The 113,977-nt window shown below is 67.4% G+C and carries 103 protein-coding genes (1 of these 103 running past the window's edge); 52 read left to right on the forward strand and 51 right to left on the reverse strand.

Annotated features, from left to right (window positions below):
• Both zapE and QRN34_RS05470 read right to left on the reverse strand, forming a co-directional pair.
• A protein-coding gene (gene zapE / locus QRN34_RS05465) for a cell division protein ZapE (protein WP_285402715.1) crosses the window boundary here: on the reverse strand, window positions 1–215 show its start. The gene continues 901 nt to the left of window position 1, outside the view; 215 of the gene's 1,116 nt are visible here — the first part of the coding sequence; it begins with the start codon at window positions 213–215; its stop codon lies off the left edge, out of view.
• Window positions 212–910 (reverse strand): alpha/beta hydrolase, encoded by a 699-nt coding sequence (locus QRN34_RS05470; protein ID WP_285402717.1) that lies wholly within the window; start codon window positions 908–910, stop codon window positions 212–214. Before QRN34_RS05470 ends, zapE begins: the two co-directional genes overlap by 4 nt.
• A 48-nt stretch (window positions 911–958) precedes the next feature.
• Between QRN34_RS05470 and QRN34_RS05475 the strand changes: the two genes are divergently transcribed.
• Window positions 959–1,597 carry an ACP phosphodiesterase gene (locus QRN34_RS05475; RefSeq protein WP_285402719.1) on the forward strand — a complete coding sequence of 213 codons (639 nt, stop codon included), beginning with the start codon at window positions 959–961 and terminating at the stop codon, window positions 1,595–1,597.
• Here the strand turns inward: QRN34_RS05475 and QRN34_RS05480 are convergent.
• On the reverse strand, window positions 1,569–2,066 hold the full coding sequence (locus tag QRN34_RS05480; RefSeq protein ID WP_285403079.1) for a c-type cytochrome: 498 nt from the start codon (window positions 2,064–2,066) through the stop codon (window positions 1,569–1,571). The genes QRN34_RS05475 and QRN34_RS05480 overlap by 29 nt on opposite strands.
• 347 nt (window positions 2,067–2,413) lie before the next feature.
• Here QRN34_RS05480 and QRN34_RS05485 point away from each other — a divergent pair, with 347 nt between their 5' ends.
• The 4 genes from QRN34_RS05485 to QRN34_RS05500 all read left to right on the forward strand — a co-directional run bounded on the left by QRN34_RS05485 (window position 2,414) and on the right by QRN34_RS05500 (window position 12,733).
• Complete coding sequence (locus QRN34_RS05485; protein WP_285402721.1) at window positions 2,414–3,670, forward strand: efflux RND transporter periplasmic adaptor subunit; 1,257 nt, start codon at window positions 2,414–2,416, stop codon at window positions 3,668–3,670.
• A 69-nt stretch (window positions 3,671–3,739) separates the two neighbouring features.
• Window positions 3,740–6,988 (forward strand): efflux RND transporter permease subunit, encoded by a 3,249-nt coding sequence (locus QRN34_RS05490; RefSeq protein WP_285402723.1) that lies wholly within the window; start codon window positions 3,740–3,742, stop codon window positions 6,986–6,988.
• 133 nt (window positions 6,989–7,121) lie between these two features.
• Window positions 7,122–10,247, forward strand: a complete 3,126-nt coding sequence (locus QRN34_RS05495; protein ID WP_285402725.1) for an efflux RND transporter permease subunit — start codon at window positions 7,122–7,124, stop codon at window positions 10,245–10,247.
• Between the two features lie 248 nt (window positions 10,248–10,495).
• A complete protein-coding gene (locus tag QRN34_RS05500; RefSeq protein ID WP_285402727.1) occupies window positions 10,496–12,733 on the forward strand; it encodes an NADP-dependent isocitrate dehydrogenase in 2,238 nt (745 codons plus the stop codon).
• A 241-nt stretch (window positions 12,734–12,974) separates the two neighbouring features.
• On the opposite strand, the gene QRN34_RS05505 is transcribed toward QRN34_RS05500, so the two are convergent.
• From QRN34_RS05505 to QRN34_RS05515, 3 genes are all read right to left on the reverse strand, one after another.
• On the reverse strand, window positions 12,975–14,180 hold the full coding sequence (locus QRN34_RS05505) for an SGNH/GDSL hydrolase family protein (protein ID WP_285402729.1): 1,206 nt from the start codon (window positions 14,178–14,180) through the stop codon (window positions 12,975–12,977).
• Window positions 14,181–14,366: 186 nt separating this feature from the next.
• Complete coding sequence (locus QRN34_RS05510; protein ID WP_285402731.1) at window positions 14,367–15,314, reverse strand: aldo/keto reductase; 948 nt, start codon at window positions 15,312–15,314, stop codon at window positions 14,367–14,369.
• 63 nt (window positions 15,315–15,377) lie between these two features.
• Window positions 15,378–15,581 (reverse strand): hypothetical protein, encoded by a 204-nt coding sequence (locus QRN34_RS05515; protein WP_285402733.1) that lies wholly within the window; start codon window positions 15,579–15,581, stop codon window positions 15,378–15,380.
• A gap of 120 nt (window positions 15,582–15,701) precedes the next feature.
• On the opposite strand from QRN34_RS05515, the gene QRN34_RS05520 reads away from it, so the two are divergent.
• The 5 genes from QRN34_RS05520 (at window position 15,702) to QRN34_RS05540 (ending at window position 21,739) form a co-directional block, all read left to right on the forward strand.
• Window positions 15,702–16,610: a LysR substrate-binding domain-containing protein gene (locus QRN34_RS05520; RefSeq protein WP_036139231.1), complete on the forward strand. Its 909-nt coding sequence runs from the start codon at window positions 15,702–15,704 to the stop codon at window positions 16,608–16,610.
• A gap of 257 nt (window positions 16,611–16,867) precedes the next feature.
• Complete coding sequence (locus tag QRN34_RS05525) at window positions 16,868–17,041, forward strand: hypothetical protein (RefSeq protein ID WP_285402736.1); 174 nt, start codon at window positions 16,868–16,870, stop codon at window positions 17,039–17,041.
• Between the two features lie 159 nt (window positions 17,042–17,200).
• A complete protein-coding gene (mgtA, locus tag QRN34_RS05530) occupies window positions 17,201–19,825 on the forward strand; it encodes a magnesium-translocating P-type ATPase (RefSeq protein WP_036139234.1) in 2,625 nt (874 codons plus the stop codon).
• A gap of 142 nt (window positions 19,826–19,967) precedes the next feature.
• Window positions 19,968–20,447 (forward strand): hypothetical protein, encoded by a 480-nt coding sequence (locus tag QRN34_RS05535; RefSeq protein WP_285402739.1) that lies wholly within the window; start codon window positions 19,968–19,970, stop codon window positions 20,445–20,447.
• Window positions 20,448–20,614: 167 nt separating this feature from the next.
• Window positions 20,615–21,739 (forward strand): acyltransferase, encoded by a 1,125-nt coding sequence (locus QRN34_RS05540; protein ID WP_285402741.1) that lies wholly within the window; start codon window positions 20,615–20,617, stop codon window positions 21,737–21,739.
• Here QRN34_RS05540 and QRN34_RS05545 read toward each other — a convergent pair.
• The 5 genes from QRN34_RS05545 to QRN34_RS05565 form a co-directional block, all read right to left on the reverse strand.
• Window positions 21,704–22,729, reverse strand: coding sequence for an MBL fold metallo-hydrolase (locus QRN34_RS05545; protein ID WP_285402742.1), 1,026 nt, complete (start codon window positions 22,727–22,729; stop codon window positions 21,704–21,706). The genes QRN34_RS05540 and QRN34_RS05545 overlap by 36 nt on opposite strands.
• Before the next feature lie 333 nt (window positions 22,730–23,062).
• On the reverse strand, window positions 23,063–23,986 hold the full coding sequence (gene grxD / locus QRN34_RS05550; RefSeq protein ID WP_285402744.1) for a Grx4 family monothiol glutaredoxin: 924 nt from the start codon (window positions 23,984–23,986) through the stop codon (window positions 23,063–23,065).
• A 72-nt stretch (window positions 23,987–24,058) separates the two neighbouring features.
• On the reverse strand, window positions 24,059–24,928 hold the full coding sequence (locus QRN34_RS05555; RefSeq protein WP_285402746.1) for a UDP-2,3-diacylglucosamine diphosphatase: 870 nt from the start codon (window positions 24,926–24,928) through the stop codon (window positions 24,059–24,061).
• A gap of 112 nt (window positions 24,929–25,040) precedes the next feature.
• Window positions 25,041–25,664, reverse strand: coding sequence for an SGNH/GDSL hydrolase family protein (locus tag QRN34_RS05560; RefSeq protein WP_285402748.1), 624 nt, complete (start codon window positions 25,662–25,664; stop codon window positions 25,041–25,043).
• A gap of 3 nt (window positions 25,665–25,667) precedes the next feature.
• Window positions 25,668–26,918, reverse strand: a complete 1,251-nt coding sequence (locus tag QRN34_RS05565) for an aminotransferase class I/II-fold pyridoxal phosphate-dependent enzyme (protein WP_285402749.1) — start codon at window positions 26,916–26,918, stop codon at window positions 25,668–25,670.
• A gap of 117 nt (window positions 26,919–27,035) precedes the next feature.
• Between QRN34_RS05565 and rsgA the strand changes: the two genes are divergently transcribed.
• Together rsgA and QRN34_RS05575 are read left to right on the forward strand one after the other, a co-directional pair.
• Window positions 27,036–28,091, forward strand: coding sequence for a ribosome small subunit-dependent GTPase A (gene rsgA, locus QRN34_RS05570; protein WP_285402750.1), 1,056 nt, complete (start codon window positions 27,036–27,038; stop codon window positions 28,089–28,091).
• Between the two features lie 89 nt (window positions 28,092–28,180).
• Window positions 28,181–30,715, forward strand: a complete 2,535-nt coding sequence (locus QRN34_RS05575) for an autotransporter outer membrane beta-barrel domain-containing protein (RefSeq protein WP_285402752.1) — start codon at window positions 28,181–28,183, stop codon at window positions 30,713–30,715.
• 18 nt (window positions 30,716–30,733) lie between these two features.
• Here QRN34_RS05575 and QRN34_RS05580 read toward each other — a convergent pair whose 3' ends face one another.
• The 4 genes from QRN34_RS05580 to QRN34_RS05595 are packed head-to-tail and all read right to left on the reverse strand — an operon-like array spanning window position 30,734 to window position 35,316.
• The gene (locus QRN34_RS05580; RefSeq protein ID WP_285402753.1) at window positions 30,734–31,750 is read right to left on the reverse strand and encodes a spore coat protein U domain-containing protein; all 1,017 of its coding nucleotides are present in this window, start codon (window positions 31,748–31,750) and stop codon (window positions 30,734–30,736) included.
• On the reverse strand, window positions 31,747–34,077 hold the full coding sequence (locus QRN34_RS05585; protein WP_285402755.1) for a fimbria/pilus outer membrane usher protein: 2,331 nt from the start codon (window positions 34,075–34,077) through the stop codon (window positions 31,747–31,749). Before QRN34_RS05585 ends, QRN34_RS05580 begins: the two co-directional genes overlap by 4 nt.
• A gap of 1 nt (window position 34,078) precedes the next feature.
• Entirely contained in the window at window positions 34,079–34,807 is a 729-nt protein-coding gene (locus tag QRN34_RS05590; protein ID WP_285402757.1) for a molecular chaperone, read from the reverse strand.
• A 2-nt stretch (window positions 34,808–34,809) separates the two neighbouring features.
• Window positions 34,810–35,316, reverse strand: a complete 507-nt coding sequence (locus QRN34_RS05595) for a spore coat U domain-containing protein (RefSeq protein WP_285402759.1) — start codon at window positions 35,314–35,316, stop codon at window positions 34,810–34,812.
• A 324-nt stretch (window positions 35,317–35,640) separates the two neighbouring features.
• Here QRN34_RS05595 and QRN34_RS05600 point away from each other — a divergent pair, with 324 nt between their 5' ends.
• Genes QRN34_RS05600 through QRN34_RS05620 form a run of 5 tightly spaced genes read left to right on the forward strand, consistent with a single transcriptional unit; the run spans window position 35,641 to window position 39,723 of the window.
• Entirely contained in the window at window positions 35,641–36,045 is a 405-nt protein-coding gene (locus tag QRN34_RS05600) for a hypothetical protein (protein ID WP_285402761.1), read from the forward strand.
• Window positions 36,038–36,232 carry a helix-turn-helix transcriptional regulator gene (locus QRN34_RS05605; protein WP_285402762.1) on the forward strand — a complete coding sequence of 65 codons (195 nt, stop codon included), beginning with the start codon at window positions 36,038–36,040 and terminating at the stop codon, window positions 36,230–36,232. The genes QRN34_RS05600 and QRN34_RS05605 overlap by 8 nt, the downstream gene beginning before the upstream one ends.
• Before the next feature lie 4 nt (window positions 36,233–36,236).
• Complete coding sequence (locus tag QRN34_RS05610; protein ID WP_285402763.1) at window positions 36,237–37,820, forward strand: alpha/beta hydrolase; 1,584 nt, start codon at window positions 36,237–36,239, stop codon at window positions 37,818–37,820.
• Window positions 37,817–38,551, forward strand: coding sequence for an ATP-binding cassette domain-containing protein (locus QRN34_RS05615; protein WP_285402765.1), 735 nt, complete (start codon window positions 37,817–37,819; stop codon window positions 38,549–38,551). The genes QRN34_RS05610 and QRN34_RS05615 overlap by 4 nt, the downstream gene beginning before the upstream one ends.
• A complete protein-coding gene (locus QRN34_RS05620; protein WP_285402767.1) occupies window positions 38,548–39,723 on the forward strand; it encodes an ABC transporter permease in 1,176 nt (391 codons plus the stop codon). Before QRN34_RS05615 ends, QRN34_RS05620 begins: the two co-directional genes overlap by 4 nt.
• Here QRN34_RS05620 and QRN34_RS05625 read toward each other — a convergent pair.
• Window positions 39,720–41,831: a TonB-dependent receptor gene (locus tag QRN34_RS05625; protein WP_285402769.1), complete on the reverse strand. Its 2,112-nt coding sequence runs from the start codon at window positions 41,829–41,831 to the stop codon at window positions 39,720–39,722. The genes QRN34_RS05620 and QRN34_RS05625 overlap by 4 nt on opposite strands.
• Window positions 41,832–41,951: 120 nt before the next feature.
• Between QRN34_RS05625 and QRN34_RS05630 the strand changes: the two genes are divergently transcribed.
• Both QRN34_RS05630 and QRN34_RS05635 read left to right on the forward strand, forming a co-directional pair.
• Window positions 41,952–42,800 carry a methyltransferase gene (locus tag QRN34_RS05630; protein WP_285402771.1) on the forward strand — a complete coding sequence of 283 codons (849 nt, stop codon included), beginning with the start codon at window positions 41,952–41,954 and terminating at the stop codon, window positions 42,798–42,800.
• 1 nt (window position 42,801) lies between these two features.
• Window positions 42,802–43,356 (forward strand): pseudouridine synthase, encoded by a 555-nt coding sequence (locus QRN34_RS05635; RefSeq protein WP_285402773.1) that lies wholly within the window; start codon window positions 42,802–42,804, stop codon window positions 43,354–43,356.
• On the opposite strand, the gene QRN34_RS05640 is transcribed toward QRN34_RS05635, so the two are convergent.
• From QRN34_RS05640 to rpsU, 8 genes are all read right to left on the reverse strand, one after another.
• The gene (locus tag QRN34_RS05640) at window positions 43,341–43,952 is read right to left on the reverse strand and encodes a 2-dehydro-3-deoxy-6-phosphogalactonate aldolase (protein ID WP_285402775.1); all 612 of its coding nucleotides are present in this window, start codon (window positions 43,950–43,952) and stop codon (window positions 43,341–43,343) included. The genes QRN34_RS05635 and QRN34_RS05640 overlap by 16 nt on opposite strands.
• Window positions 43,949–44,842, reverse strand: coding sequence for an SMP-30/gluconolactonase/LRE family protein (locus QRN34_RS05645; protein WP_285402777.1), 894 nt, complete (start codon window positions 44,840–44,842; stop codon window positions 43,949–43,951). The genes QRN34_RS05640 and QRN34_RS05645 overlap by 4 nt, the downstream gene beginning before the upstream one ends.
• A gap of 58 nt (window positions 44,843–44,900) precedes the next feature.
• Window positions 44,901–45,899: a 2-dehydro-3-deoxygalactonokinase gene (locus QRN34_RS05650; RefSeq protein WP_285402779.1), complete on the reverse strand. Its 999-nt coding sequence runs from the start codon at window positions 45,897–45,899 to the stop codon at window positions 44,901–44,903.
• Between the two features lie 57 nt (window positions 45,900–45,956).
• Window positions 45,957–46,571, reverse strand: coding sequence for a DedA family protein (locus tag QRN34_RS05655; protein ID WP_285402781.1), 615 nt, complete (start codon window positions 46,569–46,571; stop codon window positions 45,957–45,959).
• A 91-nt stretch (window positions 46,572–46,662) separates the two neighbouring features.
• On the reverse strand, window positions 46,663–48,405 hold the full coding sequence (gene dnaG, locus QRN34_RS05660; RefSeq protein ID WP_285402783.1) for a DNA primase: 1,743 nt from the start codon (window positions 48,403–48,405) through the stop codon (window positions 46,663–46,665).
• A gap of 61 nt (window positions 48,406–48,466) precedes the next feature.
• Window positions 48,467–48,640 carry a DUF1328 domain-containing protein gene (locus QRN34_RS05665; RefSeq protein ID WP_036139288.1) on the reverse strand — a complete coding sequence of 58 codons (174 nt, stop codon included), beginning with the start codon at window positions 48,638–48,640 and terminating at the stop codon, window positions 48,467–48,469.
• Between the two features lie 266 nt (window positions 48,641–48,906).
• Complete coding sequence (locus tag QRN34_RS05670; protein ID WP_285402787.1) at window positions 48,907–49,350, reverse strand: GatB/YqeY domain-containing protein; 444 nt, start codon at window positions 49,348–49,350, stop codon at window positions 48,907–48,909.
• 135 nt (window positions 49,351–49,485) lie between these two features.
• Entirely contained in the window at window positions 49,486–49,701 is a 216-nt protein-coding gene (rpsU, locus tag QRN34_RS05675; protein ID WP_029213735.1) for a 30S ribosomal protein S21, read from the reverse strand.
• 83 nt (window positions 49,702–49,784) lie between these two features.
• Between rpsU and tsaD the strand changes: the two genes are divergently transcribed.
• The 6 genes from tsaD (at window position 49,785) to QRN34_RS05705 (ending at window position 54,693) form a co-directional block, all read left to right on the forward strand.
• Window positions 49,785–50,807 (forward strand): tRNA (adenosine(37)-N6)-threonylcarbamoyltransferase complex transferase subunit TsaD, encoded by a 1,023-nt coding sequence (tsaD, locus tag QRN34_RS05680; protein ID WP_285403081.1) that lies wholly within the window; start codon window positions 49,785–49,787, stop codon window positions 50,805–50,807.
• A 75-nt stretch (window positions 50,808–50,882) separates the two neighbouring features.
• Window positions 50,883–51,242: a dihydroneopterin aldolase gene (folB, locus tag QRN34_RS05685; protein ID WP_285402797.1), complete on the forward strand. Its 360-nt coding sequence runs from the start codon at window positions 50,883–50,885 to the stop codon at window positions 51,240–51,242.
• Complete coding sequence (locus QRN34_RS05690) at window positions 51,239–52,522, forward strand: mechanosensitive ion channel domain-containing protein (protein WP_285402799.1); 1,284 nt, start codon at window positions 51,239–51,241, stop codon at window positions 52,520–52,522. The genes folB and QRN34_RS05690 overlap by 4 nt, the downstream gene beginning before the upstream one ends.
• Entirely contained in the window at window positions 52,523–53,047 is a 525-nt protein-coding gene (gene folK / locus QRN34_RS05695) for a 2-amino-4-hydroxy-6-hydroxymethyldihydropteridine diphosphokinase (protein ID WP_285402801.1), read from the forward strand.
• Window positions 53,048–53,118: 71 nt separating this feature from the next.
• Entirely contained in the window at window positions 53,119–53,973 is an 855-nt protein-coding gene (locus QRN34_RS05700; protein WP_285402803.1) for a DUF6159 family protein, read from the forward strand.
• A gap of 186 nt (window positions 53,974–54,159) precedes the next feature.
• Window positions 54,160–54,693, forward strand: a complete 534-nt coding sequence (locus QRN34_RS05705; RefSeq protein WP_036139296.1) for a hypothetical protein — start codon at window positions 54,160–54,162, stop codon at window positions 54,691–54,693.
• Between the two features lie 82 nt (window positions 54,694–54,775).
• Here QRN34_RS05705 and QRN34_RS05710 read toward each other — a convergent pair whose 3' ends face one another.
• Both QRN34_RS05710 and QRN34_RS05715 read right to left on the reverse strand, forming a co-directional pair.
• Window positions 54,776–55,513, reverse strand: coding sequence for a pteridine reductase (locus tag QRN34_RS05710; RefSeq protein WP_285402806.1), 738 nt, complete (start codon window positions 55,511–55,513; stop codon window positions 54,776–54,778).
• Between the two features lie 52 nt (window positions 55,514–55,565).
• Window positions 55,566–56,240 carry a hypothetical protein gene (locus QRN34_RS05715; RefSeq protein ID WP_285402808.1) on the reverse strand — a complete coding sequence of 225 codons (675 nt, stop codon included), beginning with the start codon at window positions 56,238–56,240 and terminating at the stop codon, window positions 55,566–55,568.
• Between the two features lie 203 nt (window positions 56,241–56,443).
• Here QRN34_RS05715 and QRN34_RS05720 point away from each other — a divergent pair, with 203 nt between their 5' ends.
• Together QRN34_RS05720 and QRN34_RS05725 are read left to right on the forward strand one after the other, a co-directional pair.
• A complete protein-coding gene (locus QRN34_RS05720) occupies window positions 56,444–58,552 on the forward strand; it encodes a TonB-dependent receptor (RefSeq protein WP_285402810.1) in 2,109 nt (702 codons plus the stop codon).
• 51 nt (window positions 58,553–58,603) lie between these two features.
• Window positions 58,604–59,797, forward strand: a complete 1,194-nt coding sequence (locus QRN34_RS05725; protein ID WP_285402812.1) for an SAM-dependent methyltransferase — start codon at window positions 58,604–58,606, stop codon at window positions 59,795–59,797.
• An 18-nt stretch (window positions 59,798–59,815) separates the two neighbouring features.
• Here QRN34_RS05725 and QRN34_RS05730 read toward each other — a convergent pair whose 3' ends face one another.
• The 3 genes from QRN34_RS05730 to QRN34_RS05740 are packed head-to-tail and all read right to left on the reverse strand — an operon-like array spanning window position 59,816 to window position 64,140.
• A complete protein-coding gene (locus tag QRN34_RS05730) occupies window positions 59,816–61,045 on the reverse strand; it encodes a multifunctional CCA addition/repair protein (RefSeq protein WP_285402814.1) in 1,230 nt (409 codons plus the stop codon).
• A gap of 7 nt (window positions 61,046–61,052) precedes the next feature.
• Window positions 61,053–61,994: a complex I NDUFA9 subunit family protein gene (locus tag QRN34_RS05735; RefSeq protein ID WP_285402815.1), complete on the reverse strand. Its 942-nt coding sequence runs from the start codon at window positions 61,992–61,994 to the stop codon at window positions 61,053–61,055.
• Between the two features lie 40 nt (window positions 61,995–62,034).
• A complete protein-coding gene (locus tag QRN34_RS05740) occupies window positions 62,035–64,140 on the reverse strand; it encodes a transglycosylase SLT domain-containing protein (protein WP_285402817.1) in 2,106 nt (701 codons plus the stop codon).
• A gap of 152 nt (window positions 64,141–64,292) precedes the next feature.
• Between QRN34_RS05740 and QRN34_RS05745 the strand changes: the two genes are divergently transcribed.
• Window positions 64,293–65,945, forward strand: a complete 1,653-nt coding sequence (locus QRN34_RS05745) for a glycosyl hydrolase family 17 protein (RefSeq protein WP_285402819.1) — start codon at window positions 64,293–64,295, stop codon at window positions 65,943–65,945.
• 216 nt (window positions 65,946–66,161) lie between these two features.
• On the opposite strand, the gene QRN34_RS05750 is transcribed toward QRN34_RS05745, so the two are convergent.
• From QRN34_RS05750 to QRN34_RS05770, 5 genes are all read right to left on the reverse strand, one after another.
• Window positions 66,162–66,542, reverse strand: a complete 381-nt coding sequence (locus QRN34_RS05750) for a hypothetical protein (protein ID WP_285402821.1) — start codon at window positions 66,540–66,542, stop codon at window positions 66,162–66,164.
• A 7-nt stretch (window positions 66,543–66,549) separates the two neighbouring features.
• Window positions 66,550–67,362 carry an endonuclease/exonuclease/phosphatase family protein gene (locus QRN34_RS05755; protein ID WP_285402823.1) on the reverse strand — a complete coding sequence of 271 codons (813 nt, stop codon included), beginning with the start codon at window positions 67,360–67,362 and terminating at the stop codon, window positions 66,550–66,552.
• Between the two features lie 87 nt (window positions 67,363–67,449).
• Window positions 67,450–68,103 carry a thiol:disulfide interchange protein DsbA/DsbL gene (locus QRN34_RS05760; RefSeq protein ID WP_285402824.1) on the reverse strand — a complete coding sequence of 218 codons (654 nt, stop codon included), beginning with the start codon at window positions 68,101–68,103 and terminating at the stop codon, window positions 67,450–67,452.
• A 30-nt stretch (window positions 68,104–68,133) separates the two neighbouring features.
• Entirely contained in the window at window positions 68,134–69,000 is an 867-nt protein-coding gene (locus tag QRN34_RS05765; RefSeq protein ID WP_285402826.1) for a thiol:disulfide interchange protein DsbA/DsbL, read from the reverse strand.
• An 81-nt stretch (window positions 69,001–69,081) separates the two neighbouring features.
• Window positions 69,082–69,885, reverse strand: coding sequence for a c-type cytochrome (locus tag QRN34_RS05770; RefSeq protein ID WP_285402828.1), 804 nt, complete (start codon window positions 69,883–69,885; stop codon window positions 69,082–69,084).
• A gap of 169 nt (window positions 69,886–70,054) precedes the next feature.
• Between QRN34_RS05770 and yihA the strand changes: the two genes are divergently transcribed.
• On the forward strand, window positions 70,055–70,702 hold the full coding sequence (gene yihA / locus QRN34_RS05775) for a ribosome biogenesis GTP-binding protein YihA/YsxC (RefSeq protein WP_285402830.1): 648 nt from the start codon (window positions 70,055–70,057) through the stop codon (window positions 70,700–70,702).
• Window positions 70,703–70,721: 19 nt separating this feature from the next.
• Here yihA and QRN34_RS05780 read toward each other — a convergent pair whose 3' ends face one another.
• Window positions 70,722–71,210 (reverse strand): GAF domain-containing protein, encoded by a 489-nt coding sequence (locus tag QRN34_RS05780; protein ID WP_036139327.1) that lies wholly within the window; start codon window positions 71,208–71,210, stop codon window positions 70,722–70,724.
• Between the two features lie 74 nt (window positions 71,211–71,284).
• Between QRN34_RS05780 and bioD the strand changes: the two genes are divergently transcribed.
• The 3 genes from bioD (at window position 71,285) to dcp (ending at window position 74,604) form a co-directional block, all read left to right on the forward strand.
• Complete coding sequence (gene bioD, locus QRN34_RS05785; protein ID WP_285402832.1) at window positions 71,285–71,956, forward strand: dethiobiotin synthase; 672 nt, start codon at window positions 71,285–71,287, stop codon at window positions 71,954–71,956.
• Between the two features lie 35 nt (window positions 71,957–71,991).
• Window positions 71,992–72,327, forward strand: a complete 336-nt coding sequence (locus QRN34_RS05790) for a hypothetical protein (RefSeq protein ID WP_285402833.1) — start codon at window positions 71,992–71,994, stop codon at window positions 72,325–72,327.
• 84 nt (window positions 72,328–72,411) lie between these two features.
• Window positions 72,412–74,604: a peptidyl-dipeptidase Dcp gene (gene dcp / locus QRN34_RS05795; RefSeq protein WP_285402834.1), complete on the forward strand. Its 2,193-nt coding sequence runs from the start codon at window positions 72,412–72,414 to the stop codon at window positions 74,602–74,604.
• 74 nt (window positions 74,605–74,678) lie between these two features.
• On the opposite strand, the gene QRN34_RS05800 is transcribed toward dcp, so the two are convergent.
• From QRN34_RS05800 to putA, 4 genes are all read right to left on the reverse strand, one after another.
• A complete protein-coding gene (locus tag QRN34_RS05800) occupies window positions 74,679–75,134 on the reverse strand; it encodes a DUF2599 domain-containing protein (RefSeq protein ID WP_285402835.1) in 456 nt (151 codons plus the stop codon).
• Complete coding sequence (locus QRN34_RS05805; RefSeq protein ID WP_285402837.1) at window positions 75,058–76,920, reverse strand: hypothetical protein; 1,863 nt, start codon at window positions 76,918–76,920, stop codon at window positions 75,058–75,060. Before QRN34_RS05805 ends, QRN34_RS05800 begins: the two co-directional genes overlap by 77 nt.
• Before the next feature lie 77 nt (window positions 76,921–76,997).
• Window positions 76,998–77,579 carry a hypothetical protein gene (locus QRN34_RS05810; protein ID WP_285402839.1) on the reverse strand — a complete coding sequence of 194 codons (582 nt, stop codon included), beginning with the start codon at window positions 77,577–77,579 and terminating at the stop codon, window positions 76,998–77,000.
• Between the two features lie 199 nt (window positions 77,580–77,778).
• Complete coding sequence (putA, locus tag QRN34_RS05815) at window positions 77,779–80,931, reverse strand: bifunctional proline dehydrogenase/L-glutamate gamma-semialdehyde dehydrogenase PutA (RefSeq protein WP_285402841.1); 3,153 nt, start codon at window positions 80,929–80,931, stop codon at window positions 77,779–77,781.
• A 174-nt stretch (window positions 80,932–81,105) separates the two neighbouring features.
• Here putA and QRN34_RS05820 point away from each other — a divergent pair, with 174 nt between their 5' ends.
• The 6 genes from QRN34_RS05820 (at window position 81,106) to QRN34_RS05845 (ending at window position 86,810) form a co-directional block, all read left to right on the forward strand.
• On the forward strand, window positions 81,106–81,588 hold the full coding sequence (locus QRN34_RS05820; RefSeq protein WP_285402843.1) for a DUF2244 domain-containing protein: 483 nt from the start codon (window positions 81,106–81,108) through the stop codon (window positions 81,586–81,588).
• 20 nt (window positions 81,589–81,608) lie between these two features.
• The gene (gene coxB, locus QRN34_RS05825; protein ID WP_036139341.1) at window positions 81,609–82,508 is read left to right on the forward strand and encodes a cytochrome c oxidase subunit II; all 900 of its coding nucleotides are present in this window, start codon (window positions 81,609–81,611) and stop codon (window positions 82,506–82,508) included.
• Window positions 82,509–82,540: 32 nt separating this feature from the next.
• Window positions 82,541–84,154 carry a cytochrome c oxidase subunit I gene (ctaD, locus tag QRN34_RS05830; RefSeq protein WP_285402846.1) on the forward strand — a complete coding sequence of 538 codons (1,614 nt, stop codon included), beginning with the start codon at window positions 82,541–82,543 and terminating at the stop codon, window positions 84,152–84,154.
• Between the two features lie 3 nt (window positions 84,155–84,157).
• A complete protein-coding gene (locus tag QRN34_RS05835; RefSeq protein ID WP_255349634.1) occupies window positions 84,158–84,283 on the forward strand; it encodes a hypothetical protein in 126 nt (41 codons plus the stop codon).
• 33 nt (window positions 84,284–84,316) lie between these two features.
• Window positions 84,317–85,210, forward strand: coding sequence for a cytochrome c oxidase subunit 3 (locus tag QRN34_RS05840; RefSeq protein WP_285402848.1), 894 nt, complete (start codon window positions 84,317–84,319; stop codon window positions 85,208–85,210).
• A gap of 115 nt (window positions 85,211–85,325) precedes the next feature.
• Window positions 85,326–86,810, forward strand: a complete 1,485-nt coding sequence (locus QRN34_RS05845; protein ID WP_285402850.1) for a trypsin-like peptidase domain-containing protein — start codon at window positions 85,326–85,328, stop codon at window positions 86,808–86,810.
• A 9-nt stretch (window positions 86,811–86,819) separates the two neighbouring features.
• Here QRN34_RS05845 and ilvA read toward each other — a convergent pair whose 3' ends face one another.
• On the reverse strand, window positions 86,820–88,400 hold the full coding sequence (gene ilvA, locus QRN34_RS05850) for a threonine ammonia-lyase, biosynthetic (RefSeq protein WP_285402852.1): 1,581 nt from the start codon (window positions 88,398–88,400) through the stop codon (window positions 86,820–86,822).
• Between the two features lie 278 nt (window positions 88,401–88,678).
• On the opposite strand from ilvA, the gene QRN34_RS05855 reads away from it, so the two are divergent.
• Window positions 88,679–88,963: a helix-turn-helix domain-containing protein gene (locus tag QRN34_RS05855; protein ID WP_285402854.1), complete on the forward strand. Its 285-nt coding sequence runs from the start codon at window positions 88,679–88,681 to the stop codon at window positions 88,961–88,963.
• 54 nt (window positions 88,964–89,017) lie between these two features.
• Here QRN34_RS05855 and QRN34_RS05860 read toward each other — a convergent pair whose 3' ends face one another.
• Window positions 89,018–89,236, reverse strand: coding sequence for a twin transmembrane helix small protein (locus tag QRN34_RS05860; protein ID WP_036139356.1), 219 nt, complete (start codon window positions 89,234–89,236; stop codon window positions 89,018–89,020).
• 59 nt (window positions 89,237–89,295) lie between these two features.
• Between QRN34_RS05860 and QRN34_RS05865 the strand changes: the two genes are divergently transcribed.
• The 4 genes from QRN34_RS05865 to cyoE are packed head-to-tail and all read left to right on the forward strand — an operon-like array spanning window position 89,296 to window position 92,655.
• Window positions 89,296–90,027: an SURF1 family protein gene (locus tag QRN34_RS05865; RefSeq protein WP_285402858.1), complete on the forward strand. Its 732-nt coding sequence runs from the start codon at window positions 89,296–89,298 to the stop codon at window positions 90,025–90,027.
• Window positions 90,024–90,590 carry a hypothetical protein gene (locus QRN34_RS05870; RefSeq protein WP_285402860.1) on the forward strand — a complete coding sequence of 189 codons (567 nt, stop codon included), beginning with the start codon at window positions 90,024–90,026 and terminating at the stop codon, window positions 90,588–90,590. Before QRN34_RS05865 ends, QRN34_RS05870 begins: the two co-directional genes overlap by 4 nt.
• Window positions 90,590–91,741: a COX15/CtaA family protein gene (locus QRN34_RS05875; protein WP_285402862.1), complete on the forward strand. Its 1,152-nt coding sequence runs from the start codon at window positions 90,590–90,592 to the stop codon at window positions 91,739–91,741. The genes QRN34_RS05870 and QRN34_RS05875 overlap by 1 nt, the downstream gene beginning before the upstream one ends.
• On the forward strand, window positions 91,738–92,655 hold the full coding sequence (gene cyoE, locus QRN34_RS05880; RefSeq protein ID WP_036139362.1) for a heme o synthase: 918 nt from the start codon (window positions 91,738–91,740) through the stop codon (window positions 92,653–92,655). Before QRN34_RS05875 ends, cyoE begins: the two co-directional genes overlap by 4 nt.
• A 13-nt stretch (window positions 92,656–92,668) precedes the next feature.
• On the opposite strand, the gene QRN34_RS05885 is transcribed toward cyoE, so the two are convergent.
• From QRN34_RS05885 to hemH, 3 genes are read right to left on the reverse strand one after another with little or no spacing between them, the layout of a single operon-like run.
• A complete protein-coding gene (locus QRN34_RS05885; protein WP_036143812.1) occupies window positions 92,669–93,589 on the reverse strand; it encodes a bile acid:sodium symporter family protein in 921 nt (306 codons plus the stop codon).
• Window positions 93,590–93,606: 17 nt separating this feature from the next.
• A complete protein-coding gene (locus QRN34_RS05890) occupies window positions 93,607–94,443 on the reverse strand; it encodes an alpha/beta hydrolase (RefSeq protein ID WP_285402864.1) in 837 nt (278 codons plus the stop codon).
• Complete coding sequence (gene hemH / locus QRN34_RS05895) at window positions 94,436–95,557, reverse strand: ferrochelatase (RefSeq protein WP_285402866.1); 1,122 nt, start codon at window positions 95,555–95,557, stop codon at window positions 94,436–94,438. The genes QRN34_RS05890 and hemH overlap by 8 nt, the downstream gene beginning before the upstream one ends.
• A 110-nt stretch (window positions 95,558–95,667) precedes the next feature.
• Between hemH and QRN34_RS05900 the strand changes: the two genes are divergently transcribed.
• The 4 genes from QRN34_RS05900 (at window position 95,668) to tatC (ending at window position 97,894) form a co-directional block, all read left to right on the forward strand.
• Entirely contained in the window at window positions 95,668–96,357 is a 690-nt protein-coding gene (locus QRN34_RS05900; RefSeq protein WP_036139369.1) for a lipid-binding SYLF domain-containing protein, read from the forward strand.
• A 77-nt stretch (window positions 96,358–96,434) separates the two neighbouring features.
• Window positions 96,435–96,680, forward strand: coding sequence for a twin-arginine translocase TatA/TatE family subunit (gene tatA / locus QRN34_RS05905; protein ID WP_285402869.1), 246 nt, complete (start codon window positions 96,435–96,437; stop codon window positions 96,678–96,680).
• A 13-nt stretch (window positions 96,681–96,693) separates the two neighbouring features.
• A complete protein-coding gene (gene tatB / locus QRN34_RS05910) occupies window positions 96,694–97,140 on the forward strand; it encodes a Sec-independent protein translocase protein TatB (RefSeq protein WP_285402871.1) in 447 nt (148 codons plus the stop codon).
• On the forward strand, window positions 97,127–97,894 hold the full coding sequence (gene tatC / locus QRN34_RS05915) for a twin-arginine translocase subunit TatC (protein WP_285402873.1): 768 nt from the start codon (window positions 97,127–97,129) through the stop codon (window positions 97,892–97,894). The genes tatB and tatC overlap by 14 nt, the downstream gene beginning before the upstream one ends.
• 64 nt (window positions 97,895–97,958) lie before the next feature.
• Here tatC and QRN34_RS05920 read toward each other — a convergent pair whose 3' ends face one another.
• Window positions 97,959–99,326, reverse strand: coding sequence for a S41 family peptidase (locus QRN34_RS05920; protein ID WP_285402875.1), 1,368 nt, complete (start codon window positions 99,324–99,326; stop codon window positions 97,959–97,961).
• Window positions 99,327–99,340: 14 nt separating this feature from the next.
• Window positions 99,341–100,513, reverse strand: a complete 1,173-nt coding sequence (locus QRN34_RS05925; RefSeq protein ID WP_285402877.1) for a peptidoglycan DD-metalloendopeptidase family protein — start codon at window positions 100,511–100,513, stop codon at window positions 99,341–99,343.
• 364 nt (window positions 100,514–100,877) lie between these two features.
• On the opposite strand from QRN34_RS05925, the gene gltB reads away from it, so the two are divergent.
• From gltB to QRN34_RS05945, 4 genes are all read left to right on the forward strand, one after another.
• A complete protein-coding gene (gene gltB / locus QRN34_RS05930; protein ID WP_285402879.1) occupies window positions 100,878–105,329 on the forward strand; it encodes a glutamate synthase large subunit in 4,452 nt (1,483 codons plus the stop codon).
• Entirely contained in the window at window positions 105,326–106,768 is a 1,443-nt protein-coding gene (locus QRN34_RS05935) for a glutamate synthase subunit beta (protein ID WP_285402881.1), read from the forward strand. The genes gltB and QRN34_RS05935 overlap by 4 nt, the downstream gene beginning before the upstream one ends.
• Window positions 106,769–106,938: 170 nt before the next feature.
• On the forward strand, window positions 106,939–107,709 hold the full coding sequence (locus tag QRN34_RS05940; protein WP_285402884.1) for an NRDE family protein: 771 nt from the start codon (window positions 106,939–106,941) through the stop codon (window positions 107,707–107,709).
• A gap of 104 nt (window positions 107,710–107,813) precedes the next feature.
• Window positions 107,814–108,608 carry an SDR family oxidoreductase gene (locus QRN34_RS05945; RefSeq protein ID WP_036139388.1) on the forward strand — a complete coding sequence of 265 codons (795 nt, stop codon included), beginning with the start codon at window positions 107,814–107,816 and terminating at the stop codon, window positions 108,606–108,608.
• 7 nt (window positions 108,609–108,615) lie between these two features.
• Here QRN34_RS05945 and QRN34_RS05950 read toward each other — a convergent pair whose 3' ends face one another.
• Window positions 108,616–108,921: a hypothetical protein gene (locus QRN34_RS05950; RefSeq protein ID WP_285402887.1), complete on the reverse strand. Its 306-nt coding sequence runs from the start codon at window positions 108,919–108,921 to the stop codon at window positions 108,616–108,618.
• A 168-nt stretch (window positions 108,922–109,089) separates the two neighbouring features.
• Here QRN34_RS05950 and QRN34_RS05955 point away from each other — a divergent pair, with 168 nt between their 5' ends.
• Window positions 109,090–110,259, forward strand: coding sequence for an ATP-binding protein (locus QRN34_RS05955; protein ID WP_285402889.1), 1,170 nt, complete (start codon window positions 109,090–109,092; stop codon window positions 110,257–110,259).
• Here the strand turns inward: QRN34_RS05955 and QRN34_RS05960 are convergent.
• From QRN34_RS05960 to dinG, 4 genes are all read right to left on the reverse strand, one after another.
• Window positions 110,238–110,651, reverse strand: a complete 414-nt coding sequence (locus tag QRN34_RS05960; RefSeq protein WP_285402891.1) for a YchJ family metal-binding protein — start codon at window positions 110,649–110,651, stop codon at window positions 110,238–110,240. The two genes, QRN34_RS05955 and QRN34_RS05960, sit on opposite strands and share 22 nt — an antisense overlap.
• A gap of 4 nt (window positions 110,652–110,655) precedes the next feature.
• Window positions 110,656–111,159 carry a lipocalin family protein gene (locus QRN34_RS05965; RefSeq protein ID WP_285403087.1) on the reverse strand — a complete coding sequence of 168 codons (504 nt, stop codon included), beginning with the start codon at window positions 111,157–111,159 and terminating at the stop codon, window positions 110,656–110,658.
• Window positions 111,160–111,281: 122 nt separating this feature from the next.
• A complete protein-coding gene (locus QRN34_RS05970) occupies window positions 111,282–111,830 on the reverse strand; it encodes a HutD family protein (RefSeq protein ID WP_285402893.1) in 549 nt (182 codons plus the stop codon).
• The gene (dinG, locus tag QRN34_RS05975) at window positions 111,827–113,923 is read right to left on the reverse strand and encodes an ATP-dependent DNA helicase DinG (protein ID WP_285402895.1); all 2,097 of its coding nucleotides are present in this window, start codon (window positions 113,921–113,923) and stop codon (window positions 111,827–111,829) included. The genes QRN34_RS05970 and dinG overlap by 4 nt, the downstream gene beginning before the upstream one ends.
• Window positions 113,924–113,977 lie beyond the last annotated feature (54 nt).

Genomic DNA, 113,977 nt, shown 5'->3' on the forward strand with positions numbered 1-113,977 from the left:
TACAGTCCCGACACCGCCTGGCGCGGTTCGCTGGCCAGCATGTTGCGCAGGCGGCCGAACAGACCGCCCCCCGTGACGGGCGCCGGCGCGCACAGTGCGGCATGCAGGCGGTCGAACTGGGCGATGACGGGCAACTGGGCGGGGTCCGATTCCCAGCGATGGCCCGCGATGCCGTCCCGGTAGCGCTCGCCGGGTGTCAATGCCGTGCAGGTCATGCGGCGTCCGGCCTCGGCGGCCAGTCCTTCACCGCGTTCTTGATCGCGCCGCGCAGATCCATCAGCCGGCGATGGAAGAAGTGACTGGTGTCTTCCATCCTCACCAGATGTGGCCGACGGGCTTCAGGAAGGCCGTCGATCCAGTCGTAGACGGCCTGGGGCTCGACGATCTCGTCGGCGTCGCCCATCACCACCAGCCACGGGCAGGAGGGGAGCTCCAGCTCGGAGAAATCCCAGCCACGACCGGCGGCCGGCGGGGCGATGCTGATAAGCGCACCGGCGTCCAGACGTGCGGCATTGCGCAGGGTGACATAGCTGCCGAAGGAGAACCCGGCCAGCCACAGCGTGGCGCCCGGGCGGGCCCGACGCGCCCAGGCAACGACCGCCGCGAGGTCGTCGCTCTCGCCGATGCCGTTGTCGAACGGGCCCTCGGAGGCGCCTACGCTGCGGAAATTGAAGATCACCGTGTCCACGCCCGACTCGCGCAGCGACCGTTCGATCATGGTCACCACCTTGTTGTGCATGCTGCCCCCGTCGGTGGACAGCGGGTGGCAGATGACGGCAACGGCTTGGCGACGATGTTCCGCGTCGCTCGGCTTGGCTTCGCATTCGAGCTTGCCTGCGGGGCCGGCCAGCGCGAAGCTCAGGGTCTCGTCCGGAAAATGCTCCGGCGCTGTAGGTAGAAGTGCGCTCATGCCCTCCATGATAACCGGTGGCCGTTCACGACGCGGTGGGTTGGGCTCGTGAACGTGCTTGCGCACGCGCTGCTGGCGGGTAACGACACCGCGTTGCGCCTGGGCGGCGCCATGGGCGACTTCGTGCACGGCACGCCGGGCGACCACCTGCCGCCGGGTGTGCGGCAGGGCATCTACCTGCACCGGGCCATCGACAGCTTCACCGACTCACACGCCGAGGTGCGCGCCGCCCGTGAGCGCATGCCGCCGCCGTTCCGGCGCTATGCGGGCATCCTGCTGGACATGTGGTTCGACCACTGCCTGGCGCGCGATTTCGACCGCTGGTCCGACCAGCCGCTGGATCGATACGCCAGGGGGCTGCGCAGGGAACTCCATGATGCCGGGCCCCTGCTGCCCGACGCCCTGAAGCGCTTCCTGGGGTACATGGACGCCAATGACCTGCCGGCGGGTTACCGGGATGCCGCCGCCATCGGCAAGGCGCTGCGCGGTATCTCGCAACGGCTGTCGCGGGCCAACCCCCTGGCCGAGGCCATGCCGCTGCTGCTGGCCGAGGACGAGGTGCTGAAGGCCACCTTCGAGAGGTTCTTCCCGCAGTTGCGGGCTTTTGCGGCGCACTGGGTAGCCGAGCGCACGGCGGGATCCCCGGTGGTGGATGGCCTTACTTGGCCTGGTCGGCCATCCACTTGACGGTGTTGGTGACCTGCTCGTCCGTCAGCGACGGATTGCCGCCCTTGGCGGGCATGTGGTTGCCATCGGGGCCGGTGTAGCCCTCAATCGCGTGCTTGGTCAGCGTGGCGATGCCTTCGGCAAGGCGGGCCGACCAGGCGGCCTTGTCACCCAGCTTCGGCGCACCGGCCACACCGGCGGTGTGGCAGCTGTGGCAGAGGTTGTCGTAGATGGTCTTGCCGTCGGTGCTGCCACCGTAGGCCACCTGGGCCGCGGCGGCCTTGGCGGCGGCATCCTGCGCGGCCTGCATGGCGGCGCGGCCGGTGTCACCCGCGTAGACCGCCCCGACGGGCGCGATGCGTGCTTCGGTGCGCTTGGCGACCGCCGGGTCCTGGTCCTTGGGGATGTGGCTATAGATGATGTAGGCCACCACCATCAGGACGAGGGCCAGGACGCTCAGGCCGGCCGTCAGCAGCGAAAACTGACGCATGAAGTTCTGGTCGGACTTGCTTGGAGAACCGCTCACGCATTCACTCCACTGGATTTGGGTGTGCCGTCCCCCTCCCCGGGCTCCGGCGTGCCTGCAAGCCGCGTTGCGGCGCTAACCGGGCGAGTATAACGGAACCTCCGCACGTGTCAGCGGTCCCGGATACGCCCTTCCGCGGGCCGGCGGCCACGCCCCCAAGGGGCAAACCGTGCCGTCAGTCATGCTGTACCCCTGTCAACCGGCATTGTTCAATGCCGTTCCCGTAACCCTATATTGTCGTCGTCGAACCTTATCTTCGCGCGAACGGACGGCAACGACCCGTCGTCCGGCTATCCACCTGGGAGTGTTTCATGTCGCGTTTCTGGAAAATCGCGCTGGCCGTCGTCGTCGTCGTGCTGATCGCGGGCTTCTTCGTCGCTCGCCACCACCGGGCCAAGGGAGCCGATTCCTCGGCCACCGCCAGTGCGCAGGCCAACGGCGAGGGGCAGGGCAAGGACCAGCCGCCGGTGCCGGTCACGGTCGTTCCCGTGATCAGCCAGGATGTCCCGGTCTACCTGACCGCGCTGGGCACCGTGCAGGCGCGCAACACGGTGACCGTGCGCCCGCAGGTCGGCGGCCAGCTGATGAAGCTGAACTTCCAGGAAGGCCAGGAAGTGAAGAAGGGCGACGTGATCGCCGAGATCGACCCGCGCACCATCCAGTCGAACTACGACCAGGCGGTGGCGAGACTCAAGCAGGACCAGGCGCTCGCGGCCACGGCGAAGAACAACCTCGACCGCTCGCAGAACCTCGTCAGCAAGGGCGGCCAGCAATACGTGTCCAAGCAGGACCTGGACAACCTCAAGAACAGCCTTGACCAGGCCGCGGCCACGGCCAACGCCGACCAGGCCGCCATTCGTGCCGCCCAGGTGCAATTGGGCTTCACCAAGGTCATCGCGCCGATCGACGGCCTGGCGGGCATCCGCTCGGTGGATGCGGGCAACATCGTGGCTACCACGGACGCCATCGTCACCCTGACCGAGCTGCATCCCATCTACGTGATGTTCTACCTGCCCGAGAAAAACCTCGACATGGTGCGCAGCTCCGTCGGTGGCGAGGGCCTGTCGCAGCTGGAGGTCTCCGCGCTGGATCGCGTCGATGCCCACCCCATCGCCACCGGTCATCTGGACGTCATCGACAACACCATCGACACCACCACGGGCACCTTCCGCCTGCGCTCGCTGTTCGACAACGACAAGACCCAGCTGTGGCCGGGCCAGTTCGTCAACGTGCAGCTGAAGGTGCGCACGGTGAAGGACGGCCTGGTGGTGCCGTCGCAGGCGGTGCAGCGCGGGCCGGACGGCGACTATGTCTACCTCGTGCAGGGCGACAACACGGTCAAGATGCAGGCGGTGGAAACCGCCAGCGAGGTGGGCGACAGCCACGTGCTGCTGAGCAAGGGCGTGAAGCTGGGCGACAAGATCGTCACCGAGGGCCAGTTCCGCCTCAAGCCCGGCTCCAAGGTGCAGCCGCTCGCCCCGGGCCAGGTGCCCGCCGCGCCCACGGCGGACGAGCTGCAGAAGGCCAAGACCGGTCAGCAGGGTCGCCAGGGCGGCGGTCGCCGCTGACAAGGCGTGGCGCGCTCATGACGGGCGCGCCGCCACCGGACCGCAAGGTCCCGACACCAGGACTTACCCGTGGGTTTTTCGACACTCTTCATTCGCCGACCGATCGCGACCTCGCTGCTGATGGTGGCGGTGCTGTTGCTCGGCATCCTCGGCTACCGCCAGTTGCCGGTGTCGGCGCTGCCGGAAATCGATGCCCCCAGCCTGGTCGTCACCACCCAGTACCCCGGTGCCAGCGCATCCACCATGGCGGCCCTGGTCACCACGCCCCTGGAGCGCAACTTCGGCCAAATTTCCGGCCTGGGCTCGATGAGTTCGGATTCCTCGGCGGGCCTGTCTACGATCGTCCTGCAGTTCAACATGGATCGGGACATCGACATCGCCGCGCAGGACGTGCAGGCGGCGATCAACCAGGCGCGGGGCACGCTGCCGAACAACCTGCCTTACCCGCCCGTCTACAACCGCGTGAACCCGGCCGACGCGCCGATCATGACCCTGATGCTCACCTCCGACAGCCTGCCGCTGCGTGACGTGAACAACTACGCCGATTCGATCATCGCCCAGAAGCTCGCGCAGGTGCAGGGCGTGGGCCTGGTTTCGATCGCCGGCAACGTGCGCCCCGCCGTGCGCATCCAGGTCAATCCCGCGCAGCTGGCCAACCTCGGCCTGACCATGGAGGACGTGCGCAGCTCGCTCACGCAGGCCAACGTCAACGCACCCAAGGGCACGCTCAACGGCAAGACCCAGTCCTACAGCATCGGCACCAACGACCAGCTGTCCGATGCCGCGGAATACAAGGGCACGATCATCAGCTACAAGAACGGCGCGCCCGTGCGCCTGTCCGACGTGGCCAACGTGATCGACGGCGTGGAAAACGACCAGCTGGCCGCCTGGGCCAACGGCAAGCCGGCGGTGCTGCTGGATATCCGTCGCCAGCCCGGTGCGAACATCGTGCAGACGGTGCAGCAGATCCGGCAGACCATTCCCGACCTGCAGAAGGTGCTGCCGGCGGATGTGCACCTGAAGATCTTCTCCGATCGCACCATCACCATCCGCGCGTCGGTGGAGGACGTCCAGTTCACGCTGATCCTCACCATCTGCCTGGTGGTGGCGGTGATCTTCGTCTTCCTGCGCCGCCTGTGGGCCACGGTGATCCCGTCGGTCGCGGTGCCGCTGTCGCTGATGGGTACCTTCGGCGTCATGGCGTTCGCCGGCATGTCGCTGGACAACCTCTCGCTGATGGCGCTGGCGGTGGCCACCGGCTTCGTGGTCGACGATGCCATCGTGATGATCGAGAACATCGTCCGCTACATCGAGCAGGGCCAGGACGCCAAGACCGCGGCCGAGGTGGGCGCGAAGGAAATCGGCTTCACGGTGCTGTCGCTGACCGTCTCGCTGGTGGCCGTGTTCCTGCCGCTGCTGCTGATGCCGGGCGTTACCGGGCGCCTGTTCCACGAGTTCGCCTGGGTGCTGACCATCGCCGTCATCATCTCGATGCTGATCTCGTTGACGCTCACGCCGATGATGTGCGCCTACCTGCTCAAGGCCGACCAGCTGCCGGAAGCGGAGGACGCCCACGAGCACGCCACGGCGTCCGGCAAGCACACGGCCTGGTCGCGGCTGGTCGACGGCTACGGTCGCAGCCTGGACTGGGTACTCGACCATCGCCCGCTGACGATGATCGTCGCGGCGCTCACCGTGGCGCTCACGGTCGTGCTCTACATCGTGATCCCGAAGGGCCTGCTGCCCGAGCAGGACACCGGCATGATCACGGCGGTGGTACAGGCCGACCAGAACGTGGCCTTCCCGCAGATGGAAGACCGTACCAAGGCCGTCGCCGATGCGTTGGCGAAGGACCCGGCGGTGGCCGGTGTCGCCGCCTTCATCGGCGCCGGCTCGATCAACCCCACGCTCAACCAGGGTCAGCTGTCGCTGGTGCTCAAGGATCGCGGCGATCGCGACGACCTCGACACCGTGCTGCCGCGGCTGCAGAAGGCCGTCGCCAACATCGCTGGCGTGGCGCTCTACCTCAAGCCCGTGCAGGACGTGACGCTGGATACCCAGGTGTCCGCCACCGAATACCAGTACTCGCTGTCCGACGTGAACTCGACCGAACTGGCCGGGTACGCGCAGCAGATGACGTCCGCGTTGCGCAAGCGCAAGGAACTGGCCGACGTCGACAACAACCTGGCCGACCAGGGCACCGCGCTGAAGCTGACCATCGACCGTGATAGTGCCAGCCGTCTGGGCGTGCCGGTGCAGACCATCGACGACACGCTCTACGACGCCTACGGGCAGCGGCAGATATCGACCATCTTCACCCAGCTCAACCAGTACCGCGTGGTGCTGGAAGTGGCGCCGGAGTTCCGCAACAGTGCCGACCTGCTCAACAAGCTGACGGTGCGCGGCAACGGCAACGGTGCGCTGACCGGCTCCAACGCCACCAGCTTCGGCCAGCTGGCGTCGAGCAACTCGGCCACGCCGTCGGGCATCGGCAACAGCGGCAACGTCGGCTTCCAGGTCGGTGGCGGCGGCAACATTCCCATCGCCGCGCTGGCCAGCGCCGTCGTCACTACGGCGCCGCTGGTGGTCACCCACCTGCAGCAGCTGCCGGCGGTCACCGTGTCGTTCAACCTCGCGCCGGGTGAGTCGCTGTCCTCGGCCGTGGAAGCGATCCACGAGGTGGAGAAGCAACTCAACTTCCCGCCGCAGGTGCGCGGTCAGTTCATCGGCAAGGCGGCGGAATTCTCTTCCTCGGTCGGCGACGAAGTGCTTCTGCTGCTGGCATCCATCATCGTGATCTACATCGTGCTGGGCGTGCTCTACGAGAGCTACATCCATCCGCTGACGATCATTTCCACCCTGCCGCCCGCGGGCGTGGGCGCCCTGCTTGCGCTGATCCTGTGCGGCATGACCCTGTCGGTCGACGGCATCGTGGGCATCGTGCTGCTGATCGGCATCGTGAAGAAGAACGCGATCATGATGATCGACTTCGCCATCGAGGCGAAGCGCACCGGCCTGAATGCGCACGACGCCATCCGCCGCGCATGCCTGCTGCGCTTCCGCCCGATCATGATGACCACCGCCGCGGCCTTGCTGGGTGCGTTGCCGCTCGCGCTGGGCAACGGTATCGGTTCGGAGCTGCGCAAGCCGCTGGGTGTCTCCATCGTGGGCGGCCTGCTGCTGTCGCAGCTGGTCACGCTGTACACCACGCCGGTGATCTACCTCTACATGGAGCGGTTCTCCGACTGGCTGGCGGAACGCAAACGGCAGCGCGCCCTGGCCCACGAGGCGGCACTGCCCCGGCCCACCGGGCGATGACGCCAGTCGCAGGCCTGCCTGGAACCACCCCTTTTCGCCGGACGGCACCCCGTCCGGCGAAACCTTTTTCCGGATGGTGCGTTAGGACGGAATCATTCCGCGCCGATCCGAGCACGATGCAGCGTTTTCCGACATGAATATCTCCGGTCCGTTCATTCGCCGTCCGATCGGCACGTCGCTGCTGGCCATCGGCATCTTCGTGATCGGCGTCATCTGCTACTCGCTGCTCGGCGTGGCGGCGTTGCCGGCCATCCAGTTCCCGGCCATCTTCGTGCAGGCGCAGCAATCGGGCGCGGACGCCAGCACCATGGCCTCCACGGTGGCCGCCCCGCTGGAGCGCCATCTGGGCCAGGTGCCCGGCGTCGAGTCCATGCGGTCGAACAGCTCGGAGGGCAGTGCCTTCGTCCTGCTGTTCTTCCAGAACGGCACCAACATCGACGCGGCGGCGCGCGACGTGCAGTCGGCGATCAACGCGGCCCAGCCCGACCTGCCCACCGGCCTGCTCAACGCCCCGTCCTACGAGAAGGCCAACCCGAACGACGATCCGGTGATCGTGCTGGCGCTCACCTCCGACACGGTGGCGCCCACGGCGCTGTACAACGTGGCCGACTCCATCCTCGCGCAGCGGCTGCGCCAGCAGGAGGGCATTGCCTCGGTGGACATCGCTGGCAGCGCGACGCCGGCCATCCGCGTCGACGTCAACCTGCGCGCACTGAACGCGATGGGCCTGTCGCCGGATCAGTTGCGCAATGCGCTCACCGCCGCCAACGTCACCTCGCCGCAGGGGTTCCTCTCCGACGGCAAGACGACCATGGCGGTGACGGCCACGGATTCGCTGCATACCGCCGACGAATTCGCCAAATTGATCATCGGCGTGAACAACAGCGTGCCGATCCGCCTGTCCGACGTGGCCAAGGTGTACGACGGCCAGCAGGACGCGTTCCAGGCGGCCTGGTTCAACGGCAAGCCCGGCATCCTGATGTACGTGTACCGCAAGTCGGATGCCAACGTCATCGATACGGTGGACCGGATCAAGGCGCAGATTCCCACCATGCAGACCTGGCTGCCGGCCGGTGTGCAGCTGCATTCGTTCTTCGACGGTACCCCGACCATTCGCGCGTCGCTGCACGAGGTGCAGGCCACGCTGCTGATCAGCCTGGCGATGGTCATCATGACGATGGCGCTGTTCCTGCGCCGCCTCGCCCCCACGGTGATCGCCGGCCTGACGGTGCCGCTGTCGCTGGCCGGTGCGTTCACAGTCATGTACGCCTTCGGTTACACCCTGAACAACCTGACGCTGCTGGCGCTGGTGATCGCCATCGGCTTCGTAGTCGATGACGCGATCGTGGTGATCGAGAACGTCATCCGCCACATGGACGAGGGCATCCCGCGGTTCGAGGCGGCCTTGCTGGGTGCGCGCGAAATCGGTTTCACCATCGTGTCGATCACCGGTTCGCTGGTGGCGGTGTTCATTCCGCTGCTGCTCGCACCGGGCGTCATCGGCATGTTCTTCAAGGAGTTCACGGTCACCCTGGTGGCGGCCATCCTGGTCTCGGCGGTGATCTCGCTGACCCTGACACCTTCATTGTGCGCGCATTTCCTTACCGCGCACGCCAACGACGAGCCGGAGTCGAAGTTCGGTCGCGCGCTCGAGCGCATGCACGAGCGCATGGTCGGCGTCTATCGCCGCGCACTCGACTGGACCCTGCGCCATGCCCTGTTGATGGCGCTCACGCCGCTGGTGCTGGTCGGCATCACCATCGTGCTGTTCGGCATGATCAAGGCCGGTTTCTTCCCCCCGCAGGACACTGGCCTGATCGGCGCGCGCGCCACGTCCAGTTCCACGGTGTCGTTCGACGAGATGCAGGCGCGCCAGACCCGGCTCACCGACATGCTGCTGGCCGATCCGGCGGTGAAGGCCGTCGGCTCGCGCCTGGGTACCAGCCGCACCGGCTCCACCGGGCAGTTCAACATCGAACTGAAGACGGTGGCGGAAGGGCGCAAGGGCACCACGTTCGACGTGCTGGATCGCCTTTCGGCGGCGGCCAACAAGTACCCCGACCTCAACCTGCGCCTGCGTCCCATCCAGGACCTGCCCACGGGCGGTGGCGGCGGCTCGTCGCAGGGTGGCCAGTATTCGGTGTCGCTCAAGGGCAACGACATCGTCGAGCTGCAGACGTGGCTGCCGAAGCTCGTGGACGCGCTGAAGAAGAACAAGATGCTGACCGATGTCGGCAGCGATATCGACGCGCAGGGCCTGCGCCAGAACATGGTGATCGACCGCGACACGGCCGCACGCCTGGGCGTGTCCATCGGCAACATCGACGGCGCCTTGTACAACGCGTTCGGCCAGCGTGCGGTGTCCACCATCTATTCGGACATCAACCAGTACCGCGTCATCGTCAACGCGCTGCCGCAGATGGCCGCCACGCCGGAATCGCTCAACCAGATCTACGTGCGCTCCGACAGCGGCGCCATGGTGCCCATGTCCGCGGTGGCACGCCAGGAGCCCGGCCTGGCGCCCAGCCAGATCGTGCATGAGGACCAGTACACGAGCATGGGCGTCAGCTTCAACCTCGCTCCCAACGTGAGCATGGGCGAGGCCATGGTCATCATCCAGAAGACCATCGACGGCATGCGCATGCCCGGTGACATCCGCCTGGATGCGGGCAGCGATTTCCGTCGCTTCCAGCAGTCGCAGAGCGACATGCCGCTGCTGATCCTCGCCGCCATCGTCGTGGTCTACCTGCTGATGGGCATGCTGTACGAGAGCCTGATCCATCCCGTGACCATCATCTCGACCCTGCCTGCCGCCGGCGTGGGCGCGCTGGCGGCGCTGGTCATCACCGATACCGAGTTGTCGGTGGTGGCGATGATCGCGCTGGTGCTGCTCATCGGCATCGTCAAGAAGAACGCGATCATGATGATCGACTTCGCGCTGGTGGCGGAGCGCGAGCATCACCTCACCTCGAAGGAAGCGATCCGCGAGGCCTGCCTGGTGCGCTTTCGCCCGATCATGATGACCACCATGGTGGCCATCCTGGCAGCGCTGCCGCTGGCGATCGGCCTCGGCGAAGGTTCCGAGCTGCGACGCCCGCTGGGTATCGCGATGATCGGCGGCCTGCTGATCTCGCAGAGCCTCACCCTGCTGTCGACTCCGGCGCTGTACGTGATCTTCGCCTGCCTTTCCGAGCGCTGGAAGACGCGCAAGGCACGCCGCGCCGAAAAACGCGCACTCCGCCTGAACAAACCCGCGTAACGGTGACCATCACGGCGCAAACTGCAAACGACGCTGTGTAGGAGCGCACGATGTGCGCGATGGGGTTTGCCGCGATGCGGGGGTACCGCGTCGCCGCCCTGTTGGTTTTTCGCGCACATCGTGCGCTCCTACCCCTCGGGGGGCAATCGGGCGACAATGGGCGGGTTCCTGCCCGCCGGTGCGCCCCTTGCGGCCTGCGCCGGCCAGCCCCATGACCTGGCCCACTCAAGCATAAGGCTCGCCGAATCATGTCCAGCACGCCCAAGATCATCTATACGCTCACCGACGAAGCGCCGTTCCTGGCCACCGCCTCCTTCCTGCCCATCATCGAGGCCTTCGCCGGCACGGCGGGCGTCGCCGTGGAGACCCGCGACATCTCGCTGGCCGGACGCATCCTGGCGCAGTTCCCGGATCGCCTCACCGAGTCCCGGAAGATCGGCGACCACCTGGCCGAACTGGGTGAGCTGGCCACCCGGCCGGAAGCCAACATCATCAAGCTGCCCAACATCAGCGCCTCCGTGCCGCAGATGAAGGCCGCCATCCGCGAGTTGCAGTCGCAGGGCTATGCCATCCCCGACTACGTGGATGCGCCTGCCAGCGACGCGGACAAGGAAAGCAACGCGCGCTACGGCAAGGCCATGGGCAGTGCGGTGAATCCGGTGCTGCGCGAGGGCAACTCCGATCGCCGCGCACCGCTTTCGGTGAAGAACTACGCACGCAAGCATCCGCACCGCATGGGCAAGTGGTCGGCGGAATCGAAGTCGCACGTGTCGCACATGGATGGCGGCGACTTCTACGGCAGCGAAGCCTCGGCAACGATGGCCGCGGCAGGCAGCCTGCGCATCGAGTTCACCGGCAAGGATGGTGGCACGACCGTGCTGAAGGACAAGGTGGCGGTGAAGGCCGGCGAGATCGTCGACGCCGCCGTCATGAGCCGCAAGGCGCTGGCCACGTTCATCGACGCCCAGCTGACCGATGCGAAGGCGCAGGGCGTGCTGTTCTCGCTGCACCTCAAGGCCACCATGATGAAGGTCTCCGACCCGATCATGTTCGGCATTGCGGTACGCGAGTTCTACAAGGACACGCTTTCCCGGCATGCGGACGCCCTGAAGCGGATCGGTTTCGACGCCAACAACGGCATCGGCGACCTGTACGCGCGCCTGGGCAAGCTCGACGACGCCACGCGTGCTGCCGTCGAGGCCAACCTTACCGCCGAATACGCGCAGCGTCCCGCGCTGGCCATGGTCAACTCCGACAAGGGCATCACCAACCTGCACGTGCCCAGCGACGTGATCGTCGATGCGTCGATGCCGGCGATGATCCGCGACTCCGGTGGCATGTGGAACGCCGAAGGCAAGCTGCAGGACGCCAAGGCAGTCATCCCCGATCGCTCGTACGCCGGTGTGTACCAGGCTGTCATCGAGGATTGCATCGCCCACGGCGCGTTCGATCCGGCCACCATGGGTAGCGTGCCCAACGTCGGCCTGATGGCGCAGAAGGCCGAGGAATACGGCTCGCACGACAAGACCTTCCAGATCCCGGCGGACGGCACGGTACGTGTCGTCACCGACGACGGTGCCGTGGTGTTCGAACACACGGTGGAGCAGGGCGATATCTGGCGCATGTGCCAGACCAGGGATGCACCGATCCAGGATTGGGTGAAGCTTGCGGTGCAACGCGCGCGCCTGTCGGACACGCCCGCCGTGTTCTGGCTCGATCGCCAGCGTGCGCACGATGCCCAGGTGATCGCCAAGGTGGAGCACTACCTCAAGGACCACGACACCGCCGGCTTGGATATCCGTGTGCTCGACCCGGTCGCCGCGACGCGGCTGTCGCTGGAGCGCATCCGCCAGGGCAAGGACACCATCTCGGTCACCGGCAACGTGCTGCGCGACTACCTCACCGATCTCTTTCCCATCATGGAACTGGGCACGTCGGCGAAGATGCTCTCCATCGTGCCGCTGATGGCCGGCGGCGGACTGTTCGAGACCGGTGCCGGTGGCTCCGCCCCCAAGCACGTGCAGCAGTTCGTCGAAGAGGGCTACCTGCGCTGGGATTCGCTGGGCGAGTTCCTCGCGCTGGCCGCATCGCTCGAGCACCTGGGCGAACGCTACGACAACGCGCATGCCCGCGTGCTGGCGAAAACGCTGGACCAGGCTACCGGCCGTTTCCTGGACAGCAACAAGTCGCCGGCACGCAAGGTCGGCGAGATCGACAACCGCGGCAGCCATTTCTACCTGGCGATGTACTGGGCCGAAGCACTTGCCGCGCAACAGGACGATGCCGACCTGAGGGCGAAATTCGCCGTGGTGGCGAAGACGCTGGCGGACAATGAGGCGACGATCGTCGCCGAGCTGAACGGTGCGCAGGGCAAGCCCGTCGAGATCGGGGGCTATTACCATCCCGACATGGCGCGGGTCAGTGCGGCCATGCGTCCCAGCCCGACGTTCAATGCGGCCCTGGACGTGCTGAACGCGTCGCGCTGAAGCCCCGACCACGGGCAAGCGGATTGTGAATGAGGAAGGGGCCGCACACGCGGCCCCTTCCCGTTAGCGCAAGCCCCCTTCGTAGGAAGTGTCGTTCCGTACCCACCGTGAGATGAGTTCATGCGTCCGAGGGGGCGGATGCATCATGTCCCAGAACCATGGGTAGTCGGATCGCACGCCCGTATCGCCGTGCTGCGCTTTCAGATATTCCCGACGCTATGGCCGGGAATATCTGGTTCGTTCAACGCCGCAGACCCCAGGATGCCGGCGTCGCCTCGATCGCCCAACCAGCCATCAACGCATGTGTGCGAGTGGTTGGATGCAGGGTGTCCCAGAACACGTAGGCGGATGGATCGCAGCCGGCACGCAGCTTCTGCTTCTTCACGTAGTTCAGCGAGCTGGCATTGTCGATCTGCAGGCAGGAATCGGTGGTGTTGACGAAACCGAAGCGCTTCGGCTGGCGGATGATTTCATCGAACGCCGCCCGCGCGTTGACCACGCGGATCTCGGCACCGGTCGTGGCCGAAAGGCGCTCGGCAATGAGCCTGACCTGGTGGTTATAGTGTTCGACCTTGCCGACAACGGTGTGTACATCGGCCGCGCGGTACTTGAACACGGGGGCCACCGAGACGTCCGGCAGGTTCACGATGAGGATCTTGCGCGCGCCCTTGTCGATGAGTTTCTTGAGCGACGCCTCCTGCTGGGCGACGATCTGCGGCGCGGTCTTGGTGTCGTTGACGAAGTCGTTGCCGCTGGCGAGGAAGGTGAACAGCGTGCGCGACGGATCGTAGCCCTTGGCATGCCCCATGTAGTTGAAGAAACCATCGATCTGCTTGTCCACGCCGTGGATCAGGCCCAGGTGCGCGTCGCGCGTCTGCGCGCCGCCGATCGCCCAGTTGTTGAGGGTCAGGCCGGTGCGCGAGGCGAGATGCTCGATCCAGGTCGGGCCATTGCTGAAACGGCCCAGGAACCACGACGAGCCCGGCAGCTGCCATTGCGAGGCGTTGTGCATGTTACCCGTGTCGCTCAGGCTGTCGCCGAAGGACACGATACGCTCGACCGGCTTGCCAGGCGCCAGGTCGCCGTTGTACCAGATCTCGTAGTTGTAGCTGCGGTCGCTATCGGCGGCGCCTACCGCGACCAGTCCGCTGGCGCCCTTGATCGTGGCGACCTTGGACTCGCAGGCCTGTCGGGCCTTGGCCGGGCTAGTGTCGGTGAAGAACAGGCTTCGCGAGGGCAGGACGCTGGAGCTGCGCCAGTAGCCACGCAGCGGCACATCCGCCCTGGCGAAAGCGGTCGCGGTGCCGTGGGGATCGGAAGCCAGGCGGTAGTGGCAGCGCAGTCCGGTCGTACTTTCGCCGAAGGGCGCGGCCTGCGCGGGCAGGGTCAGCGTGGCGGCAAGCGCCGCGAGCGAGGCGAGGATGAGCGGGCGTCCGGTCGTGGACATGGGTAACTCCTGTGAGGGGAAAGGACGTCGGGCTGGCTGCCCGACACCTCACATATTTCCCGCCCAGCGCCCACACGACTGCCGGAGTGGGCCGACACATCATGCAGGGCAAGTCCTGCACGATGTGTCTTACGCCTTAGGCATGGCGCCGACGACGGTCGCGACCGAAGCCAGCCGCGGCGGGCGTCACTCGCCGCTGGCGCTATCCAGTCGGCTCAGGTCGTCCGTCGTCAGCTGTAGGGTCGCTGCTCTGGCCAGATCGCCCAACTGTTCGACCGTGGTGGCGCTGGCGATGGCCGCGGCGATGGCCGGCTGCGCCATCACCCAGGCCAGGGCCACCTGGGCCGGCGTGGCGCCGTGTGCCTCCGCCGTCTGGTCCAGCGCCGCCAGCACACGGTAGCCGCGGTCGGTGAGATACGCCTTGACCTTGCCGCCGCGCGCCTTGCTCTTGGCCAGGTCGGCTTCGCTGCGGTACTTGCCGCTGAGGAAGCCGCTGGCCAGCGAGTAGTAACTGATCACGCCCACGTCCTCCCTCACGCACAGCGGCTGCAGCTCCTTCTCGAAGCCCGCGCGATCCATCAGGTTGTATTCCGGTTGCAGCGACTCGTAACGCGCGAGGCCGGCGGACCGGCTGGTCTTCAGTGCGTCGTCCAGCCGCGTGGCCTCGAAATTGGATGCGCCAATGACGCGCACCTTGCCCGCCTGCACCAGGTCGTCGAACGCGCGCAGGGTCTCTTCCAGCGGCACCTTGGGATCGTCCTCGTGGGCCTGGTAGAGGTCGATATGGTCGGTCTGCAGGCGACGGAGGGAATCCTCCACGGCCTCCCTGATGTTCGTCGGCGACAGGCCCGGGTACCGATCCCACTTGGCCACCTTGGTAGCGATCAGCACCCGGTCGCGCTTGCCGGACTGTTTCAGCCAGCGCCCGATGATGGCCTCGGACTCGCCGCCCTCGTTACCTTCCACCCAGCGCGAATAGACGTCGGCCGTGTCGATCAGGTTGAGGCCGTGATCGACGAAGGCATCCAGCAACGCGAACGAGCGGGATTCGTCCGCGCTCCAGCCGAACACGTTGCCGCCGAACGCCAGCGGTGCGACCTGCAGGGACGAGCGTCCCAGTCGACGATGCATCATGCGTGTCTCCGATGAGGGCGAAAGACGCAGGATGGCCGATGCCAGGTCCAGACGGCGTGTGGGTCAGCAGGTGGTGCAGGCGGGGTCCGACGGGCTCACGGTGCGGCCCGGCGAAGGGACGGCCTTGCCCCGGCGGATGGGTGGGGCAGGCGCAGGCATCGCGGCACCGCGATAGCGTTGCGAATCGTCGCGGCCCAGGCGCAGGACGAGCTCACGGTCGACGATATGGCCGTGCATGAAGGCGAGGCCGGTGAGGATCGATGCCATGGCGGTGCTCCTGTGAACGCGTGTCGCAAAGCCTTGCGACTGTCGGTGAGCTAAAGGGTGTATGTTCCGCCAAGGCTTAAAAAGCGATATGTTTGCAAGCCCGCCTTGAGGTGAATTCACATGTCCCGCCTACCGCTCGGTCAGCTTCAGGGGTTTGTCCTGGTCGCCCGCACGGGCAAGCTCTCGCGCGCTGCGGAACAGCTCAACCTGACCGTGAGCGCGCTCAGCCACCAGGTGCGCAACCTGGAGGAGCGCCTCGGTCGGTCGCTATTCGATCGGGGGCCGCGTGGCGTGACACTCACGGCGGAAGGTACCCACCTGCTCGATGCGATCGGGCACCATTTCGAGGGCATCGAGCACGCCCTGAACCGCTATGCCTGCCGGCACCACGACACCGTCACGCTGAGCGTCCTTCCCTCGGTGGCATCCAGCTGGCTGGTGCCGCGACTGCCCAGGCTGGTCGGTGCCCACCCGGAACTGGAACTCAGCCTCTCATCGTCCGCCTCGCTGGTCGACTTCGATCGCGAGCCGACCATCGACGTCGCCTTCCGCTACGGCCTCGGGTCGTGGCCGCGCACGAAGGCCGACCGGTTGTTCGGCGAATACATCGTGCCCATCGCCAGTCCCTCGCTGGTACGCAAGATGGGCGGCCTGCCCGACACCTCGCTGGCCGGCTGGCCCCTGCTGGGCGATCCGTCCGGCCGCTGGAACGACTGGGCCGAGGCCTTCGGCATGCCCTTGCCCTCACGCTACGTGGCCCGCTTCGACAACACCGAGCACCTGCAACGCGCCGTGCTCGAAGGCATGGGCGTGGCCCTTGGGCGACTGGTCATGGCGCGCTCCCTGATCGAGTGCGGAGCGCTTACCGTGTTGTGCCAGGAACGCCTGCGGGTGGCCGAGGCGTATTACTTGGTTTACCCCAAGCGCTCGGAGACCCACGCCGGCGTGGGTCGCGTCCGCGAATGGCTGCTGGGCGAGGCTCGCGAATACGAAGCCGGCATTGCCGACGGATCGTCGCTTTCCCCTTGACCGATCCTCGCTGCGGCGCGACAATCCGCGCGCTACCGAACCGCTTCCGGTCCGGCTGGCACCCTTCTTAGCTTACCCAGGCATATGGACGTCTACCCTAGTCGACGCGCCGGCTCCCGCACGCATCGGGTCCCGGCGCTGGCAAACATCAACGCCTACGGCGACCGTTCCCGGTCGGCCGGCGCTTTCCTCCGCTAGGGAAAGTCCGGCTCTCCCGGCCCGGAAGCCGTGCGCTTCCGCTACCCGAGGATTGAGCCATGAATCTGCAGCTCGAAAAGACCGGTCCCCGCATGTTCGGCCGCCGTCTGGCGTTTGCCATCGCCCGTCGCCGCGCCGTTTCCACCGCTCCCGCCAAGCGCATCATCACCGTTCCCCGTCCGCTGGATGCGCAGGAAAGCCAGGGGAAACCGGCCGTCGTCAAACTCCCGTAACGATGAACAGCGACATAGACACTACGGCGCGGCATCCGCCGTCCGTTACGTCCACCCGGAACACCGAACGTCGGCTCCGCGCCGGCGCGCACGCTTTCAGCTGACAGCTGAGGGCCGCCCGCGCCCTACCGGACGTCACGTCCGGAAAGGCAGCGAGCCATGAAGAAACAGACCTCCCAGGCGGCCGTTGCCGCCAAGACCTTCCAGCAGGTGGCCGCGGACGCGTTCCGTCCGGCCGACGAACTGCTGCATGCCCTCGATACACGGGCGGACGGCCTGGACGAGGAGGCCATCGCGGAGCGGCTCGATCGCGACGGCATCAACGAGGTGGGGCACGAGAAGCCGCCGCACTGGTCCGTGCAGCTGCTGCATGCCTTCCGCAACCCGTTCATCATCGTGCTGCTGGTGTTGGCGGTGGTGCAGCTGTTCACCGACGACGACTTCACCGGGCCGATCATCATCGGCGTGATGGTCGGCATCAGTGTGCTGCTGTCGTTCACCCAAGAGTTCCGTTCGTCGCAGGCGGCCGGTCGTCTCAAGGCGATGGTCCGCAACACGTCCACGGTGACCCGCCGTGCCGAGGACGGCCACGCCGAGCGCATCGAGGTGCCGGTGGAAGAGCTGGTGGTCGGCGACATCGTGCACCTGGGCGCCGGCGACATGGTGCCCGCGGACCTGCGCCTGCTCGCCACCAAGGACCTGTTCATCAGCCAGGCGATCCTCACCGGCGAATCCCTCCCGGTAGAGAAGATGGCGCCCAACGGCACGCTGACCCTGGGCGATGCCAACGGCCCGCTCGACCTGCCCACCATCTGCTACATGGGCACCAACGTCGTGTCGGGCACCGCCACGGCCGTGGTGATGACCACCGGCGCACGCACCTACCTCGGCTCGCTGGCGCATACGCTCTCGGGCGAGCGCGTGCAGACCAGCTTCGACCGTGGCATCTCCTCGGTGAGCTGGCTGCTGATCCGCTTCATGGCGGTGATGGTGCCGGTGGTGTTCCTGATCAACGGCTTCGACAAGCACGACTGGCTGGGCGCCTTCATGTTCGGCCTGTCGGTGGCCGTGGGCCTCACGCCGGAGATGCTCCCACTGATCGTCACCGCCAACCTCGGCAAGGGCGCCATCGCCATGTCGAAGCGCAAGGTGGTGGTGAAGCGGTTGAACGCGATCCAGAACTTCGGCGCCATGGACGTGCTGTGCACCGACAAGACCGGCACGCTGACGCTGGACAAGATCGTGCTCGAACGCCATGTGGACCTCAACGGCGACGATTCCGACGATGCCCTGGAATACGGCTATCTCAACAGCCGTTTCCAGACCGGCCTGCGCAACCTGATGGACAAGGCGGTGCTGGCCCATCGCGACATGGAGGCGGTCGCGCGGCGCTTCCACGTCGTCGACGAGATTCCCTTCGACTTCCAGCGTCGCCGCATGTCGGTGGTGGTGGCGGACGGCCAGGGCGAGCAGCTGCTGGTCTGCAAGGGCGCCGTGGAAGAGATGCTGACGATCTGCACCGAGGCGCGCATCGGCGACGTGGTGGAGCCCCTCACGCCGGAGAAGCGCGCCGAAATCCGTGCGATGACCGGCCGTCTCAACGAGGACGGCCTGCGCGTGCTGATCGTGGCGATGCGTCGCGACCCGACGGGGGATCGCGCGTACGGCGTGGCCGATGAAACCGGCCTGACCGCCGTGGGCTGCCTGGCCTTCCTCGATCCGCCGAAGGATTCCGCCGCCACCGCCATCCGCGCGCTCAACCACCACGGCGTCGCGGTGAAGGTCATCACCGGTGACAACGAGGCGGTCACGCGCAAGATCTGCACCGAGGTCGGCCTGGACGTGCAGGAATCCGTGCTCGGTCGCGACATCGAGCAGATGGACGATGCCACGCTCGACGCGATGGTCGAGCGCACCACGGTGTTCGCGAAGATGTCGCCGGTGCAGAAGGCCCGCGTGGTCAAGGCATTGCAGCGGCGCGGTCACACCGTGGGCTTCCTCGGCGACGGCATCAACGATGCGCCGGCGCTGCGCGATGCCGACGTGGGTATCTCGGTGGACACGGCCACGGATATCGCCAAGGAGTCGGCCGACATCATCCTGCTCGAGAAGAACCTGATGGTGCTGGAAGAGGGCGTGCTCGAAGGGCGCGTCACCTTCGGCAACATCATGAAGTACATCAAGATGACCGCCAGCTCCAACTTCGGCAACGTGTTCAGCGTGCTGGTGGCCAGTGCGTTCCTGCCGTTCCTGCCCATGCTGCCGTTGCAGATCCTGGTGCAGAACCTGCTGTACGACCTGTCGCAGTTGTCCATCCCGTTCGATCGCATGGACGAGGAATACCTGCGCCAGCCGCGCAAGTGGGACGCCGGCGACATCGGGCGCTTCATGGTCTGTATCGGCCCGGTCAGTTCCGTGTTCGACATCACCACGTTCTGGCTGATGTGGCACTACTTCGGCGCGAATGACGTGGCGCACCAGTCGCTGTTCCAGTCGGGCTGGTTCATCGAGGGCCTGCTGTCGCAGACGCTGGTGGTGCACATGATCCGTACGCGGCGCATCCCGTTCCTGCAGAGCGTGGCCTCGGCGCCGGTGCTGGCCCTGACGGGCCTGATCATGGTGGTGGGCATGCTGGTGCCGTACTCGGCCATCGGTTCGCGCATCGGCATGCAGCCGCTGCCCGGCATCTACTTCGCCTGGCTGGCGCTGACGCTGGCGTGCTACTGCGTGTTGACCCAGGTGGTGAAGACGATCTACATCCGCCGCTACGGCCACTGGCTGTAGTTGGCATGGCCGTCCGCTGCCTGGGAGAGGGCTCCCACAGCGGACGGCACCCGGCGGCTACGTTGCAGCATGGGCGCGACGGGACAGACCCGCCGCGGCGAAACCGGTGTCATGTGACCTCCCCAACCAAGGAGTCACCACGATGCTTCGAATCACCTCCGTCGCCGCCCTGCTGGTCCTGCCGCTGGCGGCGTTCGCGCAGACCCCGCCCGCCGCCGACCGCTACGTCGACATCGCCAACTGGCCGACCGCCGAAGCCGGCCTCGACCGTTTCGCTGGTGCCGAGGCCGCGCTCAACGCCGGCTTCGACAAGATCTGCGGCGATACCTTCTGCGAAGGCGAATACCGCAACCTGCGGCCCACGCAACTCACCTGTTCGGTCGACACCACGAAGAGCAGCATCAAGCAGTGCCTGTGGACCTTCGCCGGCACCCGCGCCGCCGTCAACACGAAGTCCGGCGCCGTGCAGACCGGTGGCAAGTTGTACAAGTGCAAGCTGCTGCTGGCGAAGGACACCCCGGTGGAAGCCTTCTACGAAGCGATGAAGGGCGACGACCCGCTCAACGCGAAGCTGCCGGGTTCGCGATACTCCGTGTACGACGGCCTGGTCGGTTGTCTCTGATCCGCTGACCCCCGCAAGCGTCACGTGCTCCGCCGCTACCCGCAAGGTGGCGGCGGAGTCGTCGTTCGAGACATCGGACCGTCTCCTCGCCCGCGAATTGCCATATCCCGGTCGTGCATCGGCCCGCTCGCTCCGGCACAGTCCCGGTATCCAGGGGGACCACCAGCATGCACCGCACACCCGGCCTCGACACACTGCGCGCGATCGCCATCGTGTGGGTGATGCTGTTCCACAGTTATCTTGTCGGTGGCCTGGGTGACGGCTTCGGCAAACTCGAGGCCTCGGGCTGGATGGGCGTCGACCTGTTCTTCGTCCTCAGTGGTTACCTGATCGGCACGCAGGTACTGTCGGCGCTGAAGACCACGGGCACGCTGGATGCCCGCGACTTCTACCTGCGTCGTGCCGTGCGCATCCTGCCGGCGTTCCTCGTGGTGCTGGCGCTGTACGCCTGCGTGCCCGCGTGGCGGGAGACCTCTGGCATGCAGCCGCTATGGCAGTTCCTCACCTTCACCTTCAACCTGCTGTTCGACAATCCCGACAACTACGCCTTCTCGCATGTGTGGTCGCTATGCGTGGAAGAGCACTTCTACCTCGTCTTTCCCTGGCTGGCCTGGCTGCTGACGCGGCGGCCGTCCCTGCGCACCGGTGCGATCGTCGGCGTGGCGCTCGTGCTGGGCGGGATACTGCTGCGCGCGTGGCTGTGGTCGGATCGCATGGGGCCGGCGCTGGACACGGATACCCGGCCCGGGCTGGTTTACCTGCACAACCTCTACTACCCGACGTGGTCGCGGCTGGATGGCCTGGTGGCGGGCGTGGCGCTGGCCGCCTGTGCCGTGCATCGCCCCGCCTGGATGGCGTGGCTGCACCGGCGCGCGGGCCGGGTTCTCGTGTTGTCGTTCGTGCTGCTGTGCGTATGCCTTGGCCTGTTCGACGAGGCGCGCATGCAGTTCTGGCCGTGCGTGGTCGGGTTCCCGTTGCTTGCGCTGACCATGGCCGGCTTTGTCGTCGCCTTCAGCGGGCCGACGTTCCTGGCGCGCCTGCGCCTGCCCGGCGCACGCTGGCTGGCGGCGGTGTCATACAGTCTCTACCTGAGCCACAAGGGCATGGCCCACCTTACCCAGGGTTTGCTGGGCGACAGCCTGGCCGAGCATCCCCTGCTGCGTTTCGTGATCTTTGCCGCCGCCACGTTGCTCGGCGGTGCGCTGTTGCACGACATGGTGGAACGCCCGTGCCTGCGCTGGCGCGATCGCTATCGCCTACGCGCGCCACCACGGGGTCATGACGTTGGGTGAGCGCATGTCCACGCGTTCGCCCATCATCGGCGTCGTGAGCGGCACCTGCGCGGCGGCCGCCAGGGCGACGATGCGCTCGAAGGGTTCTTCCCAGGGGTGCAGGGCCAGGTCGAACGTGCCGTTGTGGATCGGCAGCAGCCAGCGGCCGCGGAGGTCCAGGTGCGCCTGCAGCGTTTCTTCCGGCTGCATGTGCACGAAGGCCCATCGTTTGTCGTACGCACCGGTTTCCATCAGCGTGAGATCGAACGGGCCATAGGCATCGCCGATCGCCTTGAAGCCTTTGAAATAGCCACTGTCGCCGCTGAAGAACACGCGCAGGTCGTCATCCTGGATCACCCAGGACACCCACAGGCTGCGATCGCTGTCGCGCAACCCGCGTCCGGAGAAGTGCTGCGCGGGCGTGGCGGTCAGGCGCAGGCCCTCCACCTCGGTGGACTGCCACCAGTCCAGTTGCTCGACCTTCGACGCGTCGATGCCCCAGTTGACCAGCTGATCGCCCACGCCCAGAGGTGCGATGAAGCGGGCGGTCTTGCCGGCCAGCTTCAACACCGCGGCCCGGTCCAGGTGGTCGTAGTGGTTGTGCGAGAGGATCACGCCGGCGATAGGCGGCAGGTCGTCGATACCGATCGGCGGTGCGTGGAAGCGTGCCGGCCCGGCCCACATGACCGGCGACGCCCGCTCGGAAAACACCGGGTCGGTGAGCCAGAACCGTCCACGCAGCTTCATCAGCATGGTGGAGTGGCCCAGGCGATACAGGCTGCGGTCGGGCGCGGCGTCCAGCATCGCGCGGTCGATCGCGTGCACCGGTATCGGCCGGTCCGGCACGGTGCCCGCAGGCTTGCCGCGCAGGAACAGCGACATGAGCTTCAGCCCTTCCCACAGGCCCATAGACGGACGTGGCCGGGGATTGGTGAAGCGGCCCTCGCGGAACTGGGGCGATTGATCGTGACGCTGAAGGGTGTGCGACGGGTGGGGAATGAGGGCGGTCACAAAGCTTCCAGGAAACAGGGGTTGTGTAGCGTATTAACTATACCAGTGAGTTTATTAATGAACGATTGCGGCGTTGGTCGCAGTCGTGAAGCGTCGGTATCGGCACGCGGCTTCTCTGCGGGGAGGAGGCGTCGGGTGGTCACCCTCTGCGCTCGGGCAGCGGCCGCAAGCGGCCGAACTCGCTCAGAGGATGACCACCCAGCGCCTCCTCCCCGCGCCCTACGAGCGACGGGCTCTGGCTCTGGCTTCGGCACAGGCCCCGGCCATGCGTGAAGCACGCAAAAAAAAGGCGCCCTCCGGTGGGCGCCTCTCTTCTTCGCGAAACAGCCGGACTCAGTAACGCGGCACCGTCGGGTCCACCTCACGTGCCCAGGCATCCATGCCGCCTTCCACGTTGAACAGGTTCGTGAAGCCATGGGCGGCCAGGCGCTCGGCCGCGGCCTGGCTGGAGATGCCGTGGTGGCAGATGAAGGCGATCGGCGTGTTCTTCGGCAGCGCGGCAAGCGCCTCGTAGCCCTCGTCCTCGAGAATGCGCGCGCCCGGCAGCGGGGCTGCCGCGGCACGGCCGTGCGCCGGACGCACGTCGACCAGCGTCAGGCCACCGGCGGCAAGCTTGTCCTTCAACTGGTGCACGCTGATCGAGGCGATGTCGACGGCGCCGGGGAACTTCAGGCTGAGGCCTTCGCCCTGCACGGTGCTCACCCAGTCGATGGTGATGCCCTTGGCGCGCGCGGCGCTGCCCGGATCGAAGTGCACCTCGATGCCGTTGGCCACCACCACGATGTCGAAATCGCCGGCCGGCGCCAGCTGGAAGCCGGCGCTGTGGTCCGGGCCGATCTCCAGGTGCAAGGCCATGCCCTGGGCCGTGGCCATGCCGCCACGGATGGCCTCGGCGGCCTTGTCGGTGATGGCGATCTCGGGCGGCGTGCGATCCGGCGGGCTGGCGCCGAACAGCGTGTAGAGCTCGCCGCTGGTGTACATCTGGCGGATGATGTCGGACCCGCCGACCAGCTCGCCCTTCACGTACAGCTGCGGAATGGTCGGCCACTGGCCGTATTCCTTGATGCCCTCGCGGATCTCCGGGTCTTCCAGCACGTTGACGGTGTGGTAGGCCGGGATGATGTCGTTGAGCGTGTTCGTGGCCGCGGCGGAAAAACCGCACATCGGCTGCTGGCGCGTCCCCTTCATGAACAGCACGACCTCGTGCTGGGCCAGGAGGGATTCGATGCGCTCGCGTGTGGGTGTTTCGAGGGCCATGGGGTCACCGCGGATAGGAGAGGGAGCCAGTTTACCGGCATCCCTCGCAGATGGGCCCCGCGCCGCTCGCTTTCAACCGGCCAGGGAGGTTCCGGCATGGAGTTCGACCAGGTTGGCGCGGCAATCGGCCAATGGCGCGAAGCCGAGCACGGCCTCTGCCGAGGGCAGCACGGTCTCCCGGCTGGCCCGCCCCAGGGGCGTGCACTGCTCGGTCCAGTGGATCAGCTCCATGGCGCCGCCCATGTCCTCGACCAGCGCCGTGCAGTGCTCCACCCAGTCGCCGTCGTTCATGTAGAGCACGCCTTCCACGCTGCGGATGTGCCCGAAGTGGATATGCCCGCAGATATGGCCGTCGAAACCGCGCTCGCGCGCATCGCTGGCGACGCGCTGCTCGTAATCGCGGATGTAGGCCAGGGCGGCCCCGACGTGCGATTTCAGGATGATCGACAGCGGCAGGTACGGCAGTTCGAGCCGCTTGCGCACCGCGTGCACCCGGCGATTGGCCCAGCAGATGAAGCGGTGCAGCGTGTCGCCCAGCCAGGTGATCCACGCGCGACCGATATGTTCGGGATCGTATTCGTCACCGTGGCTGACCCGGTAGCGACGACCGTCGGCCCCCTCGTGCACGGCATCCAGCTCGACGCGGATACCGGCGATGGTGGATCCGGCCAGGCCGCGCATCTGGTAGTCATGGTTGCCGGGCAGGTAGATGACCTCCACACCGCGCGCAGCCATGCCCACCAGCTCGGCGATCACCGCGCTGTGCTCGGGGTGCCACCACTGGCGACGGGCCAGCGCTTCCAGGTCGACGATGTCGCCGACGAGGTAGAGCTGCCGGCAGTCGAGGCTTTTCAGGAAATCCAGCAGATAGCCGGCCTTGCAGTCGGGCGTGCCCAGATGCACGTCGGAGATGAAGGCGGCGCGGCAGATGAGTCTGGCCATGAGAACGGTTTCCGGGAGGGTCCCGGTTGCCCAGTCTCGGCCTGCGGCGTAACCGCCGCATGGCGATGGTGTTGCAAACCTGTTGCGCGTGGATCGCCGGGTGCGGCCGCCGTCAATCCGTCGCGGTCATCCATTCGCTAAGGGCGGCGACGGCGACGGGCAGGATGCATGCCACCCACCGGGCGTATTGGGTTGCCGAGGGATGCAGGCCGTCGTCGACCAGCATGCCGGGCTGTTCGCCGGCCTGCCGCGATACGGGCGTGATATCCACCCACCGTGCATGGACGCGCGCGGCTTCGTCACGCGCGATGGCATTGAACGCGTCGATCTCGTGCCCGATGGCCGCACGGTCGCGGCCCTCGGCAAAGCGCGTGACACCCCAGTCGGGGATCGACACCACCACCACGCGCCGGGCATCGCCGGCCAGCGCGACGGCGCGTTCGAGCAGGTGGACGAAGGGCTGGCGGTAGGCATCCACGCCGCGACCGCGGTACTGGTCGTTCACGCCGATCAGCAGCGTGACCATGTCGTAGGCATCGCACAGGACGGTGGTGTCCATTGCGGCGGACAACTCGTCGGTCGTCCAGCCAGTGGTAGCGATGACCTGCGGCGTGCCCACGGCGATGCCGAGTTCGCGCAGGCACGCGGCCAGTTGCATCGGCCAGCGCCCGGCGTCCGCCACGCCCTCGCCGATGGTGTACGAATCACCCAGTGCGAGAAAGCTCGCCTCGCCCATGGTTCAGGCGACGGCGCTGGAGGTGGCCGCGGGCACGGACTCACGGGCCATGCGCTGCAGCACCCGATCGATACGCACGAACACTTCCTGCAACTGCGCCGGCTCGGGCAACAGGGTGAGACGGAGATGCCGGCTGGCGGACAGGTTGAAACTGGTGCCCGGCACGACCAGTACGCTTTCCTCTTCGAGCAGCCGCAGTGCGAACGCGGTGTCGTCGAAGTGCGCGATGGCATCGGCACGGATATGCGGGAACGCGTAGATGGCGCCGCCGGGGGCCACCACATCGAGGAACGGGCTGGCAGCCACACCGTCGAGCACCACCTGCCGCGCCTGGTGCAGGCGGCCGCCCGGCGCGGTGAGTACGCCGATGGTGGGTTTGTCCAGCAGCGCGGGGCGCACGGCCCACTGCGCGGTGACATTGGCGCACAGGCGCAGCGCCGCCAGCAGTTGCAGGGCGTCGCGGTACTCGGTGCTGCGCTTCGGGTCGCCGGAGAGGCTCATCCAGCCCACGCGGTAGCCGCAGGCGCGATGGACCTTGGACAAGCCCCCGAAGCTGACGCAGGGGTGATCGCCCGCGACGGCGGCCAGCGGTTGGAACGGCGTGTCGTCGTAGAGGATCTCGTCGTAGATCTCGTCGCACAGCAGCAGCAGGCCATGGCGGCGCGCCACCTCGACGATGCGCTCGAGCAGGGCCTTGGGATAGACCGCGCCGGTGGGGTTGTTCGGGTTGATCAGGACAAGGGCGCGCGTGCGCGGACCGATCAGTGCCTCGATTTCTTCCGGGTCGGGCAGGTGCGCGTTCTCCGCCAGGCAGCGGTAATAGCGCGGGCTGCCATCGTTGAGGATGGTGGCCGCGCTCCACAGCGGGTAATCCGGGCTGGGCAGGAGTACTTCGTCGCCCGGCTGTAGCAGGGCGCGCAGGGAAATATCGATCAGTTCGCTGACCCCGTTGCCGATGAAGACGCGCTCCATGTCGACGCCGGCGGCTCCACGGGCTCGCTGCTGCGCCACGATGGCCTCGCGTGCTTCCTCCAGGCCCTGTTCGTGGCCATAAGCCTCGCTGTCGCCCAGGTGGTTGCGGATGGCTGCGCTGAGGTGCGGCGGCGTGACGAAGCCATAGCGACCGGGATTGCCGATATTGAGCTTGATGATCGGCTGGCCGGCCGCTTCCATGTCGCGAGCGCGCCGGGTAAGGGCGCCGCGGATTTCGTAGCGCACTTCCGCCAGGTGCGCGCTGGGCTTGATCGAGGACACTGCTGACGACTTCCGGTGCGTGCGGCGGGCCGTTTCCCGCCGTCGTCACCCGATCCTAACAGCGTCGGCACGACGCCGCGAGACGGACTTCGGGCCATAAGCGGGCATAATCGCGGCATGACCGACACCCCGGACCTGACCTCCCTGCGCCGCATCGGCTGGCGCGAGGCCACGCTACCCGCCGACCCGCGCCGCCTCGCCCGCGTGGTGGCGCAGCATCGTGCCGGCTACGAGATGCACGACGGCTCGTCCGCGTTCAACGCGCAGCCGGCCGGGCATTTCCTGAAACGTGGCCTGGATCCGTCATTGCGACCGGCCGTCGGCGACTTCGTTTTCCTGGACCGCGCCACGCACCCGGTGATCGAGGAGGTGCTGCCTCGCCGCTCCGTGCTCACGCGGGCCGCCGCCGGCGAGCGCTACGAACGGCAGATCATCGCCACCAACATCGACTACGTGCTGGTACTGACCGGCCTGGACGGCGACTTCAACCCGTCGCGCATCGAGCGCTACCTCACGCTGGTGGAAGGCTCCGGCGCCCGGCCAGTGGTGCTGCTCAGCAAGGCGGACACGGGCGTGGACGTCGACGCGGCGGTGTCGGCGCTCGTCGCCCGCCTGCCGGACGACGCCTCCGTGCACGCGATCAACGCCAAGGACCCGGCCACGGTTCCCCTGCTGGCGTCCTACCTGGGGCCGGGCTCCAGTGCCGTGCTGGTCGGCTCGTCTGGCGCGGGCAAGTCCACCCTCACCAACACGTTGCTCGGCGAGCAGCGCATGGCCACCAATGCGGTGCGCTCGCACGACAGTCGCGGTCGCCATACCACCACGCATCGCGCCTTGCTCAGCCTGCCCAGTGGCGGCTGCCTGATCGACACGCCGGGCATGCGCGAACTGAAGCTGACCGGCGAGGAAAACCTCGACCTGTTCGCCGATATCGAAACGCTTGCCGCACAGTGCCGTTTTGCCGACTGCGGCCACGGCAACGAACCCGGCTGCGCGATCCAGGCGGCGCTCGCGTCCGGTGAGCTTTCTCCGCAGCGCTGGCGCAATTTCCTCAAGCTGCACGACGAGCGCGAGGAACAGGCGGCGACGCTCGAGGCACGGCTGAAGCGCAAGGCCGCACCCAAACCGGCGGGTAAGCCCAAGCGCGGCGAGTGGCGACGCGGCGACGACTAACGCTGACTCGCGCCGCGCGCCCAACCGACATACAGCCGTCCGTCCACTGAATAAGTTCACTTCCTCTCATCGCGAGCAAGGAAGTGCCCATGATCGTCTCCCCCGGCCGGCGCCACGCGCTGGCCGCCGCCCTGGCCGGTACGTTGTCCACGTCCGCAGCGGCAGCGGATTTTCCGTTCGGCATTCTCGTCGAGAGCGGTTCGGCCGTGTCCCTCGGGCCGGACGACACCGTCTCGGTCAGCGGGGTGGCCACCGGCCGTGCCGTCACGGTCGCCCCGCGGGCCTCGTTCGACGCCACGGGTGCCGCCGTCAGCAACCGCACCAGCGGTAATCCCGCCGGCTATGCCTACGGCGTACTCGTCTTCGACGGCAGCGAGTCGGACATGCAGGGCGGCGCGATCACCATGCTCGGCGATCGCGCGGTGGCCGTGCAGGTCCAGGGCGCCTCGCGTGCCGTGTTTCGCGATATCGGCATCGCCACCACCGGCAAGGGCAGCCTTGGCATTGCAGCCGTCGGCGGTGCCGACATCGAATGGCGGGGCACACGCATCGATGTCGCGGGGGCGGACAGCACCGCCGTACTGGTGCACGGCCAGGACGCCGCCGTGCACGGACAGGTGCGGATCGATCACGCCGGAGCGGGATCGGTCCCGGGTCGTGCGCAGGCCGTCCTGGTGCGTGAGGGCGCGCACGTCGGCATCGACGATGGCGACGTGCTCACGCGGCAGGCCAACGTCGGTGCCGTCGTGGTGGACGGCGAGGAGTCCCGCTTCAGCGCCATGCGCAGCCGCATTGTGGCGCAGGGCGAGCAGGCGTGGGCCATTACGGGTACGGGTGGCCAGGTCCGGCTCCATGGCACCCGAATCGAGGGCGCCGGCGGTGCCTTCGGCAGCCGGGGTGCAGGCGTCGACCCGCTGCGCGTGCACCTGATCGACGGCTCCCACGCCGTGGGCCATGTCGAGAGCGGCCGTGCCTCCCTGCTGCTGCGGATGGAGGACAGCGAACTGGTCGGTGACATGCGCCGGGGTGCGGGTGAACTGGATGCCGGGCTCACGCGGTCGCGCTGGACGGGTCGCGCCACGGGTGTGGATCGCCTGCGCCTGGATGACAGCGACTGGTTCGTCACCGGGGAGGCCGATGTCGGGCAACTGACACTGGCGGGGGCGTCCACCGTGGCCTTCGCCGAAGCGGGCACCGGTTTCGCCAGCCTGCGTGTCGGCCGCCTCGACAGCACCGGCGGCGAGGCAACGGTGCGCTTGCGTACACGCATGGATGCCGGCGGTGCGATGGCACGCCAGGGCACCGATCGCCTTCTCGTCGAGGGCGATGCCCTCGGCACCACGCGGCTCGCGATCGTCGCCGCCGGTGGCTGGGGTGCCGCGACCGCCCCCGGCGCGGGTGGTGGCATCAGCGTCGCGCAGGTGGGCGGTGCGGCCAGCGAGGCGTCGTTTCGGCTGGCCGGCGATTACGTCGTCGTCGGACCATGGCGCTATGGCCTGCACGCGTACGCCCCTGGCGAGGCCGACGCCTCGCAACGACGAGTCGCGGGTGACGGCAGCGATTACTGGGATTTTCGTCTGCAGAGCACGCGGATCAACCGGCATGGCCGCGCCCTCGGCCTCTTCGGGCGGTCGTTGCCGGTCGACGCGGTGGACGATGCATCGCCCCTGCCAGCCTCGCGCGCCGCCCTTGCACCGCAGGTGCCTGCCTACCTGGCGCTGGCGGGAGCCTTGTTCGGCCATGCGCGTGCATCCCTCGACGCCGCGCACCCGGACGATCTCGCCGCCGCGCACGATGCCGCGCTGCGCGTACGCGGCTTCGGTGGTCATACGCGCTACCGGAGTACGTTGCCCTTCGACCGCTTCGGCGTCGACAGCCTGCGCAGCGACACGGGCATGCAGGTGGCGGGCGACCTCGTCGCCATCGAATCCGATGCATCGCACACGCGTGCCGGTATCGTCGCCAGTGTCGGGCGTGCACGCATCGCGCCGCGCGCGGTCGACGGCGTCGGCTCGGCGCGTTCGGAGAGCCGCGGTCTGGCCCTCACCTATGCGCTGCGCGGTGACGCAGGCTGGCACGTGGATGCGGCCTACGCGGCCAGTCACCATCGCGTGGCGGTACGTAGCCACCCGCGGGGCGAGGCCCTCGCCCGGCTGCGTGCGAACGGCAACGATGCATCGCTGGCCGGCACGTTGCGATGGTCGCCCGCGTCGTATCTGGCCGTGGACCCGGGGGCGTCGTTGCTGTGGCAGCGCCAGCGCTTCACCGCCGCGCAGGACCGCGACGGCATCGTCGTCCGCCTGGGTGCGCCGGAACGCCTGACGCTTCGTGCCGGCACGCGCGCCGCGCTGGCCTTCGTACCGCACGGCTACTGGCTCTCGGCTTGGTCCGCCCACGTGTATGCGGGCTATGCGACCACGCGCGACACCGGTACACAGGCCGTTCTCTCCGGCATCCGCTTCGCCACGGGCGGGGGCGGCCGCCAGGTCGACCTTGCCGCCGGCATGTCGGCGGAACTACGCGGCGACATCACCCTCTCCGCGGATATCGATCGACGCGTCGCGGTCGGCGGTGCCGGTGAGTCCGGCCTGGCGCTGCGCGTGGGACTGGCCATGACGTTCTGAGTGCGTACCGGCCCGCCGTCAGTAGGTGATGGTGACGGTAACGATATCGCTATAGGCACCTGCCCGCGCCGCCGCTTGTACGGGAAGGCGGCCATACACGGTCAGCGTCTGCTCGGCACCGGTGCCGGTGCCCGTGGCGGTATCGGTATTGAGGGCCGCGCCCCAGCGCAGCGTGCGTGCGGTGTCCCGGTAGAGTTCATAGGTGACGAAGCGGGTGCCATCGGTCATGCGTCGCGTCGTGCCCGATGCGTTGCTGCCGTTGTCCAGGCCCACCTGGTAGGCGGCACGGTTGGTGCAGGTGGCGCGCAGCAGCGAGGTCTGGTCGGTGTTGGTACGCAGCAGCCCGGGCACACTGCCGAAGTTGAGGTCGGTGGCGGTGCCGAACGTGCAGCGGGCGGCGACGTTCGCCGTGGCGGTCATGGACGGCGCGGCCACCGTCTGCGCGGCGACGGTGCCACCAGCGCTGCACGAGGCGGGGTAGGTGCCGATGGTCAGCAAGGCTTCGTTGTAGCTCCAGGTCAGGGCGTTGCCTGTGAGCGAGCCGAGCAGGGTGCCGCTGTAGCTGCCGGGCGATAACGTGCTTTGCAGCGCCGGTACCTGTCCGTAGATCGTGAGGCTGCCGGTGAGCGTCGCGCCGTTGGACAGGATGCCGATCTGCCGCGTGAAGGTCTGCGGCGTGTAGGTCGCATGGTTTACCCGCCCCCAGATCGACGTGAGGCTCGCGTCCTTGAATACCTGGTATTGCATGCGATCGTTGTTGGCGTTGACGATGGTGCGGGGCGCGAAATTCGCCAGGTCGTCCGTTCCCAGGCTGACACACGCGGATATGTAGCTGCCGTACAGCGATCCGAGCACGCCGGAATAGGTGCAACTGTAGTTGAGCGTCGCCGTGGTGGTCACCACCGTGCCTGTCGGGTCCACGGGGCCGAACGCGAGGTTGCTGATGCTGGTAATGCTGCATGTCGTCGTCGCGTCGGCGCGCGGCGACGCAAGCAGGGCAGCGAAGGCCAGCAGCATAAAGGCAAGCCACTTCATGGCGTGGCCGCCTTGCAGGTCAGCGGACCGAGTTGCGGCAGGTCGTGTGCCTGCGCCGGATAGGTGAGCGTCGCACGGCAACGCGCACCGCCGGGCAGGGTCACGTCGAGCAGTGTGTCGCCGCCCTGCAGGTTGTCGAGGTACACCAGGCCGTCGTAGCCGACGACGGCAGGCGACGATGCATCGCCCGTCGCCACGCTTGCCCCCACCGGCAGCGGCTGCCCTGCCTCGTCGACGAGGATCGCCGACGCCGCGCGCACCCGCTTCACGGGAAAACGCACCACGACGCCGGCGCGATCGGAGGGCGCGACGATGGTTTCCACGCGTTGCACGCGCTGGTCGGCCGGGAGGTCGATCGGATCGATAGCCAGCCGGTTGTCCTGGTAGGCCATGAGTCGCGACACGAGCAACAGTCCCCGGCTGTCGGTCACGCCGGTGCGCCGGTTTTCCAGGAGCACCGGAATATCCGGTGTGCCTTCCGTCGTCACCAGGGCGAAGGCGTCGTCGATCCGGCGTGCGGCGAAGAAGTGCCCGCCCATCAACACGAGCGCGCCGTTGGCGTCGGCATACGCATAGGATGCGGCGCCGAAATTGCTGGCGCCCACGGTCAGCTGGCCACGGTTGCCCAGCCAGCCCAGCTCCGCCAGGCCGCCGCCGGTCGATCCGCTGCGGCCCTGCACATGCCAGCCGAAACCACCGTCGCCGTCGATCGGCCGGCTGGCATCCACGATGCCGAAGGTGCGGTCGCGATCGCGCTGCACCGAGGTACTCCATGTCGTGCGCTGGTCGAGCGCCATGGTTGCGCCGATGAAGAAGCTGCGATCGGCGGCGATGTCCAGGTTCTGGTTGTAGCTGGCGTTCAACGAGATGCCGCGGCCGATGTTGCGTAGCAGGAACATGCCGGCATAGCGCGTGGCCGGCTGCCCGTCGTAGCGCAGGCGGACATAGTTCACGCCGAAACTGGATGCGTGGATGTTGAAGCCGAGCAGGGCACGGTCACTGGCACGCGGTGGCGGCGACCCGTAGCCGCTGGCGACGTCGTCGTAACGTGCGTTGCCGCGAAGCGTGTCCATCGAGGCATTCACATGACTGCCGTTCCACGACAGGCCCGCACCGTATTGGGCGCCACCAGCGCGCGATCGGGCATAGGAGCCGTTCAACACCAGCGCCCCGGTGGGGTTCCAGACGATGCCGCTGCCTGCCGTGCCGCGTCCGTCGCCCACCTCGGTGTGCGACTCCAGCGTCAGCCGGTCGGTGACGCCGCGCCGCCAGGTCGCGCTGGCGACCGGCTCGCTCCCATAGGCGAACGAATCGATGCCGTAGGCCTCGCGCACCGTACCCAGTTCGACCGACCAGTCCGACAGGCCGGCACGCAACAACTGACGCGCGGCGTAGAACGGAAAGGTCACCGTGCTGCTCCTGCCTAGCGCATCGGTGAGCACTACCTGCGCCTGGCCGGCCTGGTCCACGCCGGGCACGGCGGTGAGCTGGAACGGGCCGGCGGGCACCTTGCCGTTGTACTGGCGGATGCCGTCGATGTAGAGCTCCACCGAGGAAGGCGCGGCGGCCTGGCCGAAGAACTGCGGCAGCGGCGTCGTCACACGATAAGGCTGCAAGGCGAAGTCCGTGCCGTAGGCGATGCCGCCGATACGCGTGGCACGCGACCAGGACAGGGCTCCGGTAAAGGTGTCGCCGATGGTCAGCGTCTGCGACCGGTCGGGGAACGACAACCGCCATTGCGTATCCAGACGCACGGTATCGCCCTGCCAGCCGACGCCGGACGTCTGGTAGCGACGACTCAGCGAGGTCGTGCTCAGCACGCCCAGGCCGTCTGTGAACGCACGCAGCTCGGCCAGGCCACTGACGTTGCTCGCGCCGCCACCGTGCGCGGCGTACACGTCGTAGTTGAGCAACAGGCCGGTCCCGCTGGAGGCACGCGTCGCACGGCGCTCGGGCACGTTGAGCACTTGCGTCGGCAGGTTCAGCTGGCCGGTGGGCACGTCGATGTTCACGCGCTGCTGGGCGACATCGTAGGTGTAGCGTACGTCGGGCATGTCCGGCAGGCAGCGTGGATCGCTGCCGGGCGGGAGCACGAAGCCCAGGCCTCGCAGGTCGGCGGCCTGGGCGCAGAGTGCCTCGCCACGGCGGATGAAATGCACCAGCGCCTCGGTCCGCGTGCCGTTGAGCACCACTTCCAGGTAGAGGTCTTCGCCGGCGCCGCTCTCCCGCGTCGCCACGGGCGGCGGCAGGGCATCGGTCGCGGTGGTATGCACGTCCACGTCCACGTCCACGTCCGCGTGCGCGCTGACGGCGACCAGGGCCAGCATGCTAGTGGCCGTCCGTATCCACCGCCAGCGTCGACTCGGACGGCTCACCGTTGATCCTCGCACGCAGGAGGCCGTCCGCGTGCCGCGCATCCGGCGGGAGCTTCCAGCGCATCGTCGCCCCAGGCAGCGCATAACCCACCAGGCCGGGCAGCAGCGGGGTGCGATGGCCCTGCCTGCCTTGCCACGCCAGGTCGGCGACCTGCGCATGGCCGTTGCCGCCGTTGTGGATGCGCAGGTGAGGACCGTCCGCGTCGCTCTCCCACGTTGCCTGCAGCGTCGCTTTCATCGTCGGGTCGCCCGCGGGTGCCAGGAACACCGGCACGGAGTAGCGCAACACGAACTTCAGCCCCGGCTTGTCGCTGGCGTCCACGGGCAGTTCGTCCACGATCACGCGGTAGGCGGTTTCCATGCCGTCCGTTGCCGGAGCGACCTGCCTGATGACGCGCACCAGCTGACGGTCGCCGGGGGCGATGGTCACCATCGGCGGGCTCACGACCAGGTCGCGAGAGGGGGCCAGTACATCCTTGCCGTCCGCCTGGGTCCAGCGGAACACACGCACCTGCGCGTGCAGCGATTCGGTGCCGGTGTTGGTGAGCCACAGGGCTTCGGCGGCGGTCGACGTGGCCAGCCGCAGTCCGATCGGCGACACCTGCAGGCCACTCGCGTGGGCGACGCACGCCATCGCGGCCAGCGCGCCGGCTATCGCCACGCGGAGCGGCCAAGGGCGCACCGTCAATAGGTGATGGTGGCGGTGATGACGTCGGCGTAGCTGCCGGCGGGGAAGTTGCTGCTGGGCACGCGGCCGTACACGGGCACGGTCTGCACGGTGCCGCTGCCGGTACCGGCGTAGGTATTGCCGCCGGTGCCCGTGGTGCTGCCCCAGACATCGGCGGACGTGCGCGTGGCCGCGCGGTACAGCTGGTAGGGCACCTGCGCCGTGCCGCTGCTCATCTTGCGGGTGTTGGCGTCGGTGCCGTTCTGGCCGTTGTCCAGCGCGATGGTGTAGGGCGCGCTGGGCGTGCAGTTCACGTTGAGCGCGCCCTGGTTGTCGGTGTTGGTCGCGGTGGACGGTTGCGTACCGAAGTTGACGTCGGTCGGCGCCGTGGTGCTGATGTCGCAGGCGGCGGTGATCGTGACGCGTACGTTGAACGTCGTGGTCGCGGTGGCGGCGTGCGCCGGGACGGCGGCGACGGACATCGCCAACAGGGTGGCGGTGGTAGCGATGAGGCGGAAGGACATGGTGCTCTCCTGTGGGCGGGACGACGCGTCGTTTCGTCGACGCTTGCCGGCGAGTGCCCTCGTGGTTTGCAAGGATCGTGGAAGCGACGCGCCGCTGTGTATGCAGGCGGCCGTGACCTGCCGGATCGACTTGACGATGCCGAAAATCTCCATGGACATGTAAAGGGTGCTTGACATCTTGAGCCTGTCGGCCCAGGATGCGTGTCAAGCGTGCTTGACACGCTTTTATCTACCGTCAGGTTCGGGGTGTCGTCCCGCGTCATGTTTCGACCGACAGCGCCCGAGGACCTGCCCATGCGTATCCCGGGGAGACAGGCGATGGCCATGCGTGCCGTACACAAGCGTTACCTGCGTGAGTTCTTCCCGGCGATGTTTGCCTACGTCGTGCTCCTGTTCCTGTCGGTCGGCTGGCTGAAGACGCTGGAAGGTACGCCGGCCCGCGCGATCGTCACCCTGCTCCCGACCCTGCCCGTCGCCTTCGTCATCCGCGCCATGGTCCGGGTCATCCGCGACCAGGACGAGTTCGAGCGACGCATCGACCTGGAGGCCATCGCCATGGCGGGAGGGATCGGCGGCTTCGGCTTCTTCACGTTCGGCATGCTGCTCCATGCGCACGTCGTTGGCGCACCACCGGCCGAAGCCGTCGCCACCTGGGTGCTGCCCGTGCTCATGGGATTGTTCGGCATCACCAAATGCGCCGTGCGCTGGCACTACCGCGGCGATGCATAACCGAGTCCGTGAACTGCGCACCGCGCTGGGCTGGTCGCAGGCGGACCTGGGCGAGAAGCTGGACGTCTCGCGGCAGACCGTGAACGCAGTGGAGACCGGCAAGTACGATCCCAGCCTGCCGCTGGCGTTCAAGATCGCGCGCCTGTTCGCGTTGCCCATCGAATCCATTTTCGCCCCCGAGGAATGACGGCATGAAACGTCCCCCACGCATCGCCATCATCGTCGTCCTGCTCACCACGGCGATGGCGGGGCGGCACCTGGTGATGTCCCGGCACGACGCGGCCGATGCCCATGCCTCCACCCAGGCGGCGACGCACACCGCGGTGCCGGCGGCCACCAACCCCGCGCCGCCGCGCGTCTGGCGACTTGGCTCCGTCGAACTGAAGCCGTGCGAGTTGCCGCAGCCGCACTCGGGCCTGTCGACTGCCGCGTGGTGTGCCGCCTTCCCGGTGCCGGAAAACCGTGCCGAGCCGCACGGTCGCATGATCACCCTGCGCCTGGCCGTGGTGCGCAGCAGCGCCCAGGTGCCGGCGGACGACATGCTCGCCTTCATCGCTGGCGGTCCCGGCCAGTCGGCCGCGGAAAGCTACGCCGGCATCGCGCCGGCCATGGCCCCGTTGCTGGCCCACCGTAACCTGCTGCTGCTGGACCAGCGCGGCACCGGCGCTTCCCATCCGCTGAGCTGCCGCGACGACGAGCCGGGCGCACCGGCAGGCGCGGCGGAAGTGCACGGCTTCGATGCCGGCGCGGTGCGGCGCGAGACGCAGCATTGCCTCGACCAGCTGTCGCAGGACGCGGACGTGCGCTTCTACGCCACCACCGATGCCGTGGCCGATCTGGAGGATGTTCGTCGTGCGCTGGGTTCGCCCACGTTCGACCTGATCGGCGTGTCCTACGGCACGCGCGTGGCGCAGCAGTACGCCATGCGCCACCCCGATGGATTGCGCACCCTCGTGCTGGACGGCATCGCGCCCAACGCGCTGGTGCTGGGCGAAGACTTCGCGGTCAACCTCGACGCGGCCCTGAAGGCGCAGTTCGCCCGTTGCGAGGCGGACGACGCGTGCCGCGCGCGCTTCAGCGATCCCTACCAGACCCTGTTCCAGTTACGCGACGCGCTGCGCGCGAACCCGCACATGGTCAGCTTCCGCGATCCGCAGAACTACGCTTCGGTGAAGCGCGTGCTCAGCGAGCACGCCCTGGCCACGGTGGTGCGCATGTTCGCCTATTCGCCGGAAACCGCCGCCTTGCTGCCCCTGTCCATCGATGCCGCCGCGCGTGGCGATGTCGGCCCCCTGCTGGGCCAGGCCAAGTTACTCACGGGCGACCTGGGCGACACCATGGATGGCGGCATGCAGTATTCGGTGATCTGCAGCGAGGACGGCGACCTCCTGCAATCGCGTCCGCAGGACAAGGACACCATCCTGGGCGACACCATGATCGAAGCGTTTCGCGCGGCCTGTTCCGTCTGGCCACACGGCACGATGCCGGCCGACTTCCACCAGCCGCTGAAGAGCGCGGTGCCCGCCTTGCTGATGTCGGGCGAATTCGACCCGGTCACGCCACCGCGTTACGGCGACGACGTGCTCAAGGGCCTGCCCAACGGCCGCCACCTGGTGCTCCGGGGCCAGGGCCACAACGTGATCTCGCGCGGCTGCATGCCACGCGTGCTCGACCATTTCATCGACACGGCCGACGCGAAGGCGCTGGACGTGACGTGCCTGGAGCGGCTGCGCCCGCTGCCGGTGTTCGTCGGATTCAACGGAGCCACGCCATGATCGAGGTAAGGGACCTGCACAAGGCCTTCGGCGCGGTGCGCGCCGTGAACGGCGTGAACTTCACCGCGCGCGACGGCGAGATCACCGGACTGCTCGGCCCCAACGGGGCGGGCAAGACCACCACGCTGCGCATGCTCTACACACTGATGCGGCCCGACGCCGGACAGGTGCTGGTGGACGGGATGGATGCCTACCAGGATGCGCTTGCGGTGCGCCGGCGCCTCGGCGTGCTTCCCGATGCGCGCGGCCTGTATAAACGGCTGACCGCCGCGGAGAACATCGATTATTTCGGCCGGCTGCACGGCATGTCGTCCGACCTGCTGGCGCGACGTCGCGAGGTCCTGATCGACGCGCTGGAGATGCGCGACATCGCCGATCGCCGTACGGAGGGTTTTTCCCAGGGGCAACGGGTCAAGACGGCCATCGCCCGTGCGCTGATCCACGATCCGCGCAACGTCCTGCTCGACGAGCCGACCAACGGCCTGGACGTGATGGCGACGCGCGCCATGCGCCGCTTCATGCGGCAGTTGCGCGACGAAGGACGCTGCGTGCTGTTTTCCAGTCACATCATGCAGGAGGTGGCCGCGCTGTGCGATCGCATCGTGGTGATCGCGCAGGGTCGTGTGGTCGCCGATGAAACGCCCGCCGCGCTGCTGGCGCAGACGGGCCAGGCCACGCTCGAGGATGCCTTCGTGACGATCATCGGTACCGACGAAGGATTGGCCGCATGAGCGCGTTCTCCGCGGTGTACTGGAAGGAAGTGCGCGAGAACCTGCGTGACCGGCGCACGCTGGTCAGCGCCCTGGTCACCGGGCCGCTGCTGGGTCCGATCATCTTCATCATGCTGATGAACGTCATGACCAATCGCGAGCTGGCCAAGGTCGATCGCAACATCGACGTTCCGGTCATCGGCGCGGAACTGGCGCCCAACCTGATGGCGGCGCTGAAAGGGGCCGGCATCGACGCGGACGCCGGCATGCCCGATCCGGAGAACGCGGTGCGCGAGCAGCGCGCCGATGTCGTGGTGCGCATCGCGCCGGACTACGCCAAGGCGTGGAACAAGGGCCAGAGCGTGCAGGTGGAGCTGATCTACGATTCCTCGCGTCGCGATGCGTCCACGCCGGTGGCGCGCGTGCGCAGCGTGGTGGAAAGCTACGGCCGCCGCGAGGGGGCGATGCGCCTCATCGCGCGCGGCCTGTCGCCGACCACGGCCTGGCCTGTGCAGGTGGCCGATCGCGACCAGGCCACGTCGCAGTCGCGATCCGCGCTGATGTTCTCGTTCCTGCCGTACTTCTTCACGCTCACCGTGTTCCTCGGCGGCATGTACCTCGCCATCGACCTCACCGCCGGTGAGCGCGAGCGTCAGTCGCTGGAGCCGCTGTTCGTCAATCCGGTAGCGCGCTGGAAGATCCTCGCCGGCAAGCTGGCGGCGATCTGCACGTTCTCGCTGGTCAGCCTGTTCCTCACCATCGCCGCGTTCATGACGGCGCCGTGGTTCATACCGACGGAAAAACTCGGTATCGCGCTCGACCTGGGCCTGCGCTTCGGCGCCCAGGTGGCTTTGCTGATGCTGCCGCTGATCCTGCTGCTGGCCGCGTTGCAGTCACTGGTGTCGGCCCTGGCCAAGAGCTATCGCGAGGCGCAGACCTACCTGTCCATCCTGATGATGATTCCCATCGTGCCGAGCGTGCTGCTCTCGGTCGTTCCGGTGCGCGCGGAGCCCTGGATGTATGCGGTGCCGCTGCTGGGCCAGAACCTGGGCATCGTGCAGCTGCTGCGCGGCGATGGCATGCCCGCCTGGCAGATCGGCACCTGCCTGGCCGGCGGGTTTGCCGCCGCGTTGCTGGCCACGCTGGGCGCGGCCATGCTCTACCGTTCCGAGCGCCTGGCGATTTCGGCCTAGCGCCAGCGCAGGTCCACGCCGACCAGGAACGTACGACCGGGCGCGGGTTCGTCGTAGCGCCCGTTGCCGTCGTTGACGATCACCGAGCCGACCACGTGCCGGTCGGCAAGGTTGTCCACGCGGGCGAAGGTGTTGATCCGCCACGGGCCATCGTCCACGACATAACCCGCCGACAGTCCGAACAGTGCATAGCCCGCCGCCGAGGCCGTGCCCAGGTCGTTCGCCGAGGTCGCGCCCATCGCGTTCATGTCCAGCCCCGCCTGCCAGCCGCGCTCGGCACCGTAGGTCAGTGCAGCATGCGCGGTGGATCGTGGCACGCCCGGAATGCGCGTGCCGGCCGCCACCGGCGTGTCGGGTGCGGCACAGCCGGTGCTGGCGCAGGTGAGGAAGGGCGTGCGGAAGCTCGCCTGCAGGTGCGTGTACGCCGCCACGAGGTGCAGGTCCGGTGCGATCTCGCTCTTGAACGACGCCTCGATGCCCTGGCGTCGCGAGCGCGCAATGTTCTGGTAGGTGGTGCGGCCGCCGAGGTTGGTCGCCACGGCCAGTTCGTCATCGCTGTCGGCGCGGAACAGGGCCAGCCCGGCTTCCGTGTGGTCCGATGGCTGCAGCTTCAGGCCCACCTCGCCGTTGTGCGAGCGCGAGGGCCGCAGGTCGAAGGCCAGGCCAGCGCCGCCGTCGGCGCGGTAGCCCAGCTCGGAGAATGTCGGCGTTTCGAAGCCGCGACCCCAGTTCGCATACACATGCGCCCACGGCGCCGCGCGCCACAGCACGCCGAACACCGGCGTGGTGGCGCTGTACGTCGTACTGCCGCTGTCGTCCGGATTGCCCGCCGCAACGTAGCGATCGGTGGAACGGAAACGTACTTCGCTGTGGCGCAGGCCGCCCATCAGGCTCCAGTCGTCGGCCACGCGCCAGGTGGCCTGCGCGTACTGGTCGAAGTCGAACACGCGGTCGATCTCGTCGCGTCGCTTGTCGCCGCGCACACCCAGCATGCCGCCCACGAAGTTGTTGTAGCCCTGCCGATGCTGTGTCTGGTTGTCGTAGGCGATGCCGGTGGCGATCTCGAAGGGGCGGCCGGCCAGCGTGTCGCTCCAGGTCCAGCGGGCGTCGCCGCCACCGTACTCGTTGGCGAGGTCCACCACACCGCCCGAGTTACCCGGCTGCGCGACCTGCGTGGCCTTGGGTATCGACAGGTACTGGGTCACGCCGCGCTGCCCGTAGTAGCCCATGACGCGCAGGCTGTTCGCCGCATCCAGGCGCTGGTCCCAGATCAGTCCGGCCTGTTGCTGGTCGGCCGACTTGCGGGTGTCGTAGGTGTCGGCCACGGTGGCGACCTGGCGCGGATCGGCCTTGAACTGCGCCTTCGTCAGTCCGAGGGGATCCTGGGCATCCGGTATGTCCACCGTATTGACCACCAGGGTGAGCTTCGTGTCGTCGCCGATCTTCCAGCCGACCTTGGCATTGCCCGATTCCCGCCGTGCCGCGCTGTGGTCGCGGTAGCCGCTGGTGCGGAAATGACTGAAGTCGACGTTGTAATCCACGGGGCCGTCGACGCCGCGCGCGTTCACGGACGTGCGCAGGTTGCCATTGCTGCCGCCGGCAACGCCGAAGCGTAGTTCCGGCGGTTCGGTGCCGTCCGCGGTGAACAGCTGCACCACGCCGCCCGACGCATTGCCGTAGAGGGCCGAGAACGGGCCGCGCAAAACCTCCACGCGCGCCGCGGAGTCCAGGTTGAAATGCGACACCTGGCCCTGGCCGTCCGGCATCGTGGCGGGAATGCCGTCGGTATACAGGCGGATGCCGCGGATACCGAAGGTGGATCGCGCGCCGAACCCACGGATGGACACCTGCGTATCCTGCGCGTAATTCTGGCGATCGCGCGCCACGATGCCGGGAATGGACTGCACCCGTTCGGACAGGTTCACGTCCAGCGAGCCGTCGGGCGGCGTGGCCACCACGTCGATGGCCGCGGGAATGTCGTAGGGTGCCTGGGCGGTGCGGGTAGCCGTCACCACCACCGGTGCGAGGGTGGCTTCCTGGGCGGAGGCGGTACCCGCCAGTGCGATGAGCACGCCCGCGGCGAGCGGACGGAGGGGGGACGGCGACATGCGAAAATCCTGCGGGGGCGGGCGCCCGGTGAGGCCTGGCATGCTGCACTGCAACCGGTGTAGCGCTGGTGATGCCGCGTGCTAGCCTTCCGGGCCACATCCCCCCAAAACGGTGTCGCCATGAAGAAACTCGCCTTTGCCTGCGCCGGCCTGCTCGGCCTCGCGCTTTCGCACGCCGCCCTGGCTGCCGGCGCCCAGCAGCCGACGCGCGCCGCATCGCCCACCGGCATCGACGCAGCGAGCGCCGCCCAGCTGGACAAGGCCGTGGCCGGTAGCTGGCGCTCGCCGGAGAACAAGGCGCGCGACATGTATCGCCACCCCCAGCAGACGCTGAGCTTCTTCGGCGTGCGCCCGGACATGACCGTCATCGAGATCTGGCCGTCCGGTGGCTGGTTCACGGAGATCCTCGCGCCCTACCTGCACGACAACGGCCACTACATCGGCGCGGTGGAAGCGGGCTCCAAGAGCACGGCGGCCCTGCAGAAGAAGTTCTCCTTCGCCCCGGCGCAGTACGGCAACGCGAAGATCATGGAGTTCAACCACAAGGCGCCGGTGCTGGGTGCGCCGGGTTCGGCCGATCGCGTACTGACCTTCCGCAACGTGCACAACTGGGCCGCCGACGGCAGTGCCGAGGCCATGTTCAAGGCCATGTTCGCGGTGCTCAAGCCCGGCGGCGTGCTGGGCGTGGAAGACCATCGTGCCGACGCCGGCAAGAAGCTCGACGACGTGGTCAACTCCGGCTACCTGCCGACCGACTACGTGATCAAGCTGGCCACCGACGCCGGGTTCAAGCTGGATGCGCAGAGTGAGATCAACGCCAACCCGAAGGACGACCACAACCATCCCAAGGGCGTGTGGACCCTGCCGCCGTCCTTCGACATGGGCGACACGGACAAGGCCAAGTGGCAGGCCATCGGCGAGTCCGACCGGATGACCCTGCGCTTCGTGAAGCCCGCCGCCGCGAAGTGACGTGCTGGTCGCGCTGAACAAGCCCTTCGGGGTGCTGTGCCAGTTCACCGACGACGCCGGCCGGCGCACGCTGGCCGACGTCGTGCCGCACAAGGGCGTGTACGCGGCCGGCCGGTTGGATCACGACAGCGAAGGCCTGCTGCTGCTCACCGACGACGGCAAACTGCAGCATCGCCTGGCCGATCCGAAGCACAAGCAGCCGAAGACGTACGTGGTGCAGGTGGAGGGTGTGCCGACGGAAGACGCCCTCCACCGGCTACGCCGGGGCGTCACGCTCAATGACGGCCCCACGTTGCCGGCCGGGGTGGAGGCGATCGACACACCCGACTGGCTATGGCCCCGCGATCCGCCCGTGCGCTTTCGCAAGACGGTGCCGGACGCGTGGCTGCGCATCGTGCTGCGCGAGGGGCGCAACCGGCAGGTGCGGCGCATGACGGCGGCCGTGGGACTGCCCACGCTGCGCCTGATCCGCGAGGCCGTCGGCGATTACCGACTCGACGGCCTGGCCCCGGGGGCCGTTCGGATCATCGACCCGACGCGTCAGACCGAGCGATAAGCGGTGACAAAGGCGGCGGCGCGTTCCCGCGTTCGTGACACGGGCTGGCCGGGTTTGTAGAGGTCGCTGCCCAGCCCGGCCCCGATGCAGCCGGCATCGAGGAACTGGCCCAGGTTCTCCGGCGTGACACCACCTACGGCCAGCAGCGGCACGTCCGGCGGCAGCACCGCGCGAATGCTCTTGATGTACGCAGGGCCCAGGTTCGACGACGGAAACAGCTTGAGCGATTGCGCGCCGGCAGCCAGCGCCGCGAACGCTTCCGTTGGCGTCATGAAACCGATGGCGGTATAGAGATTGCGCTCACGCGCCTTGCGGATGGTGGCGGGATCGGTGTTGGGCGTGACCATCAGGTGGCCGCCCAGGTCGGCCACCTGGGCGGCCGCCTCGGGCGACAGCACGGTACCCGCACCGACCAGCGCGCGTGCACCGGCCGTTTCCACCGCAAGCGGGATGCTGCGCTGCCAGTCGGGCGAATTCAGCGGGATCTCGATGGCGTCGAAGCCTTCGGCGATCAGCGCCTCGACATGGCCGACCACGTCGTCGGGCGTGATGCCGCGCAGGATCGCGATGAGGGGCAGGGCGGTGGGCCAGCTCATGACTGCACCTCGTGGCCGTAGCGCGCTTCGGGCAGGCCGCGCCCTCGCGGCGGCGTGCCGATGAAGATCGCGCCGTTGAGTGGCTCGTCGCGGAACGTGGCCTCGTCGATACCCTTGTGCGCGGAGGTGATCACCATCTGCGCCAGGTCCGTCCCGGCAAAGCTGACGCAACTGGGCTGGCGCGCGGGCAGCGGGATGATCGCATCGATACGGCCATCCGGTGCGTAGCGGACCACGCGCGACGCGCCCCACTGGGCGTTCCACAGGAAGCCGTCGGCGTCGATGGTGGAGCCGTCCGGCTCGTGGCCGGCATCGATTTCGGCAAAGCCGCGGATGCGGTCCACCTCGCCGGTGTCGGCGTCGTAGTCGCAGGCCATGATGCGGGCCGTCGGCGAATCGGTGAAGTACATCGTTTCCCCGTCGGGGCTGAAACAGATGCTGTTGGTGATCGCGGCCTTGGGCAGCGCCAGGCGACCCAACTGGCCGTTCTTCGTGTAGCGCCAGAACGAGGCGATCTGCTCGGGGCCGCGTTCGTTCAGCGTGCCGAAAATGAAGTTGCCGCCGCGGTCGCAGCGCCCGTCGTTGGTGCGCGTGCCGGGAAGATCGGCCTCGATGTCGTCCAGCACATGCAGGCGGCCATCGCGCGTGTCGAACCGGCCCAGCTGTTTCTCCATCGCCAGCAGAAGGACGCCCGGCTCGTGGGTCAGCGCGAAGCAGCCGACGCGTGCCGGCAGCACATGCTCACGCACCACGCCGGTGGCCGGGTCGTAGTCGTGGATGGTGGACGAGGCGATGTCGGTCCAGCGGACCACGCCCATCAGGTCGTCCCAGATCACGCCTTCGGCGTGGGCCTGGCGCTGCGGGGAAAGGGGTTTGAACGCATCGGTCATCAGCGGTGTCGCCTGTGTTCGTTGGCCGGATCGCCTGGGCGGCCCGGCGGGGAAAGGGTTACGCGACCAGCCCACGGCGACGGGCCACCGCGATGGCGCCGGCGCCGGCCAGGTCGCACTGCTGGTCGTCGCCGACTACCGTCAGCATGCCGGAGAAGAAGTCGTCGTCCTCGACCAGCCGCGCGATCGCTTCGCGGAGTATGGGCTTGCCGCTGACGACGAAGCGTGTACCCGGGTGCATCCGGATCGCGCTGGAGTGTTTCAGCGTGAGGATATCGGAGGCGAGCACGGCACCGAGCAGGAAGTTGGCCCGTGCATTGGCGTCACGGTCGGTGAACTGGTCGAGGATGCGCACGCTGAAGCAGGCGCGCCCCAGGCCGACTCGCTGGGCGGCGCCAGCGCCGGCCAGCAGCATCTCCGCATCGATGTGCGTGGCGAAACCGTCCTTCAGCGACCCGGCCAGGATCGTCTCGTGCGAGATCACCTGCAGCAGCTCGCCGGCCAGGGTGGTGACGCAGCCGTCGATGCGACCCTTCGTATCGATGCCGACGAACTTGGAGTGCGAGCCGGGCAGCGCGATGACCGCCGGTTCGGCCAGTGCAAGGCGTTCGACCAGGGCGAGCGCCTCGGTTTCCTCGCCGCGCATCATGTCCATGGCCTCGACGTTGTGCAGGTCGATGGGCGCCACGGCGTTGCGCACGCCCGGCACGAACCCGATGGGCGCGTGCCAGACGCCCTCGATCCGCACTTCGCGCATCGCGGCGGCCAGCTCGTCTATACCGGCCGGCGCGGGCACATGAGGGATCTCGCACAGGCCCATGTTCGAGGTGATCATGCCCGAGGCCAACACGGGGCCGATGTCGCTTTGGGTCATCCCGGCGGCGAAAAGCACCCCGGCGATGGCATCGCGCAACGCCTGTTCGAGCTTGCCGGTGTTGCCGGTGATGGCAGTGTCGCGTACGCCCACCGGACGCGTTGTCATGGCGACGGCCTCGCCGTCCTGCCAGGCGGTGACGCGGGTGTTGGTCGTGCCGGTGTCGATGGTCAGGATATTCATCACGTGTCCGCTGGAGGGCATGCCTCGTGTTCTGTTCGGGTGGACCGCGCCTGTGCCTCAGCAGTCGCCCGCGGATTTCTTCCGGCGCCACCAGATCACCGCCAGCGCGATCATCGCCGCGGCGATGGCCAGCCAGATGCCGGTCTGCCCGCGACGAATCCACATCGACAGCCAGGCGTGGTTGTGCGCACCGAAATAACCCAGGTAGACCCAGATCGGCACGCTGATGGCGGCGGCCAGGCCGTCCAGCAGCAGGAAGCGGAAGAATCCGACGCGATGCGTCGCGCCGGCGGTGATGAACACCGCGGTGCGCATGCCGGGCAGGAAGCGCGCCACGAACATCATGCGGTTGCCGTATTTCTCGAATTTTTCCTGCACCTTCGTGTAGCGCTCCGGCGTGAGCAGGCGGGACACCACACGCCAGCTCATGATCCGCGCGCCGAAATGGCGACCCAGCAGGAACATAGTGGAATCGCCCACCAGCACACCGGCCATGCCGATGCCGACCATGGTGTGCACGTCGCCGTAGCCCAGGCCCGTGATGATGCCGCCGGCGACCAGGGTGATGTCCTCGGGCAGGGGCACGCCCGCCCCGCAGAGCATCAGGGCGAAGAACACGGCGGCATAGCCATTGCGACCGAAGAAGTCGACGAGGTCGTTGAGAAGATCCATCAGTGGCGCGTGAAGCCGGCTGGGGCCGGTCCCTTGGAAGAACGAGGCGGGGATGATCCCATGGATCGTGTTACGGCGGCGGTGCGCCGCATCATTCGCCGGCCGCCCGGGCCGGTGCGGCCCGCGCCGCCAGCAACACGCGCAGCTCGGCTTTCTCCGTGTCGTCGAGGATGCCCTCGCGGCTGCGGGCGATCAGCTGTTCACGGCGTTGCATGGTGGCCTGGCGCTCCATCTGGGTAAGGGCGTCGTGGAACTCCACGCGCTGCATGTCCGCCTCGCCCACCACGTCCGCGGCCATCAGTTTCTGCAGGGACGCGTATTCGGGGCGTTCCATGAAATGCTCGACCAGCACGGCGGGGCGGATGCCGGGGCGCGCGCGCGCCACGTCGAGCAGTTCGGAGAGCAGGCCGACGCCGGGACGGTCCAGGCGCAGGAACGGGTAGGGCGGTTCGACCTCCGCGGCCAGCTCCGGCTGGGCCAGCAGCAGCGTGATGGCGCTGCGGACCAGGCTGCGCTGGACATTGGCCGGGCGCATCGTGTCGGGCCGGCGGACGGGCGGCTCCGGTTCGAGCACGGCACGGGCGCCGGTGCGCCGCTCCAGTTCCTGGCCCATCAGGTCGCGGAAGGCGCCGTCGGGCAGCTTGGCGATCAGCGGCCGTGCCCGCTCCGCCAGGCGTGCCCGGCCGTCGAGACGGCTGATGTCGACGTCACGACCCAGTTCCTCGAAAAAATATTCCGACATGGGCATGGATTCCTTCATGCGTTTCTCGAAGCCGTCCTTGCCTTCCTTGCGCACCAGCGTGTCAGGGTCCTCGCCGTCGGGCAGGAACAGGAAGTGCGCCTGGCGTCCGTCGCGCATGCGCGGCAGCACCGATTCCAGCGCGCGCCAGGCCGCGGCGCGACCCGCCCGGTCGCCGTCGAAGCAGAAATACACATCCGGCGCGGCGCGGAACAGCACCTCGGCATGGTCGGGCGTGGTCGCCGTGCCCAGCGTGGCCACGGCGATGGGCAGGCCCGCCTGGTGCAGGGCGATGACATCCATATAGCCCTCGACCACCATGATCCGCGTGAGCTGCTGGTGCGCCTGCTTCACCTGCCACAGGGCGAACAGCTCCTTGCCCTTGTGGAACAGCGGGGTTTCCGGGGAATTGAGGTACTTGGGGCTCTGTTCCGACGACAGTACGCGCCCGCCGAAGGCGATGACACGCCCGCGCCGGTCGAGGATGGGGAACATCACCCGTTCGCGGAAACGGTCGTAGCGATTGCCACGCTCGTTGCTGGCGACCATGCCCGCCTCGTTCAGCAGCTGCCGGCGGCGGTCGCTGGTGCCCAGTGCCTTGAGCACGCCGTCGAACCCCGCTGGAGCCCAGCCGATGCGGAAGCGCTTGACGATCTCGTCGTCCAGCCCGCGGCCATCGACATAGGCCTTCGCTTCCGGGCTGCCGCCCAGCTCGCGCTGGTAGAAGCTGGCCGTCTCGTCGAGCAGGGTGTAGAGGTCGCTGCGATCTTCGCGCGGCTTGTCGTCGCGGCCGCCCTCGTAAGGCACCTTGAGGCCCGCGGACTGGGCCAGCTCCTCGATGGCGTCGGGAAACTCGAGCCGGTCGTAGTCCATGATGAACTTGATCGCGCTGCCATGGGCACCGCAACCGAAGCAGTGGAAGAACTGCTTCTGGGGGCTGACATAGAAGGAGGGTGAGCGTTCGTTGTGGAACGGGCAGCAGGCCGTCCACTCGCGCCCGGCCTTTTTCAGCGGGACGCGCCGCTCGATCACGTCGACGATGTCGACGCGGGTCAGCAGTTCATCGATGAAACTGTCGGGAATACGGCCGCGCATCAGTTGCCTAGGATGCCATGCATCCGGCTCCGTATGGCGTCCGCATTCCCGACGGGCGCGATCAGAACGCCAGGTGGAAGACGCCGATGACGGCCAGGATCGCGATCACGAACAGGATCAGGAAGATGGCGAAGCAGATCTTGGCGATAGTGCCGGCAACGCCCGACACGCGGCTGAAGCCGAGCGCGCCGGTAACGAGGGCGATGAGACCGAAAATAATGGCGTACTTGAGCATTGGGGATTCCCGTCGAGCGCCGGAGGAGGGTCCCGCCAGCTGCGGTGCGGAGAATGCTCACAAATGTGTAGGGCTGCCGTGAATATGTCACGCCGATGTCACCCCCCAACCATCCCCTGACGGGTGGAAGGCACCGTGCGTAGGAGCGCACGACGTGCGCGAAAAGCCAACAGCGCGAAGACGAGGCAAGCGCCATTTTTCCAGCGTAATCGCGAAAAGATGTCGCGCGCGTACGCGCGCTCCTACACGGTCGGTCCGGCCGCTGGTCAGACCAGGCGGGCTTTGACCTTGCCTGCCACGGCGCCCATGTCGGCGCGGCCGGCGGCCTTTTCCTTCACCAGGGCCACGACCTTGCCCATGTCGCGGGCGGTGGTGGCACCGGTCTCGGCGATGGCGGCTGCGATCACGGCGTCCAGTTCGGCCTCGCTGAGCTTGGCGGGGAGGTAGCCGTCGATGACGCCCATCTCGTAGCGCTCGATGTCGGCCAGGTCGGTGCGGCCGGCCTTGTCATACTGCTCGATGGAGTCGCGACGCTGCTTCTGCATCTTCTCCAGCGCCGCCAGCACCTGGGCGTCGTCCAGTTCGATGCGCTCGTCCACTTCGCGCTGCTTGATCTGGGCCTGCATCAGGCGGATAACGGCCAGGCGGTCTTTCTCGCCGCCCTTCATGGCGGCCTTCATGTCTTCGGTGATCTTTGCCTTCAGGCTCATGTCTTTTCTCCGGGACGACGAAAAGCCGGCTTCACCTTTCGGCGAAGCCGGCTCGGGATTCCGCCTGATTGCGGCGGCAGCGGGCGAACGCGCCAGCCGCGGGTCCAGCACCCGGCCTGACGGCCGGGCCGGCAATCAGTACATGCGGGTCCGGCGCGTCGTGTCGCGGGACAGACGGCGCAGGTGACGCTTCACCGCGGCAGCGCGCTTACGCTTACGCTCCTGGGTCGGCTTTTCGTAAAATTCGCGCTTGCGCGTTTCGGCCAGAACGCCAGCCTTCTCGCACGTACGCTTGAAGCGGCGAAGGGCAAGCTCAAACGGCTCGTTCTCGCGGACTTTAACGCTCGGCATGGAAACTCCACTTGTTTAAACTGACCCGTCTACCCGGGTGAGCCGCGGATTATAACGTGATCGATTCGAAAAATTCAAAGCCCGTGTTGGGCGTGGAAACCTCCTGCGACGAGACGGGGGTGGCCCTGCTCCGCTGGGACCCGCAGCAGCCGGGCCGCGGCCTGCTTTCCCACGCGTTGTTCAGCCAGATCGCCCTGCACGCCGAATACGGCGGCGTGGTGCCCGAACTGGCCAGCCGCGACCACGTGCGCAAGCTGGTGCCGCTGGTACGCCAGGCCCTGAAGGATGCCGGCCTGGCGCCCGCGGACCTGGGCGGCGTCGCCTATACCGCCGGCCCCGGCCTGGTCGGGGCCCTTCTGGTGGGCGCCTCGGCGGCGCGTGCCATGGCCTGGGCCCTCGGCATCCCTGCCATCGGGGTCCATCACATGGAAGGGCACCTGCTGGCGCCCCTGCTGGAAGACGACCCCCCGGAGCCCCCGTTCGTGGCCCTGCTGGTCTCGGGCGGTCATTCCATGTTGGTGGCGGTGAAGGCCATCGGTGAGTACACCATCCTGGGCGACACCCTGGACGACGCGGCGGGCGAGGCGTTCGACAAGACCGCCAAGCTGATGGGCCTGCCGTACCCGGGTGGACCGGCCCTGGCCAGGCTGGCCGAGCAGGGCACGCCTGGCCGATTCCGCTTCTCCCGGCCCATGGTCGACCGGCCGGGCCTCGACTTCAGCTTCTCCGGCCTGAAGACCCAGGTACTGCTGGCGTGGCAGGCCTCCGACAAGACGGCGCAGACCCGCGCGGACATCGCACGGGCCTTCGAGGAGGCCATCGTCGACACGCTGGCGATCAAGTGCCGGCGCGCCCTGGAGGCCAGTGGCGCCCGGCGGCTGGTGATCGCCGGTGGCGTCGGCGCCAACAAGCGCCTGCGCGAGCAACTGGCGGACGCCGCGGCGAAGGACGGTTTCCGGGTGTATTTCCCGCGGATGGCCTTCTGTACCGACAACGGGGCCATGATCGCCCTGGCCGGCGCCATCCGCCTGGCCGCCGGCCAGCACCAGGACGCTACCATCGAAGTGCATCCGCGCTGGAGCCTGGAGAGCCTGCCCGCCGCATGACGCGTCGTTGCTTACGGTTGCACAAAAGGCATCCGTCGCCGACCCTGTAAGCCCTTCGCATCACCAGACACCCGCATGGATATCGTCTTCATCGAAGACCTGCGCATCGACGCGGTCATCGGCATCTACGACTGGGAACGCCGTATCCGGCAGACGCTGTCGTTCGACATCGAGATGGCCTTCGACAATCGCAAGCCGGCGGAAACCGACGACATCGAGCAGACGCTCAACTACAAGTCGGTCTCCAAACGCCTGCAGGCCTATGTCGAGGCGTCCAGTTTCGGCCTCGTCGAGACCCTGGCGGAACGTTGCGCGCAGATCGTCCGCGAGGAATTCGGCGTGGCCTGGGTGCGCCTGAAACTGTCCAAGCCCGGTGCCGTGCGCGGCGCGAAAGCCGTGGGTGTCCGCATCGAACGCGGCACCCGACCGGAATGATTCCCAAGGAGGCCCCGTTCAACGTCATGGAAGAGTTCCTCGCATCCCCCGAACTGAAACGGGTGGCCTTCGTCGCCGGCCTGTTCCTCGCGGCCTGGCTGGTCGGCCTGCTGGGCCGGGTGTTCCTGCATCGCGTAGTGCGCGTGGCCACCCGTCACACCGCCTGGCGCTGGGACGACGCCCTCTACGAATACGGTGCGTTCCGCTGGCTGGCGCGGATGCTCCCCGCCATCGTCGTCTACTACGGCATCGCCCTGTTCCTCTCGGTGGCCGACGACGACATGGGTGCCTTCATCCGCAACCTGGCCGTGTGCTGGATGATCGTCTGCGTGATCGCCGCGCTGGGTCGCGCCCTGATCGCCTTCGAATCGCTCTACAGCGCCACGCCGGCAGGCAAGCGTTCCATCAAGGGCGTCGTGCAGCTGATGCAGCTGGCCTTGTGGATCGTCGCGCTGGTGCTGGTCATCACCAAGCTCACCCACCAGAGCATCGGCCTGTTGCTGTCCGGCATCGGCGCCATGTCAGCTGTGCTGCTGCTGGTGTTCAAGGACACCATCCTCGGCTTCGTCGCCGGTATCCAGCTCAGCACCAACGACATGCTGCGCGTGGGCGACTGGATCACCATGGCCTCGGCCGGCGTCGATGGCGATGTCGTCGACATCACACTGCACACGGTGAAGGTGCGCAACTTCGATCGCACCATCGTGACCGTGCCCACCTGGCGCCTGATCGCGGAATCGTTCCAGAACTGGCGCGGCATGTCCGAATCGGGCGGCCGGCGGATCAAGCGGGAGTTGTTCATCGACGCCGCAGGCGTGCGTTTTCTCGAGGACGAGGAAATCGAACGCTTCGGCAAGGTGCACCTGCTCACCGGTTACCTCGCACGCAAGCGCGAGGACATCTCGCGGTGGAACGAGGCCCTGGGCGAGCCCGGCAAGCTGCCGGTCAATCGCCGCCGGCAGACCAATATCGGCGCCTTCCGCGCGTATGCCGATGCTTACCTCGCGGCCCATCCGGACGTGCACGACAGGATGACCCGCATGGTCCGCATGCGCGATCCGGGCGCGCTGGGCATCCCGCTGGAAATCTACGCGTTCACCAACACGGTGGTCTGGCTCGACTACGAGCGGATCCAGGCGGACATCTTCGACCACCTCATCGCCATCCTCCCCGAGTTCGGCCTGCATCCGTTCCAGCAGCCGTCAGGCGGCGACCTGCGCGAAGGTTTCGCGGCCCTGCGTGCGTCGTCCGCCGCGGCGATCGCACCGGGGGGCGACTGAATGGGGCGCGCCTACCTCAGCCTCGGTTCCAACATCGACGCCGCACGCTGGCTCGGCGCGGCGGTGAGGGAACTGCGTGCGCGGTTCGGCCCGCTGGACGTCTCGCCCGTCTACCGTAGCGCTGCCGTCGGCTTCGACGGTCCCGATTTCCTCAACCTTGCCGTGGCGATGGACAGCGACCTCGAGCCGGAGGCCCTGAACGACTGGCTACACGCGCTGGAGGACCGCCACGGGCGTGTCCGCGGCGGCGAGCGCTATGCGGACCGCACGCTCGATGTCGACATCGTGCTCTATGACGACCGGGTGCTGCGAGGGCCAGGGCACCTCGAGTTGCCGCGGGGCGAACTGCGCCATGCCTTCGTCCTCAAGCCGCTGGCCGATATCGCGCCGGCCGTGCGCCATCCGGTCGATGGGCGCACCCTCGGCGAATTGTGGTCAGCCTTCCCGGCAGACAGCGAGCCGCTGGCGCGGGACGAGGCCTGCACGGCGGCGGTCCAGGCGGGCGGCCGATGCGCCGGGTCATGACCACCCGCGGTGGCAGCGCGTCGGGCAAGGTGATACAACGCGTTCCACCTAAGGGGCTATAAGGAGCGGCAATGGGTAAGTTCGCACGCAGTTGGGCGCTGATGAAGGCGAGCGCCCGCATCCTCCGCCAGGACAAGGAACTGATGCTTTTCCCGCTGTTCGCGGGCATCGCGTCGCTGCTGGTGATCGCCACCTTCGCCTGGCCGGTCATCGCCATGATCGGCACCCACCATGCCGACTTCGAAGGGCAGCGCCGCCACGTCTCGCCGTTGTTCATGCTGGTCAGCTTCGCGTTCTATTTCGTGCAGTACAGCGTAGTCATCTTCTTCAACGTGGCGCTGGCCTCCGCTGCCATGATCCGCCTCGACGGCGGCAATCCGACGCTTGGCGACGGCCTTCGCGCCGCGCGCGGCAAGCTGCCGAACATCATCGGCTACGCACTCGTGGCCGCCACGGTGGGCATGATCCTGCGCGCCCTGCAAGAGCGCCTCGGGTTCGTCGGCCGCATCGTGGCCGGTGTGCTCGGCTTCGGCTGGACGGTCGCTACCTTCCTCGTCGTGCCGGTGCTGGCCGCCCAGGACATCGGCCCGGTGGACGCGGTGAAGCGCAGCACCTCGCTGCTGAAGCAGACCTGGGGCGAAAACCTCATCGGCAATGCCGGCATCGGCGTGGCTGGCGGCGTGCTCACCCTCTGCCTGCTGTTCGCCAGCGGCCTGCTGTTCTTCGGCGCGTTCGCCACGCACTCGGTGGCATTGATGGTCGCCGTCGGCGTCGCCGCCGTGATCGCCCTGGTCGCGCTCACGCTGTTCCAGTCGGCGATGCACGGGGTCTACTCCGCAGCGCTGTATCGGTTCGCTACCGAAGGCGATCCGGGGCAGGGCTTCGATCGGGCGCTGCTTGAATCGGCGTTCCGCCCCAAGAAGTGAGTCGTCCCGCCATTCACCTCAGGGTGGACGACGCCGATTCGGCAGGATGCCGAAGCGCATGAGGACCCGTTGCCGTAGGTGCGGACGGATTTGACAGGCTGCGACGGCACCCTATAGTCGGTGACGCAGGCGGCAAAAACCCGCCCTGCGCGCGGGGGGATCCGCTCGGTGAAAAGGAGCATCGCCATGGAAAGGAAAGGACTGTCTGCATCGATCGGCCTGTGTGCCGTCATCCTGATGTCGACGATGGGACATGAAGCATCGGCCGGTGACGTACCGGCGCAGGGTCGCGATACCGCGACGGTGTCGGCGGCTGCCCCCGCTGGTGACGCCACGGGCGAAACCTCGTGCAGCCATGTGTTCAATGGATACACCATCACGGGCTATGCGCGACTTCGCGTCGTCACATCCGGGCAGCGGGTCACTGCCACGGTGACCGAATACCGCATCGCCGGTGCGAGCTCCAGCCGCAACAAGGCCAATGTCGATAACGACATGCGAGTCTGGAACAACGCGGCGGGCACGGGCGAGGGCAAGGCGGCGGACCTGGTCCATTCGGCGGATGCGATGCGCCAGGACGGGCAGTGGCACACGTTGAACCAGTCGGTCAGCAGCGCTCCCGGTTTCGACGTGAAGCGCGCACGCGTGGGCGTACGCTTCACGTTCGACATGGCCAGTGGCGATCCGACGTGCTGGGCTACTTTCGAGGCCACGTTATAGGGCGGATGCCATCCACGGCGCGCGGCCTGGGGCTGTTTCCCTGGCTGTGCCACGGTCGCGGTCCTGCCGGTGGTAGCCGCACTCAGATGGTCAACACCCTGCCGCCATCGACCCGGATCACCTGGCCGGTGGTGTAGTGCGCATCTTTCAGCAGCCAGCGCACGGCTTCCGCGACATCCCGCGGGTCGCCCTTGCGGGCCATCGGTGTCTTGGCGAGCAAGGCATCGACCGCCTCATCCGGCTTGCCGGACATCGGCCAGAGGATGGCACCCGGCGCCACGGCGTTCACGCGGACGTCCGGCGCCAGGTCCTTCGCCAGCGCCTGCGTCAGCATGACCAGCGCGGCCTTGGCCATCGAGTAGACGGTGTGTCCTCCCAGGGGGCGCTCCGCGTAGATGTCGACGATATTGACGATCGCCCCGCGTGCCTCGCGCAACGCCGGCGTGGCAGCCTGGGCCAGGAAGAACGGTCCGCGCGCGTTCGCGGCGAACAGGTCGTCCCAATGCGCCGGCGTGGTCTGGCCGATCGGCGTGGGGTAGAACGCCGAGGCATTGTTGACCAGGCCGTCGAGCCGGCCGAAGCGGGAAAGCACGGCGCCGATCAGGGCCTCGGGCGTGGCATCGTCTTCCAGTGCGCCGGCGAAGGTCGCGGCGCTGTCCGCGCGCACGCCGTTGAATTCCGCGGACAGCGCCTCGGCATCGGCGGCGGACCGGTGGTAGTGGATCGCCAGGGTGCAGCCGGCGGCATGCAGGTGCCGCGCGATCGCTGCGCCGACACGACGCGCGCCGCCGGTCACGAGAACAACGCTTTGCTGGTTCACACGACACTCCCTGTACGGCCGGTGGCGAGCTTGACGCAAACGCCGCGCGGCGTCACTTCCCGTTGGTGTCCGGTGCCATCGGCGCCATCGGCGGCTCGGCGCCCTCGACATGCACCTCGCCGCTGAACAGCTCCATGGCGCTTTTGGCGACATGGTTGGTGTCGTAGTAGGCATACGCGCCCACGCCCATGGCGCCGACGATGGGCAGCCAGCGGGAGATGCCCTTGCCCACGGCGCGCTTGGACACGCTGACGCCGATGCGGCCGGCCACGCGCTGGAGCACGCCCCCGGCGGCCCGGCGGAACACCAGGCGGTCGCCGACGCGCATGGCGATGTCGCGGAAAGCCTGCGCGGCGGTATGCCGGAACAGGCACCAGAGCATCTGTTCCCGGCCCAGGCTGGCCGTCTTGCCATAGGCCGCAGCGATATCGCTGACCAGCTGTCCCTGGATGCGCCAGATGGCGACCAGCTCCGGCAACACGGTAAGCCAGCCGACCGGGCCCGGGGGCAGGGCGAGCGACCCGGCGGTCAGGCCGGCCTTGCGGGCCGCGGCGGCGGCGAGCTGCTGGCACTTCTCCTCCACGTTGGCCGGCGAGGCGGCGGCCACATCGCTGTCCGGGATATGGCTGACGAAGCTCAGGATGGCCCGGGTGACCGGGCTTTCGGTGCGGTCGGCGACCACGGCAATGATTTCTTTCGAGGTGGAGGTGGCGTCGTGCTTCGCCATCGGGGCAGTTCCATGGAATCGAGGGGACCATGGTCGCCTTGGGGGCGTGAGTCGTCCATGAAGCGGGTTCGCGGTATGCTTTGAGACAAATCTCAGGGCCGAAAGCGGTCTGAAAGGTCGAAACGCCATAGTCGCCGCACCGAAATTCCCCCTTGCTGCGCCTGTCGTCAGTAACGTTATAACATTCGTAAGAAGAGTCCCCGATGACCCCTGTTCGCCTCGCCTTCTGCATCGCGCTTGCCCTTTCCGCCGCGCCGGCCTTCGCCACCGACGAAGCGCCCCCGCAAAAAGCCACGAACCTGGGCGAGGTCGATGTCAATGCGCGCCTGGACGAGGCCCGTAACAGCCTGTCGCCGGACACGGGCAGCAGCCAGTACGTGATGAGCCGCCAGACGATCCAGGCGTTGCCCCTGGGCGATTCCACCCCGCTCAACCAGGTCGTGCTCCAGGCGCCGGGCGTGGTGCAGGATTCCTACGGTCAGCTGCACGTGCGTGGCGACCACGCCAACCTGCAGTACCGGATCGACGGCGTGCTGATCCCCGAGAGCATCGGCGGCTTCGGCCAGACGCTGGACACGCGCATGATCGACAGCGTGAAGCTGCTCACCGGCGCGTTGCCCGCGCAGTACGGCGAGCGCACCGCGGCCATCGTGGATATCACCACCCGTACGCCGAAGGACGGCGTCGGCGGCAGCGTCGGCATCACCGGTGGCCAGTTCGGCACCGTGAACCCCAATGCGACCCTGTTCGGCAAGAAGGACGACTGGAGCTTCTTCCTGACGGCCAACTACCTGAAGAACGATGTCGGCATCGAGAACCCGACCGCCAGCCGCAACGCCATCCACGACCACACCAACCAGGTGAAGGCATTCGGCGACGTTTCCTACCTCATCAACAACGACACGCGCATCAGCTTCATGTTCGGCGCGACCAACAACCGCTTCGAGATCCCCAACAACCCGGGGCAGACGCCGCAGTTCGGCTACCTGGACGTCACCAACTTCGATTCCGCGCAGCTCGACGAGCGCCAGCAGGAAAAGACCCGGTTCGGCGTGCTCAGCCTGCAGGGCAAGATGGGCGACACCGCTTACCAGGTCTCGGCCGGTGAGCGTTACAGCAGCCTGGACTTCACGCCCGACGACATCGGTGACCTGATGTTCAACGGCGTCGCTTCGGACGTGCGCCGCGCGAACCGCGCCACCACGCTGCAGGCGGATTTCGCCACGCCGCTGGGTGACAGCCATACCCTCCGCTACGGCATTTACGGCGAGTTCGAGCGCGCCACGTCGACCAACAACGCCCTGGTGTTCCCGGCCGACGGCGACGGCAACCAGACCTCCACCACGCCGCTGAACATCCTCGACAGCAGCCGCATCCTGGCGCGCACGTACGCGCTCTACCTGCAGGACGAGTGGAGCATCGGCGATAAGTGGACGGTGAACTACGGCGTGCGCGCCGACAAGTACAACGCGTTCAAGCCGGAAAGCCAGCTCAGCCCGCGCCTGGGCGTGGTCTACCAGCCGGTGGACGGCACCACGATCCACGCCGGCTACTCGCGTTACTTCACGCCGCCGGCCAGCGAGTCGATCAGCCCCACCTCGATCGCCAAGTTCGTCGGCACGACCAACGCGCTGCCGGACAACGGCAACGACACGCCGCTGGCCGAGCGCAGCAGCTACTACGACGTGGGTATCTCGCAGAAGCTGGGCACGCAGTGGACCGTGGGCCTGGACAGCTACCGGCGCAACGTGTCGCGCATCCAGGATGAAGGGCAGTTCGGTGCCGCTGTCGTCTATTCGACCTTCAACTACGACCAGGGCAAGGTCAAGGGCGACGAGCTGACCGTCAACTACGACGGTGGCGCGCTGACCGCCTACTTCAACTTCTCGTACAACCGCTCGGTGGGCAAGCGCATCATCACCGGCCAGTACAACTTCGCTCCGGACGACCTGGCCTACATCCAGGACCACTTCATCCACCTCGACCACGACCAGAAGTACACCTCGTCGGGCGGCATCAGCTACGCGTTCGACGACAGCACACGCATCGGGGCGAACTACCTGTTCGGCTCGGGCCTGCGTCGCGACGGCATCGTCCCCAACGGCGACACCATGCCGGCGTACTTCCAGCTCAACCTGAGCGTGGCGCACGACTTCAACCTGACCAGCGTGGGCGCGACACACGCGCAGTTCGCCCTGGTCAACGCGCTGGATCGCACCTACCAGCTGCGTGACGGCTCGGGCATCGGCGTGGGCGCACCGCAGTTCGGGCCGCGCCGTGGCGTGTTCCTCTCGCTGCAGCAGGACTTCTGAGTCCTCACATCGAGGTGACCATGCGGTCATGCCTTCCATTATCCTGAAGGCATGACCGCCAAGCTTCCCGATCCCGGCGCCGACGAGCGCGCCCACTCCGACCATCTGTCCGCCCTGCTCCGCGAGGAGATCGCGAGCCACGGTCCCATGCCGTTCTCCCGTTTCATGGAGCGGTGCCTCTACGCGCCGGGCCTGGGTTACTACAGCGCAGGCAAGACCAAGTTCGGTGCGGATGGCGATTTCGTCACCGCGCCGGAACTGGGCACGCTGTTCGCCCGCTGTGTCGTCCGCGCGTTCGAACCGGTACTGGCCTCGCTGGGGCCGGAGGCCGATGTGCTCGAGATCGGCGGCGGCAGCGGCGCCTTCGCCGAAGCGGCACTGCGCGCCCTGGATGCCGCCGGCCGTGCGCCGCGACGGTTCATGATCCTGGAACCCAGCGCTGACCTGCGCGAGCGACAGCGCGAGCGGCTGCAGGCCACCCTGCCGGCCGATGTGGCCGCACGTGTGAGCTGGCTGGACGGTCCGCTGGAAACGGAGTGGGAGGGCGTGATCTTCGCGAATGAAGTCATCGATGCCCTGCCGACCACACGGATCACGGCCCGCGAGGGCGAAATCTACGAAGAGCACGTGGTGCTCGACGGCGAGGGCCGGTTCATGCGCAGCGATCGACCGGCGGATGCCCTGGTCCGCGGCGCCGTGCGCCATGTAGAGCGCGACCTGGGCCGCGACTTCGCCGATGGCTACCGCACCGAGATCCTGCCGCAGCTGCCGTACTGGATGCAGGCGGTGGCCGGCACGCTGCGTCGTGGCGCGATGCTCTTCGTCGACTACGGCTACACCCGCGGGGAGTTCTACCTGCCCGAGCGCACCGACGGCACGTTGCGCGCGTTCTATCGCCATCGTGCCCACAACGACGCCTTCCACCTGCCGGGCCTGCAGGACCTGACCGCATCGGTGGACTTCACGGCGCTGGCGGAGGCGGGCAACAACGCGGGGTTCGGCGTGGCCGCCTACCTGTCGCAGGCGCGGTTCCTGATCGCCGCTGGCTTGCAGGACGTTTTCGAGGACGACTACCTGGCTCTGACCGACGAAGCGGCGCGCTTCCGGTTGTCACAGGAAGTAAAGAAGCTGACCTTGCCCGACCAGATGGGCGAGCGCTTCCAGGTGATGATGTTCGCCAGGGACATCGACCCGGGCGTGTTGCCGGCCGAGGTGATGGCGGCGGACCAGGGCTCCCGTCTGTAAGTCTCGCCGGACCGGGCGTCAGGCGGTAGGGCGGGGCACGGCGGCGATGGCCGCGGCCTGGGCTTTCTTCATCGCCTCGCCGATGGCGGGGCCCTGCAAGCCCCGTTCGACGAAGGGCTGTGAGGTGACGGCCGCAGCCGCGGTGCGGCAGCTGCGCAGGAAGTCGGCCTGCGGATAGGGCGCATCGGCACTACCGGCGCGTCCACGTTTGTCGGCCATGCAGGCGAGCAGGAACGTCTCCAGGCGCTCCGGTCGGCGCAGGGCGCCCAGGGCATCGAGCAGGCGGAGGACGGTGGTCGGCTTCAGTTCGAACGCCATGTGCGCGTTGAGGTGGTGCTTGCAGACCATCTCGGCCATGAAGGCGTATTCCGCAGGCACCTTCAGCCGGGCGGATAGTTCGCGAACGGGCTCGACGCCCCGCTGCTCGTGCATGATGTGCCGGGGCAGCACATGCGCCGGTGTCAGGGCCTTGCCCAGGTCGTGGGTCAGCGCGCACCAGCCGACCAGCGCATCACCCGGGGCCAGCACCGCCGCGGCATCCAGCACCATTTGCACGTGGATACCCGTATCGATTTCGGGGTGGTATTCCGGCCGCTGGGGGACGCCGTAGAGCGCATCCACCTCGGGAAACAGCAGGCGCAGGGCGCCGGTGTCCCGCAGCACCTGCAGGAACACCGACGGCCGGGGTTCGGCCAGTGCCTTGCGCGTTTCGGTCCACACGCGCTCGGGCACGAGGTGATCCACCTCGCCGTCGTCCACCATGCGCCGCATCAGCGCCAGGGTATCGTCGGCGACCGTGAAGCCCAGCGGGGCATATCGCGCTGCGAAACGCGCGACGCGCAGCAGCCGTACCGGATCTTCCGCGAAGGCCGACGAGACATGCCTGAGCGTACGCGTGCGGATATCGTCGACCCCGCCGAACGGATCCACCAGGTTGCCGTCGTCGCGCTGGGCGATGGCGTTGATGGTCAGGTCGCGGCGCTCGAGATCCTGTTCGACGGTGACGCCGGGATCCGCGTGGAACGCGAAGCCGTGGTAGCCGCGGCCCGTCTTGCGCTCCGTGCGCGCCAGCGCGTATTCCTCCTTCGTCTGCCCATGCAGGAAGACGGGGAAATCCTTGCCGACCGGCTTGAAGCCGGCGGCGAGCATGTCGTCCGGGGTTGCCCCCACGACGACCCAGTCGCGATCCACCACGGGGCGGCCGAGCAACTGATCGCGGACCGCGCCGCCAACGAGGTAGATCTCCATGGGCGCGTCAGGGGCGGCGCTTGGTGCGCGCCTCGTCCAGCCGCCGCTGGCGGACGGGTTGGCCCAACAGACGAGGCAACCAGGCGGCGAACGACTGGGGTGCGATGCCGAGCTGGGCCAGGCCATCGACCTTGCCGACGGAATCCGTACGCAGCGAGAGAAAATTGTCCGGAGTGAAGGGCTTGCCTGGCACGAACTGCGCGAACTGCGCCTGCAGGCGACCCAGGCTGTCGGGCATGGGAAGGACCACGCGGCGCCGGCCGCGTGCATCGCGGATGGCGCGAACGATGTCGATCAGGGTCCAGGTCTCCCGCCCGTACAGCTCGAAGGTACGCAGCAGGCTGGCGGAGGGCGTGGCGACCGAGCGGGCGATCGCTTCGGCGACGTCGCCGACGTATACCGGCGCCATTTTCGCCTGCGGCCGTGGCAGCGGAATGACCGGCGCCAGGCGCAGGAGGGCGTCGAACCGACTGACCAGGCCGTCGCCCGGTCCGAAGATGGTGCTGGGCTGGTAAAGCGTCCAGTCCAGCGTGGATGCCTTGACCAGGGCTTCGGCCTCGCCGCGGGAGCGGAGGTATTTCGATAGCCCCTGGCCGGCCTTGAGCGAGCTCATCTGGTGCAGGCGGTGGACGCCTGTGGCCTGGCAGGCCTCGATGACGAGACGCGTCAGGCCCACGTGGGCGCGTTCGAACGTGTTCCGGCCGCTCTCGCTGAGAATACCGACAAGGTTGATGACGGCATCTGCGCCGGCGATGTGCCGCCGCAGGGCCGCGGGATCGTAGACATCCGCGGTGACGGTGGTGACCTGACGTCCTACCGCGCTGTGCCGGCGCGCCTCGCGGTTGCGGGAGAGCAGCAGGAGGGAGTGCCCATCGGCCGCGAGCCGGGGAACCAGCGTGCTGCCGACGAAGCCGGTGCCGCCGAGGATGACGATGCGTTGAGCGTTCATGAGTTCAGCCTAGGCCGCCTGGCGCTCGACGCCAAGCGGATCAGCTCTGGGGTTCCTGAGGGGCCGGGGCGGATGTCGCCTCGGCGGGTGCCGGCTGTGAGACGGCGGGAGCTGTCGGTGGCGTGGGGCGGGTCACGGCGGGCGCCGGGCAGGCCACCGTCTTGCGGACAGCACCTGCCGACGGAAGCGAATAAGACGTGCCGAAGCGGGTCATGCGCGAGCCGATCGGCAGGGCATTGCCGGTCAGGCGCCAGTCGTAGATCACGGCGAAGGCCATGACGCGAGCGACGTATTCGCGGGTTTCCTTGTAAGGAATGCTGGCGACGAACAGGTCTGGGTCAAGCGTGCCGCGCGCGCTCACCCACTGGTCGACCTTGTTCGGTCCCGCGTTGTACGCGGCGCTGGCCAGCCACGGCGCGCCGTTGTAGCGCGCCGCCATCTGGGCGAGGTAGCGCGTGCCGAGGATGATGTTGGTGGTGGGCTCGTAGAGGCTGTCGCCCCCGTTCCATGCCAGGCCGTTGCGCTTGGCCACCAGCGAAGCCGTGCCGGGCAGCAGCTGCATGAGCCCGCGCGCGTCGGCGCCCGAGCGTGCATCGGTCATCCATGCGCTCTCGGCGCGGATGATCGCGTAGGCCCAGGGTGCTTCGATGCCCGCCTGGCTGGCCTGCTCGACCACGCCGTCCTGGCGTGCCAGCGGAAAGCGCTGCTCGTACAGGCGCAGGGCATCGCCGGACGACAGCGCGAACACCGCGCGGTCGTACCAGCCCTTGCGGAAGGCCAGGTCCACGGCGAGTCGCTGGGTGTCGGCATCGCGTCCGGCCAGCGCGGCCGTCCACTCGCGGCGGGCGTACTTCTGCAGGCCAACGGCGTAGAGTTCGAACGCGCGGTCCAGGCCCGGCTCCGCCAGCAGCGAGGCCTCGCGACGCTCGTCGGTGGCCATGGAGGCCGGACAGATCGCATAGGACGCATCGAGCCGGTCGGCGGCGAGGAAGCCGAAGTACGTCGCCTCCTGTGCCACGTTCTGGTAGATAGCCCGCGCTTCCGCCTGCCGGTTCAACCGCCCCAGCACCAGTGCCCGGAAATAACGCCACTCGCCGTCGTCTTTCTGCGCGGGCGACAGGGCATCGAGGGCGGTCAGCGCCGCCGGCCAGTCCTGCCTGGCCAGCGCGACGCGCACCCGCCATTCGCGTGTCGCGTCGGTCTGGGCACCCGCCGGCAGCGCCGCCAGCCGGTCCAGCGCGGATTCGTCGAAGTCGGTGGCGTGGAACAGCGCGAGGGCGTTGAGGACGGCACCCTTCTGTTGCTCGCTCAGGGCGAAGCGGGGGGCCAGGGTGGTCCAGGCGCTGTCGGCCACGGTGGACTGCTTGCGCGCCATGCGCTGCAGGGCAAGCGTCACGGCCTGGCGGCCGCGCGGCGTGTCGGGCCACGTGGCCGCGTCGCGCAGCGCGCCATTGGGATCGTTCAGTGCCTTGGCGATGCGCTGGGCCGCCGCGGCATCGTCGGCCGGCAGCCAGCCGGCCAGGGCGGCGACAGTGCCGCCCTTGCCCGCCTCGGCCGCGGTCTGGATGCGTATCCACAGGCGATCCGGCGTCAGCAGGCCCTGGTCGTGCGCCGCACCGAGCACCGGGTCGCAGGCGTCGGGCAGGCTGGCCTTCTTCCACAGGTCCGCCAGGTCGGTCGCGAACACCAGCGGCTCGCCACGGGACAGCTTGGCCTGGAGGGCGAAGCAGCTCAGCGCGTCGCCGAGCCCCGGCTGGTACATCGCGGTGAAGGTGGCCCAGTCCTTGCGGCGGGCGAGTTCGGTGAGGAAATCGCGGCGAAGGTCGCTTGCGGGGATCAGCCCGCGATTGGCATTGAGGTAAGCCTCGACGCGTGCGCGATCGAGGGTGCGCAGGTCGTGCTCGAGGGCGGCTGCCTCGAGGTAGGGGAACAAGGCATAGTGTTCGAGGCCGCCGGCCTGGGCACGCCACGCGTCGCCGCCCTGCTGGGCGACGGCATAGGCCTGGCGAAAACGCGCGCGCTCGGCGTCGGTACCCTCGGCCGAAGCGCCCAGCGTGACGGCGAGGCCACAGGCGGCAAGGGCGAGACCGGCCATGAGGCGGAACGAGCGGACGCTGCGTCGTAGTGCCTTCGGGGCGAAGACCATCGGGATTCCTTCACGGGTGCTTACCCGACGATTGTAAGCGAAGCGGGTGCGCAGGCTTGATGAACGCTGCGCACGGGAGGCATCGCTCCGGCCCGTGCGGGTCCGCTAAGCTTGGACGGTTTCCTCCTTTACGCTCTGGCAACTGGAACGGCATGCCGCCCCATCTCTCCCATGCGCGCCTGGCGCGACCCTTCGCCTGGCTCATCCTTGCCCTGGCCGTCGTCCTCGGTGCGGGGTACTGGTTCGTCCTCGGCCGCCCGATCGCCCTGCCGGACTCACCGACGGCCAAGATTGCCTGTGTGTCCTACGCGCCGTTCCGCCTGAAGGGCGAAACGCCGTTCGACATCCATGCGTTCATTCCCCCCGAGCGCATCGACGCCGACCTCAAGGCGTTGTCCACGCGTTTCGATTGCGTACGTACGTATTCGATGGGCCAGGGCCTGGGGGCTGTTCCCGATCTTGCCGGCCGCTACGGCATGAAGGTGCTGATGGGCATCTGGCTGGGTCGCGATCCGGCCGCGAACGAGCGAGAGATCCAGCTGGGTCTTGCGGCGGCGCGGCGCGATCACGACAGCCTGCGCGGCATCGTGGTGGGTAACGAGGTGCTGCTACGCGGCGAACTGTCGGAGAAGGAACTGGCCGGCTACATCGCGCGGGTGAACAAGGCCACGGACGTTCCGGTGACCTACGCCGACGTGTGGGAGTTCTGGCAGAAGCATCCCGCGCTGGCCAAGGCGACGGATTACCTCACCATCCACATCCTGCCGTACTGGGAAGACCAGCCGGTGGCGCCCGAGGACGCGGTGCGCCATGTCGCGGACGTGTACCAGAAGATGAAGCGTGAGTTTCCGGGCAAGGCCATCATGATCGGCGAGACCGGCTGGCCCAGCCAGGGCCGCACTCGTCGCGACGCTAGCGCCAGCCTGGTCAACGAAGCGCGCTACATGCGCGAATTCCTGAACTATGCGGCGACGGTGGACATGCCGTACAACGTCATCGAGGCCTTCGACCAGCCGTGGAAGCGCGACCTGGAAGGCACGGTGGGCGGCTACTGGGGCATTTTCGACGCGGATGCCGAACCCAAGTTCGCCATGCAGGGCCCCATCGTCGAAGAGCCGCGCTGGACGTGGGCCATCGCCGCGGGTGGTTTGATGGCGCTGGTCTTCGTGGCGGCGGGTGCGGTACGTCGCCGCTGGCGGGGGGTATCGGGCTGGGCGGCGCTCGCGTTCGCCGGCTTCGCCACGGGCACCGCGCTGGCCGCCCACTTGCGGCTGCTGTCGTTCGCCGCGCGCAACGACGTGGAGTGGACGGTCGGCATCGTCATCGGTTTGCTGGCGCTGCTCACCGCCGTGTCGCTGTCGCGAACCATCGCGGCGCGCTTGGCCTCGCCGGTGGATCCTGCCGCGGTAGCGCCGCGCCCCGTGGAGCGTCGGCGCCTCGGCATCGCCTGGTCCGACGCATTCACGCCGCAGCGTTTCTTCTGGATGTTCGTCCTCACGCTCTACGGCATCCTGCTGGTGTTCAACGGACGCTACCGCGACTTTCCCATCGGCCTGTTCGCGCTGCCGTGCATCGGGTTCCTCGTGCTCGGCGTGCTGCGCACGCGCAACGACACGCTGATGCCCCTGGTGGAGGAACGCCTGCTGGCCGTGTGGTTGCCGCTGCTGGCGGTGGCTGTCGTGGTCCAGGAGCAGGGCGCGAACGCCGTGTCGTGGGGCTGGCTGGTACTCAACCTGGCGATGGCGCTACCGGTGCTGAGCGCCTGGCGCCGCGCGCGCCTGCCCGAGCCCGATACCAACGTGTAGGAGCGCACGATGTGCGCGATGGGGGGTGCCTCTTCGCCGCTTCGTTGGCTTTTCGCGCACATCGTGCGCTCCTACGCGTTGGCTTTTCGCGCACATCGTGCGCTTCTACGCGTGGCTTTTCGCGTACATCGTGCGCTCCTACGCGTTGGCTTTTCGCGCACATCGTGCGCTCCTGCGCGTCGGCCTATCGCGCACATCGTGCGCTCCTGCATGGCCCTAATTTGCCGGGGCGGGGAGGGCGCGGTCGTATTGCACGCGGACCAGGCGCAGGGCGCCGATTAGAAGCGCCAGGGCGCCGCCTTCGTAGCAGTACAGCTGCAGGGCGATGACGCCCAGCGACGCGGCGAGCACGGCGGATACCGTGCTGCGCCAGAACAGGGCGACCAGGGCCATCAGCACGGCGGCGTAGCCGTAGGCGTAGGTCAGGAAGCCCTGCACGATGAGGTTTCGCGTGGTGCACCACCAGGGGCCGTCGGCACCGTCGCAGGCATGCGCCGCGTCGGCGGGTTCGATGAAGCCGTAGCGCAACACGGTGGCGCCGAGCGCGACGAGGACGATGACGACCCAGGGCAGGGCGGCGCGCAGGCTGGACTTCATGAGGGAGTTATCTCGTGGGCAGGGCGCCGGCGGCCTCGGCCAGCGCGAGCGGCAGGCGGATTTCAGCGGCAAGCGGCAGATGATCGGAGAAGGCGCGGGGCAATGTCCATGTCCGGTCCAGCGCGATGTCCGCGGAGGTCAGGATGTGGTCCAGCGCGCGGCGCGGTTTCCAGCTGGGGAAGGTGGGCGTGCTGACCGCGGGCGGCTGCAGCGCGGTCTTCTCGAACAGCCGACGCATTTCGGGCGACGTAGGCTCGGTGTTGAGATCGCCCATGAGTACCGCGTGGGGAAACGGTGCCAGCAGTTCGGCGATGAATCCAAGCTGGCCCATGCGCGCTGCCGCGCCGAGCGACAGGTGCGCGATGACCACCACCAGCGCGTCGGTGCCTGTGCCGAAGCGCACGAACAGCGCGCCGCGACCCTTGATGCGACCGGGCAGCGGGTAGTCGATGACCTCGCTGGGCTCGATCCGGCTCAGCAGGCCATTGGCCGAATGCGCCACGCGTGCCATCGGCCGGTTGGGCTGGTGGCTCCAGTAAGGCATGCCGGCGGCTTCGGCGATGTAACGGGTCTGGTTGAGGAAGCCGGAACGCAGGCTTCCCGCATCGGCTTCCTGCAGTCCGACCACGTCGAATTCGTGCAGGAGCTGGGCGAGCGAATCGAGGTTGTCGAGCTTGGAGCGTGCAGGCAGCACCGCGTTGACGCTGCGCGTGACGTAATCGCTGTAACGCTGGACGCTGGCGCCGGCGAGGATGTTGCAGCTCAGCAGGCGCAGGGTGCGTTCCGGAGCGATGACGGGGGGCGGCGTAAAGCGGGTCATGTGTGGGTGCTTTTGGGTCTCGTCCGGCGGTAGCGCCAGAGGATGCCCCCCGCCATGTGAACAGGGGGCATCGGGTGGGCGCGGGGCTTACTTGCCGCCCTTGAGTTCCTTGTCGACCAGGTACTTCGTGACGCCGTTGAGCTCGTCGAAGTCCTTGATCTGCGCACTGCGGTATTTGCCGTCCACAACGACCGTGGGCGTGCCGTCGATGCCCCATGCCTGGATCAGTTTGCTATCGGCGAGGATGCGCTGGTGGATGGTGTCGTCCTTGGTGGCCAGCTGGATGAACTTCGCCTTGTCCACGCCGTAGTTCTGCGCGTACCAGTCGGCCAGCTCGTCGATGGTGCGAACGGGGTAATGGTCCGTATGGATCGCCTTGAACAAGGCCGCGTGGGCCTTCTCGGCCACGCCGAGCTGCTTCGCCGCGTAGTAGGCCTGCGCATACGGCAGCCAGGCGTCGTTGAATGCCGCCGGGATGACACGGAACACCACACCCTTGGGCAGCTGCTTCTGCAGGTCCTCGGCATAGGATTCGTAATGCGCGCAATGCACGCATCCGTACGAGAACACCTCGACGACTTCGACCTTGCCGTCCTTCGGATCCAGGCGTTGCGGCTTGGCGATGGTGACGTACTGCGTGCCGTCGGTGTAGCTGGCCGCGGCGGCGGGGTCGGCCGGTTTGGCGCTGCACGCGGCAGTGAGGGCCAGGCCCACGAAAAGGAGCGATAAACGCTTGAACATGGAGATCTCCGTAAAGGGTCGGGAACGCGGTTACTTGCCCGCGGCTTCCTTGCTGATGAGCCACTGCACCAGCTCGATCGACTGGGGATAGCCACCGGCCGTCGCGGCCGTGAAGCGGTACTTTCCGTTCACCACGATGGTCGGCGTGCTATCGACCTCATAGGCGCGGATCAGTTCATCGGCGCGCTTCATCTTCGTGTTGATGGTGAAGGAATTGGCCGTGGCGACGAATTCCTCCGGCTTCACGCCGTACTTCGCGTAGAACTTCGCCACGTCGTCGATGGTCGGCCAGGCCGACTGCGCCTTGGGCTTGTTGGTCTGCTGGTCCATGATGCCGAGCTCGCCGCTCTTGAACACGGCGTCGAACATCGCGTCGTGGCTCTGCTTGTCCACGCCGAATGCCTGCGCGGTGAGATAGGCGCGCTGCAGCAGCGGCCAGTTCTCGTCCGGGCGGAACGACGCCGGCGTGTACGTCATGACCGTGCCGCGGGGCAGGTCCCTGACCATCTGGTCGACGATGCCGTGGAACTGGAAGCAGGCGGGGCAGCCGTACGAGAACACCTCCGTGACTTCGATCTTGCCCGGCGTGCTGGTCGGCTGTGCCGGGTCGATGCGGAAGTACTGTTTGCCCTCGACCCATTTGCCATCGTCGACGAAGGGCTTGGGGGCGGGACGCTTGTCGTCCGCTTCCGCGGCGGGCACGGGGGCCGCCGCCGCGCTGCTACCTGCGGTGGCGGGCGTGCTCGCCGCTGTCGAGGTGGCGCTGGCTGGCGGCGTCACCGGTGCGGTGGCGGCCGGCGCCGCGGTGGCTGGCGGGGGCGTGGAAGCCGCGTCTTGGTTGCCGGAGCCGCAGGCGGCAAGGCCCAGCAGTGCCACGCAGAGGAGGGGAAGGCGCATACGCATCGGGGTTCCTTTTCTTACCTTCGAGAACGAGAACGGGCCCGAAGGGGCCCGTTCGATCGTCCAACTTTAACGCCATCAGGGCGTCGTGGGTGCGGCCTGCGTCGGTTCGTTCGTGTGCAGGCCCTCGATGTAGCTGGCCACGGCGGCGATATCCTTGTCGTCCAGCTTCTGCGCGATGGTGATCATGATGCGTGCGTGGGGGTCGTCGCTCTGCGCGTTGCCGTCGTGCCAGGCCTTCAGCCGCGACTCGATGTACTTCGCGTGCTGGCTGGTCAGCTGTGGGTAGCGGGCGCCGGGATTGCCGCCGCCATCCGGACCGTGGCAGGCCATGCAGGCCGGGATGCCTCGGGTGACATCGCCCTGGCGGTAGAGGGTCTGGCCCTGATCCACATAGGCCTGATCTGCTACGCCCGGTAGGGATGCCTTGGTAGCGAAGTAGGCACCGATGTCATGCATGTCCTGCTCGCTGAGGGGCTGGGCGAAGCCCATCATGATCGGGTTCATGCGCTTGCCGGATTTGAAATCGGCCAGCTGCGCGGCGATGTATTGCTCGCTCTGCCCGGCGAGGCGCGGGTATTGCGGATCGCTGGAGTTGCCGTCCAGTCCGTGGCAGGCGCCGCAGGCGGCGGCCTTGCCCTGGCCGGTGGCGGCGTCGCCGGGCTTGACCGCGGCGGTGGTGCCGCCGACGGGAGCGGTGGTGGTCTCGGTCGTGGGCATCCCCGGGGTGGCCGGATCGGTGGCGGGATTGGCGCCGGGCTTGGCCGCGGTGCTGGCCGGCGCCGGCACGGTCGCCGCCTTCGCGGGCGCGGCCGTCTGGGCCGTGGCGAAATTCATGACGAGCATCGCGGTGATGGCAGCGGCGGCGTGCCGAAACTTCATACGTCTCTCCAGGAGGGATGCTTCCGAGTCGGGCGAGCTCCCCAGCGCGCCGCGATCAAAAGATTATGGGGGGCGCGGGAGAGCCCGGTCAAACCGCGTCGGCGCGCGGCTGCGCGCGGTATCGCATACACTGCCCGACCGTCGATCCCCGCCTTCCGGCCAGCCGCACATGTCCTCGAACCCCCTCAACAGTGCCCGCTTCGTGCTGGCCGCCAACGAAATCACCCAGTTGCCCTACGACCAGGGTGCCGAGGTGGCGTTCGCCGGCCGGTCCAACGCCGGCAAGTCGAGCGCGCTCAACGCGCTGACCGGCCACAACGGCCTGGCCCGGACGTCCAAGACACCGGGGCGCACCCAGTTGATGGTGGTGTTCGACCTGGCCCCGCTGAAGATCGAGGGCGAGGCGCCGGTGGATGCGCGGCTGGTCGACCTGCCGGGCTACGGCTACGCCAAGGTGCCCGAAGCCATGCGCATGCACTGGCGTGGCGAGATCGATGCCTACCTGAAGATGCGCCGCAGCCTGCGCGGCATCGTGCTGATCGTGGACATCCGCCACGAGCTGAAGGATTTCGACCGGACGATGCTCGCGTTCTGCGCGGCTACCGACCTGCCCTGCCATGTGTTGATGACCAAGGCCGACAAGCTCTCCCGCGGGCAGGCCTCGGCCGCCCTGGAGGCCCTGCGCAAGGATTTCCGGACCAACAACGTGCGCGGCACCGCGCAGGTGTTCTCGTCGCCGGCCAAGACCGGTATCGAGGAGGCGCGCGCCCGCGTCATGGAACTGCTGGCGACGCCGCGCCCGCACGAACTGGTCTAGGCGTGCCAGCGCCCGCCGGCTAGCCCAGTGTGGCCATGAAGGCGCGGCACAGCGCCTCCATGCCCTTCCTGTCCTCGTCGTCGAAACGGGCCACGCGGGGGCTGTCCACGTCCCACACGCCGAACAGGCTGCCGTCGGCTTTCGTCAGCGGCACCACGATTTCCGAATTGGAGGCGGCATCGCAGGCGATGTGGCCGTCGAAGTCGTGGACGTCGCGCACCACCTGGGTCTGCAGGGTCTGTGCCGCCGTGCCGCAGACGCCGCGTCCCAGCGCGATGCGGATGCACGCCGGTTTGCCCTGGAAAGGCCCGACCACCAGTTCGCTGCCGTCGTAGAGGTAGAACCCCGCCCAGTTGAGTTCCGGCACGGCGTCGTAGACCAGCGCGGCGAAGTTGGCGGCGTTGGCGATCACGTTCGTCTCGCCGTGCATCAGGCCCTGGGCCTGTTGCAGCAGTTCCGCGTAAAGCGCGGCCTTGTCCCCGGTGGCGATGGCCTTGGCTTCGAACATGGCGGTTCCCGTTCATTTCGTCATAGGAAGCCGTGTATGGTGCCATGCCATCGCTCCCGCAAGGCCGCCCACGCATGTCGCGACATCTCTTCGTCGCCGGTACCGATACCGGCATCGGCAAGACGCACGCCGCCCAGACCCTGGTGCACGCGTTCCGCCAGGCCGGCGAACGGGTCGCCGGGATGAAGCCCGTGGCCAGCGGATCCGGGCGCACGCGGGAGGGCCTGCGTAACCAGGATGCCCTGGACCTGCAAGCCGCCAGCTGGCCACCGCCGCCGTACGCGCTCGTCAACCCACTCGCCTTCGAGGACGCGGTAGCCCCGCACCTCGCCGCGGCCCGCAGCGGTCGCCAGGTGACCTGGCCGCCGCTGGACGACGCGTTCGCGGCACTCGGCGTGGACTACGAGCGGGTGGTGGTCGAGGGCGTCGGCGGCTGGCTGGTGCCGCTTGGCGCGGGCCTCTCCGCGGAGGATTTTCCCCGTCGCTGGAACCTGCCCGTGGTGCTGGTGGTCGGCATCCGCCTGGGCTGCATCAACCATGCCCGGCTCAGCGCCCGGGCCATCGCTGCCGATGGTTGCCGCCTCGCCGGCTGGATCGCCAACATCATCGAACCGACGATGCCGTTGCTGGAGGAAAACATCGGCACGCTGCGCGATTACCTGCCGGCCCCGTGCCTGGGCGTGCTGCCCTACCGCATCGCCCCGGTGGATGCGGCCAACCTTCTCGACCTTTCGCTGCTGGGCTGACGGCGGCTTCACGCGTACGGACGTAACAAGGCGGCATGACCACCTACTACCTTTCGGTAAAAGACATGAGCCGGGCCAAGGGCCCGGACCCCGAGCTGTCGTTCCAGGGCATCGGCCCCGACAAGCTCGCCGCCGACATCGCCGCGGCCATGCGCGGTGACGACCTGTTCCAGCGCTGGCGCGCCAAGCAGCCCGATCCCGACGAGGTTGATCCGAGCCTCGGCGCGGCGGACGGTGCGGCCTCCGCGTCCGGCGAGCTGTCGAACGACCGTACGGATATCCAGTTGACCACCTCGCTGCCCATGCGACTGGTGAAGCACCGGCTCAACCTGCTGATCGGCTCGAGCTGGGAGCTTCGCGATACCCGCTGAGCCGTTCGCGGTCCATGGCGGTTGTCCCCGCCGGCCCTGCACCGCTAGAGTCGGCGTTTTGCTCACCGCAGGGGACATCCCGCCATGCCGAAGGTCCGTAGCCTCGTGATCGCCATTTCGATCGCCCTCACCGCCGCCTGTTCCTCGTCCGGCGACGCCGACAAGGCCGCCACGCCAGCACCCGCAGGCACGGCACCGTCGAGTCCCGCCGCGGCAGCCACGGCTGCTGCACCCGCCCCGCATGAGAACCCGCTGCTGGTCGCCAGCACGCTACCGTTCCATGCGCCCCCGTTCGACAAGATTGCCGATGGTGACTTCCAGCCGGCGATCGAAGAGGGCATGAAGCAGCAACTGGCCGAGGTAAACGCGATCGCCGATGCGACCGACGAGCCCACCTTCGACAACACCATCGTGGCGTTCGAGAAATCCGGCGTGCTGCTCAAGCGTGCGCAGAACGCATTCAACGCGCTGACGGGCGCCAACACCAACGACACGTTGCAAAAGGCCGAGGAAAACCTCTCGCCCGAACTGGCCGCGCACAGCGATGCCATCTATCTCAACGACAAGCTGTTCAAGCGGGTGCAGTCGCTTTACGACAAGCGCGCATCGCTCAAGCTCGATCCCGAATCGGCACGCTTGCTGGAGGTGACCTACAAGAATTTCGTGCATGCGGGTGCGAAGCTGTCGGAAACCGACAAGACCCGGCTCAAGGAACTCAACAAGGAAGAATCCACCCTCGGCACCCGCTTCACCAACATGCTGCTGGCCGCCAACAAGGCCGGTGCGCTCGTGGTCGACGACAAGCAGTCGCTGGACGGTCTGTCGGACGGTGACATCGCCGCAGCGGCGGATGCCGCGAAGGATCGCAAGCTGGACGGCAAGTACGTGGTCACGCTGCAGAACACCACGCAGCAGCCGGCGCTCCAGGGCATGAATGATCGCGCCACGCGCGAGAAGCTGTTCAACGCGTCGTGGGAGCGCGCCGAACATGGCGACGCCAACGACACGCGCGACACGATCACGCGCATCGCGCAGGTGCGCGCCGAGCAGGCCAGGTTGTTGGGCTTCCCCAATTACGCCGCCTGGCGCCTCGACGACCAGATGGCGAAGACGCCCGCGGCGGCCGAGAAATTCATGGAGCGCCTGGCGCCGGCCGCGGTCGCTCGCGCCCGGCTGGAGTCGAAGGACATCCAGGATGTGATCGACAAGGAGAAGGGTGGATTCCAGGTGCAGGCGTGGGACTGGGACCACTACGCCGAGAAGGTTCGCAAGGCGAAGTACGACCTGGACGAAGCGCAGGTCAAGCCGTACTTCGAACTGGACAACGTGCTGCAGAACGGCGTGTTCTACGCCGCCAACCAGCTCTACGGAATCACCTTCAAGGAACGCAAGGACATTCCCACCTGGCAGCCTGACATGCGGGTGTTCGAGGTGTTCGACAAGGACGGCACCTCGATGGCGCTGTTCTACTGCGACTACTTCAAGCGCGACAACAAAAATGGCGGCGCCTGGATGAGCAACCTCGTCGACCAGTCCAGGCTGTTCGGCGACAAGCCCGTGGTCTACAACGTGGCCAACTTCACCAAGCCGGCGGCGGGCCAGCCGGCGCTGCTGTCGTTCGACGACGTGACCACGATGTTCCACGAGTTCGGCCACGCCCTGCACGGTATGTTCGCCGACTCGCAGTACCCGTCACTCTCGGGCGCCAACACCCCGCGCGACTTCGTCGAGTTCCCCTCGCAGTTCAACGAGCAGTGGGCCTCCGATCCCAAGGTCTTCGCCAACTACGCCAAGCACTACCAGACCGGCGCGGCCATGCCGGCGGAACTCGTCGAGAAGATCAAGAAAGCCAAGAGCTTCAACCAGGGCTACGCCATGAGCGAGCTGATCTCGGCCGCCTTGCTCGACATGCAGTGGCACATGCTGCCGGCCAGCGACAAGAAGCAGGACGTCGACCAGTTCGAGGCGGCGGCTTTGAAGAAGGCCGGCTTCACCCTGGCGCAGGTCCCACCGCGCTATCGGTCCAGCTATTTCCAGCACATCTGGGGCAACGGATATGCGGCCGGTTACTACGCCTACCTGTGGACGCAGATGCTCGACTCGGATGCCTTCGAGTGGTTCAAGGAGCACGGCGGCCTGACCCGCGAAAACGGCCAGATCTTCCGCGACAAGGTCCTCTCGCGTGGCAACACCGAGGAACTCGGCAAGCTCTACCGCGACTTCCGCGGCAAAGAGCCGTCGATCGAACCGATGTTGCAGGATCGCGGCCTGAAGTGAGCCGCCTGAAGTGAGCGTTCGCGGTGGCGGCCCACGACATGGGCGCCACCGCGATGGCATGACCTGAAACGTGGTCAGCGTGACTTGATGTAGGGATTGCATTCCGCCGCGACGGTCGCGTCATATCCGACCCATGGCCGGTGGGGCTCAAGGTTCCAGGTAGGCTTGTTCCGCGCGATCGTGAGGTGGCAGGTCAACTGATCGATCATTCCTTTGACGTTCTTCCACCGATCCTTCGCCGGATCGGGCGGCCCGCCGAACGTTTCGGGATCGCCGAATTTCTTCACGATCTCGTAGAACATGTTGGGGGTCTCATCCGCCTCGATTGCCCGGCCACACTTCGTAGGCACGAGTTGCAGACTCCATTCGTTATATGCCACTACCCAGTTGCCTTTCTCGATATACGTCGAACATCGCGCGGGTGCGGGTTGGAGATGCGTGTCGCGTCGAGGTTTAGCCGGCTGTTGGGCCCATGCGCTCGCGCTCGCAAACGTCAGGGCAAACACGACCAGCTGCTTTATCGCCGTCATTGTCGTACTCCTTGTCGATATCTGTCTGGTGGCTTCCGAGCCACCCGGTAGTCGTCACGAACCCAGGCTGACACTCGCAATACGCAGCAGCCCACCCCGCCAGACGAGTCCATGAACCTCCATCAGCGGTGCCGCCCGGTATTCGATGCTGGTCGTCAGTTCGCGTCAGCCGGACATATGGCCGGTCCGGTTCGATCCGATAGCCCGGCGAAGCCGGCAGGCGCAAATAGCGGGAAAATTGCCGGCTTTCGGCGGAACCGGGTCTGACCGTGTAGTTGATCGACCAGGGTAGCCCGCGATTTTCGGCTACCCACTCCGCGGGAAGGTCGAAGGTCAATGCGGTCGAGCCGGTGGCCATTTTTTCTCCGGTATATCGGTTCGTGGCACCCGTGATGCGAACCTCGACGAGATGGCCAGCTGCCATCGCGGGATAGGCGACCGTGACGCGTCGCGCTGCCGCACTGAAGGTTGGAGAAGGAAGCGCCAGCGTCTGGTTCGCGACGGTCAGTCCAAAGTTCGCCGACGTCGTTTGAGTCGTTCCCTTGATCACGGTAAACGTGATGCCGACCTTTCCGCCAATCGAGTCCACCACTTCCATGCGCGGAATGCTGAAATGAAGATCGCCAGGCGTGGCGACTGTCTTCTGCGGGGTTACATACGTTGCAAAACCCTGCCAGCGGACCTGTACCCGGTCGCCATAAGCCATGTTCGAGTACCGGGGAACATTGACCGTGACGTACTCCCGGGAATAGAAGTCGCTCAATCTCAGCAGTCGGCCGTCGTTGCCCGTCGCTTCCAGCACGGGCGGGCGGGCGTCGAAAATGGGCGGCCCGTCGCCGATGATCGCCTGATCGGAGGTCACGAACTCGAAGCGCGCCTCCGCGTTGCGCGTCGGCAGCGTGAGCCGGATGATCGGTCGCTTGATGGTCGTGACATCCGAATAATCCTTCTGGTCCCTTCGGGCCAGCGCAAGCCCGCTACTACGCGTATAGAAAAAGGCTTCGATGGGCAATTGCTTGCCCATCCCGCTGTTCCATACCTTGATGCGCACTTCGTTGGTCAACGTATCGAGCCATGAGGCAATGGAGGGCATGGCGTCGATCGACGCCATGAAGGCAGACGACGCGTCCGAGCCGTCCAGGCTGAAACCACATGTGCCCTCGCGCTTCACATCACCAGAGCCGCCGAGCGCATTGAAATGGGCCACCCATGCGATACCGGTGGTAATGCCCTGTCTCTGGCATGGGGCGCTCTTCGCCGGGGCGGGAACCACGAACGCGGTCTGTTGCCCGCAACCGCCTGGCGGCAGGCGGCCCGTGGTACCCGCATCGATGGGAAATACGCATAACGGCTGGGGAGACGTCCGGCTTTCAGGCGCGTCGTCATACGCGAAGAAGATCAGGCCATGATCGTATTGAGACGCCAGCGCCCGAAATGTCGCATCCCGGCGTAGGAACGAAAATGACACGCCACCATTCTTCAGTGACTCGGGGCTGGGGTCCCACGCGTGGGTGTTCGCGGGATTGCTGGTGGCCCTGAACAGGATGCCGGAGCAACGCAATGCGAGTTGGCCACTGCACGACCTTCGTGTGTCGCGATACCGGCTTGTCATGTCGGCGGCGACATCCTCGCCCCACTCGCGAGATGCGTACACGAAGGACGTCGGCACCGGCGAGGGGCGTGGCACGGGCTGACACGCTGCGACCAGGGCGGTCATGAGGCACAGCAGTAGGTGGCGCAAACGGCTTGGCACGGCAAATGATGGGATGCCCGTCGTGATTTGCATGTCCGTTCCTTCGGATCGTGGGAGGGTGTCAGACGGCGGCTTGTGCTACGTCGCCGTGTCCTGTTTTGCGCGGAAACCTAGGGTGTGAGGCATAGGCTCTCGATGCGCAGCAATCCGCCACGCCAGACCAGCCCGTGGACCTCGCGCAGGGGCTCGGCCCGGTACTCCACGATCGTGATCAGCCGGCCGCCGTTCCCACCCTGGTAGCCGCGCACGGGGCGCCGCTGGATATGGATCGTCTGCACCTCCTCGAAGGCACCGTGACGCCAGCTGAGGAAGCCCAGGTGCACCTCCGCGCCGGTGGATTGCACCTCGCAGCGCACCGTGCCGTACGCCTGGCGAAGCAGCAACCGGCAATCGTTGCGCGCGCCGCGGATGCCGGTCAGCACCATGCGATCGCTATCGGCTTCCAGCATGGCGCCAGCGTCGCCGGTAAGGATCACCAGGTGCATGAGATCACGACGTCCCTGCGGCGGGATCACACCCTCCTGTGCGCCGGCCAGCGCGTCCGTGACGGGCTCGTCGGCCAGGATGCCAAGTCGGGGTCCGACCAGATCGCGCGGGGATATCGAGGGGCCCTGCCCGCTCCTTGCGGACGTGGCGACGGCTTTGGATACCTGCAGGGCAGGCATGATCGGAACCACTGACTGCAACGTCATGTTGCGGCCCTCCCGGTGTGGGTGGGCGTCGGGTTCCGGCCGACGCTATTTGAAGGGGTAACCCCCGCACCCAGCATAGCCCGATGCTAACGACTGCGTGCACTCGGCGCGCATAACGAAAAAAGGCCACGTCCGTCTCCGGACATGGCCTAGGTGTGGTACGTGCCGAAATCGCGTAACGATAAAGGCGACCGGGCGGTTACTCCCCGATAGTCAGCAGCGACGCATTGCCGCCCGCCGCCGTGGTGTTCACCGTGAGCGTACGCTCACCGGCGAAGCGCAGCAGGTAGTGCGGGCCGCCGGCCTTGGGACCAGTGCCGGACAGGCCTTCGCCGCCGAACGGCTGCACGCCGACCACCGCGCCGATCTGGTTGCGGTTGACGTAGCAGTTGCCCACGCGCGCATGGCTGGCGATGTAATCGATGGTGTCGTCGATGCGGCTGTGGATGCCGAGCGTGAGGCCGAAACCCGTCGCGTTGATCTGGTCCACCACCTTGGCGAGGTCGGCGCCGTGCCAGCGGATCACGTGCAGCACGGGCCCGAAGATCTCGCGGGTCAGCACGTCCAGCGACGGGATCTCGTAGGCACGCGGCGCGAAGTAGGTGCCGTGCCCGGTGGATGCCGGCAGGGCCACCTCGCCGATCTTCTTCGCTTCGCGGTCCATGCGTGCGGCGTGGTCGACCAGGATCTGGCGGGCATCCTCGTCGATCACCGGGCCGACGTCGGTCGAGAGCAGGCCCGGGTCGCCCACGGTCAGCTCGGCCATGGCGCCGGCCAGCATCGCGATGACCTTGTCGGCGATGTCTTCCTGCACGAACAGCACGCGCGCCGCCGAGCAACGCTGGCCGGCGGACTGGAAGGCCGAGGCGATCACGTCCTTGACGATCTGCTCGGGCAGGGCGGACGAGTCGGCGATCATCGCGTTCTGGCCGCCGGTTTCCGCGACCAGGGCCGCGATGGGCGCATTGCGCGCGGCGAGGGCGCGGTTGATCGCCCAGGCGGTGTCGGTGGAGCCGGTGAAGGCCACGCCGGCCACGCGGGGGTCGCGGGTGAGCGCGGCACCGACCGTTGCGCCATCGCCCGGCAGGTACTGCAGGATGTCGGTCGGCACGCCGGCGGCGTGCAGCAGCTTGACCGCGGCATGGCCGATTAGCGAGGTCTGCTCGGCCGGCTTGGCGATGACGGCATTGCCGGCGGCGAGCGCGGCGGCCACCTGGCCCAGGAAGATCGCCAGCGGGAAGTTCCATGGGCTGATGCAGACGAACACGCCGCGGCCATTGAGGAACAACTGGTTGCTTTCGCCGGTGGGGCCCGGCAACTGCTCGGGCTGGCCGAACAGGCGGCGGGCCATGGTCGCGTAGTAGCGCAGGAAGTCGGCGGCCTCGCGGATCTCGGCAATCGCATCCGGCAGGCTCTTGCCCGCTTCGCGCACGCACAGCGCGATGAACTCGGCGCGGTTGTGCTCCAGTTGCTCGGCGGCATGCTCGAGAATGGCGGCGCGGCTGGCGGCCGGCAGGCGATCCCAGCCCGGCTGCGCCTTCACGCCCGCGGCCAGCGCCTTGTCGACCAGCGCCGGGTCGGTGTTTTCCACCGTACCGATGATGCGACGACGGTCGGACGGGTCGGTGACCTCGGTCTTCGTGCCGGCGGCGGCGCCACCGGCGACCAGCGGGGCCGCGGCCCAGGGGCCGCTGTGGCGGTTGACGGCGTCGGCGAGCTCGTTCAGCTCGTTGTCGTTGGCGAAGTTCATGCCCATGGAATTTTTCCGGAGTTCGCCGTACAGGTTGACCGGCAGGGGAATGCGGGGGTGGGGAATGGAGCTGAAGGCGCGCACCGTCTCGCACGGGTCGGCGACCAGGTCGCGCACCGGTACGCTCTCGTCCACCACGCGGTTGACGAAGCTGGTGTTGGCGCCGTTCTCGAGCAGGCGGCGAACCAGGTAGGGCAGGAGGTCCTCATGGCTGCCCACCGGCGCATACACGCGGCAGGGCACGTTGAGCTTGTCCTTGCCGATCACCTCCGCGTACAGGTCCGCACCCATGCCGTGCAGGCGCTGGTTCTCGTACGGGCGGCCCTTGGCGATGTGGTGGATGGCGGCGATGGTGTGCGCGTTGTGCGTGGCGAACTGCGGGTACACCGCGTCGCCGCCGGCGGCGAACAGGCGATGCGCGCAGGCCAGGTAGGAGACATCGGTGTTCGGCTTGCGCGTGTACACCGGGTAGCCGGACAGGCCGTTTTCCTGCGAACGCTTGATCTCGGCGTCCCAGTAGGCACCCTTCACCAGCCGCACGAACCAGCGACGGCCGGTGGCACGGGCCTTCTCGGTCACCCAGTCGATCACAAACGGGGCACGCTTCTGGTACGCCTGGATGACGATGCCCAGGCCGTTCCAGCCCTCCAGCGACGGATGCGCGAAGACGTCGCCGATGATGTCCAGCGACAGTTCCAGGCGGTCGGTTTCTTCCGCGTCCACGGACAGGGCGATGCCGTTCTTGAACGCCAGTTGGGACAGTTCGAGCAGTTTGGCGCCCAGTTCGACCCGTGCGCGTGCCCGGTTGGCCACTTCGTAGCGCGGGTGCAGCGCCGACAGCTTGACCGAGATCGACGGGGCCTCGAGGTTGTTCGGGAACGGGCCGCGGCCACCGAGCGCGTTGATCGCGTCACGGTAATCCTGCTGATAGCGCTCCGCCGTGGCCTGGGTCAGCGCCGACTCGCCGAGCATGTCGTACGAGTAACGGTAGACCGCATGCTCCTTTTCGGCGGAACGGTCCAGGGCTTCCTTGATGGTCCGCCCCATCACGAACTGGTGCCCCATGATCCGCATGGCCTGGCGCACGGCCAGGCGCACCACCGGCTCACCGGCGCGGCCGACCAGGCGGCGCAGCGCGGAGGTGAAGTCGTGGCGCGTTTCCTCCGCCAGATTGACCAGGTGGCCGGTGAGCATCAGGCCCCAGGTGGAGGCGTTGACGAACACGGATTCGCTCTGGCCCAGGTGTTTCTTCCAGTTCGCGTCGCCCAGCTTGTCGCGAATGAGCTTGTCGGCCGTGGCCTTGTCGGGGATGCGCAGCAGCGCCTCGGCCACGCACATCAGCAGCACGCCCTCTTCGGAGGACAGGTCGTACTGGCGCATGAAGGATTCGACGGCGCTCTGGTCCTTGGCGCGGGCGCGTACCCGGGTCACCAGGCCGGCGGCCACGTCGATGACGTGCTCGCGCTCGGTCGGCGGCAGGGTAGCCTGGGCCAGCAGGTCGTTCACGGCCTCGGTTTCGTCGCGCAACCAGGCGGACGTGATACGCGCGCGCGCCGGCTCGGCGCCGGTGGGGAGTTCGGGACGGAGGATCTGTGGGTTCACGGAGGGGATCGGGGCGAGGGGGAACGCCTATTGTAAGGGAGGCCGATGCGCCATGTGTGTTGCGCTGCGGGGCCCGCCGGCATGGCACCCCTGCGACATCGCGCCGCTTCCCAACCTTGCCGCTTACTGGCTACCGCCCTATCATCCCAACGTTCAAGGCACGCGACGACTTCCATGATCGTGCTTCGACCGAATGCCGTGGGCGGGCCGCGCGTGTTGTGGCTCCGGCCCAACCGGTCGCTGGACCGGCGCGGTCTTCGGCGGGTCGTGGTGGGCCTGGCGGCCTTGGCGCTGGCAACGGCGTCGCTCGGCGCGTGGCAGGGGAATGTGTTCGCTCCCGTGTTCGCCCTGGCGGAGTCGTTCGTCGTCGGGTTCGCGCTTGGCGCGGCCTGGCGGGCCGGCGGCAAGGGTGAGCGCATCGTGGTAGGGCCCGACACGCTCGAAGTCCGTGCCGTGCCGGGGCATCGGATCGTCCGTTTCCAGACGCACTGGGTACGGGTAGGGTTGGCATCGGCAGGCGGGCGGCAGCGCCTGTTGCTCACGTCACACGGTAACGAGCTCGAAATCGGCGCCTTCCTGGGGGAAGAGGAAAGGGTCGAGGTGTCCAGGAAACTCATGGTGCTGCTGTCCGAAGTCTCAGGCCAGACGCGCAGGTAGGTTCACTAAAGGTGCAAGAAATGACATCTGGCGGCATCGGACGATGGAAGGCGGCGTGCGTGGCGAGTGCCCTCGCCCTGTTCGGCGGGGCGGCATGGGCCAACCCGGAACCGAACCAGCTCAACATGACCAAGGGGGTCAGCGAGTGGTCGCCCTATGCCATGCACATGGTGGCCCTGTGGGTCTGCGTGGTCATCGGCATCATCGTCTTCGGCGCGATGTTCGTGGCGATGTTCCGCTTCCGCAAGTCGCGCGGTGCCGTGGCCGAGAAGTGGTCGCACAGCACGCGGCTGGAGATCGTCTGGACGGTCATCCCCGTCATCATCCTGGTCTTCCTGGCTAACCTCGCCACGGGGGGCCTGACCTCGTTCGCCGACACCACCGGCGCCGAGATGACCATCAAGGTCACCGGTTACCAGTGGAAGTGGCGCTACGACTACGTCGACTACAAGGGCAAGGGAGTCGACAAGGTCGGCTTCATGTCCAAGCTGGAAGAAACCTCGGACCGTACCCGCCAGCTTCGTTCCAACCTCGACCCGGGCAAGATCCAGGTCGACGGCTACCAGACCTACCTGCTCGACGTGGACAAGCCGCTGGTGGTCCCCGTGCACACCAAGATCCGCTTCATCATCGTCGGCGGCGACGTCATCCACTCCTGGTGGGTGCCGGCGCTGGGCTGGAAGATGGACGCCATTCCGGGCATCGCCAACGCCGCCTGGACCAACATCAAGGAGCCGGGTGTGTACCGCGGCCAGTGCGCCGAACTGTGCGGCCAGGACCACGGCTTCATGCCGATCGTGGTCAAGGCCGTGCCCAAGGCGGAATTCGAACAGTGGCTGGCGACACAGGAAGACGAGGCACGGGTCCGCAAGGCCGCCGCGACCGCCCAGAACGCCCCCGCCCCGGTCCCCCAGGGTTAACCCGCTCAAGCATTCGGTAGAGGTTCAAGGTTATGGCCCACGCAGCCACCCACGACCACCACGATCACCACGGGGCCCCGAAGGGGTTCTTCCAGCGATGGGTGATGTCCACCAACCACAAGGACATCGGTACGCTGTACCTGATCTTCTCGCTGACGATGTTCTTCATCGGCGGCGCCTTCGCGATGGTCATCCGCGCGGAGCTGTTCAAGCCGGGCATGCAGCTGGTGCAGCCGTATTTCTTCAATGAAATGACGACCATGCACGCGCTGGTGATGATCTTCGGCGCGATCATGCCGTCGTTCGTCGGCCTGGCCAACTGGATGATCCCGCTGATGGTGGGCGCGCCGGACATGGCCCTGCCGCGCATGAACAACCTCTCGTTCTGGATCATGCCGTTCGCGTTCATCCTGCTGCTGTCCACCCTGTTCATGCCGGGCGGCGGCCCTGCCGGCGGCTGGACCATGTACCCGCCGCTGTCGCTGCAGGGCGAGTCCATCGCGTACACCATCTTCGCCGTCCACCTGATGGGCATCAGCTCGATCATGGGTGCGATCAACATCATCGCCACCATCCTCAACATGCGCGCGCCCGGCATGGACCTGCTGAAGATGCCGGTGTTCGTGTGGAGCTGGCTGATCACGGCGTTCCTGCTGATCGCGGTGATGCCGGTGCTGGCCGGCGCAGTCACCATGCTGCTGACCGACAAGTACTTCCATACCAACTTCTTCAATGCCGCGGGCGGCGGCGACCCGGTGCTGTTCCAGCACATCTTCTGGTTCTTCGGGCATCCCGAGGTCTACATCATGATCCTGCCGGCGTTCGGGATCATCTCCGAGATCATCCCGACCTTCGCCCGCAAGCCGATCTTCGGCTATCGCGCCATGGTGTTCGCCATCGCCTCCATCGCCTTCCTCTCGTTCATCGTCTGGGCGCACCACATGTTCGCCGTGGGCCTGCCGATGGGCGCGGAGATCTTCTTCATGTACGCCACGATGCTCATCGCGGTGCCCACGGGGGTCAAGGTCTTCAACTGGGTGTCGACGATGTGGGGCGGCTCGATGACCTTCGAGACGCCGATGCTGTTCGCCATCGCGTTCGTCATCCTGTTCACCATCGGCGGGTTCTCCGGCCTGATGCTGGCCCTGGCGCCGGCGGACTTCCAGTACCACGACACCTATTTCGTCGTGGCCCACTTCCACTACGTGCTGGTGACCGGCGCCGCGTTCTCGATCATGGCCGCCGCGTACTACTGGATGCCCAAGTGGTCGGGCAACATGTACAGCGAGACCTGGGGCAAGATCCACTTCTGGTCCAGCGTCATCTCGGTCAACGTGCTGTTCTTCCCGCAGCATTTCCTCGGCCTGGCCGGCATGCCGCGCCGCATTCCCGATTACAACGTGGCCTTCGCCAACTTCAACATGATCAGCTCGATCGGCGGCTTCTGGTTCGGCGCCTCGCAGCTGATCTTCCTGGGCGTCGTGGTGCACTGCGTGTTCTTCTCGAAGAAGCGCGCGGCCGACCGGTCGTGGGAAGGGGCCCGGGGCCTGGAGTGGACCGTGCCGTCGCCGGCGCCGTTCCATACCTTCGACGTGCCGCCGGTCATCCACGACGATGAACTGGCCCACGGCAACACGGAACACTGATCGATGCAGGGCGTCACGGACATCGCCATGGAGGCGCGCCGCCGGCGCGCACGCCGCACGGCCCTGATCGCGGGCGGTTTCGCGATCGCGGTCTTCCTCCTTTCGATCGTACAGATGCTCCGGGTCTGATCGGCTAACACGCGACATCCACGGGAAACCACCATGGGTCACCAGCAACAAGACGTCTACTTCGTACCGAGCAAGAGCTACTGGCCGATCGTGGCCGCGGTGTCCATGTTCGTGACGGTGTTCGGTGCCGCGCACTGGCTGAACGCGCAACCCGGTGAGGGCAGCACGTTCGGCAAGCCGCTGTTCTGGATCGGCATCGTGATGATCCTGGGCATGTTCTTCGGCTGGTTCCGCTCGGTGATCCGCGAGTCGCTGGCGGGCAACTACAACAGCCAGGTGGATCGTTCGTTCCGCATGGGCATGATGTGGTTCATCTTCTCCGAAGTGATGTTCTTCGGCGCGTTCTTCGGCGCCCTGTTCTACGCGCGCATCTTCTCGGTGCCCTGGCTGGGCGGCGAAGGCCACGGCGTGCTCACCCACCAGTTCGTCTGGCAGGGTTACGAGGCATCGTGGGGCGCCAACGGTGGTGGCGGCCCGCAGAAGATCGGCGGCTCGTTCCAGACCATCGCTGCGTGGGGCCTGCCGCTGCTCAACACGCTGATCCTGCTGTCCTCGGGCGTCACCATCACCATCGCGCACCATGCGCTGAAGGCCGGCCATCGCAAGCCCCTGCTGATCGGACTTGGCGCCACCGTGCTGCTGGGCTGCCTGTTCCTGTGGTTCCAGGCGCACGAGTACGCGGAAGCGTACGAGCACTTCAACCTCACGCTGGGCAGCGGTGTCTACGGCGCCACGTTCTTCATGCTCACCGGCTTCCACGGTATGCACGTGACGTTGGGCACGATCATGCTGGCGATCATCTGGCTGCGCTGCGCCAAGGGTCACTTCAGCAAGGACGACCACTTCGGCTTCGAGGCCGTGGCCTGGTACTGGCATTTCGTCGACGTGGTCTGGCTGGCGCTCTTTCTGTTCGTCTACGTGCTCTAAGAAAGCGCTGACACGTCTGTCGGCGCTGCCCTGACGGCCTCTGCGTAAGCCTCGCTCTAAACTCTCCGTGCGCCTTCATGACGAAGGTCGCCCTCAGCACTCACGGAGAGTACCCATGACACGGAAAGTCACCGCGCGCCTGTCGCGCTGGTCCATGATCCTGCTTTCGCTCGGCTTCGTCTCGGGCGTCGCCGCGGCCGAAGCGCCCCTGCTGTCCTCGGCCAGCGACGCGCGTTTTCGCGCCGTCGGCCTGATCGATGCGCCTGACGGTGGCACGTGCACCGGCGCCATCGTCGCCGGGTCCGAGTCTCCCTACGGCAGCCGTCCGGCGCTGCTGCTCACGGCGGGTCACTGCGTGCTCGGGCGGGAGCTCGTCCCCAACCAGGTGCTGGTCGACGAAGCCGCCCCGTCCGGTTACCGCTTCACCCCCGCGTATTTCCAGGACGCGCAGGCCGTGCACCGGCCTGTCGGCGTCGAGCGCATCCTGTATGCCACGACGAAGGGCATGGATATCGCGGTACTTCGCCTGTCGGTGTCCTACGGCGAACTGGCCGCCATCGGCATCACCCCGCTGGTTCCGTCCGCGCCCGGCATCATCGGCACGCTCCCGGTGGATCTGCCGCAGATTCCCGCCAACGACGTACCGCTCGACGAACGGTTCCTGCGCCTGTCCACCTGCGAGGCCAGCGAGCCGGTACGGCTGTTCGAGGGTGAGCGCTTCTTCCTTCGTGAATCGGCTACCGACTGCGCGGGCGTCGCGGGCGGCTCGTCCGGTTCGCCGGTGCTGCGCCGTGGTACCTCGCAGATCGTGGGTGTACTCGGCACGATGGTCGACCCGCGCTTCGACGGTTGCGGTTTCGATCGTCCATGCGAATTGACCGGCAGGCAGCCCTTCTCGCGGGCGGGAGCCAGCTATCTGAGCCTTGTGGCCCCCCTGCGCAATGCCTTGCTTGCCAGCGGCGACTGGAACCCGCAGTGGCTGGACTCTGGCAACGGCGTGGCCCTGCAACGCACCATCGGCCAGTACACGCGCAGCCAGGTCGTGGAAGAGGGCGAGGTCACGCCCGCCCGCTGGGGTATCGTCGTCAGCGACGACACGCGCTGGATTCGCTATAAACACGGCGATGCGGCCACCACGGACTGCGCCAGCCTCGACGGGTACAGTGCCCCGGCACTCGCGCGCGAGCAGCCGATGGACCGGCTTCCGGTCGGACCGGCGGAAGGCGTCTACGCCATGTGTGTCCTGGGCCAGCTCGATATCGACAACGACTGGCAGTCGCCCGAGCGCGCCAGTGTGATGTTGCGCGTGATCGACGACACCGCGCCGACCGCCACGCCACGGCCCGCCGTTCACAACGAGAGCGACGCCGCCTGGATCGTCAAGATCCACAGCCCGTACGTGTCGCCGCCCATCGTCAAGGTCGGCCGCCTCCATGCCACGGACTGCAACGACGAAGGCAACTATCGCGAGCTGACGTCGCTGTTCCTCAGCCTGCCCAAGTCCAAGGGTCCGCTCCGTGTCTGTGCGAAGGGCTCCGACGAAGCGGGCAACGTGTCTCCGGTGGGTACCCTGGACCTGCTGCCACCCGCGGCCGACTGATCCGGCGGTCTAACGCAGGAAGAGACGGTAGGCCGGATTGTCCGTCTCTTCCCGGTACGGGTAGCCGAGGCGATCGAGGAAGCACGTCAGTTCCCGATCGTCCCCGGCGCCCGCTTGAATGCCGACCAGGGTCGAACTGTAGTCGGCGCCCTGGTTCCGGTAGTGGAACAGGCTGATGTTCCAGCTGGGCGACATGGAGCGCAAAAAACGCATCAAGGCGCCGGGGCGTTCGGGGAAGGCGAAGCGAAACAGACGCTCGTCGTGCGCTGCAGCGGATCGGCCGCCCACCATGTGGCGGATATGCTGCGTGGAAAGTTCATCGTTACCCAGGCCGACCACGGCGAATCCCGCCGCTTCGAACACCGCGGCCAGCGCCGCTTCTTCGGCGGGCTCATCGATCTCCACGCCCACGAAGATCCGTGCACGGTCGTGGCTGTCCATCCGGTAGTTGAATTCGGTGACGTTACGGTTGCCGACCAGTTCGCAGAAATGCAGGAAGCTGCCGCGTTCCTCGGGGATGCTCACCGCGAACAGCGCCTCGCGCGATTCACCCACCGCCGCACGCTCGGCGATGAATCGTATCCGGTCGATATTGAGGTTGGCGCCGGAGACGATGGCCACCAGCGTCAGTCGTGCGGCGTCGGCATCAGCGGTGCACCGCGCCGCGTAACGACGCGCTCCTGCCACCGCGAGGGCGCCCGCTGGTTCCACGAAACGCCGTGTGTCCTGGTAGATGTCCTTGATGGCGCGGCACACCTCGTCCGTGTCGACCAGGATCACCTCGTCCAGGTAGGCCTTGCACAGGCGAAAGGTTTCCTCACCCACCAGTTTCACGGCCGTGCCGTCCGAGAACAGCCCGACGTCGGATAGCTCGAGCCGGTGGCCGGCGTCGATCGAGCGCGCCATGGCACAGGAATCCTGCGTCTGTACCCCGACGACGCGGATGTCGGGTCGCAGCGCTTTTACATAGGTGGCGATGCCGGCGGCGAGACTGCCGCCCCCGATCGGCACGAAGATCGCGTCGATGGGTCCCTGGTGCTCACTCAGGATTTCCATCGCCACCGTGCCCTGCCCGGCGATGACGTCGGCATCGTCGAAGGCGGGTATGAAGGTCATGCCGCGTTCGCTTTGAAGCCGCACTGCATGGGCGTAGGCGTCGCTATAAGAGTCGCCGGCCTTGATGACCTGCACGGTGGGGCCGCCAAAGCGGCGCGTGGCGGCCACCTTCACCTGCGGCGCCGTCTCAGGGACGACGATGACAGCAGGAATGCCCAGCTTCGCCGCCGACCAGGCCACGCCCTGGGCATGATTGCCCGCGGACGCGGTGATGATGCCGCGGGCCAGCACCTCGGGAGAGAGCCGGCTGATCCGGTTATAGGCGCCACGCAGCTTGAACGACGACACCGGTTGTGTGTCCTCGCGCTTGAGCAGGATGTCGTGTCCCAGTTGCTCGGACAGCACCGTGGCGTGCTGCAGCTCCGTTCGCCGAGCCACGTCGTAGACGCGCGCGGTGAGGACCAGGCGGAGGTAATCCGAGGCGTCGCGAAGCGGTTCGTCCTGGCTGGCCTGGCGTGGTGCGGGTAGGGACATGCGGTACGTCTCCGGACGATGCGTTTTTTCCGGAGGCGGTCATGAAAAACCCGCCTCGGTAGGGCGGGTTGTCGGTCACCTTGCGCGCGTGATTCAACCCACCATCAGGGGATGGCGATGCTAATCAGCGTAATGAGTGCCACGGCGCGGTTCATGGTTCGATCCTCGCGCGCAGTTGCCGACCTGTCAACCAACACCCTCGGGAGCCTTGGCTATTCGTCATTGACGTATGTACGTCATTGACGCACGATTCGATCATCGCGTCAGGGAGCTTTGCCATGAACACCTTCTTCGAAGACCTGCTGGAAAGCGTCCAGGAAATGGACGGCATCCTCCGTGGCGAGCGGAAGGCGTCGCGCATGTTCCACGTCGATCCAGCCGCCATCCGGCAGCTGCGCGAAACCACGGGTCTGTCCCAGGCGAAGTTCGCGCTGCTGCTGGATGTCGACGTGGGTACGCTGCGTAACTGGGAGCAGGGGCGGCGTGCGCCTACCGGCCCGGCCCGGGCGCTGTTGCGCGCCATCGGCAAGGACCCCCACAACGTCCTGGCCGCCCTGGCCTGATCGTCCTTGCGGCACCGATTGCCGCACCGCGCCTTGGCCCCCCGGCCACGCGCGCTAGAATTGACCGACCCCGTGGGGGTGTAGCCACCCCATGAAGATGCCCAGCGCCACCATGGCGATGAGCAGCAACGAGAGTCCGATCCGGCGGGTGAGCGCCCATACGGTGCGCTTGCTCTGGCCCTTGTCGGTCATCATGAAGAACAGGGCCTGCCCGAGGTTGAACAACACCACGAGCAGCAGGATCACCAGCGCATATTTGTAGATGGTTTCCACGTGACGGCTCCGCGCCCTATCGACAATTCGAGTATAGCCGTGGCCACGGGGCGTCTTGCATGACTTTCCTGCGCCGCCCGACGTGGTTCGCTGTCGCACTCACGCTGGTGGGTGTGCTCGCTTTCGTGCGCCTGGGCATGTGGCAGCTGCACCGCGCGGATGAGAAGGACGAACTGCTGCGGCGCTACGCCGCATCCGCCTCGGCGGGCGTGGAAGCCTTCGGTCCCGCCGCCGCACAGCCGCCGGTGGATCGTTATCCCCGGTATGCGGTGAGCGGCAGCTTCCTGCCCGGTCACTATTACCTGCTGGACGACCAGACCCATGCGGGTCGGGTGGGCGTGCACGTGTACGCGCCCTTCGCTCCCCAGGGCAGCGTGCCGTGGCTGCTGGTCGATCTCGGCTTCCTGCCGAAGGAGGGGGGGGGCAACCCGCGGCTGCCGCCGCTTCCCGCCGGCCCCACCACGCTGCGCGGGCTCTATGTGCCGTCGCCCGGTGTCGGGGTAAGGCTCGGGGGCGACCGCCTGCCGGAGCAGCACGGCGCCGAAAAGACCATGGTCTATGTCGACCTCGCCGAGATCGGCCACGACCTGGGGCGCGCGCTGTATCCTCGTGTCCTCCTCCTGGACGCCGATCCGGCCAGCATCTACGCACGCGACTGGACCCCGGGCTTCATGCCGCCCGCCCGCCACCGCGCCTATGCCTTCCAGTGGTTCACCTTCGCCCTCGCGGCGGTGGTGATCTTCGTCCTCCTGCATCGCAAGCGACGCCCGAACCGGCCCCCGTCTTCATGACCGATCCGAACGTATCCCCCCGCACGCCCGGCACCGGCCGGTTCAAGCTCGTGCTGATCATGCTGGTGTTCCTGGCGCCGATCGCCGCGGCCGGACTCCTTACGCTCAGCGGCTGGCAGCCGGAAGGCAAGGGCAACGGACGCCCGATCGTTCCGCAGCGCAGCGTCGCCGATGTCCATGTCGATGTCGCCGGGCGACCGTGGGCCTGGCGCGACAGCGAGCCGCGCCTCACGCTGGTCGCGTTGCCCGGCCCGGGGTGCGCGGCGCAATGCCTGCAGACGCTGGCCCTGATGCGCAACGCCCGCATCGTGCTGAACCGCAACGCCGATCGCCTGCGCCTGCTCTACCTCGGCACGCCACCCACGGCGCCCGGCGCGGAGGGCGTCATGCCTGACTGGGCGATCGGCACCGATGCCGCGAAGGCCTTCGACAGTTTCCGTCCCACCGAGCCGGACACGGTCGCCGCCGTGCTGGTCGAATCCAATGCCACCGCCCTGTCCTGGTATCCCGCGGGCTTCGACCCGAGCGGCCTGCGCAAGGACATGCAGAAGGTGATCCGCTGATGTCTTCCCGTGCCCTGAAAGCCCTGCGCATGCTGGCCCTGCTGGCGGCCTTGTTCGCGTTCTGCATCGTGATGTTCGGTGCCTTCGTGCGCCTGTCCAACGCGGGCCTGTCCTGCCCGGATTGGCCGACGTGCTACGGCAAGGCCACCTGGCCCGGCCACGCCCAGGACATCGCCCGCGCCAACGAGGCCTTCCCGGACCGGCCCTACGAGACGCACAAGGCATGGCGTGAGCAGGTGCATCGCTTCCTCGCCGGCAGCCTCGGCTTCATGGTGCTGGCCATCGCGGTGATGTCGGCGTGGCGCCGGCGCATGGCGGTGGTCGCCGTGCTGGCCTCGGCGGTGTTCGCCGCCGCCGGCGTGGCCATGTACATGCGCGGGGCCTACATGGTGTCCTCGTTGCTGTCCGCGCTGGCCATCGCGTTGCCGCTGGTCGCCGCGGCCACGCTGAGGCGTCCCGGTGCATGGCGCATCGGTGTAGCGGCGCTGGCGGTCATCATCTTCCAGGCCATGCTGGGCATGTGGACGGTCACCCTGCTGCTCAAGCCGATCGTGGTGATGGGCCACCTGCTCGGCGGCCTTGCCACGTTCGCGCTGCTGGCCTGGGCTGCCTTGCGCTGGTGGCGTGTCGGCACACCGGACGATCGCTTCGCCGCGCTGCGCACGCCGGTCGCCGTCGGTATCGCGGTGCTGGTCTGCCAGATCGCGCTGGGTGGCTGGACCAGTTCCAACTACGCGGCGCTGGCCTGCGGCACGGACTTCCCGCAATGCCTCGGGCAGTGGTGGCCGCAGACCGACTTCCCGCAGGCGTTCGTCCTGTGGCGCGGCATCGGCGTGAACTACGAGGGTGGCGTGCTCGACATGGCCGCGCGCAGTGCAATCCAGATGGCGCACCGCATCGGTGCGCTGGTCACCTTCCTCTACCTGGGCTGGCTGTCGCACCGGTTGGCGCGTGGCGGCCTGCGCAAGGTCGGCATCGCCGTGGCGGTGGTGCTGGTGGCCCAGGTGCTGCTGGGCATCGGCAACGTGCACCTGGGCCTGCCGTTGCCGGTGGCCACGGCGCACAATGGCGTGGCCGCACTGCTGCTGTTCACGCTGCTGGCCGCGCTGGCCAGCACGCAGCGACTGCCTGTCACCCCGGAGTTCCCGTGAGCAAAGCCGCGCAATATTTCGAGCTGACCAAGCCGCGCGTCGTCGCGATGCTGGTCTTCTGCGCCGTCATCGGCATGTTCCTGGCCGTGGATGCCGACGGCCGCCGCGTGCTGCCGACGTGGCATGCGGCGTTGTTCGGCACGCTGGGCATCTGGCTGGCGTCCGCATCGGCGGCCGCGTTCAACCACCTGATCGACCAGCGCATCGACAAGCTGATGGCGCGCACCTCGCACCGCCCGCTCGCGACCGGCCAGCTCACCCCGATGCAGGTGTTCGTCTTCGCCATGACACTGGGCATCGTATCGATGCTGGTGCTGGTGTTCCTGGTGAACATGCTGACGGCAGTGCTGACGTTCTTCTCGCTGATCGGCTATGCGGTGGTGTACACCGCCTACCTCAAGCGCGCGACGCCGCAGAACATCGTGATCGGCGGGCTGGCCGGCGCCGCGCCGCCGATGCTGGGCTGGACGGCGGTCACGGGCTCGTTGCACCCCTTCGCGCTGCAATTGCTGCTGATCATCTTCGTGTGGACGCCGCCGCACTTCTGGGCGCTGGCGATCTTCCGCGTCGACGATTACTCCCGCGCGCAGGTGCCGATGCTGCCGGTGACCCACGGCGTGGTGTTCACACGCTGGCACATCCTGTTCTACACGATCCTGCTGTTCGTCGTGACCATGCTGCCGTTCTTCACCGGCATGAGCGGCCTGATCTACCTGTTCGGCGCGGTGATCCTGGGCCTGGGCTTCCTCTGGTACGCCGCGCGCATGTTCAACCCGCCCGACGAACTGTTCGCCATGAAGATGTTCAACTATTCCATCGTGTACCTGATGGTGTTGTTCGCGTTTCTGCTGGCCGACCACTGGCTGGTCGATCCGATCGTGCAGCCCGGTTTCCGCCTCGAGCCCGTCGTCTGACGGGCCGGCCGGTTCACCCGACCTTACGCGTCGGCTTGCCCGACCAGTATCCCGCCAGCATCGAGCCCGACAGGTTGTGCCATACCGAGAACAACGCACCGGGCAGCGCGGCCAGGGGCGAAAAATAGAGCTTGCCGAGCGTCGCGGCCAGTCCGGAGTTCTGCATGCCCACTTCGATGGCCAGGGTGCGGCACGTCGATTCGTCGAAGCCGAACAACCGGCCGCCCCAGTAACCGCCCAACAGCCCCATGGCGTTGTGCAGGATCACGGCGACGACGGTGATCGCGCCCACCGTGGCGATGGACGGCTGGCTGGCGGCGACCACGGCCCCGATCAGGATCAGTACGCAAGTCATCGAGAACAGGGGCAGGCCCGGTTCGATCCGCCGCACGACGCCGCGCAGCGTGTGGTGGACAAGCAGCCCCAGTCCGATCGGTAGCGCCACGATCTGCACGATGCTCACCAGCATCGCCCATGTGTCCGGTGCTACCCGCGTATCCACATACAGCCGCGTGAGCAGCGGCGTGGCGACCACGCCCACCAGTGCCGATACCGACGACAGCGTGACCGACAGTGCGACGTCGCCCTTGGCAAGGTAGATGATGACGTTGGAGGCGGTGCCACTGGCGACACTGCCCACGAGGATCATGCCCGCGGCGAGGTCCGGCGGCATGGCGAACGCGCGGGTCAGTGCCCAGGCGGCCAGCGGCATCACCAGGTAATGCAGGAAAGTGCCGGCGAGCACCGGCAGCGGGCGTAGCAGCACGCGCCTGAAATCGTCGAGGCTCAAGGTCACGCCCATGCCGAACATCACCAGCATGAGCAGCGGGACGATCCATGCGCCCGCCGGCAGGAACACCCCGGGGTGCAGGTAGGCGACCAGTGAGACGACGATCGCCCAGAGCGGGAAGAGACGGGTGACCCACGCGAGCAGGGAGCGATGGCCGCCGGTCATGGCATCCCGTGCATCCAGGTCGCCACGGCGTCGGGGTGTTCCAGGTGCAGGTGATGGCCGCCGTCCATGTGGGTCACCTCGATATGGTCGACGCAGTCGATGCGCACCTGCAGGGCCTCGGGTTCGAGGTAGGGCGGATGCGGACGCGCGAGCAGCAACGAGGTCGGCGCGGCAAGACCCAGCAGCAGCGACATGATCTGCGTCTCGGCGAGGCGGATGGCGGTAGGGCGTGACAGGCGCGGATCGCTGCGCCAGCTGTAGCCGCCATCGACCTCGCGCAGGCCGCGTTCGACGATCGGGCGGGCCAGTTCGGCATCGAGGCCGCTGGCCAGCGCGCGGGCCCGTGTGGCGTCGTCGATGGCGGGAAAGACGCGCAGCGGCCGGTTGCCTTCGGGTCTCGGCGCCATCGCTTCACGGAACCGGTCCAGGGTGCGCGAGCCGTCGTCGCCCAGGGGCCCCAGGCCTTCGATCAACGCCAGTGCCCGCACGCGCTCCGGGGCCGCGATGGCGACCATGGTGGCCACGCCCGCGCCCAGCGAATGGCCGAGCAGGTGGAAGCGGGGCAGGGCCAGTGCATCGACCGCCAGCAGCACCGCGCGTGCGTAGTCGTGATGGGTATAGGTGGCGCTCTCGGGCAGGTGATCCGAATGCCCGTGGCCGGGAAGGTCCAGGGCGATCACGTGGAAACGATCCGCGAGTAACGGCCCAAGCCGCGCGAAGCTGGCCGCGTTGTCGAGCCAGCCATGGAGGGCGACCAGCGGTGCCGCGTCCGGCTCGCCCCAGCTCATGCCGCCCAGTTCCATTCCGGGAAGGGCGATACGCAGCTCACGCATCGGCGTGGGCCTTGCGGGCGCGTTCGCGCGAGGCGGCCAGGCGCCCGGCCACGGCCGCCGCGTCGTAGTCCTCGGCGAACTCCGGCCAGCCCTGCGTGTGCCGCAGCACCAGGTCCGCGATGGCACCCACATGGTCGGGGCGCGCGTTGAGGCAGGGGATGTAGTGGAGTGTCTCGCCACCCGCCTCGCGGAAGAAATCGGCATTCTGCATGGCGATTTCCTCCAGCGTTTCCAGGCAGTCCACGGCGAAGCCCGGGCTGATCGCGTCGATCCGCTTCACGCCCTGGGCGCCCAGCGACTTCACCATCTCGTCGGTGTACGGATGCAGCCAGCGCTCGCGTCCCACGCGCGACTGGAAGCTCATCGGCGCCTGCTCGGGCGTGAGCCCGAGGGCTTCGCGCAGCAGGCGCGCGGTGGCATGGGCCTGGCAGAAGTAGGGATCGCCATTGCGCACGTAACGCTCGGGAATGCCGTGGAAGCTCATCAGCAGGCGCTCGCCCTGACCGTGGCGTTGCCAATGCTCGCGCACGCTGGCGGCCAGGGCGGCGATGTAGGCGGGCTCGTCGTGGTAATCGTTGACCTGCCGCAGTTCCGGCGGCCAGCGCAGGCCCTTGATCGTATCGGCCACGGCGTCGAAGACGCTGCCCGTGGAGGTCGCGGAATACTGCGGATACAGCGGCAGCACGAGCAACCGGCGGACGCCCTCGCGCTGCAACTGCGCGATGGTGGCGGCCACGCTGGGCCGACCGTAGCGCATGGCCAGCGCCACGCGGATGGGCCCGCTGCGACGGCGGCCGAGCTCGGCCTGCAGGGCGGCGGCCAGTGCCTCGCTGCCCGTGCGCAGGGGTGAGCCCTCGGGAGTCCACGCACGCGAATAGGCGTGGGCGGAGCGCTTGGGGCGCACCCGCAGGATCACGCCGTGCAGGATCGCCTTCCACAGCAGTCGCGGGTACTCGATGACCCGCGGATCGCCGAGGAATTCGGCCAGATAGGGGCGTACGGCCGCCGCGGTGGGGGCTTCAGGTGTACCGAGATTAACCAGCAGCACACCGGCCTGGGGCACGGTGTCGTGGGAATAGCCGGCAAGGCCGGTATAGTTTGGTGAACCAGGCATCGGTGTCCGGCATTCGCGAGGATCGTCGCAGTCTGCCATATGCCGGGGTGTCGAGGCCTGTAGTCCCTGTCGCACCCGCTGCCATTCCGCGTCACGAAAGGAGCCACCCGATGTCATCTCGTCCGTTTCGCCTGCTCGCCCTGGGCCTGCTCGCCCTGCTGCCGTCGCTGGCCGTCCAGGCCGCCGATCCGCCGCGCAAACAGGCGCGCGAGGCCGTGCGGGTGCTGTCCGAAATGATGGACGACGCCCCGGACAAATCGCTGCCGGCCGACCTGCTCAGGAACGCGCGCGCCATCGCCATCATCCCGGGCATGGTCAAGGGCGGCTTCGTGTTCTCCGGTTCCAAGGGCGAAGGCCTGATCTCGATCAAGACGCACGACGGTACCTGGTCCAATCCCAACTTCATCTCGGTGGGTGGTGCCGGCGTCGGCTTCCAGGCCGGTATCCAGTCCACCGATGTCATCCTCGTTTTCCGCACCGATCGCGGCATCGACGGCATCATCAACGGCAAGTTCACGATGGGTGCCAACGCCTCCGCGGCGGCGGGCCCGGTCGGTCGCTCTGCGACGGCGGCCACCGATGGCCAGATGAAGGCCGAGATCTACACCTATTCGCGCGCCAAGGGCCTGTTCGCCGGTGTCGCGTTGGATGGCAGCCGCATCGCCATCGACGAGGACACCAACGAGCAGATCTACGGCCCCGGCATCACGCCGCGTCGCATTTTCGAAGGCGGCGTGACAAACGTCCCCAGCGAAGTAGTCGATTTCAGGGATAAGCTGGAGGAGTACACTAACCGCTGATCGTCGTCCCAACCCGTTGCGCCGCGTGGCGCGCGGGCCGTCCCACCGGCTCCCAGAGCGGGGCCTGAGAGGTTTTCATGAGCATTACCCACATCGTCCTCCTGCTGCTCGTCGTCGTGCTCATCTTCGGCACGCGTAAGCTGCGCAACATCGGCTCGGACCTGGGCGGTGCCATGCGCGACTTCAAGAAGGGCCTGGACGGCGACGAAGAAGCACGGGCGGCCCGCGAGCGCGAAGACAAACTGCGCGCCGATCCGCCGCCGGTCACCCCGGTGCCGCCGACCCACACCGAAACCGTCGAGCCGCGCGACCGCACTCCGTGATCCCGGCGGCGCCATGATCGAGATCAGCTTCGGTAAATTGCTGCTGCTCGCGGTAGTGGCGCTCATCGTGCTCGGCCCCGAGCGCCTGCCCCATGCCGCGCGCACGGCGGGCGCCCTGCTGCGGCGCATGCGCAACGGCTGGGACAGCGTGAAGTCCGAAGTCGAGCGGGAGATCCAGGCCGAGGAAATCAAGCGCACCCTGCGCGAGACGGCCGAGCACGCCCGGGCCACCCACGACAGCGTGCGCGATGACATCCGTGCCGCTGGTAACAGCGTCCGCGAGGATTTCCGCGCCGCGGCGGGCGAGGCTCGGCAGGCCGGGGAGCAGGCGCGCGACGCCTTTACCGAGCCGCAGGTAGCCCATGCCGAGGGCCGCGTGCCCGATCCGGCACGCGACATGCTCCCCCTGGCCTACGGCGAATCCACGCCGCCCCGGAACGAACCACATGAGCCCCGTTGACACCGGCCCCTCCAGCGACGACGTCGTCGAAGAAGGCCTGTTCTCCCACCTGATCGAACTGCGCTCCCGCCTGCTGCGCGCTATCGTCGTCCTGCTGGTGGTGTTGCTGGCACTCGTACCCGTGGCCAACCACCTCTACGCCGAACTGGCCAAGCCACTGGTCGAGCGCATGCCGCAGGGCGCGCACCTGATCGCCACGGAGGTGGCCAGCCCGTTCGTCACGCCGTTGAAACTGGCGTTCTTCTGCGCGCTGTTCATCAGCATGCCGATGATCCTCTACCAGCTGTGGGCCTTCGTCAGCCCCGGGCTGTACCGGCACGAAAAGCGCCTGGCCCGGCCGTTGCTGGTGGCGTCGCTGGTGCTGTTCTACTCAGGCTGCGCGTTCGCCTATTTCGTCGTGTTGCCGGCGGCGTTCAAGTTCCTCAATGCGGTCACGCCCGATGGCGTCGCGATGATGACCGACATCACGCATTACCTCGATTTCGTCATGCTGATGTTCTTCGCCTTCGGCCTGTGCTTCGAAGTGCCGGTGGCGGTGGTCATCCTGGCCGCGATCGGCGTCGTGGATGCGGAAAAACTCAGCAAGGGCCGGGGCTACGCCATCGTCGGCGCGTTCGCCATCGCGGCGTTCATTACGCCGCCGGACCTGCTGTCCATGGTGATGCTGGCCGTGCCCATGTGCATCCTCTACGAGCTCGGGCTGCTGGCCGTGAAGTTCCTGCTCAAGCCCGCGCCGGCGGACCCCATCGCCTGACCCGGCGGCCCGCATCGCGCGCGGCTGCGGCGCGGTGCGCGTCATGGCCTGCGGGGTTGCCGGCCTAAGGGGTGTGCGTGGCAGCGCGACCCAGCGCCAGGCCCTTCAGTACGTTCAGTGCCTGCGACAGCGCGTAATCCTGAGTGGCCAGCTTGCCGTCGTCATCGGCGGCGCCCTTCTCGTCGGCCGAGGCTTTTTCGTTGACCAGGTGGTTGGGCAGGTCGGCCTCGGAGCCGATCAGCTGGGGTGCCGTCTCGCTCTTGGTCACCGACAGATCCGCCAGCGCGATGTCGGGTTTGATTCCCTCGGCCTGGATCGACGTGCCGTTGGGCGTGTAATACCGCGCCGTGGTGATCTTCACCGCGTGGTCCGCGTCCAGTGGCAGTACGGTCTGCACCACGCCCTTGCCGAACGTGCGCCGGCCCATGATCAGCGCGCGATGGTTGTCCTTGAGCGCACCGGAGACGATCTCCGCCGCGGACGCCGTGCCGTTGTCGGCCAGGATGATCATCGGTGCGCCCTTCAACAGGTCGCCGGGGTGCGCGTCGAAGCGCAGGTTGGCGTCCTGCAGGCGGCCCTTGGTCGTGACGATGGTACCCGCGTCGAGGAAGGTGTCGGCTACGCCCACGGCCGTGGTCAGCAGGCCGCCGGGGTTGGAGCGCAGGTCCAGTACCGCGCCCTTGGGCGCGCCGTTCTTCGCGATCCATGCCGCCAGCTTCGTGTCCAGGTCGGTCGAGGTATCTTCCTGGAACTGGCTGATGCGGATGTAGACATACCCCGGATCGAGCTGGCGAAGCTTGACGCTGGTGACCGCGATGCGTTCGCGCACCAGGGGCACGTCGATCGGCTTGTCCGATTTCTCGTGCAGGATCGTCAGCGTGACCTTGCTGCCGGGATCGCCGCGCAATTTCTTGAACGCGTCGTCGATGTTCTGGCTGTCGACGACCGTGCCGTCCACCTTGAGGATGGTGTCGCCGGCCTTGATGCCACCGCGCGAGGCGGGCGTGTCGTCGATCGGCGAGACGATCTTCAGAGTGCCGTCCACCTGCAGTACCTCGATGCCCAGGCCACCGTACTGGCCCGTGGTGTCTTCATCGAGTTCGGCCAGGCCTTCCTTGTCGAGGTATTCGCTGTGCGGGTCGAGGTTCTGCAGCATGCCGCCAATGGCGGCCTTCATGATCGTCTTGTTGTCCAGTTTCTCGACATAGGCCTGCTGGACGATGTGGTACACCCGCGTGAAATTGCGAATGTCGTCTAGGTCCACCGTGTCGTCGGCCTGGCTGGCCACCTTGGCGGCCGACGTGGACGACGCCGCGGGCGCATCGGGCTGCCGGATGGGCGTCGGCTTCGCCTGCTGTGCATCGGCGGCAGGAACCGTCACCGCACCGGCAAGAGCCAGTGCGAGGGCGAGACGAAGGGGGTGCTGGCGCATGCGTGTCTCCGGGATCAATGCTTCTTGCTCAACCAGCCGCGCGCATCGATGGGCTTGCCACCCTGGCGCAGCTCGAAGTACGCGCCGTTGTCACCGGCGGGCGCGGCGGCCGTGCCGACGGCTTCGCCGGCCTCCACCATGTCGCCCACGCCGTGCAGCAGCGTCTCGTTGTTGCCGTACATGCTCATGAAACCGTTGCCGTGGTTGACGATGATCATCATGCCGTAGCCGCGCAGGAAGTTCGCGAACACCACGCGACCACGCGCCACGGCCTTTACCTCGCTGCCGCGCGGCGCGACGATGATCACACCGCTGCCGAAGGCGTGCACCGGCCCGTTGGTCGGCCAGGGCAGGCTGCCGCGCAGGTTGCCCACCGGTGCGGCGGCGGGCGCGCCCTTGGGCGCCGGTGCGGGCTCGGCCGCCTTGGCCGCCTCGTCGATCACTTTCTGCAGTCGCGCGACCAGCGCGTTCATGTCCTGCTCGTTCTGTTTGAGGGCGGCGATGCGCTGGGCCTGGTCCTTGTATTTCGAATCCGCCTCGGCCACCAGTTTCGCCTGGCTGGTCCGCTGCTTCTCCAGTTCGGCGGCGCGTGCCTCGCGCTCCGCCCGGGTGGCCTCGAGTTTCTGCTGTTCGGCCGTGATGGCAGCTTCGACCTCCTGCAGGCGGGAAAGATCCGCCAGCAGCCCGTGGATCTTCTCGACCCGGTTGTCCTGGAAGTAACGTGAATACGCCAGGGCGCGGGATATCCGGTTGACGTCCTCGTCGCCCAGCAGCAATTGCAGGTCGGAACCACGGCCCAGCGTGTAGGTGGCGCGCAGCAGGTCGCCCAGGGCATCCTTCTGCTTCGAGAGACCGGCTTCCATGCTGGCGCGCTGCGCGTTCAGCTGTTCGAGGTCGTGCTGGCGCTGCTGCAGGTCGCCGTCGGTGGCGCGCACGGCCTTCGCCGCAGCCGAGACCTGCTCGGCCTGTTTCGCCAGCGCGGCATTGGCGCTGTCGCGGGCGTTGGCCGTCTCGCGCTGTTCCTTCGTCAGGTTGTCGATGTCCTTGCGGACACCTTCCAGCTTCTGCCGGGTTTCCTCCTGCTGCGTCCGTGCCTTCGCATCCTGGGCCGCCAGGGCGGGTGGCGTGGGCGAGAGGGAGGCAGCGGCGAGGGCGAGGATGAAGGCGAGGCGGGGACGTGGGCGCATCCGGCGATTATTACCCATCCCGGGGGCGGGCCGCCTGTCCGTGCCCGGGAATGCCCCGAGGGGCTCCGTACCCCGCCGCGCCACCGGTGCCGGTCGAACGGCCGCCCGGCCGGCACGGACCGGCGGCAGGGGCTGGTATGGCCTTGCAGGCGCTGACGGGCGCCATTCGCGCGCAGTGGTCTGCGGGGGCCGTCCGTAAGATTTTCGTTGCATTCGTGTTTGGACGTCCGAACGCTTTGACGCGCCGCGGCAAATGTGACTAAAGTGGGTCGCTCGTCCTCTGCGCATGCGTGAAGAGTCGGCCGTTCCAGGCCGTGGGGCCACGCATGCGCCACCCCAGCAAAACCAAGCCACCAGGAGGCGGATGGTGAAGCAAGGCATTCCGCGCCTCTATGACGAGGCGTTCGAACACGACAGCTGCGGCTTCGGTCTCGTCGCGCAGATCGACGGTCACGCCAGCGCCGCGCTGGTCGACACGGCGTTCGACGCACTCGCCCGTCTTTCCCACCGCGGTGGCGTCAATGCCGACGGCATCAGCGGCGACGGCTGCGGCGTGCTCATCCGGCGCCCGGTGGAGTGGCTGCGCGCGCTCGCTGGAGAAGCGGGCATCACGCTGGCTACGCACTTCGCCGCGGGCGTGGTGTTCCTCGATCCGCAGGGCGACGATGCCGCGGCCCGGGTGCTCGAGGACGAGCTGGCGGCGGTGAAACTTTCCGTCGCCGGCTGGCGTGATGTCGCCGTCGATACCGCGGCCTGCGGCCCGCTGGCTGCGTCGTCCATGCCGCGCGTGCGGCAGGTATTCGTCGACGCCCCGGGCGACATGCCCGTCGCGGCGTTCGAGGCCGCGCTGTTCCGGGCGCGTCGTCGCACGGAACTGCGCCTTGCCGACGACAGGCAGTTCTACGTGGTCTCGCTGTCCGGTGAGGTCATCGGTTACAAGGCCATGGCCGCGCCCGGCCGCCTGCGCCAGGTGTATCCCGACCTCGCCCATCCGGCCCTGGTGGCGGACGCGGTGGTCTTCCACCAGCGCTTCTCGACCAACACCTCGCCGCAGTGGCGACTGGCCCAGCCTTTCCGCCTGCTGGCGCACAACGGCGAGATCAACACCATCCGCGCCAATCGTCGCTGGATGCAGGCACGCACGGCCGTCATGCGCTCCGAGCACGTTGACCTGTCGGACATCGGTCCGCTGGTGCGCCAGAGCGGCTCGGACTCGGAAAGCCTCGACAACGCCCTCGAAGTGCTGCTGATGGGTGGCATGGACCTGCTCACCGCCATGCGTGTGCTGGTGCCGCCGGCCTACGCCGCGCGCGAGGACATCGACGAAGACCTGGCCGCGTTCTACGAATACTACGCGCTGCACAGCGAACCCTGGGACGGCCCGGCCGGCCTGGTCATCTGCGACGGACGCTATGCCGCCTGCACGCTGGACCGCAACGGCCTGCGTCCGGCGCGCTGGGCGCTCTCGGACGACAACCACCTGATCGTGGCCTCCGAAGCCGGCCTGTGGGATGTCCCGTCGGCGCGCATCGTCGCCAAGGGTCGCCTTGCGCCGGGCGAGATGATCGCCGTCGATTTCCGCGAGCATCGCCTGCTGCGCGATGCCGACATCGATGCGATCAACCGTGGGCGTGCCCCGTTCCGCGACTGGCTGCGCGAAGGCGTCACCTATCTCGAATCCGACCTGATCGATCCCAGCCTGGCCGCCGAGCCCTTGCCGGCGGACGAACTGCGCCGCTACCAGAAGCTCTTCGGCCTGTCGCGGGAGGAGTGCGAGTCGGTACTGAAGGTGCTGGCCGAAACCGAAGCCGAGGCCACCGGTTCGATGGGCGACGACACGCCCATGGCCGTGCTGTCGCGGCAGATCCGCCCGCTGTTCGACCGCTTCCGCCAGGGCTTTGCCCAGGTGACCAACCCCCCGATCGATCCGCTGCGCGAGCGGCTGGTGATGTCGCTGGTCACCCAGATCGGCCAGGAGCGCAACATCTTCGACCTCGGGCCGGAGAACGCCCGTCAGATCCTGCTCAACTCGCCGATCCTCTCCCAGCGCAAGCTGCGCCAGATCCTGGCCAATCCGGAGTACGCGGACACGCCGCGCTTCGACCTCATGTACGGCGCGGACGAAACCCTCGAACAGGCGCTGGCCCAACTCTGCGACGAGGCGGAAGCCGCCGTGCGCAAGGGCGTGCGCATCGTGTTCCTGAGCGACCGCTACCCGCGTCGCGACCTCCTGCCCATCCATGCGCTGCTGGCCACCGGCGCCGTGCACGCGCGGCTGGTCGACAAGGGCCTGCGCTGCCAGTGCAACATCATGGTCGAGACGGCCACGCCACGCGATCCCCACCACTTCGCCTGCCTGATCGGTTTCGGTGCCACGGCCATCTATCCGTGGCTGGCCTACCAGAGCCTGTTCGACATGGGCCGCAGCGGACACATCCGCAACGGCGAGGGCGCACCGCGCGAGATCGGCCGCAACTACCGCCGCGGTATCCGCAAGGGCCTGTTGAAGATCCTCTCGAAGATGGGCATCTCCACCGTGGCGGGCTATCGCGGTGCGCAGCTGTTCGAAATCGTCGGCCTGTCGCCGGAAGTGGTGGCAGCCTGTTTCCCGGGTACGCCATCGCGTATCGGTGGCTCCACCTTCGACGACCTGGAACGCGAGCAACGCCTGCTGGCCGCGGAAGCCTGGGACGAAGCGCATGCACTGCGTGCCGGCGGCCTGTTCAAGTACGTGCACGGCGGCGAGTTCCACATGTACAACCCCGATGTCATCGCCACGCTGCAGGTGGCGGTGCGCACGGGCAACTACGCCGACTACGAAGCCTACGCGCACCATGTGGACACGCGACCGCCTTCGGCACTGCGCGACCTGCTGGTGCCGCGCGTCGGTACGCCGATCCCGCTGGACCAGGTCGAGCCCGTGGAGGACATCCTCCGCCGCTTCGACTCCGCGGGCATGTCGCTGGGCGCCCTGTCGCCGGAAGCACACGAGGCACTCGCCATCGCGATGAACCGGCTCGGTGCGCGCAGCAACTCGGGCGAAGGCGGTGAGGACCCCTCGCGCTACGGCACCGAGCGCGCGTCGAAGATCAAGCAGGTGGCCTCGGGTCGTTTCGGCGTCACCCCGAGCTACCTGGTCAACGCCGAGGTGTTGCAGATCAAGATCGCCCAGGGTGCCAAGCCGGGCGAGGGTGGCCAGCTGCCCGGTCACAAGGTCGATGCCACCATTGCGCGGCTGCGTTACGCCAAGCCGGGCATCGGCCTGATCTCGCCGCCACCGCACCACGACATCTATTCCATCGAAGACCTGGCCCAGCTGATCCACGACCTCAAGGAAGTGAATCCGAAGGCACTGATCTCGGTCAAGCTCGTCTCGCACGCGGGCGTCGGCACGGTGGCCGCGGGCGTGGTGAAAGCCGGCGCCGACCTGATCACCGTGTCCGGCCACGACGGAGGCACCGGCGCCAGCCCGCTCACCTCGATCAAGTACGCGGGCACGCCGTGGGAACTGGGCCTGGCGGAAACCCAGCAGACGTTGCGCCTGAACGACCTGCGCGGTCGCGTGCGCCTGCAGACGGACGGTGGCCTGAAGACCGGCCTCGACGTCATCAAGGCTGCGCTGCTGGGTGCTGAAAGCTTCGGCTTCGGCACCGGCCCGATGGTGGCGCTGGGTTGCAAGTACCTGCGCATCTGCCATCTCAATAATTGCGCCACGGGCGTGGCCACGCAGCATCCCGTGCTGCGGCAGAAACACTTCATCGGCCTCCCCGAGATGGTGATGAACTACTTCCGCTTCATCGCGGAGGATGTCCGTCGCCACCTCGCGCAACTGGGCGTGCGTTCGCTGGCCGAGCTGATCGGCCAGAGCGGGCGCCTCAAACAGCGCGAGGGCGTTACCATCGTGCAGGAGCGCCTGGACCTGGCCCCGCTCATCAGCGAGGACGGCCTGGGTACGAAGGTGGACTTCGCCTGCACTTTCGCGCGCAACCCCATGCGCGATCCGGCCACCCTCGCCAGCCGCATCGCCGCGGAAACCCGCGAAGCGGTCACGGATGGCCTGGGCGGCAGCTTCACCTATCCCATCGTCAACACCGACCGCGCCATCGGCGCGCGTCTTTCCGGTGACGTGGCCCGTCGCTGGGGCGACATGGGCATGAGCGGCAAGCCGGTCAACCTGCACCTGTTCGGCTCCGCCGGGCAGAGCCTCGGCGCATGGAATGCCGCCGGCGTGCATATCGACCTCACCGGCGAGGCCAACGACGGCGTGGGCAAGGGCATGGCGGGCGGCCGTCTGGTCATTCGTCCGCCGGCGGATTCGCCCTTCGCCAGCCAGGATGCCTCGATCATCGGCAACACCTGCCTCTACGGCGCGACCGGCGGCGAACTCTACGCCGCGGGCCAGGCCGGCGAACGCTTCGCCGTGCGCAATTCCGGGGCGCTGGCCGTCGTCGAGGGCGCCGGCGATCACTGCTGTGAATACATGACCGGCGGCGTGGTGGCGGTGCTGGGTCGCACCGGGCTGAACTTCGGCGCGGGCATGACCGGCGGCTTCGCCTACGTACTCGACATCGAGCGCAACTTCGTCGATTGCTACAACCACGAACTCGTCGACATCGTGCGTATCTCGCACGAGGGCATGGAACACTACATGCAGCACCTGCGCCAGCTCATCGCCCGGCATGCCGAACTCACCGACTCCGCCTGGGGCCGCCAGGTGCTGGGCGATTTCCGTGGCCTGCTGCAGCGGTTCTGGCTGGTCAAACCCAAGGCCGCCAGCCTCGATGCGCTGGCGGAAGAACTGCGGAGTGCCGCATGAGCAGCAAGGATTTCCGTTTCCTCGAGATCCCGCGACAGACGCCACGCACGGTGCCGGTCGCCGTGCGTGTGCTGGGATACGGCGAAATCTCCGGCGACTTCGCCCCTCCGGAGGCCGCCGCGCAGTCCGAACGCTGCATCGACTGCGGCAACCCGTACTGCGAGCACGCCTGCCCGGTGCACAACTACATCCCGAACTGGCTGAAGCTGGTCCAGGACGGACGGCTGTTCGAAGCGGCCACGCTGATGCACGAGACCAATCCGCTGCCGGAAATCTGTGGTCGCGTGTGCCCGCAGGATCGCCTGTGCGAGGGCGCATGCACGCTGGAGCAGGGCGATTTCGGCGCCGTCACCATCGGCAGCGTCGAGCGCTGGGCCACGGACGAAGCCATCCGCCAGGGCTGGCGCCCCGACCTGTCACGGGTGAAGGACACCGGTGCGCGAGTGGCCATCGTCGGTGCCGGTCCGGCCGGGCTGTCCTGCGCGGATCGCCTGCGTCGCGCGGGCATCGCTGCCGATGTGTTCGACCGGCAGCACGAGATCGGCGGCCTGCTGACGTTCGGCATCCCGCCGTTCAAGCTCGACAAGGCGATCGTGCGCACGCGGCGCATGGTGCTCGAGGGCATGGGCGTTACCTTCCACCTCGGCGTGGAGATCGGGCGCGACATCGCGTTCGACGACCTGCTCGCCGATTACGACGCCGTGTTCGTCGGCACCGGTGCGTACACCTACGTGGACGGCCAACTGGAAGGTCGTGACCTGGCGGGCGTGCATGATGCCTTGCCCTTCCTCATCGGCAACACCGAGCGGCTGCTGCGCGACGAGGAGCCGTCCGCCGAGTACGACCTCGCCGGCAAGCACGTCGTGGTGCTGGGCGGTGGCGATACCGGCATGGACTGCAACCGCACGGCCATCCGCCTGGGTGCCGCCTCGGTCACCTGCGTGTACCGTCGCGACGAGCCGAGCATGCCCGGCTCGCGCCGCGAAGTCGGCTATTCCCGCGAGGAGGGCGTGCGCTTCCTGTTCCAGCGCCAGCCGATGGCCCTGCTGGGTGAGGACGGCCGCATCACCGCCGTTCGCGTCGTCGAGACCCAACTGGTGGCGGGCCTCGACGGTCGCCCGCGTCCGCAGAACATCGAAGGCAGCGAAACCGACCTGCCGGCCGACGTCGTCATCCAGGCCTTCGGATTCCAGCCGAGTCCGCCCGACTGGTGCGACGCCTTCGGCATCGAACGCGATCACAGCGGACGCATCGCGGTCGGTGGCGAAGGTCGCCTGCCGCTGCAGACCAGCCATCCGCAGGTGTTTGCCGGTGGCGACAACGTGCGCGGCGCCGATCTGGTCGTCCGTGCCGTCTACGATGGCCGCGAAGCCGCCGCCTCCATCGTCCGCATGCTCGCCACCGCAAAACACACGGCCCCCCTCCGCCAGGCCGTGTAGGAGCGCACGATGTGCGCGAAAAGCCGCGTGTAGGAGCGCACGATGTGCGCGAAAAGCCGACGAAGCGGCGATGACGCACCCCCCATCGCGCACATCGTGCGCTCCTACATGGTCATCGTGACCTACGGGGCGCACAATGGGCGCATGCCGCTGCACGCCCCGACGCTGCCATGTGCCTGATCGCTTTTGCCTGGCGCGCCCACCCGCAGTGGCGTTTGGTGCTGGTCGCCAACCGCGACGAGTTCCATGCGCGGCCGACGGCGCCGCTGGCCGCGTGGGACGAGGCGCCGCAGATCCTCGCGGGTCGTGACCTCGAGGCCGGCGGTACCTGGGCCGGCGTCGCCCCGGATGGACGCGTCGGCGTGATCACCAACGTGCGCGACATGCATGCCGACCACAGTGGCCTGTCACGGGGCCTGCTGGTGGCCGACTATCTCGGCGCCACGTTGCCCGCACGCACCCACGCCATCGAACTGATGGCCAGCGCGCGGGACTATCGACCGTTCAACCTGCTGACCTTCGATCATGACGACGCGTACTACCTGGGCAACCACCCTGTGGCCCGTGCGCAGCCGGTGGCCGCCGGCGTGCATGGCCTGAGCAATGCCGACTTCAACGCGCCGTGGCCGAAGACGCGCGCGCTGGTCCAGCGGCTTGGCGACTGGCTGGCGCAAGACGGCAGCGGCGACCCTGACAGGCTGTTCGCGCTGCTGGCCGATCGCGGCGTCTGGCCCGACGACGTGCTGCCGGACACGGGTATCGGCATCGAGCGCGAGCGTTTCCTCTCCAGCGCGTTCATCGTCGGGGAACACTACGGCACGCGCGCCAGCACCGTGATCCTCGTCGACAACGAGGGTCGCACGATGATCGGCGAGCGTCGCTTCGGGCCCCACGGCGTGTTTGAGGGCGAGACCCGCATCGACGCCGACGTGCCGCGCTGATCCGCCCTTTCCCCGGCGGAAAGGCTCTTTTGCCCGGCCGGCAATTGATCCCCGCCGGCTGCGCCCCGACGATAAGGTGATCCTTTCCTGTCCGGAGCCACCCCATGCACATCGATCTCAGCCAGCGCCATGCCATCGTCACCGGCTCCACCGCTGGCATCGGCCTGGCCATCGCCACCGGCCTGGCCGTCGCGGGGGCTGCCGTGGTCGTGACCGGGCGCACCCAGGCACGTGTGGACGACGCCATCGCTGCCGTGAAGAAAGCCGCGCCGAACGCCACCGTCACCGGTGTGGCCGCCGACCTTGGCACGGCCGAAGGGGCGGCGACGCTGACCCGCGCCGTGCCGGACACCGACATCCTGGTGAACAACCTGGGCATTTTCGAGCCGAAGGATTTCTTCGCCATCGACGACGCGGAATGGACGCGCTTCTTCGAAGTGAACGTGAACTCGGGCGTTCGCCTGTCGCGTCATTACGCCAAGGGCATGGCCGAACGTGGCTGGGGCCGCGTGCAGTTCATCTCGAGCGAATCGGGTGTGCAGGTGCCGGCCGAGATGGTCCACTACGGCGTGACGAAGACGGCCCAGCTCGGTGTGTCGCGCGGCCTGGCCGAGGTGCTGGCCGGTACCGGCGTTACCGTCAATGCGATCCTTCCCGGGCCGACCCTGTCGGAAGGTGTCAGCGAGTTCTTCGGCAAGATCGCGAAGGAACAGGGCATCGCGATGGAAGCGGTGGAGAAGGACTTCATCCAGACCCATCGTCCCACGTCGCTGATCAAGCGCCTGCTCAGCGTGGAAGAGGTCGCCAACGCCTCGGTGTACCTCGCCTCGGAACAGGCCTCCGGCACCACCGGCGCCGCGATCCGTGTCGATGGCGGCGTCACCCGCTCGATCGTCTGACCAGCGCTCACAGCTGGCACAGCACACGCGCGAAGGCGCCGTCGTCGCGTTGGTAGTCGGTGCGCGCCCCATGGAACCGCTCGGTGGTCAAGACCACCGAGCCGACCCGGTCCATGCGGAACGACTTCCATCCCCGGGACGCGCCCGACGCGCTGTCGCCGCTCACCTGATAGGCGCTGAGCAGGCGATGGCCGGCGTGGTCGTCCCCATAGACATGCGGTTGCACCAGCCGGTGCGTGCCGCCGTATTCGATGGCCAGCAGGCGTCGCTCGCGGATGGCCTGGCAGACCGCCGTGCCGTTATCGCCGGCCACCGATATCCCTCATCTGGTTCGATTTAAGTTGATTCACTTAAATTAAGTGAGAATGGAAAAACTGATTTAAAAGAAAAAAATTACTAAATACATGCACTTGAAGTCGCTCTTGAAAAATTAAGTAGCGAAGCTTAAGTTAAGTAAACTAGACTTTTGACACGTAAAACCATGGAACTGCATTTCAAGCGTCCGGATGTCGCCACCGAGTCCGCCACGTTGGTCCTGAAAGCCGGTCTCTTCACGTCGAGCACCCTGTTCCTCGGCGCGCCTCGCCGAACGGGCAAATCTACATTCCTTATCGAAGAGTTGACCCCGGCTCTCGAGAAGCTGGATGCCTTGGTGCTTTACGTCGATCTCTGGAAGAATCCCAGCACAGATCCCGGTGAACTGATTGCGAACACCATCGCTAGCGCCCTTGCCAAGGCACAGGGTGCCGTAGCACGCGCTGCTCAAGCCGTGGGGCTCAGCAAAGTCAGTATCCATGGTGTGGAGTTCAATCTCGGGGATATCGGCAGCAAGCCCGGCGCCAGTCTGGCCGATGCCCTCAAATCCCTCATCGAGAAAGTCGAAAGACCCGTCGTCCTGATCGTGGATGAGGCGCAGCACGCCATCACATCCAAGGAAGGCATGAATGCCATGTTCGCGCTCAAATCGGCGCGGGATACCATCAACAGCCCCGGTGTTACCCGGCTTGGTCTGGTGATGTCGGGCTCCGACCGCGACAAGCTGTTGCGCTTGGTGCATGGCAACAGCACGCCCTTCTTGGGATCGACGATCAACGAGTTGCCGCTGCTCGGCGATCCTTACATGGACTTCCTTGCAGGGCACCTTCGGGTTGCCAAACCAGCGCTCGCCATCGACAACCAACGCCTGTACGAAACGTTCGTTCGCTTCGACCATCGTCCTGAGGAAATCCAGAACGCCATAACCCGGGTGGCCGGACCGTTCAGCCGGCTGACGGACGACAATTTCCACGACTTGCTCGACATCCAGGCCCATCACTACGAGCAAGACCGGGCTGCGGATTATGCGAATGCTTACGAAAGCTTATCTGCGCTGGAGCGGGCCATACTTACACGCGTTCTTTCCCACGGAAAAGAAGGGAAGCTGTTCACCGGCGATGCCCTGAAGGAGTACACCGAGGCGCACGGCAAGCTGGTGCAGGCAGGTACGGCACAGGCGGCCACCGAAAAGCTCAGGAATCGAGAGCCACCGCTTATCTGGAAGTCGGCGAGGGGCGACTACGCACCGGAGGACAGCGGAATGCGCACATGGTACGAGCGGTTGGAACGGGAAGGGAGATGGCCACCCGTGGATCAGGACGCCGCGTCGACATAAAACCAGCGCCCGTCTTCGCGCACGAAGCGGCTCGTCTCCTGCATGCGCTCCGCGCTGCCGCCGCCCATGCGCAGGCGCGCCACGAACGCGACGACAGCCGTGTCCGCCGACGGATTGTCATGGCGTTTCACCGACAGCCCCAGCCAGGTGGGTCGGGGCGACTGCGTGGCCAGTCCGAGATGGGATGGCCGTGTGGATGCGTGCCACGTATCCAGCAGATACGCCTCCAGGCCGAGGACATAGGCGCTGTAGCGAGAGCGCATCAGCGCTTCGGCGGTCGGGGCGGCCTCGCCGGCGTGCCAGCGGCCGCAGCATGCGGCATAGGAGGGACCGCTGCCGCAGGGGCAAGGGCCGGACGCGCCGGCAGTGCCCGAAGAGTCCGAGGCAGCCATGGCGTCAGTCGACCTTGCCCGAGACGATCAGCGGGCCAAGGTCGTAGCCCATCGACACCGCGCGCGCCTTGAGTTCCTCGAAGGTCTTCCGGTCCAGCGAGGGCTCGCGGGACAGTATCCAGAGGTACTTGCGGCCCGGCTGGCCGATCATCGCCCAGCGGTAGTCGTCGTCCAGCGCGATCACCCAATAATCCGCCCAGACCAGCGGCACCCACGACAGCCACGCGGGCGCGAAACGCACCTGCAGCTTGCCCAGCGCGAACGGCTCGGGCCGTCGTGCCACGCCATCGCTGGCGATGGTCTTGCCCTCGGCGGTCACGCAGGCGTTGTGTACGGTGACCGTGCCGTCGGGCCGGGGCGTGTAATGCGCGGTGACATCCTTCTCGCATTTGCGCTGGAACCACATGGGCAGGCGCGCGATCTCGTGCCAGGTGCCGGCGTACCGATCCAGGTCGAGGTGCGACACGGCCGTGACCGGCGTGCTGGCGAGGGCGCCGGTGGTGGCCATGGAGAGGAGGAGGGCCGTGAGAGCGATGCGCATGGTGTAGATCCGGGGGAACGATCCCCTACGATGCGCACCGGGGCTTGAACCCCGTTTGAACTTGCGGACGACACGCCAACCCTGGCCGTTCATCGCGTCAGCAGGACCACCCGCACGCAGAGGGCCACCGCGTCGGCAGCGAGCCGCACCGTGCGTGGCCCGATGGCGCTGTCCCCCGGGACACACGCCACGCCGTCCACCTCGGCATGGCCCCGTGCCAGGTGCAGCAGGGCCACGTCCTGATGTTCGAGCATGGCGGGGCCCCGTTCGACATCGACATGGCCCCGTGCATGACTGCGCCGGACCATCAGGTTGAAATCGCGGGTGGCACCACCGGCCAGGGCGACCTCGACACGCGACTCGCCAGCGAAAGCGAACGGTACACAGGGTGTGGTCAGCGCGTGCACGCGGTTTTCGTCGAGGGTCATGGTGAAGCCGTTGCCGTCCAGCAGCACGATCGTCCGGTCGATGCCGGGAAACACCGAGAACGGCGAGGCCGTGTCGACCTCCGCGATGCTGGCCCGCCAGAGGAAATCGTCCATCGTCGCGCCGGCGGGTTCGACCTGGATCTCACGCGTGATGCCCAGGCCGTTCTTCCACGGCACGGCACGCAAGCGTGCGAAACCGATCACGCTCACGCGACGCGCTCGATATCGCGCGCGAACGGGGGCAGGGCCCGCAGCATGCCGGTGCCGTAGCGCTTGGTGACCACGCGGCGATCCAGCAGCACGATGCGACCGGTGTCGGTTTCCGTGCGGATCAGCCGGCCGCAATACTGCGTGAGGATGCGTGTGGCATCCGGCACGCTCACCTCGATGAACGGGTTGCGTCCGCGCGACTCCAGCCACTCCGCATAGGTGGCGCCGACCGGATCGGTAGGCACCGCGAACGGCAGCTGTGTCACCACCACCGTTTCGCACAGCTTGCCGGGCAGGTCCAGGCCTTCGCCGAACGAGGCCAGGCCGAACAGCGTGCTGCCCTTGCCGGCCTCGATGTCCTCGCGGTGCTCGGTGATCAATTGCTGCTTGGACAGCGAGCCCTGCGCGCGCACCTTGCGGACGAACTCGATGGGCAGCGTCTGCAGCACGCGGTCGAGCTTGGCCCGCGAGGTGAACAGCACGAGGTTGCCCGCGTCCCAGTCGAGGTTTTGCGCCAGCCAGGAGGAGATCTCGCGGGCGTGCCCTTCGCGATCGTCGGGCAGGGTCTTCATGCTGGGCACGCTCAGGGTGGCCTGGCGTTCGAGGTCGAACGGCGAGGGCAGGCTGAGCGTCACGGCGTCGTTGGGCAGGCCCACCGCATCGGCAAACCCGCGGAAATTACCGCCGGCGCTGAGCGTCGCGGACGTCATCACCACGGCGGATGCGTTGTCCCACAGCACGTTGCGCAGCAGGCCGCCGGCCGACACCGCGGAGGCGTGGCAGACCAGCTGCTGCTCCGGCGTCATGCTGACCCAGCGGGCCAGCGGCGGTCCGGTGTCGCTGTCGTCGGTGGACCAGGCGTACCACGTCTTCACCTGGCGCTCGAGTCGCTCCAGGGCCACGCCCAGCTCGCGCGACAGCGCTTCCTGGGTCGGGCCGCCCGCTTCCATTTCCACCACCGTGCGGCGCACCGTGCGCAACCAGCGCTGGATGTCGCGGGTGATGAGGTGCAGGTGTTCGGCGTGCATCTTCCAGTTTTCCGGAAGCTGCCCCAGCGATGCGCGGAACACGGGCTCGGTTTCGTTCGACGACGGTGTCCACGTCATGCGGATCTCGCGCTCGATCTCCTCCAGGGCGTTGGACATGGCGAGCATTTTCTCGTCGCCGGCCTCCAGCGTGAGGTTGCCGATGCTTTCCTTGTCGGTGAGCGAATAGGCCCCGTGGATCTGGTTCTGCAGGCGGCCGATACGGCGCACGGCAGTGGCCAGGTGGACATCCGCCGCGCCGCGGTCGATGGCCTTGGCAGGCACGTGGTGCGCCTCGTCGAAGATATAGAGGGTGTCTTCCGGCTTGGGCAGGATCACGCCGCCGAAGGTGTCTTCGTCGCGTGGCATGGTGAGGTCGGCCAGCACCAGGTCCTGGTTGGCCACGACGATGTCGGCCTCGCCGATGGCGCGGCGGGCGACGAAGAACGGGCACACGGCGAAGGCGCCGCACTTGCGCCCCGTGCATCCGCCCGCGCTGGTGGTGATCATGCCGCGCACCAGGTCGGACAGCGGCTCGGGGCTGGTGTCGATATCGCCGCTCCACTCGCGCGATTCGAACGCTGCGGCCAGTTTCTCGACCGCCTTGGTGTCGCGCTCCGCCGGAGGGCGCGACCACAGGGCCAGGTCGGCATCGAAATCGAAGCCGGTCTGCGCGGCGGGCTCCGCGCCGGCCATGCGCAGGTTGCGCGGGCACAGGTAACGCCCGCGGCCCTTGGCCAGGGCAATCTTCGCTTCGACGCCGCACAGGCTGAGGTATTGCGGGATGTCCCGCTGCACCAGCTGTTCCTGCAACGCCACGGTGGCCGTGGCAATGACCAGTTTCTTCTTCTGGGCGCGCGCCACTTCCAGGCCGGCGATGAGATAGGCCATGGATTTGCCGGTGCCCGTCGGGGCTTCGATCACCGCGGCGCCGGCGGGCTCGGCCAATGCCTTGGCCACCTCGGCGATCATCTTCAGCTGGGCCGAGCGCCCCCGGAAACCCGCAAGACCGTCCTTCAGCCGCGTGTAGGCGGCGCGGATCGCGGCTTTGGTGTCGTCGGTGAGCATCGATGGGTACGGAGAGGGATGAGGCAACCGGACAAGGTTACCTCATCGACGTCT

Origin of the sequence: Luteibacter sp. ME-Dv--P-043b (assembly GCF_030209605.1) — a bacterium.
In the GTDB taxonomy this organism is placed as follows: domain Bacteria; phylum Pseudomonadota; class Gammaproteobacteria; order Xanthomonadales; family Rhodanobacteraceae; genus Luteibacter.

Coding starts and splice junctions, on each gene's coding strand:
- QRN34_RS05900 (WP_036139369.1), top strand. CDS start 95,668: ATGTCATCTCGTCCGTTTCGCCTGCTCGCCCTGGGCCTGCTCGCCCTG.
- QRN34_RS05765 (WP_285402826.1), bottom strand. CDS start 69,000: ATGCGCCTTCCCCTCCTCTGCGTGGCACTGCTGGGCCTTGCCGCCTGC.
- QRN34_RS05870 (WP_285402860.1), top strand. CDS start 90,024: ATGACCGATCCGAACGTATCCCCCCGCACGCCCGGCACCGGCCGGTTC.
- QRN34_RS05520 (WP_036139231.1), top strand. CDS start 15,702: ATGTCCCGCCTACCGCTCGGTCAGCTTCAGGGGTTTGTCCTGGTCGCC.
- QRN34_RS05945 (WP_036139388.1), top strand. CDS start 107,814: ATGCACATCGATCTCAGCCAGCGCCATGCCATCGTCACCGGCTCCACC.
- QRN34_RS05625 (WP_285402769.1), bottom strand. CDS start 41,831: ATGTCGCCGTCCCCCCTCCGTCCGCTCGCCGCGGGCGTGCTCATCGCA.
- QRN34_RS05535 (WP_285402739.1), top strand. CDS start 19,968: ATGCTTCGAATCACCTCCGTCGCCGCCCTGCTGGTCCTGCCGCTGGCG.
- QRN34_RS05705 (WP_036139296.1), top strand. CDS start 54,160: ATGGAAAGGAAAGGACTGTCTGCATCGATCGGCCTGTGTGCCGTCATC.
- rpsU (WP_029213735.1), bottom strand. CDS start 49,701: ATGCCGAGCGTTAAAGTCCGCGAGAACGAGCCGTTTGAGCTTGCCCTT.
- gltB (WP_285402879.1), top strand. CDS start 100,878: ATGGTGAAGCAAGGCATTCCGCGCCTCTATGACGAGGCGTTCGAACAC.
- QRN34_RS05725 (WP_285402812.1), top strand. CDS start 58,604: ATGACCGCCAAGCTTCCCGATCCCGGCGCCGACGAGCGCGCCCACTCC.
- QRN34_RS05515 (WP_285402733.1), bottom strand. CDS start 15,581: ATGGCATCGATCCTCACCGGCCTCGCCTTCATGCACGGCCATATCGTC.
- mgtA (WP_036139234.1), top strand. CDS start 17,201: ATGAAGAAACAGACCTCCCAGGCGGCCGTTGCCGCCAAGACCTTCCAG.
- QRN34_RS05655 (WP_285402781.1), bottom strand. CDS start 46,571: ATGGATCTTCTCAACGACCTCGTCGACTTCTTCGGTCGCAATGGCTAT.
- QRN34_RS05720 (WP_285402810.1), top strand. CDS start 56,444: ATGACCCCTGTTCGCCTCGCCTTCTGCATCGCGCTTGCCCTTTCCGCC.
- QRN34_RS05940 (WP_285402884.1), top strand. CDS start 106,939: ATGTGCCTGATCGCTTTTGCCTGGCGCGCCCACCCGCAGTGGCGTTTG.
- QRN34_RS05750 (WP_285402821.1), bottom strand. CDS start 66,542: ATGAAGTCCAGCCTGCGCGCCGCCCTGCCCTGGGTCGTCATCGTCCTC.
- QRN34_RS05645 (WP_285402777.1), bottom strand. CDS start 44,842: ATGACCGATGCGTTCAAACCCCTTTCCCCGCAGCGCCAGGCCCACGCC.
- dnaG (WP_285402783.1), bottom strand. CDS start 48,405: ATGCGCGGCCGTATTCCCGACAGTTTCATCGATGAACTGCTGACCCGC.
- QRN34_RS05500 (WP_285402727.1), top strand. CDS start 10,496: ATGTCCAGCACGCCCAAGATCATCTATACGCTCACCGACGAAGCGCCG.
- QRN34_RS05715 (WP_285402808.1), bottom strand. CDS start 56,240: ATGGCGAAGCACGACGCCACCTCCACCTCGAAAGAAATCATTGCCGTG.
- yihA (WP_285402830.1), top strand. CDS start 70,055: ATGTCCTCGAACCCCCTCAACAGTGCCCGCTTCGTGCTGGCCGCCAAC.
- QRN34_RS05760 (WP_285402824.1), bottom strand. CDS start 68,103: ATGTTCAAGCGTTTATCGCTCCTTTTCGTGGGCCTGGCCCTCACTGCC.
- QRN34_RS05615 (WP_285402765.1), top strand. CDS start 37,817: ATGATCGAGGTAAGGGACCTGCACAAGGCCTTCGGCGCGGTGCGCGCC.
- grxD (WP_285402744.1), bottom strand. CDS start 23,986: ATGGCCCTCGAAACACCCACACGCGAGCGCATCGAATCCCTCCTGGCC.
- folK (WP_285402801.1), top strand. CDS start 52,523: ATGGGGCGCGCCTACCTCAGCCTCGGTTCCAACATCGACGCCGCACGC.
- QRN34_RS05800 (WP_285402835.1), bottom strand. CDS start 75,134: ATGACGGCGATAAAGCAGCTGGTCGTGTTTGCCCTGACGTTTGCGAGC.
- QRN34_RS05780 (WP_036139327.1), bottom strand. CDS start 71,210: ATGTTCGAAGCCAAGGCCATCGCCACCGGGGACAAGGCCGCGCTTTAC.
- QRN34_RS05595 (WP_285402759.1), bottom strand. CDS start 35,316: ATGTCCTTCCGCCTCATCGCTACCACCGCCACCCTGTTGGCGATGTCC.
- QRN34_RS05560 (WP_285402748.1), bottom strand. CDS start 25,664: ATGGGCGAGGCGAGCTTTCTCGCACTGGGTGATTCGTACACCATCGGC.
- QRN34_RS05510 (WP_285402731.1), bottom strand. CDS start 15,314: ATGATGCATCGTCGACTGGGACGCTCGTCCCTGCAGGTCGCACCGCTG.
- QRN34_RS05690 (WP_285402799.1), top strand. CDS start 51,239: ATGATTCCCAAGGAGGCCCCGTTCAACGTCATGGAAGAGTTCCTCGCA.
- coxB (WP_036139341.1), top strand. CDS start 81,609: ATGACATCTGGCGGCATCGGACGATGGAAGGCGGCGTGCGTGGCGAGT.
- QRN34_RS05845 (WP_285402850.1), top strand. CDS start 85,326: ATGACACGGAAAGTCACCGCGCGCCTGTCGCGCTGGTCCATGATCCTG.
- QRN34_RS05840 (WP_285402848.1), top strand. CDS start 84,317: ATGGGTCACCAGCAACAAGACGTCTACTTCGTACCGAGCAAGAGCTAC.
- QRN34_RS05480 (WP_285403079.1), bottom strand. CDS start 2,066: ATGCGTCAGTTTTCGCTGCTGACGGCCGGCCTGAGCGTCCTGGCCCTC.
- QRN34_RS05665 (WP_036139288.1), bottom strand. CDS start 48,640: ATGCTCAAGTACGCCATTATTTTCGGTCTCATCGCCCTCGTTACCGGC.
- QRN34_RS05620 (WP_285402767.1), top strand. CDS start 38,548: ATGAGCGCGTTCTCCGCGGTGTACTGGAAGGAAGTGCGCGAGAACCTG.
- QRN34_RS05755 (WP_285402823.1), bottom strand. CDS start 67,362: ATGACCCGCTTTACGCCGCCCCCCGTCATCGCTCCGGAACGCACCCTG.
- QRN34_RS05730 (WP_285402814.1), bottom strand. CDS start 61,045: ATGGAGATCTACCTCGTTGGCGGCGCGGTCCGCGATCAGTTGCTCGGC.
- tatB (WP_285402871.1), top strand. CDS start 96,694: ATGATCGAGATCAGCTTCGGTAAATTGCTGCTGCTCGCGGTAGTGGCG.
- rsgA (WP_285402750.1), top strand. CDS start 27,036: ATGACCGACACCCCGGACCTGACCTCCCTGCGCCGCATCGGCTGGCGC.
- QRN34_RS05630 (WP_285402771.1), top strand. CDS start 41,952: ATGAAGAAACTCGCCTTTGCCTGCGCCGGCCTGCTCGGCCTCGCGCTT.
- dinG (WP_285402895.1), bottom strand. CDS start 113,923: ATGCTCACCGACGACACCAAAGCCGCGATCCGCGCCGCCTACACGCGG.
- QRN34_RS05925 (WP_285402877.1), bottom strand. CDS start 100,513: ATGCGCCCACGTCCCCGCCTCGCCTTCATCCTCGCCCTCGCCGCTGCC.
- QRN34_RS05810 (WP_285402839.1), bottom strand. CDS start 77,579: ATGACGTTGCAGTCAGTGGTTCCGATCATGCCTGCCCTGCAGGTATCC.
- QRN34_RS05585 (WP_285402755.1), bottom strand. CDS start 34,077: ATGCTGGCCCTGGTCGCCGTCAGCGCGCACGCGGACGTGGACGTGGAC.
- QRN34_RS05735 (WP_285402815.1), bottom strand. CDS start 61,994: ATGAACGCTCAACGCATCGTCATCCTCGGCGGCACCGGCTTCGTCGGC.
- QRN34_RS05640 (WP_285402775.1), bottom strand. CDS start 43,952: ATGAGCTGGCCCACCGCCCTGCCCCTCATCGCGATCCTGCGCGGCATC.
- QRN34_RS05890 (WP_285402864.1), bottom strand. CDS start 94,443: ATGCGTGAGCTGCGTATCGCCCTTCCCGGAATGGAACTGGGCGGCATG.
- tatA (WP_285402869.1), top strand. CDS start 96,435: ATGAGCATTACCCACATCGTCCTCCTGCTGCTCGTCGTCGTGCTCATC.
- QRN34_RS05555 (WP_285402746.1), bottom strand. CDS start 24,928: ATGGCCAGACTCATCTGCCGCGCCGCCTTCATCTCCGACGTGCATCTG.
- QRN34_RS05965 (WP_285403087.1), bottom strand. CDS start 111,159: ATGGCCACCACCGGCGCCCTCGCCAGCACGCCGGTCACGGCCGTGTCG.
- QRN34_RS05495 (WP_285402725.1), top strand. CDS start 7,122: ATGAATATCTCCGGTCCGTTCATTCGCCGTCCGATCGGCACGTCGCTG.
- QRN34_RS05770 (WP_285402828.1), bottom strand. CDS start 69,885: ATGAAGTTTCGGCACGCCGCCGCTGCCATCACCGCGATGCTCGTCATG.
- QRN34_RS05580 (WP_285402753.1), bottom strand. CDS start 31,750: ATGAAGTGGCTTGCCTTTATGCTGCTGGCCTTCGCTGCCCTGCTTGCG.
- folB (WP_285402797.1), top strand. CDS start 50,883: ATGGATATCGTCTTCATCGAAGACCTGCGCATCGACGCGGTCATCGGC.
- QRN34_RS05820 (WP_285402843.1), top strand. CDS start 81,106: ATGATCGTGCTTCGACCGAATGCCGTGGGCGGGCCGCGCGTGTTGTGG.
- QRN34_RS05875 (WP_285402862.1), top strand. CDS start 90,590: ATGTCTTCCCGTGCCCTGAAAGCCCTGCGCATGCTGGCCCTGCTGGCG.
- dcp (WP_285402834.1), top strand. CDS start 72,412: ATGCCGAAGGTCCGTAGCCTCGTGATCGCCATTTCGATCGCCCTCACC.
- QRN34_RS05600 (WP_285402761.1), top strand. CDS start 35,641: ATGCGTGCCGTACACAAGCGTTACCTGCGTGAGTTCTTCCCGGCGATG.
- QRN34_RS05525 (WP_285402736.1), top strand. CDS start 16,868: ATGAATCTGCAGCTCGAAAAGACCGGTCCCCGCATGTTCGGCCGCCGT.
- QRN34_RS05935 (WP_285402881.1), top strand. CDS start 105,326: ATGAGCAGCAAGGATTTCCGTTTCCTCGAGATCCCGCGACAGACGCCA.
- QRN34_RS05805 (WP_285402837.1), bottom strand. CDS start 76,920: ATGCAAATCACGACGGGCATCCCATCATTTGCCGTGCCAAGCCGTTTG.
- QRN34_RS05920 (WP_285402875.1), bottom strand. CDS start 99,326: ATGCGCCAGCACCCCCTTCGTCTCGCCCTCGCACTGGCTCTTGCCGGT.
- QRN34_RS05670 (WP_285402787.1), bottom strand. CDS start 49,350: ATGAGCCTGAAGGCAAAGATCACCGAAGACATGAAGGCCGCCATGAAG.
- QRN34_RS05745 (WP_285402819.1), top strand. CDS start 64,293: ATGCCGCCCCATCTCTCCCATGCGCGCCTGGCGCGACCCTTCGCCTGG.
- QRN34_RS05505 (WP_285402729.1), bottom strand. CDS start 14,180: ATGTCCACGACCGGACGCCCGCTCATCCTCGCCTCGCTCGCGGCGCTT.
- QRN34_RS05700 (WP_285402803.1), top strand. CDS start 53,119: ATGGGTAAGTTCGCACGCAGTTGGGCGCTGATGAAGGCGAGCGCCCGC.
- QRN34_RS05605 (WP_285402762.1), top strand. CDS start 36,038: ATGCATAACCGAGTCCGTGAACTGCGCACCGCGCTGGGCTGGTCGCAG.
- QRN34_RS05835 (WP_255349634.1), top strand. CDS start 84,158: ATGCAGGGCGTCACGGACATCGCCATGGAGGCGCGCCGCCGGCGCGCA.
- bioD (WP_285402832.1), top strand. CDS start 71,285: ATGTCGCGACATCTCTTCGTCGCCGGTACCGATACCGGCATCGGCAAG.
- QRN34_RS05650 (WP_285402779.1), bottom strand. CDS start 45,899: ATGAATATCCTGACCATCGACACCGGCACGACCAACACCCGCGTCACC.
- ctaD (WP_285402846.1), top strand. CDS start 82,541: ATGGCCCACGCAGCCACCCACGACCACCACGATCACCACGGGGCCCCG.
- QRN34_RS05610 (WP_285402763.1), top strand. CDS start 36,237: ATGAAACGTCCCCCACGCATCGCCATCATCGTCGTCCTGCTCACCACG.
- QRN34_RS05955 (WP_285402889.1), top strand. CDS start 109,090: ATGGAACTGCATTTCAAGCGTCCGGATGTCGCCACCGAGTCCGCCACG.
- hemH (WP_285402866.1), bottom strand. CDS start 95,557: ATGCCTGGTTCACCAAACTATACCGGCCTTGCCGGCTATTCCCACGAC.
- QRN34_RS05790 (WP_285402833.1), top strand. CDS start 71,992: ATGACCACCTACTACCTTTCGGTAAAAGACATGAGCCGGGCCAAGGGC.
- QRN34_RS05865 (WP_285402858.1), top strand. CDS start 89,296: ATGACTTTCCTGCGCCGCCCGACGTGGTTCGCTGTCGCACTCACGCTG.
- QRN34_RS05740 (WP_285402817.1), bottom strand. CDS start 64,140: ATGGTCTTCGCCCCGAAGGCACTACGACGCAGCGTCCGCTCGTTCCGC.
- QRN34_RS05470 (WP_285402717.1), bottom strand. CDS start 910: ATGAGCGCACTTCTACCTACAGCGCCGGAGCATTTTCCGGACGAGACC.
- QRN34_RS05960 (WP_285402891.1), bottom strand. CDS start 110,651: ATGGCTGCCTCGGACTCTTCGGGCACTGCCGGCGCGTCCGGCCCTTGC.
- QRN34_RS05855 (WP_285402854.1), top strand. CDS start 88,679: ATGAACACCTTCTTCGAAGACCTGCTGGAAAGCGTCCAGGAAATGGAC.
- ilvA (WP_285402852.1), bottom strand. CDS start 88,400: ATGTCCCTACCCGCACCACGCCAGGCCAGCCAGGACGAACCGCTTCGC.
- QRN34_RS05575 (WP_285402752.1), top strand. CDS start 28,181: ATGATCGTCTCCCCCGGCCGGCGCCACGCGCTGGCCGCCGCCCTGGCC.
- QRN34_RS05540 (WP_285402741.1), top strand. CDS start 20,615: ATGCACCGCACACCCGGCCTCGACACACTGCGCGCGATCGCCATCGTG.
- tatC (WP_285402873.1), top strand. CDS start 97,127: ATGAGCCCCGTTGACACCGGCCCCTCCAGCGACGACGTCGTCGAAGAA.
- QRN34_RS05485 (WP_285402721.1), top strand. CDS start 2,414: ATGTCGCGTTTCTGGAAAATCGCGCTGGCCGTCGTCGTCGTCGTGCTG.